Here is a 115,343-nt window from a genome sequence, read left to right on the forward strand (position 1 = left end):
GTATACAACACCGTGCCATCCACCAGACCATGGGCAATCGCTTGCTCCACAATGCCGTCAAAGATGTCTTGAGCCACAGATGTATCATTGTACCGGCGGCGACGGTTCTGGCTCAACGTTGACACGTCAAACACCTTGTCCGTCAGCTGCAAGCGCAGAAACCAACGATAAGCCACGTTGACTTCTATCTCTCGAACCAGCTGCCGCTCCGAGCGAATGCCAAACAAATATCCAAGAAAAAGCGCCTTGAACATCATGACCGGATCAAGGGCAGGACGACCATTGTCTGCGCAGTACAAATCTGCCACCCGCTCATGAATGAAATCAAAATCAATGACCGCTTCGATCTTGCGAAGCAAGTGATCGCTGGGGACCAAACTCTCGAGACTGACCATCTCAAAAGCGGTCTGCTGGGGGGAGGGTTTCTTCAACATACCCCATTGAATCAAAAGTCCCCGCATAAAGCGAGGACTTTCAATCACTTTGTCAGCAGTCTGAGCCCCGCTTGGTGCGGGGCTTTTTTCATCAGAGATCGAGCGGATCCGGCATCCACGTTTCAATCAAAAAATCAATGTGGTTGCCAACCTCCCTCTCCGCTTCATCCGGTGTACCGTACTTGTAGACCTCCAGAATGTGCGTGTGCCGGCGCCTTACATCTTCGGCATCAAGCTCTTCAGTCCGGCCATTCATGGTGAAGCGATGCATGTGCAATGCACATCTGTTGAGGATTGGCTCCAGACCAACGAGACCGGATTCTCTAAAAAGCAGGCCATGAAATTTCCGGTCGTATTCACTGCAAAGATAGGTACGTCCGTCGGCTGCAGTCTTGTGCATGGCCGCCACAACCAACTTCAGTTCTTCAAAGCCTTCATCGGACAGTTTAGAGGCGACACGCCGTGCAGCCACTTGCTCTAATTGCCGCCGGATGTAGACCATCTGCAGGGCCTCATCTCGGCATAGGGGCGCCACATGGGTGCCTCGATAGTCGTGTTTGCATACCAAGCCGTTGTTATCGAGCTGGATAAGAGCTTCTCTGACTGTACCTTGAGCGCAATGATATTCTGCAGCGATTTGTTGCTCGCCAAGAACCTGCCCTGGCTTGAGTGCCCCTATGATTATTTTTTCTTTGAGCCCATAATACACGAAGTCACTTTTGCGCGACTTCTTGCTCGAACGTGGGCTCACGCCGAACTCTTTAATAAAATCGAGGTGCATTGGGTTCGTTTAGCCTGATCCGTGGGATGCTCGAATTATAGTGATCATTCTCATCCCATGTAGGTGCCAGTGTTTATATCATGCAAGTACCGCAACAAATAGTTGCAGGGCAATCAGACTTAGGTACGATCGCTCACCTAGCTGTGAATATTTCTGGTAAATAAAAACAATGAAAAATTTCACATTTATGAATTGACTCTCAGTGAAATTATAGTTTCTTACATGTATTCTTGAAGTATTGTAAAATTTGTCAATTGAATAGGTGGACGGGTTTATATCAATATAGACAAAATTCATTTGTTACCAATTAGTTAATATTGTTTTGAGTTTAACTAGACTGGTCGCAATACCATCAAGGATATGTGGTTGCGATATGATCTGGCTATCAAAGACACGACAGGCACTACAACTCTTTGCTATCGCTTCATGTTTAGGTGCATCTGCATTGGTGGCCAAGCCAGCCAGTGCGCTCACTTTGCAAGAAGCAATTCGCGAAACCGTGGCAACGGACCCGGATATCTTGGCTTCAATCGAGAATCGGGAAGCGATCGAATTTGAACTGCGCCAAGCGCGTGGGCTTTACCTTCCACAGTTGGATGTGGAATCCTCAATCGGCGCTCGTCGTCTCGACAATGACGGGCGCCGGGCAACAGGTGATGAAGGTACAGCCCTGTTTCCCCGCGATATCGGTTTGTCACTCAACCAGAATGTTTTTGACGGTTTCGGACGTGAGGCGGAGGTAGAACGCCAAGCCTCCCGGGTCGATGGCGCTTCATTCCGTGTCTATGAGCGTTCGGAATTCATTGGTCTTGAGGTCACCCGCGAGTACGTTGAGCTTCTGCTTCAGGACGAGATTATTGAAGAGGCCAAAAAGAATGTCCGGTTTCACCGCGCGATCCTCTCGGACATTCGAGAGGGCGTTAACAGCGGAACTCTGACCAGTGCAGATCTGGAGCAAGGTATAGAACGTTTGCTCGGGGCCGAAAGCCGCCTCATCGAAGCTCAGGAAGATCGCGCGATCGCGGCTGTGCGCTTGCAGCGCTACGTAAACCGGCCCGTTCACAAGGTCGCGGGCCTGCCGCACTTGAACCATTATCTGCCCAAGACGCGAGCGCAGGCGGTTGCGCTTGCGCGACAGCATAACCCGTTGATATTACTGGCGATGGCGGATGTGGATACGGCCGCTGCGGAGCTGAAGGCTGCAAAGGCACCATTCTATCCGCGCCTTAATCTGGAAGGTCTTGCGAGAACCGGGCAGGACATAGACGGCGATGATGACCGCACAACAGACCTGCAAGTTCGTTTGGCTCTTCGCTGGAACATTTATCGCGGTGGTATTGATACTGCGGATGTTCAGGAGCAGATCCGCCGTGTTGGGGAGGCGCGAAAAATCCGCGATCTGCGCATCAGAGAGGTTGAAGAAAATGTTCGCGCTGCTTGGATTACGCGCACTCAACAGCGGGTGCTCTTGGCGAAACTGAAAGAGCAGGCTGCCGCCAACAACGATGTCGTTTCTTCCTATCGAGAGCAGTTCAGGATTGGCCTGCGCTCCCTATTGGACCTTTTGGACGCGCAGAACACTCGGTTTAACACCAACGTGTTGGTTCAAACATCCAATTATTCTGCCGCTTTCGCAGATTTTCGCTTGGTTGCGGCTACAGGAAGGTTGCTGGATGCTGTCCATACTGCCTTGCCTCCGCAGGCAGATGCCTATGCTCGGGCAGATGCACACGTGCCTCCGCCGCCCAAACCCAAGGAAATGCCAAGAAAAGATCCAAATATGGGTCGTATTGAATATTTCCGTTCGGATTTAAATTAGGTTTCTCTGTCATATTGACGTAACGTCATAAAAAAGACAGAGGAAACGATGGAACCTGTGCGCTCAAAAGTTGATCTGCACCTCGCTCACGGCGAGGTGACAGAGGATCATCCGGATCCATTGGTCTCGTGTTTGCAAATCGTAGCGCAACGCTTCAACCGGCCAACTTCTTTGACAGTTCTTACTGCTGGGCTTCCGCACGAAACTGAGCATTTTACGCCCGAGTTAATCGCTCGTGCGGCCAAGCGCATTGAGTTGGTAGCGTCCGTGCGTGGGGCAGCACTTGGCAAACAGCCTCCTTTTACTCTGCCCATCATCATTGCATTGAAAAAACGCGGCCCTGTTGTCCTGCTGGAACGCAGTGGGGACCGGGTTTTCGAAGCCGCCCTGCCAGGGCGCAACGAAACCATCACACTTTCGGAATTGGAGATCACGGAGGACTATGCCGGGTGGACCATTAGTTTTGCTGAACCGCAGCGCCATGCCGGGCTCAAGCCCGGTGGGGCCACAAAGAGCAGTGAGAACTGGTTTTGGGCACCACTGAGGACCTACTGGAAGAGTATGGTTCAGGTGATTTTGGCGGCAAGCGTCATCAATGCATTGGCGCTGGCGTCTCCGCTGTTTGTCATGAATGTTTATGACCGCGTGCTGCCAAACAAGGCGATTTCCAGCTTGTGGGTGCTCGCAATTGGTTTGAGTATCGCTTTCATCTTCGATTTTCTGCTGAAGGTCTCCCGCGCGACACTGATCGACTATGTAGGCCGCAAGCTGGACATTCATGTCTCCTCAGCACTTTTTGAGAAGGTAATGAATATACGCCTGCAAGAGAGGCCGGAATCTACAGGCGTCTTCGCAAATCACGTCTCCCAATATGAGTATGTGCGCGAGTTTTTTACCTCCAGTACTCTGTCGCTATTGGTTGATGTTTGCTTCCTCTTCGTCTTCCTGTTTGTCATCTACCTGCTCGGCGGGTGGATGGTCGTCGTACCTCTTGTCGCCGTGGTTCTGGTTGCCATCTCAGGGTTGGTCCTCCAAGCCTTCGTGTCGCGCTATCTGGCTCGGGCTCAGTCCGACTCGGCGCAGCGGCACGGGTTGCTGGTTGAGAGCGTAACCGCCATGGAGACGGTGAAAAGCTTGCGTGCCGAGGGGTATTTTCTCGCCAAGTGGGAGCGGTTCATCCAAGAGGGCAGCCGTACCCAGTCACAAATCAAGGCCTACAGTTCCTTGGCCGTCAATATCGCCCAGTTCCTGCAGCAAATGACCACCGTCTGGGTTGTGGTGACCGGCGTATACCGCTTCGCAGAAAATGAGATCACTATGGGCGTTATCATCGCCGTGGTGATGCTCTCCGGCCGGGCCGTTGCACCCCTCACGCAAATGACCACGGTTCTGACCCGCGCCCGCTATGCGTTCGCAGCCCTAAAAACCCTTGATGATCTGATGGGGCAGCCCGATGAGCGCGTGGGGGTTAAGGACTATGTGAACCGCATTGTCCTTGATGGCGAGTTGGAGTTCAGAAACGTCTCCTTTCAGTATCCGGCGGTGGAGCGCAGCGTGCTGAATGGCGTCTCGTTTCATATCAAGCCCGGAGAGAAGGTCGGTATCCTTGGTCCCATCGGTTCCGGCAAAACCACGCTTGCCCGGTTGGCCTCCGGTTTGTACACGCCCACCTCTGGCGAAGTGCTGATTGATGGGGTGGATGCCCGCCAGTATCACCCTTATGAGGTTCGCAAAGCTGTTGGTTTGGTCGTGCAGGAAACGGATCTTTTCCGCGGCTCACTGAAAGAAAACGTGCTGATTGCAAAGCCAGGTGCAACAGATGATGAAATCTTGTTTGCGTGCCGCATGGCGGGTGTTGATACATTCGCCGCACGCCATCCCATGGGCTATGACATGCCCGTTGGTGAGCGTGGCAGTTTCCTTTCAAGTGGGCAGATACAGTCAATCGCCCTTGCCCGTGTGTTTCTGATATCGCCGCCAATTCTGTTCCTTGATGAGCCTTCCAGTGCCTTGGATCTGGCCGCCGAGAAGATCCTGATACAGCACTTGAAAGAAGCGATCTGGCCCGACCAAACCCTCATTCTCGCAACGCACCGTCAAGCGATGTTGGAACTGGTCGAGAGATTGATCGTTGTGGACAATGGCAAGGTGGTTGCAGATGGACCAAAGCAGAGAGTGTTGGCGGCTTTGGCCGAGCGGGCTGCTGCGCGGGCGTCGGCGCAAGGCCCTCGTGTTTCTGCAAATGACTTTGACGAGCTTGAAGACGAAACCAATGAGTTGCCCAAAACAAATGAGGCGTGATGTGGCGCACAGCTCGCAAATGAAAAGCCGCTGGCGTTGGGACCAGCGGCTTCACTAGCCTCTATCTTTCTCTCAAGGCAGTGCTTTGCGCTGTGATTAGCGGTTCCATGAGATAGGCAAGAATGGTTTTCTCTCCGGTCAGAATATCAACTTGCCCGAACATGCCAGGCATCAATGGATGCTCCTGCCCCTGAAGCTCCAAAAAGGCGTTGTCTGATTCAATGATTACGGAATAAAACGCCTCGCCTGTGTCTTCATCATGGATGACATCCGCACCCACATGGGTCACGCGCCCATCAAGCCCGCCATAGGTGGCGAAGTCGTAGGCCGTGATCTTCACAACGGCCTGCTGGCCAGCGTGAATAAACGCAATGTCCTTGGGGTTTATCTTGGCCTCAAACAGCAGCCGGTCCCCAATGGGCACGATTTCAAGAACGGGTGTTCCAGCTGTCACAAATGCGCCGTTTGTGTTCACTTCCACCTTGTTCACGATGCCATCCACCGGTGCATATGTGTCGGTCTGCGCCAGCTTCCGTTCAGCAGCACGAATACTCTCGGTAATGACGGATAGTTCGGATATGCGCTCGGTCAGCTCATTGAGGATATCCTCATTCTCCTTGGATCGGATTTCGGCCTTTTGCGATTCCAGCTCCGCCAACTCGGAGTCTATTCCCATCAGGCTTTCACGCGCCGTGCTTTGTTGGCGGCGAATATCCGCCATTTCACGCTGCAGCCGCAACAGGTCGGTGCGCGGCGCAATCTTTCGCGCCACCAATGGTTCCATCATCTCCATTTCGGCCTTGGCAATATCGAGACTCTCTTCGAGACCAGCAATGTTGGCTTCGATCTCAAGCCGTTCACTGCGGTTACGTTGTTGCCGCTGGTCGATGGTTTCCAGCTGGCGTTCCAGGTTCAGTCGTTTGCTTCGAAACAACCGAAGCTCGTTCTCGCAAACCTGTTTGGCAATCTCTGTTATGTCATCAGGACACTGGAAATTCTCTTCATCAGCAGCCCCGGAGACCTCCAGCCTCAATCGGGCGATTTGGGCCCGCAGCGCACGACTGCGTGCTGTCAACTCACCCAGAGCCGCAGAGTTGGTCGTATCGTCAAGGCGGAAAAGGAGATCGCCCTTGCTGACGCTTTGTCCAATCTCGACAAAGATCTCCTGAACGTTCCCAGTTTCAGAGGCTTGAATCACTTGAGTTCGGCCCGCAGGGATGACAGTTCCCTCGCCTCGGGCCACTTCTTCGAGCCGGGCGTACGCGCTCCAAGTGCCCCCAACAACAAGCAGGGCGATGATGAGGAATATGATGGCATTGGCCATTCGTGGTGGTTTGTCGTGGCGGTCGTTTTCAAGGACAATCATGGGTCCCGCTTCTTGTTAATTTATTGATGACCCAACGTAATAAAGATTAGTTTCCATGTCATTGGCAACAACAACAAAATTGTATCATGCTTTAGTGAGGTGCCACTGCTGCTGTTGGAAATTGCTTCTGCGAGTTCGGTTCTCCCTTCTTCCCTGTTGCTCAGGCTGGCCAGAACACTCGAACCCTCAAAATGCTACTAATAAATATTGACAATGAAGCCGTATTCCGGTCTTTTTGCCGCCGCAATCGGTTTCAGTGGCACGCCGCTGAATGAAAAGGGAACGCGGTGCCGAAACTCTGTTTCGAAGTCCGCGACTGCCCCCGCAACTGTAAACGACGAGCTTGGTTCCATCAAAAGCCACTGAGCCGAAGCGCTTGGGAAGGCGGAGCACATAGCGACGACCCGTAAGTCAGGAGACCTGCCGTTTGCCGTCACTCACCCTTTACGCGGGGCGCGTTGAGGGGCGGTCCTTCCGTTCAAGTGACAGTCTCACCGCAGGCGCCTGAACGGAAATGCTCTGAGTTAAATTCGTTTCAGCCACCTGCACACTTTTCTCATCACGGCGCCGTTCGGGCCGTGTCTGGTGGATCTGTTACCGATGAAGAAGTCCAGTCTCATTCTGGCAAGCGTATCTTTTGCACTCGCTGCCACACCATCCCTCGCTCAAGCACTTGCTGAAGAGCAAGCAATTGTGCTGGATGAAATTACCGTTTCTGCAAACCGCACGCCCACAGAGGCGGCGAAAACCGGTTCCACCGTTCTGGTGGTAACCTCTGAGGAACTCGAGCGCGAAGGCGACACCTTCGTTCAAGATTACCTCGCGCGCCTCCCCGGCATTACCGTGAGCCAGAATGGCCCGGCGGGAACGGCCAGCACCCTTCGAATTCGTGGCCTTGGTAACAAGTATCTTCAGGTGCGCATCGACGGCATCAACATTTCAGATCCAACTGGGACACAGGTAGCGGCCCGCCTCACCGATCTGCTGACCGCTGACATCGAACGCATCGAGGTTCTGAAAGGCTCTCAAAGCGCCCTTTATGGTGGACAGGCTGTTGGCGGCGTCATTGATATTCGCACCAAAAGGGCGAAAGCGGGTGAGGTGAACCACCGCGCTTCGGTGGAAGGCGGTAGCTATGGGACCTTCAACGGCGCCTATGGCATCAGTGCAGGCTTTGATCGAGGGCAGATTTCCCTGAACGCTCAGCATCTTCGTTCGGATGGGTTCTCTGCATTGGACGAAAATGAGAACCCGGGCGCAGATGATGATGGGTATAGAAACACCACTTTATCTGGTCGTGCTGACTACGATCTGACCGATGCACTGGCAGTCTACAGCGCCGTTCGCTACTACAACGCCCGCAACGAATACGATGGATTTGGTGCTCCAAGCGCACAAAATCATGAGGATTCAGAGTATCGGGCTGGATTGGTCGGCACCAAGCTATCGTTGATTGATGATCGTTTCATCAGTGACTTGTCGTTTCAGATAAGTCGCATTGATCGTGAGATCCATAGCGACAATCCCGGTACATATCGAGGGGATCGGCAGGCTGTAGAGTATCTTGGTTCCTACGAGTTAAATGATACCGTTTCTGTCGTGTTCGGTGGCGATTGGGCTAATGAGGAAGTTGATCTGTCCAGCGGGTTGAATGAAGACACCCAAATCTGGGGCGGTTTTGCTCAGCTCAACCTTGATCTGTTTGATCGTCTGGCGCTTACTGGCAGTGTCCGCCGAGATGACCACTCGCAGTTTGGTGAACAGTGGACATGGCGAAGTTCAGCGGCCTTCGAGGTCGATGCCGCAACAACCCTTCGGTCCAGTATCGGCACAGGGTTTCGAGCCCCATCAAACTACGAGCTCTATCATCCGACCTACGGGAACGCTCAACTCGAACCTGAAACAAGCTTGAGCTTTGACGTAGGCGTAGACCGAGTGTGGTTCGATGGACGATTGCTTACCTCAGCGACCTATTTTTACATCCAGAGAGAAGACCTGATCGACTATTCTTTCGCGACGAGTGGCTATGTGCAGGTAGATGGCACCAGCAAGAACCAAGGCGTTGAGCTTTCTGCTGAATATGCGGTCAATGAAAGGCTGGCTCTGTCAACGGCGTATACCTATACGGATTCGGAAGATCCCGATGGAGCGAGACTGGTGCGTGTGCCTCTTCACGACTTGAGTTTGGGCTTGGTCTACCAGCCAAATGACAATTGGACCGTATCCATGAATGGCAATTATGTCGCGGACACAATTGATAGCCAGTGGCCAGGAACTACGGAACTGGACGACTACTTCCTTCTCAATGGCAAGGTGTCCTATGCGTTTGATGAAGGTCCTGAGTTGTATCTGCGGGCTGAGAATATCCTTGATCAGGAGTACCAGACTGCGAACGGTTATGGCACTGCTGGGTTTTCAGTGTATGCCGGCGTAAAGGCACAATTCTAATAGGTGCGGCCCTGCTTTGAGGAGCAGGGCCATTCTTTGAGGGCATATGGTGGCACGACAATCAAGCTGGATCGGAGCATTAGGCCTCATAGGCCTGTGTGCCGCATGCATGCCCTGGAGCGCTTCGAACGCTGCTGAGAACAACCCGCCACAGAGTATTGTCTCAATGAACCTGTGCACCGACCAACTGCTCATGCTGGTGGCCGCACCAGAACAAGTCCGGGCCCTTTCTCATCTGGCAAGTGATGATACGCTGGCTGTCATGAATGAGGAGGCGGCAAAGTACCCAGTCAACCACGGACGTGCCGAAGAGATCTATTTGATGAAGCCGGACCTGATCCTTGCGGGCACTTTCACGCGCCATACGAGCATCAACCTTCTACGAGAATTGGGCATCCGCGTAGAGCAGTTCTCTCCAGTACGTTCGCTCAATGAAATCCCGGCAAACCTGCGCAAGCTCGGTGCCATCATTGGCCGTGAAGAAGCCGCAGAACGACTGGTCGAGGCCTTTGAGAATGAACTTGCGCTGGCTAAGGAAAGTGCGCGCACTAACAAGGTCCCCGCAGCTGTTTATTACGCGAACAGTTACACATCAGGCGATCGGACGCTCATGAACGAGGTTATGAGCGCCGCGGGGCTTGAGAACATCGCCAAACGCTTGAATCTTTCCGGCACGAAAGGCCTGCCTTTGGAGCTTCTCGTAATGGAAGCGCCGGAGGTATTGATAACGGCCCGCGAAATGGTGCATCCACCCGCCCTTGCCCATGAGGTTTTACGGCATCCGGCCCTCTACAACACCATTCACAGTCAGGGCGAGGTTGCTATCGACAGCAAGTACACAATTTGCGGTTTGCCGTTTGTCAATGTGGCCGTAGAAATGCTCCGTATCGCTGGTGACAGGGTTGCCCGCACTCCAGAGGAAAAACAGCAATGAACCTGCGCATCCCCTACGCTCTGTTGGTGGCGTTGCTTGGCCTCGCTGTTCTCTGTGCATTTGTGGGGTCCCTATCGGTTGGTCCAGCTCAGATTCCTTTCACGGAGGGGATTGCAGCTCTCTTCGCCGATGATGGCAATCCAGTTGCCGTTGTCATGCAAGACATCCGCTTACCTCGCGCGGTGCTCGCCGTATTGATCGGTATCTCTCTCGGGCTTTCGGGGGCTGTGCTGCAAGGCTACCTGCGCAATCCGCTGGCAGAACCGGGCCTCATAGGCGTCAGTTCGACAGCTAGTTTAGGCGCGGTGATCGCGATCTATACCGGCCTTTCAGTCGCGTTTCCGTTGGCGCTGCCTCTTATGGCGCTCATGGGAGCGGCCATTGCAGGCGCGCTTCTCAATGGTTTGGCTGGGCAGCGGGGGCATACGTTGACGCTGATACTGGCGGGGGTGGCCATTTCGAGCATTGCAACGGCGCTCACTTCGCTTGCTCTCAATCTGTCTCCTAATCCTTTTGCGGCAATGGAAATTGTGTTCTGGATGCTTGGGTCACTGGAAGACCGCTCCATGCAGCATGTCTGGCTGGCACTGCCGCTAATGGTCGTGGGATGGATCATGATGCTGTCATTAGGCCGCGCGCTTGATGCGCTGACCATCGGTGAAGAAGCGGCGATGACTTTGGGTGTAAACCTGAAACGCCTCAGCTTCATTGCGATCATTGGCACGGCGGCCAGCGTTGGGGCGGCAACAGCAGTTGCTGGTGCTATCGGTTTTGTTGGTTTGGTGGTGCCGCACCTCATGCGGGGCTTGGTTGGTCATCAGCCGTCTAAGCTCTTGCTGCCTAGTGCGCTTGGCGGGGCCATTATGCTGACTGTGGCTGACATTGGCGTGCGGATCATCACACCGCAAAGCGGCCTGAAACTTGGCGTGCTCACTGCGTTGGTCGGGGCGCCCTTCTTTCTCTGGCTCATTTTAGCGAAGCGAAGGAGCATGCTATGACCTTGCTGAGCGTTAATGACCTAAGTGTCCAACGGGGAAATCGTACCACTTTAAACAAGGTTTCGTTTTCTGCTGAAGGGGGCGAGCTGATCGGTATTGTTGGCCCCAATGGTTCGGGAAAATCCACTCTACTGAAGGCAATTCTTGGCCTTTTGCCGCATTCCGGCATGGCAATGGTTGAAGGCAAGCATGTCAGCGCGTTCAGTCTCAATGAACGTGCGCGCCGAATGGCTTATCTGCCGCAGAATCGAGAAGTGGCATGGGGTGTCACGGTAAAGGATCTTGTGGCCTTGGGGCGTGCGCCCTACTCTCAGGCGTTTGGCGCGTCGAATGCTGCTGAAATGATAAAGGTTGAAGCCGCGTTACGTTCAATGGAAGTCACGCACCTGCGCGAAAGTTCTGCGACGCAAATTTCGGGCGGAGAGCTGGCTCGTGTACTGACTGCGCGGGCACTGGCGCAGGAAACACCGCTCCTTTTTGCTGATGAGCCGAATGCGGGCCTTGATCCGGCTCATCAAATTCACTTGATGAGCATTTTGCAACGCGTTGCCAGCGAAGGGCAAACCATCCTCGTGTCACTTCACGATCTCAACCTGGCTGCGCGTTGGTGCTCTCGTCTTCTGGTAATTTCGGAAGGCACCCTTGTCGCAGACGGGGCCCCTCAGGAAACCCTTGGCGAACAGGTGCTTCGAGATGTGTTTGGGATTGAAGCATTTCGAGGAGAAGATGCGCAAGGCACAGTGATTGTGCCTGTGCGCCGCGTTACCTAGGACTGAAGCGGGGCTTGTTCAGCACAGGTTTTGCAAAGACCGCGCAGCTCGATGGTTGTCTTCTTCAAGCGGAACCCATCATCCCTCGCCCATGCAACGAGTTCCTCGGAAATGCGGTCCTGAGAAAACTCCTGCACAGAGCCGCATTCTTCACAAATGGCAAACCCGATCATTCTGTGAGAATGGCAAGAAGGGTGACGGCAAGCTACAAAGGCGTTCAAGCTTTCCAGCCGGTGCACAAGACCCGCATCAACCAGCTTGTCCAGCGCGCGGTAGACCTGAAGCGGCGCGCGAAACCCCTCGTCGCGCAGCTCATCCAAAATGGAGTAGGCGCTCAGCGGTCCTTCCGTCTTTTCGAGACGTTCCAGCACCAAACGCTGGTTTTTCGTAAGGGGTTTACCCCCAAGAGCATGTTGGTGCTCAGCCATCTGCTGCCCCCTTTTGCGCAGAGGAACGGTATCTCACTAGGTGTTTAATGGGCGCGAAGCTGAGAATAAACAACAAAAGCGCGACAACCACAATCGATGGCCCGGTGGGGGTATCCCACTCCAAGGACCCAAAGAGCCCACCCACTACTGCAAGGCAGCCGGAAGCGGCCGCCATCACTGCCATCTGCTCAGGTCCTGATGCAAGCCGACGGGCGGTCGCTGCCGGTATGATGAGCAGGGCCGTGATCAGAAGCACCCCAATGATTTTCATGGAGATGGCGATGACCGTCGCCATGAGAAGCATGAAGATAGTGTTGGCAACTTCGGGTTTGAGCCCTTCTGCTTCTGCCAGCTCGTAATTCACGGTTGAGGCAAAAAGGCTCTTCCAGATGAAAGCAAGAAGACCAAGCGTTATCAGGCCTCCGGCGTAGATAATGGCAATGTCCGTTTTGGAAACGGCTAGAATATCGCCGAAGAGAAAACCCATCAGGTCCACACGAACCCAGCTCATGAAGGCCAGGCAGACGAGGCCAATGGCAAGTGCAGAATGGGAGAGGAGGCCAAGCAGCGCATCGGAGGAAATGGTAGCGCGGCGCTGCAAGCCGAGAAGAAGAAGAGAGATCAGCGCACAGACCAGAAACACCGATATGGTGAGGTTTAGCTGAAACAGAAACGCCAGAGCGACCCCAAGCAGCGCTGAATGTGCCAAGGTATCCCCGAAATAAGCTAATCGGCGCCAGATTATAAAGCAGCCGAGCGGTCCGGCAACCAGGGCGACACCAATACCGGCAACCAGGGCGCGGGTGAAGAAGTCATCAAGCATTGCGGGCCTCCTCTGCGTGGTGGTGGCCGTCATGTTTGTGACAGTGCTCGGTTATCGACCCATCTGCATGCATCACACGCCCATCTGGCAGATGGGTATGGTCATGGTTATGCTCATAGACGGCCAGTGCACTCTGTGTCCGTGGGCCAAACAACTGCTGATAGGCCGAGGACTGAGCAACTGCACTGGGAGAGCCTTGGCAGCAAACATGCCCGTTCAAGCAGACGACGCTGTCGGTAGCTGCCATAACGATATGCAGGTCATGGGAGATGAGGAGCACACCACAGTCCAGCTCTTTTCGGATATCGGCGATTAACTCGTATAGAGCGATTTCGCCGGAGTAGTCGACGCCTTGAACCGGCTCGTCAAGCACCAGAAGATCCGGCTGGCGCGCAATCGCTCGTGCCATGAGGACCCGTTGAAACTCGCCGCCCGAGAGGTTTTGAACCTGCGCCTTCTTAAGATGCAAAACCCCCGTACGATCTAGGGCTGCGTCCATCGATGCGGCAGACAGAGAGCCCGTCAGACGCATGAGGCGCTCGACGCTCAATGGCAATGTCCAGTCAATTGAGAGCTTTTGCGGCACATATCCGACACGCAGATTTTGTTGGCGCTGGGCGGTGCCTTCGCTGGGCCGGCAAATGCCAAGGGCAAGTTTGGCTGTTGTCGATTTTCCGGAGCCGTTGGGGCCGATAAGCGTAATGATCTCACCTTTCCGGATGGAGAGGTCCACACCACGTACCAGCCATTTTCCGTCTCGATAAAGGCCAGCATTCTGCAAAGTTAGTAAGCTGCTCAAGGGGTGCTACTTCCAAAATTTCTCGCGCACAATCTTGTCAAAGGATATGGCACACGTTATACCATTTCGCAACTGATGTTATATCATAACATTACATGATCTTAGGAGCACCAATGCGCACCCTTGCCTCTTCTCTTCTTGCTGCCGGTTCATTCTTAGCCCTTGGCGCACAAGCCTATTCCGCACCTGATGTGGTTGTCACCATCAAGCCAATTCACTCTTTGGCGGCAGGTGTCATGAAGGGTGTTGGCGAGCCGAAACTGCTTGTCGAAGGTGCAGGTTCACCGCATGGCTATAGCTTGAAACCTTCTCAGGCAGCCTCCCTTCAAGATGCGGAGCTGATCGTTTGGGTTGGACCTGAGCTCGAGACCTTCATGATCAAGCCGCTTGAAACACTTGGCCATGGCGCGCACAAACTGCCGCTATCCAAGGCACCCGGTTTGGAGTTGTTGCCATTCCGTGAGGGTGGTCCATTCGAGAAGCATAACCACGATCATGAAGAGCATGATCATGAAAGCCATGACCATGCAGACCATGAGGGGCACGATCACGACACACACGATCATGAGACCCACGCTGAACATGATCACGATCATGACGAACATGCGCATGAAGAAGAGCATGCTCATGCGGAACACGGTCACGATGACCATGCCCACGACGACCATGGACATGATGAACACCATGAGCATGACGATCATGCGCACGGCGAATTCGATGCTCACATGTGGCTCGACCCACTCAACGCAAAAGCATTCGTTGCAACTCTGAGCGAAGAACTTTCAGAAATCGATCCGGAAAACGCTGCAACATACGCTGACAACGCTGAGAAGTTAATGGCTCGTCTGGATAATCTGACGGCTGAGATTACTGGCGAGATGAAAGCCGTGCAAGGGAAGCCTTTCATCGTGTTCCACGATGCCTATCAGTACTTTGAGAACCGCTTTGACGTTCCTGCGGCGGGGTCCGTAACTGTAAGCCCAGAGCGGGCACCGGGTGCTGAGCGTGTTGCTGAAATTCAGCATCGTATTGAAGATCTCAACGCGACCTGCGTGTTCTCCGAACCGCAGTTTGAGCCAAAGATCGTGAAAGTTCTGGTGGAAGGGACGGATGCAAAGTCCGGCGAACTTGACCCGCTTGGAGCCACGATGACTCCCGGTGAAGATCAGTACTTTGAACTGATCCGCGGCCTTGCAGCCAGTTTGAAAGAGTGCCTGAAAGGCTGAACCGCGCGTTCGGGTGTTTGAGCGCCGCCCGCGTTATTCGTGGGTGGCGCATTCCCTTTTATGCCTTTGCGCGAGGTCGTGGAGGACGTTGAAGCGTCTTGTAGACCCACTGCTTGGGTTTCCTTGGGAGGAAGCCGAAAGTTGTTCGCGGCTTCTCAAGGTAGCATCTTCTTAAATAGTCCAGTTGATCAATGGCCTCATGAATGCTGATTTGCTGTCGGTTCCAATGATCAAAGTAGGTTGAGTACTGCAGATAAGAGGCCGAGAAAATCTCAGGAATGCTCTTTGTAAGCCGCCTATCTTCCGGAGCGGCGATGTGATCTGTGGTAACGCCCCAGCCAGCATAAAATGGCATCCCCCAACACTGTACAGCGCACCCAGCAATCAGCGCTTCCATGCCGAGTTGGCTTGAAACAGTGAACACGGTTTCAGCCTTCTCAAAAAGAAGCCAAGGTGATACCGGCTCTGTAACCCAGATAAGGCGTGAATCCGTCCAACCGGTGCCAATAAACCCCTCTTTCAGCCCGGCCATAACGTCTGGATGGGTTTTGACCAGAAGGCTCTGGGAGTCGGTAGAGGCTAGCGCAAAGGAGATCATCTCCTTGAAGCTGTCTGCCGAGGCAAGTGCTCCTGGAATTGAAGCATCTCCGGCGGTTTGATCAATGATGAGTATGGAAGAGCCATGAGGAACGGCTTTGAGCTTCTCGGGAAGGTAGGAGGGGTCAAAGTTGTTGTACTTGGAGATGCGCTTTTGTTTAAGATGCGCCATAGCGCTCTGCACGTCATCCAGCTTGTCCGCTGCCAGTTTGGCTTGCCGGATGAGTTCAAACAAGTGGCTCTCCGACGTGGCGTTGTAGAAAATCCCGCCCCGATCGATGAGCATGCATGAGCTTGGTTCGGCGATACCGGGCGCGACCGCTCTCAGAAAACCATCTTCAAACGCCCAGTACGGAAGGCCGTCCACTTTTGAGCGTATGCGGGCATGATTGGCGGAGTCTTTATAGCCCCAGCCTCCGATGGCTATTGTATCTTTGGAAAGACGTTGGCCCTCTTTGTAGAACCGCACTTCGAGCCCGCTTAGGTGCTCGATCTCTCTGCGATGGGAGAGCATGCCAGAGCTGAAAAGCGCGAGGCTTCCTGAAATGAGGTGAGGTGTGCTCAAAAGAACCGCCGGGCCAAGTGTTTGAATGGTCTCGGTAGAGCTAGCTGGTTCACGCGGCAAGATCAACGCTCTTCTGCAACCACCAATGCAGTGAACGCAAACATGATAAAGGCGGGTCTATCGCCCGCCTTTGCCTAGCTAGTTTCGCTCAACTTCAACGATAGAGCTCGAGGAACGTTTGATAGCGATGCCGATGCATGGCAGCCAATTTGGCATCGGGCATTCTGATGGTGGTGCTCAAAGCAATTTCAGAGATTACGCCCGATACACCCTCCTCGCCTTTCTGTGTTGCCAGAGCAGCGATAGCCGCCCCGAGAAGCACTGGTTCTTCAGCCTCGGAGATCACGACATCGCATCCAGTGGCATCTGAATAAAGGCCAACGAGAAGCTCCGATTTTTTGTGCCCCCCGCTCAGATGCAATGTGTCGATGGCATACCCGTGTTCATTCATACGGTCTATGATCAACTTGGTGCCGTAGGCAATACTGGCTGCAGCGGCCCAATAGACCTTGAGGTAGGTTTCTTTCGGGTCTTCTAGCGTGAGGCCAACAATCTCACCACGCATTTCTGCATCCGCGAACGGCGAGCGGTTGCCGAGAAGGTCCGGCTTCACATGTATACGGCCTGCAACATCGGGCGTGGACTTCATCCGCTCAAGAAGAGCTTCTGTAAGTGCGGCGTGTTCGTCTCCTGAAAATTCTTTGCCACCAGAGAACAGGGCGATCACATGGTCCAGCAACGCACCTGTCAGGCTCTGCCCGCCCTCGTTGGCCCAAATGCCGGGAGCAACGGCGCCAAAGTAAGGCCCCCAGATGCCCGGAACTTCATTGCGTGCGGTGCTCAACGCAATATGACAGTTGGAGGTGCCAGCAATCAGGGCCATGCGCCGTTCCGGCTGATCCTCAGAAAAAAGGCCGAGGGTGCCCAAAGCGCCGGAGTGCGCATCGATCAGGCCAACGCCAACCTGACAATTTTTAGTCAGGCCCAGCTCAGCTGCAGCATTTTGGGTGAGCGCACCAAGCGCTGTGCCGATGGGGCTTGCTTGTTCTGGCAGCTGTGCTTTTTCAAGGAGGTCTTCGAGTGCGACAGACTTCAGGAACTCCTTGTTCCAGCTCTCGGTATCGGGATTGTAAGTCCACTTGCAGCCGAGAGTACAGACAGAACGGGCCAGAGAGCCGCTGGACTTGTAGGTCAGGAAATCCGCCAGATCGCCTGCATAGGCGAGGTCCGACCAGATGTCTGGCCGGTTCCGCTTTAGCCACATCAGCTTGGGGATCTGCATCTCCGGTGACATTCGCCCGCCCAGGTTTTCAAGGACAGGGCTCCCCCCGGATGTAATCTCTTCGGCTTCGGCAGTTGCCCGGTGGTCCATCCAGACCACAATGTTCCAAAGGTCATCGCCTTCGGAAAGGGAAAGCGGCTTGTTGTCTTTATCAAGCAAGACGAGAGAGCAGGTTGCGCTGAAAGAGATGCCTTTGATCTGGTCTGCGGCAACACCGCTCTGCTTCACACATTCGCGTACACTGAAGCACACTGACTGCCAAATGTCAGTGGAGCTTTGTTCTGCCCATTCCGCCTGCGGATGCTTGATCTTGATAGGAGCCTGAGCGGTGGCGTACATTCTGCCGGTTTCGTCGAACAGGCCCGCACGTGCACTTCCGGTTCCAATATCGACGCCAATCACGTAGGTCATAACTACCTCTGGAAACTTAGTTTTTCTTTAGAAAGGGGGATCTCAAGATCATGACCAGCAGAAGAAAGCCGCCCCAGATCGCAGTTGAGAGGTGTTGGCTTGCTCCGAGAAGGTTCATGCCCGAGGCGACCACCTGAAGGCTCATGAGGCCCACAACCAGTGGCAGCACGCGGCCGAAACCACCAAACGGGTTCGCCCCGGCAAGGAAGCAGGCCAGCACAGTGATAAGCAGATAGGAATCTCCGTGGCCAATACGAACGGAGTTGAAACGGGCCAGCATCAAGATGCCCGCAAGGCCGGAAATCGCGCCAGAAAGGCCATAAACCAGCATCAAGGTTCGGTTCACGTTGATGCCAGTGTACTTTGCAGCCTCCGGATTTGAGCCGGACATGTAGATGGAAAACCCGTCCTTCGTGTATTGCATGATGTAAAGCACAATCCCCGCTGCAATCAGGAAGATCAGCATCGGCATGGGGATGCCAAACAGCGAGCCGTGGCCAACGAAGTTGAAGGCCTCCGGCATGCCGGAGATGTCACCGCCGCGGGTCAGCAACTCGCCGAGACCGCGCAGGAAAATCATGGCACCAAGGGTCACGAGGATCGGGTGGGCGCCCACATAGGCAACCATGGCCCCCACCATTACACCGATCACGGCCCCTACCCCAACCCCTACGCAGAGCGCGATTGGCAACGAAGCCCAGCCCGCTGACATCAGCAGACCTTTGACCAGAAATGCGGCAGCGAGCCCGCAGATGTTCGCGGAGTATGTAACGGCCAGATTAAGACCGCCAGAGATGATTGGAATGAACATCGCAAGGGTTAGTAGCCCTAGCTCCGGCAGCTGAAACGCCATGGAACGGAATGTGCCAGCGGAGAGAAAACCCGGCGCAATCGCACTGAAAGCTGCAAGACAGAGCACCAAGAACCCGAGCATTGCTGCCAGCTCCAGCGTGTCGTTGCTTTGCTTCCGTAACAGCGTGAAGAGACCTTTGTTGTCCATTGTTTTATCCCTTCACATGCGCCGCACGCTTTGGCAGCAGTCGGTCAATGTTGGTTGCAGTGATCGCCATGAGGATGATGAGGCCAACGATCGCCTTGAAGGCAAAGGGGGTGATGCCGAGCAGGTTCAGACCGTTCTGAACGACGGCGAGGAGCATGACACCAAGGATCGCGCCAATTACCGTACCGCGACCGCCGCCCAGCACCGCCCCGCCCAAGACAACGGCGGCGAGAATGTCGAGTTCGCGGCCATAAAGCGCGTTCGGCACAACTTCCTGTACGATGTGCGCCTGCATTAGCCCGCCAATGCCCGCGCACAGGCCAAGCCATCCATAGGCGAAAGCCTGAATGAAGGCGATGTTGACACCCGAACGGCGCGCGGCTTCTGGATCTGAACCAAAACCGATTATCATGCGGCCAAAGCCAATCTTGGTCATGAAGAACCAGGTAACAAAGGCCAGAACAGCCGCCACAACGATGGGAAGATACAAGGTGGCAGAGGCAAATTCGAACACCGGAATGCGGTAGTACAGCCAATCTGGGATGTCATAGATTGATCGCCCGCGGGTGAAGTACATCAGAAGGCCGAAAAACAGGTTGAACGTCCCAATGGTTACTATGATCGAGACGATGCGGAACTTGTGAATGAGGAAGGCATTCACCAGTCCCAGCATGAGGCCAGTGGCCATGGCGAAGGCAAAGCCGATGACCCAGTTACCGCCGCCCAAGGAAAGCACGAGGGAAACGGCCACGTATTGGACTACCGATGCCGTGATGGAAAACGAAATGTCGATACCACCAGAGACCAGCACAACAACGAGACCAACAGCGAAGATGATGTTCACGGCCTGGTTGTTTAAGAGGTCAAACATGTTCTGAACGGTCAGGAAGCTGTCCGTTGTCAGGCTCAAGACAATCCCAAGTGCGATGATCACACCGAACAGAGAGCCTTCGACGCTTTTCAAGCGATTAAGCATTGATGATGCCCTCCAACTCTTCTTCGCTCACTTCAGATGTTTTGAAACTTTGGGCCACCCTGCCCGCTTTCAAGACAATCGTCCTGTCGGTGTGATGGAAGATCTCGCTGGCCTCATCAGAAATCAGGATGATCGCCATGCCTTCTTTTGCCAAATTGCGGATGATATCGAAAATTCCGGCCTTTGCGCCCACATCAACACCCACTGTTGGGGAATCGAGCACCAGCACCTTTGGGTTTGTTGCCAGCCACTTTGCGAGAACGATGCGCTGCTGATTGCCGCCGGAAAGAGATGAGACCGGCAGCATGGGGTCACTTACTTTGGTTTTCAGCTTTTCGATCCAGAGATCGCAGAGTTCGCGAATTCGTTTCGGGTTCAAAAAGAAGCTTGGTTGCGAAAGCTCTTTAAGCACCGTCGAGGCGGTGTTGTCGGCAATTGACTGCTGCTGGTCTAGGCCAAGGTTCAACCGATCTTCGGAGACATAAGCAACACCGGCGTCGATGGCATCACGGTTGCTGCGAAACTTCACTTCTTTTCCATCGAGGCGCAGCTCACCGCTATCAGGCGATGTCATTCCGAAGATGCTCAGGGCGATTTCGGTCCGACCTGATCCCATCAGCCCCGTGAGGCCGAGGATTTCACCTTTGCGCAAGTCAAAGCTGATGTCTTCGTATTCGCCGCGGCGAGTGAGGTGCTTCAGCACCAACATGCGTTCGCCATCAACATCCCCTGCTCTCGGTGTCTGGTCCAGTTCCTTGCCGGTCATCAGAGTTGAGAGCTTCTTTTGCGTCATGCCTTCCGTGGCAAAGGTGCCGACGAGCTTGCCGTCGCGCAAGACCGTAACTCGCTCGCAAACATCGAGCACTTCTCCCAGACGGTGGCTGACGAAAACAATTGAAATACCCTGCTCAGACAATCGGCGAACGATCTGCAGCAAGGTTTCGGTTTCTTTCTGGGTCAAAGAAGCCGTAGGTTCGTCCATGAAGACGATGCGCGCTTCTGCCTGAATGACGCGGCAAATGGCGACGAGCTGCCGTTTGGCGATGCTCAAGTCACCCACCCGCGCTTTGGGATCCAGCTGGACACCCAACTGCTCAATGGTTTTTTGGGCGCGCTCCAGCTTTTGCGCGCGGCCAATACCTCTCAATGGATTGGCTACAAAAGCGTCAAAGCAGATGTTCTCCGCAACGCTTAGGTCCGGAAACAAGGACAGATCCTGCCAGATCACATGAATGCCCAGGCGTTTCGCGCTTGAAGGGGTGATGTGTCCTACGGCTTCCTGTCCGGAGAAATCGAATTGTGCGCCGGGCTCAGGTTGATACACCCCGTTGATGATCTTGATGAGCGTGCTCTTGCCGCAACCGTTTTCGCCTGCAAGGCAATGTATCTCGCCCGGACGCAGTTCAAATTCCACATTGTCCAGCGCCGTGAAGCCGCCGAAGCGCTTGGTTATGGACCGCGCGCGAATTGCTAGTTCAGTCATGTGTTCTTCTCGACTGGGCACAGCTGTCCTGCTCGGGCGGCCAAGGCTGCCCAACCAGTAGGTTAGAAGGTCATGCCGGAGGGCTAAGGGGAGCCGGAGCCAGTTCGTGGTGAACCGGCTCCGGCAATGAGCGGGCCTGAACCCGACTTGGGAGCTTAGAGGCCGATTTCGGCCAATCCGTCTACAGTGTCCTTGGTCAGTGCAAGTGGCTTGTTGGCATAGATGTTCTTGCCTTCAAGTTCCACTTGTCCAAGCACAGGAACGTCGTCACCATCTTTCACGGTGTCGCCCATAACGAGCATGGTGCCCAGCTCGACAAATGCCTTGCCTGCCTCAATTGGGCTCCATACGAAGCCGCCGGTAAGGGCATCTGAGTGCACCAGACGCCGGCCCTGACCAGCAGAGAACAAGCCAACAACGGCCACCTGACCTTCAAGACCACGTTCTTGAACAGCGCGTGCGGCACCGATTGGGCCCTGGCTGCCGAAAGCCATTACGCCGGCAAAGTCTTCATTGGCACGCAGCAAGTCCAGCGTGGTCGTGCGGCTGTCGTCAACGCTTTCTGCAACGCCGAAGCGGTCAGCAGCCTGAGACATGTCAGGGCACTTTGCTTCAAGGTGTGCAACTGCAGCATCCGCCCAGGCATTGTGTGCAGGCACCGTCAGGCCGCCAACATAGACAGCGTACTTGCCCTCACAGTTTGTTGCTTCAGCAAACAGATCCGCATGGGCCTTACCGAAGTTCTCAGCAGAGATCAGCTCAAAGTTGAAATCCTTGTTGAGGCTAGCTTCGGATTCATGCGTGATAACCTTGATGCCAGCTTCTTGAGCGCGCTTTAAAACAGGTTCAAGCACCTGAGCATCATTTGGGACCACGCCGATGACATCCACGCCGCGTGCGATGAGGTCTTCAATGGCACGGACCTGAAGTGCCGGATCGGCACTGGTAGGACCAACCATGAATGCATCCACGCCCAGCTTCTCACCAGCTTCCTCGATGCCCTGCTCCATGGCGTTGAACCATGGAATACCACCAACCTTCACAACCACACCGATTGTCGGCTTTTCGGCTGCCATGGCAGAACCTGCCAGCATGGAAACGGAGATAGCAGCTGCACCAAGTAGCTTAGAAATAGTCTTCATTGGGTCCTCCCAAACCTATCGAAATCAGTGCTTTACACTTGCACCATCGAAGGTGCATATTGCGCATCACTGCATTTCTTGTCAAGCATGATTAAAAGGAATGATCGGGAGGAGGCTTGATGACCGATGGTCGCAGCGATAAGCGCCCTACAATTTATGATCTCGCAAAACTAACGAATACGTCGGCGAGTACAGTGGGTGCGGTCCTTAACGGGAGTTGGAAAAAACGTCGCATAAGTCAAAAGCTTGCAGACCAGATCCGGAAGGTTGCCATTGAGCAAGGGTACTCGCCAAACATGCAGGCGCGTGCACTTCGCACCGAGCGTTCAAACATCATTGGCATGATCGTTCCCATGTATGACAACCGTTATTTTGGCGCGCTGGCAGAGGCATTTGAGCAGCGCGCTCGCGATCGAGGTCTGTTTCCCATCGTGACTTGTACCCGTCGTGACCCGAATCTCGAAATTGAAGCGGCACAATCCATGCTGGCATACCGGGTTGATAATATTGTCTGTACCGGTGCGACTGATCCCGATCGAATTGCCGACCTGTGTGCGGCCCATGGCGTTGAAACGCTGAATGTCGACCTGCCAGGAACAAGAGCGCCCTCTATCATTTCAGATAACTATCAAGCGGCCGTTGAACTGACCAAAGATATTATTAGTCGGCTACCATCCGGCTGCGCAGGCAATGACAGCGATATCGTTTTCATTGGTGGTCGGGAAGAGGATCACAACACCGGCGAGCGTATTCGCGGCTTTAAAGATGCGCATGAGGAGGTTGGTGCCCGCATTGCCGAGGCCTACATCCGCCCGTGTGGTTATGCTGCCCACAAGGCTGAGCGCAGCTTGGATGAGTTCGTAAACAAAATCGGCGGCTTGCCGAAAGGCATTTTCATCAACTCGACGATTTCTCTGGAAGGGATCGTGAATTGGTTCCAGCAGAACGATATCACCGGTTTGGAAACGGTCGCGTTGGGGTGCTTCGACTGGGATCCTTACGCCGCTTTGTTGGGCAACAAGACCTCAATGGTTCGCCAAAACGTTCCGGTTATGATGGATTTGCTTTTTGAGTTTCTTGAAGAACCGGGAAAGCGCAAGGCCGGCGTGACACAAGTTCTCCCGGAAGTCATCCGTCGCAGCTGAAGGCACTCACGCAAAAATGCCCCGCCTTTTCGACGGGGCATTTTCCTGGTGTGCATGGGATCGCCCTGCGAGAACCGGCGATGTGGAGACTATGGTTTTCTCAAAACCACGGCGGTTCCCATGCCGCCACCAATACACAGTGACGCCAAGCCGTGTGTGCAGTTGTCGCGCATCATGCCATAGAGCAGGGTGGTGACGATGCGTCCGCCAGACGCCCCTAGGGGATGACCGAGCGCAATGGCGCCGCCAGTAACGTTTGTCTTGTCCTCGAACCACTCCATGGATACGTCATGGTCGATGCAAAGACCCTTCATCACGGCAAGGGCTTGTGCGGCAAATGCTTCGTTGAGTTCAAGCCGTTCCATTTCCTGAAGGCGCATGTCAGCGCGTTCGAGGGCTTGAGCAATCGCTGGAACCGGGCCGTAACCCATAACAGCTGGCGCAACGCCGCCCTGACCGTAGCTCACGATTTCCGCAAGCGGCTCAAGGCCAAAACTGACGACCGCATCTTCTGAGGCGAGAACAAGGGCGACGCCCCCATCATTGATCCCCGATGCATTGCCCGCGGTGACCGAACCGTCTGTCTTGAAAGCAGGTTTCAGCTTCGCAAGGCTTTCGAGAGATGCATCTGCACGAGGGTACTCATCGCGCGCAAAAACAAAGGTGTTTCGGCGGGCCTTCACTTCAATCGGCGCTATTTCAGCATCGAAAAGACCGGCCTCCACTGCGTAAGAGGCCTTTTGCTGGCTGCGCAACGCAAATGCATCTTGCTCTTCACGGGTAAGCTCAAATTTGTCGGCCAGGTTCTCGGCCGTGATGCCCATATGGTAGCCGTGGAACACATCGGTCAGCCCATCGACAATCATTGTGTCGGCCAGGTTCTGAGTGCCCATCTTGTGGCCCTGCCTGCTTGAGCCCGGCAAGGCAAAGGGTGCCTGAGACATGTTTTCCATGCCTGCCGCGACGACGATGCTCGCATCTCCGGCCTTGATGTGAGCTGCGGCCTCCATGATGGATTTCATGCCTGAGCCGCAGATCATGTTCAGCGTGTAAGCTGGAATGCGGTCTGGAATGCCGGCGTAGATCGCCGCCTGACGGCCTGGCCCCATGCCTTGATTAGCCGACAAAACATTTCCGACAATCACTTCATCGACCTGATCAGGGGCAACTCGGCTCTGTTCAAGGGCGGAGGAAATGGCGGTTGCTGCCAGTTTTGCGGCGGGAACGGTGGCAAGAGTGCCAAGGAAGCTCCCAAGTGCGGTGCGTCTTGCACCTACGATAAAAATCTTGGTCATGGCAGCCTCGTTAGATCACCAGTCCGCCGTCAATCTTCAGCGTCTGACCGGTGATGAACTTGGAGCGATCGCTCGCGAGAAACAGAACACCTTCTGCGATGTCTTCGGCTTCACCCATTCGGCCTAGCGGCGTCTTGCTCTTCATGTAGTCAATGACCTTTTCCGGAAGGTCTTTCGTCATTGGTGTTTTGATGAAGCCCGGTGCCACGCAATTCGCCCGAACCTGAGCGCCTTTACGCGAAAATTCCTTTGCCCAGCCCTTGGTCATGGAAATTACACCACCCTTGGTGGCAGCGTAGTTGCTCTGACCGATGTTGCCATCGGTGCCCACCACGGAGGACATGGTGATCACGGAACCCGCGCCGCCTTCAATCATCACCGGCACCACAGCCTGAGTCATGTTGAAGACGCCCTTCAGGTTCACATCAAGCACGAGATCCCAATCATTCTCGCTCATGCGGTCCAATAGGTTGTCTCGGGTGATGCCAGCGTTGTTCACCAACACATCGATGTGGCCATGGTCTGCCTTGATCTTCTCGATGAAGCCAATGATCGCATCGCGATCACATACATTAAGTGCCACGGGCTCCACGTTCTGGAACCGATCGCGGTAATCCGCCATGGCATCTTCGTTCATATCGCAAGCGTATACCTTGGCTGCTTCGGCATTGGCGAAGGTTTCAACGATACAGCGTCCAATTCCCTGAGCGCCGCCGGTTACGATGCAAACTTTATCCTTGAGCATAGTGATACCACCTCTTTTTCGCTGCGCAGGCACCTCGCAGGTCGCCCGCAGGTTGTTGGTGATATTCTTGACATGAAGCGCGCCGAATGATTACAGACAGCTCCGCAAAACAATAATGAGGAAATGGGATAGGCGTTTTGCGGCATGTCGTTTCAAACACGGTCCACTGCCTGAGAAAATGTAGCCTGCGACATTTCCTAGCCTATACACCGCAGGAGATCCCCTTACTCTTGCAACTCACTCTTAAGTTCCCGCAGTGGCTGTGCCCGCTCAGTCCAATCACGAAGCCAAAGTGGAGGCCTCATGCTCGACAAGATCGTGTACTTTTTGCACGTGGTGCGCACCGGTTCCTTTTCGGACGCGGCTCGGCTTTATGGCATTTCTGCAAGTGCGGGAAGTCGCTGGATCATTGAACTTGAGGAGAAAATGGGTGTCAGCCTGCTCAAGCGTTCCACCCGCAAGGTGGTTGCAACACAGGCAGGCCAGCGGCTCTACGAGCGCTTTAGCGACGTGAACTCGGAAATCGAAGATATCTTCACGGAAATCAGGAACTTAGGCAAGGAAGAGCGGGGCACGATCTGTGTCGCAGCAACGCCGCTCTACGCCCGCGATTTTCTGGCGCAAATCGTGGGTGAGTACCTTCTTGAGCATCCGCACGTGGACTTCCGAATTCTTCAGACGGCATATGATGTTGATCTGGTTGAACAGGTAGACTTTTTTGTGCGGGCCAACGCCACCTACAACGGCTTCCAGGAGAAAGACAGCCTTCTGGTGCGCCGCTCTCTGCTCCGATATCCATTGGTGGCGTGCTGTTCGCCTGACTATGCGGATCGCTATGGCATCCCGAAAGCGCCGGAGGATCTGAGGCACCACAACTGTCTGTTTGCCCATACACTTGTTGGCGGAAACAAATGGGTCTTCGAGTACGATGGCGATTGTGCTGCTGTTGAGATCGCCCGCACGGTGGAGGTCGACGACAGTGAAATCATCAAGTCGATCGCGCTCACGGGCGGGGGCATTGCCTATCTTCCAATCCACATCCTGCAAAATGAGCTGGCAAACGGTCGCCTCATCTCCATTCTGAGCGACTACATTGACGCCGAGTTCGAATACAACCTGTATTTCCGACGCCGTCGCCAAATGCCCCTCATGTGTACGAACTTCAAGGATTTCCTGATCAAGCGCACACGAGAGCTCAGTCAGGAATCGCCTGCCAGCGATCTGCAGTGCGCGGTTTAATTGTCCCGATTGTGCAATTGTCTTTTAGGTGATTGTCTATTTTTCGCATCACGGAACCCTCCTACACTTGCCTTAGGAAGCAAAAAAGTGATGCGTGACCTTGTTCACTTGCATCACCATAATGAAGGGTCACAAGATGCAAGTAAAAGTTCTGACGCCAGAGGGAGCCGCTGGTCTTATTCAGGACGGGGACCGCGTCATTCTAGGCGGTTTTATTGGTGCAGTCGTTCCAGAGGCCATAGAAAAAGCAATTCGGGATCGCTTCTTGGAAAGCGGTTCGCCGCGCAATCTCGAACTTTATTTCACCGCAGGCCAAGGGGATGGTCAGGACCGTGCCAACAACCACCTCTCTCATGAAGGGCTGGTCAGCCTTGCCATGGGCGGCCATTGGGGCCTCATCCCACGCCTTCAGGATCTGGCCAACCGCGAGCGCATCCAAGCCTACAACTTTCCGCAGGGCGTGATCGCGCAGCTTTTGCGCGACAGCGCTGCCGGAAAACCCGGAACGCTTACCCATGTTGGTCTTGGCACTTTCGTCGACCCGCGCCTAGAGGGTGGCAAGATCAACAAGGTGACTCAAGAAGACCGGGTTTCCTTGATGGAAGTGGAGGGCGAAGAGTACCTTTTTTACAAGCGCATCAACGCCAATGTCGCCCTCCTGCGCGGGACAACGGCAGACACCAATGGCAACATCACCATGGAAGATGAATGCCTGTTCCTTGAGAACCTGGCCGCTGCCCAGTTGGTGACCAATATGGGTGGCAAGGTCATCGTTCAGGTGAAGAAAATTGTCGAAGCTGGTAAGCTCGATCCGCAGCAGGTGCGCATTCCTGGCATCTTCGTTGACGCCGTCGTGGTTGCAAACGAAGAAGACCACATGCAAACGTTCGCGGAGCCCATGAACCCTGCGTATTGTGGCCGTGGTGACCTTCTTCAGCAGAACAGTGGCCCCAGAAAGCTCGACGCCAAGAAAATCATTGCCCGCCGGGCGGCTGTTGAGCTGAAGAGTGGAGCCATCCTGAACTACGGCATTGGTGTTCCGGAAGTAATTGCAGAAGTTACAGATGAAGAGGGCGTCACCCAGCAGATGATTGCCACCGTTGAGCCAGGTGCCATTGGCGGAACCCCTGCTGGCGGGCTCAGCTTTGGCGCCTCAGCCTTTCCTGAAGCGGTGATCACACAAGACCAGATGTTCGACTTCTACGATGGCGGCGGTGTCGATCAAGCATTTCTCGGTCTTGCTGAGTGCGATCGAAACGGGGATCTCAATGTTTCTCGCTTCGGGCCAAAGATCGCGGGTTGCGGTGGCTTCATCAACATCACTCAAAATGCCAAGGAAGTTTTCTTTTGCGGAACATTCACCGCTGCAGGTCTGAAGGTCTCAGCTGGAGAAGGCCGTTTGGTCATCGAGCAGGAGGGCCGCATCAAGAAATTCCTCGATAAGGTTCAGCAAATTACCTTCTCAGCCAATCAGGCGCGCCGAAATGGTAAGCCGGTTATGTACATCACCGAGAGAGCCGTCTTCCGCCTTTCTGAGGACACGCTGGAACTGATCGAAATTGCGCCGGGGGTAGATCTGGAAAGGGACATTCTGAGCCAGATGGACTTTCAGCCTCAGGTCGGCCCGGACTTAAAGCTGATGGAGGCGCGCCTGTTCATGGATGAGCCGCTTGGGCTCACTCTTCAGCCGCTGCGGGAAGAGCCGCAAATGCTGGAAGCTGTGGCCTGAGGCTGCAGCGCAAATAACAAATCACGAATGCACGAGGCTTCTCATGAGTTACACACTGGACGAGCTTGCCGTTGGGCAAAAAGCATATTTTGAAAAAACAATCTGCGAAGCAGACATTCAGGCTTTCTGCGGGATCAGCGGGGACGTTAACCCGGTGCATGTCAGCGATACCGCAGCGCGCGAAAGCGTTTTTGGCAAGCGCGTGGCCCATGGCATTCTCGTCTCTGGGCTCACCTCCACGGTTTTGGGCATGCAGTTGCCTGGGCCCGGCACCATCTATCTCGGCCAAGAGTTGCGCTTCAAGGCGCCGGTCTATATTGGCGACACCATTCGGGCTGAAGTCGAAGTTATTGAAATAGATAAAGAAAAGAAAATCGCAAAGCTGCGTACTGTCAGCCTCAATCAGGATGGTAAGACCGTCATTGAAGGCGTTGCGACCGTCAGGCCGCCACGCGCTGCATAACCAAAAATCAAATTTCATTCGCACAAAGTTCCCAGAAGAGCACACCATGAAAATCGAACCCGTCATCAAAGGGCAGGTGGCTAAGACCTGTCATCCCATTGGCTGCCAAAAAGCAGTCGAAGACCAAATCGCCTACGTGCGAAAAGCCAAACAAATCAAAGAGGGGCCAAAGAAGGTCCTTGTTCTGGGCTCCTCCTCTGGTTTTGGGCTCGCTTCTCGCATTTCTCTCGCTTTTGGTGGCGCAAGAGCGGACACGATTGGTGTGGCGTTTGAGCGTGGTCCTTCCGAAACAGGCGTAGGGACCGCTGGCTGGTACAACTCCATCTATTTCCGCGAGGCCGCAGAAAAGGAAGGGTTGATAGCCAAGAACTTCATCGGCGACGCTTTCTCGCCTGCCATGCGTCAAGGTGTGGTGGATTACATCAAGACCGAGTTTGGTGGCTCTGTCGATTTGGTGGTGTATTCGCTCGCCACAGGCATCCGGCCTGATCCGCAGACCGGTGAAAGAATCCGCTCGTCTCTCAAGACAATCGGGGAGCCGCTTACGGGCTATACCGTCAATCTTGAAGAGGATCGGCTTCAGGAAAGCGTGCTTGACGCTGCAACTGAACAGGAAGTGGCGGACACCGTTCGTGTTATGGGTGGCGAAGATTGGGCGGAGTGGATTGAGTTCTTATCTGGCGAAGGAGTGTTGGCACACGGGTGTCAGACCGTTGCATACTCTTATATCGGTTCCGAAATAACCCATAAAATCTATCATGAAGGGACTCTGGGCCGCGCCAAGGTGCATCTTCATGGAACAGCAGATGTGCTTGATGCCAAGCTCAAGGAGATTGGTGGCCAAGCCCATGTTGCCGTGTGTAAGGCCCTGGTGACAAAGGCAAGTGTGTTCATTCCGGCCTTTTCGCCATATATCCTCGCTCTGTTCAGGGTAATGAAGGAGCTGGGGCTGCACGAAGGTTGCATTGAGCAAATGCAGCGCTTGTTTGCTGATCGGCTTTACAACGGCGAAGAGTTGGTCCCGGTGGACGAGCAGCGCCTGATCCGTATCGACGATTGGGAGTTGCGAGACGATGTGCAAGAGAAAGTGCAAGTCATTCTCAAAGAGCTTGATCAGAACAACTTCCAGAGTGTTTCTGACTACGAGGGCTATAAAAAGGATTTCCTTGCACTCAATGGTTTTGGCTTGGATGGTGTAGATTACGAAAAAGAAGTTTATGTCGATGACTTAAGTATAAAAATGCCGTAAATACCTTACGTTACGTATATATGATGGCCCGGATCAGAGTCTGGGCCATTTTTATTTTATGTATTTGTACATATATCACTATATTATTTCATATAAAGCAATATACCTTCCTGAAATCGGGAAAATGCTTTTTAAAAAAACGGGATATGTTTTGCCTAGTCTTAATTCAAGAGAAGGGACTAGGGAGGTTCCCAAAAATGATCCGCAAGCACGTAATTGAATTCGTGATCTTCATGACTTATGCGCTCTTTGCCATGTCATGGGTCGCCGGTAACATGATGACGAAAGATATCATGTCCTTCTATCAGGTTGAGGGTGTTGCCGCCGCAACCTGGATGACAAACGCCATCACCATCGCAAAAATCATTGGTAATCTGATTGCTGCATGGTTCCTGGTCAAACTCGGCCCCAAAAAGGCTTTTGCCTTTGCATCACTACTGGTTGTCGCTGGCGCTGCTGGTGCCTTCGCTTCCAACTATCCGCTCTATGTCTTTTCACGTCTCGTGATGGGCTTTGGCGGTGCCTTTGTGATCGTTTACTTCAACCCAATCGTCGTCAATTACTTCACGCCGGAAGAGCGCCCCATCGTCAACGGCCTCAACGCGGCCGCGTTCAACGCAGGTAACCTGTTTGCCCTGCTGCTCACGGGTTCGCTCGTGTCCCAGCTTGGTAGCTGGCAGAACGTGATCCTCGGCATATCTGTCGTAAGTTTCGTTCTTCTCGTCATCTGGTGGTTCATTTCAGAAGACTTTGAGCTTTCCGGACCAAAGAATGCCGCTGGCGAAGTTGAGAAGGCATACACTTTCAAGGATGGCGTCAAAGATCCGGTAAACTGGCTGTTGCCATTTGCCTATTCCGGATTGCTGTTCTGCTACATTTCCGTCTTCGCGCTGTTCCCAATGATCCCAACCTTTGCTGTGTCCTCCCAGTATCTGGCATCCATCATGATTGGTGCCGGTATGGTTGGTACCGTAGTGGGCATTGTTGTTGCCAAGCGCTATCCGTTGCGTCTGCCCATCATGCGTTGGTGTGGTCTTGCCATGACCGGCTTTGCCGCGCTCATGATCACCACTTCAAGTCCAATGGTAGCGACAGCATCCGCCTTTCTCGCTGGCTTCTTCCTGTTCGTGCCGATGACTTGTCTCGTTACGTTGCCTCAGGAGCTGCCGGGCATGAACCCAGGTCGCATCACCATCATCTTTGCAATGTTCTGGTCAATTTCCTACATCATCGAAACCGCTCTGATGTATGCAGCAGGCGTCATGGCTGATCAGACAGGCAACATCTCGATTGCAGCGACCTTTGCGGTGGCATGTTCCGCCACCCTGTTCATCTCAACGTTCTTCCTGCCGGAAACCGGTAAAAAGAAACTTCACTCTGTTGCACCTGCAAAAGCATAAAAGGGGGCCCCAATGCGTCAAGTAAGTCCAAAGCTCGTTCCATTTCTTGATCAGTTCAACAAGACCATTGCGGCGCTTATTGCGAATGGCTTCAAGCCGAACGCAATCAATGCTCGTGAAGCACTGGCAAACATGACCAAGACACATGTCACGGACATTCCAGAGGTCGCGCTGATACAGGACGATCTGATTTATGCGGAAGGCTACAACGTACCGGTTCGCATTTTTAACCCGGCTCCAGAAGAAGAGCTTCCTGTTCTGGTGTACTACCACGGCGGCGGCCATATGGCGGGCAGTGTCACGGTGTATGACCCGCTCTATCGAAAGATGGCTCTGGCAACGAAACACATCGTGGTCGCACCAGAGTATCGCCTTGCCCCTGAGCATCCGTATCCAGCAGGTGTCGAAGATTCCTATGCAACACTGCGCGGCGTTTGGGATGCGCTTGACCGTCGTGGCATGAAGTACAAGCGCGAGCTGTCCATCGGCGGCGATTCTGCTGGCGGCGCACTGGCAACTGCGGTTGCGCATCTGGCGCAGTTCGATGTCAACGTAACCATCAAGAAGCAGCTCCTGGTCTATCCATGCGTCGACTACACCATGGATACACCGTCCTACACTGAAAACGCTGTTGGCTATCTGCTGCACACCGCAAAATGTGCATGGTACTTCGACAACTACTTCAAGAAAGGCGAATGCCGTAAAGCCGCGTCCACCCTGTTCAAAGACTTCACTCGCCATCTGCCTGAGACATTTGTGGTCACGGCGGAGTTCTGCCCACTGCGTGATGAAGGCAAGCTCTACTATGAGAAGGTGAAAGAAGCAGGGGTGCGCGCAGAGCATCTCTACTTCAACGATATGACCCATACCTTCCTGAATTTGGAAGATTTGGTCAAGGAAGAGTGCCAGTTGGTCTACTCCCGCATGAATGAGTTCTTAAACAGCTAAGAACCGTTCAGACTCGATGCGCTGCGGGGCCCTTTTGGGGCCCCGTTTGCGTTAGAGCATCAGTTTTCCCGAGAGCTGGGTATTTTCCTGTGTTTTTTTGGATTAAAAATTCTGACTTTATTGAGTATTGATTATCGATAAAGAGTTCGATTCATAAGTAATAACATATGAAGTCATCACATTAGTTGAATAGTTAAATCGTTAAATAAATAGAAAACTTCATTATACAACAAATACTGATGAAATTTCGAAAATCATCACGATTAAATAATTGAAAATTACGCATGGTCAGGTACGTAATAATACGTCCTGAAGGGGTGGTCTCTGAGAGAATTATTTCATTTTCTCATCGGAAAAGGGCTGTTTCTTCAGGTTTCCCAATACTCCTTCCAAGGGAAAACGGACAAAAAGATGAGCACAACAGCATTTCAAGGTGATGAAGCGGCAAGTCTTGCGAGCACGCCAACTTTCACCAACGACCAGATCGCAGACCAACTGACCACGGGCTATTGGCAAGCCAATGGTCGCCCAACCCGTTCGTTTGATGTCGGTTCAGATGGCGTCCTGTCGGTGAACCTCTCGGGCCTTACGAACAAAGGCGCGTTTTATGCGTATTATGCGCTCCAGCTCTGGTCAGATGTTACGGGTATTGAGTTTGTTCAAACCCGTGGCACGGCGGATATCACCTTTGACGACAATGACAGTGGGGCCTACGCCTACTCAGACCTTTCGGGCAACACGATTACAGCCTCTTATGTGAACGTGTCGACTTCGTGGATCTCTCGAGATGGCTATGATCTGAACAACTATTCGTTCCAGACCTATGTCCATGAAATCGGTCATGCGTTGGGCTTGGGCCATGCCGGAAACTACAATGGCAGCGCAGACTATGGCATCGACAACGACTATACCAACGACAGTTGGCAAGCCTCGATCATGTCCTATTTCAGCCAGACCGAGAACACGTCAATTGATGCCACGTTTGCGTATGCTCTGACGCCTCAAGTCGCAGACATCATCGCCATTCAGAACCTTTACGGCACAACGGGTACCACTCGGACTGGCGATACCGTTTACGGCGATGGTGCAGACTCTGGAGATGCGCTTGCCTACATTACGCGCATCGACGAAGCCGTCACGTTCACCGTTTTGGACGATGGCGGTTACGACACCTTCAATTTCAGCAGTGTTTCTCAAGATCAAGTCATCAACCTGAATGAAGAGGCCATCTCGAGTGTTCGGGGCCACACCGGTAACATGATGATTGCCCGTGGCACAGAAATTGAAGCAGCCGTGGGTGGCAGTGGCGATGACGTGATCATCGGCAACGCATTAGACAACACCCTTGAAGGTGGTGGCGGAAATGACACCCTGATCGGTGGCGCTGGGGCTGATGTCTTCGTTTTCGATGCGACCACGCAAGGCTTCGGCGATCGCGATACAATCGTCGACTTTGAAGACGGTATCGATACCATTCTGATTGACGATGGTTCGTCCTTCTCAACGGCCAGCTTTGACCTCCTGGAGTTTCTCAGTTCAGGCCTCGACACTAGCATTTCTTGGGGCAATTCAACCATCACCCTCGAGAATGTGAGCATTGCCCAACTGGATCAAAGCGACTTCGCGTTTGCTTGACGCGTTGCAGCACTGAATAGCCTGGCCTTTGCCTTCGGCATGGGGCAGATCCGCCGCTCCCAACAATGGGAGCGGCTTTATGTTGGCTGGCACGCGCATCTTAGACGAAAGAAGCCCGAGCCAACTGAGTGCTGAGAATCCTTGCCTTTTCGTGAGTTTCGGTCCTTCCTTGGTGGGGCCCCACCTTTCATAGTTCCCTTAAAGTAATGCGAGTGATTGACATGAACACTGATTCAGGTTTCATATAGTCGAGGTCGGTAAAACTACGGCAGCTGCATCAGGGGAGGTATGGCGCTGGTTTTCCGACTGATCTATTGGGGAGGAAAATCGAAATGGCGTCTCTACTGAGACAGCTGGCGGCTTCTGCGCTGGCTGGAGTTTTAGCCGTTTCTGCAGGCGCATTCTCGGCGCAAGCAGATCCAATCAAAATCGCACATGTCTATGGTAAGACTGGTCCGTACGAGGCCTACGCCAAGCAGTCGCACGTTGGCCTGATGATGGGGCTGGAATATGCCACCGAAGGCACCATGGAAATCAATGGCCGCGAAATCGTCGTCATTGAAAAAGACACGCAGTTGAAGCCAGACATTGGCAAAGCTGTTCTGGCCGAAGCCTACGGAGACGATGAGGTCGATATCGCGCTCGGTCCCGTATCTTCCGGTGTGGCGCTGGCAATGCTTCCGGTGGCGGAAGAATATGAGAAGATCCTCATCGTCGAGCCCGCGGTTGCAGACAGCATCACCGGCTCCAACTGGAACCGCTACGTCTTCCGCACCGGTCGCAATTCATCTCAAGACGCCGTTGCAAATGCTGTCGCGCTTGGTGCCGAGAACGTCTCCATTGCAACGCTGGCGCAGGACTATGCATTCGGTCGCGATGGGGTGGCAGCCTTCAAGGAAGCGCTGGAAGGCACCGGTGCCAAACTGGTGTTCGAAGAATACGCCCCAACCGACACCAAGGATTTTACCGCGAGCGCACAGCGCATTTTCGACGCCTTGAAAGATGAGCCAGGCCGCAAGTTCCTGTTTGTCATTTGGGCTGGTGGGGGAAATCCGATCAGCAAGGTGCAGGCCATGGAGCCGGGCCGTTTTGGCATTGAAATCGCAACGGGGGGCAACATTCTTGCAGCCATGAAAGCCTACAAGGCTTTGCCGGGTATGGAAGGCGCCACCTACTACTACCATGACATCCCTCAGAACCCGGTGAACGAGTGGCTGGTCTCCGAACACCAGAAACGTTTCAACGCGCCGCCGGATTTTTTCACTGCGGGGGGTATGACGGCAGGTCTTGCGATTGTTGAGGCCATCCGAAAGGCAGGGTCCACCGACACCGAAGAGCTGATCGCAGCCATGGAAGGTATGGAATTCGACACCCCCAAGGGCAAGATGCTTTTCCGTCCGGAAGACCATCAGGCTCTGCAGGCCATGTACCACTTCAAGATCAAGGTTGATCCGGATGTGGAGTGGGGCATACCGGAGTTGGTGCGCGAGCTGTCCATTGAGGACATGAACATTCCAATCCGCAACTAACCAGCCAACGAAGGAGGAGCAGGGCGTCTCACAACGTGCGTTGCCTTGCTCTTCCCTTGTTTCCTGCGCTTTCCAGCGGTCGGCCGCTGGATTGTCGGGTGAAGTGCATCGTGTCGGGGCGGGAACTGCAACATGACTGAAGAACATCCAATACTTGAAACGCGGGATCTGACCATTCGCTTTGGTGGGCATGTCGCGGTAGATCACGTGAGCTGTGCGTTCAAGCGTGGCACGCTTACAGCAATTGTCGGGCCGAATGGCGCAGGGAAGACCACATATTTCAATCTCATCTCGGGCCAGCTGAAGGCATCCACCGGGCAAGTCATCCTGAACGGCGCGGATATCACGCGCGCGTCCGTTCCAGAGCGGACGGATCGTGGCATTGGCCGCGCCTTCCAGCTCACCAACCTGTTTCCCTCCCTGTCCGTGCGAGAAAACGTGCGTCTGGTGGCACAGGCCAAGGCCGGATTGGGTTTTGACATGTTTTCCGTTGCCGAAAGTCACATTGAACTCATAGAGCGTGCGGAGCACGTGCTGGCGGAAGTCAACCTGATCGATTCCGGCGATCAGGTTGTCTCGGCATTGCCGCATGGGGACCAGCGAAAGCTGGAAGTGGCGCTCATGATCGCCTTGGGGCCGCAAGTGCTTATGTTTGATGAGCCGACTGCAGGTATGAGTGTTGATGAGGTGCCGATCATTCTGGATCTGATCAAGTCCCTCAAGCAGGACATTGACCGCACCATCCTGCTTGTGGAGCACAAGATGGACGTGATCCGGTCGCTGGCAGATCGCATCATCGTCTTGCACAACGGGGCCCTTGTTGCTGATGGCGACCCTGCGGAGGTGATTGCCTTGCCCGTGGTGCAAGAGGCCTATCTTGGTAAAGTTCCGGAGGCCGCGTGATGAAAGAGCCTCTTCTCACCCTCTCTGGTGTTCACACCCATATCGGACCCTATCACATTCTTCAGGGCGTGGACCTTGTTGTTCCCAAGGGGGGCGTTTCCGTTCTTTTAGGTCGTAACGGAGCCGGAAAGACCACAACACTTCGCACCATCATGGGCCTATGGCAGGCCAGCGCGGGCACCATTCTGTTTGAAGGGCAGGACATTACCAAACTGCCAACCCCAGAGATCTCACGCGCAGGCATTGCCTTTGTGCCGGAAGACATGGGCATCTTCACAGATCTGACGGTGGCGGAAAACATGACCCTTGCAGCAGCACGCGGACCGCTTGATCCCGATCGCCTTGAGTGGATCAAAACATTGTTTCCGCCAATACGCACCTTCTGGGAGTCCTCGGCCGGAACCTTGTCTGGTGGCCAAAAGCAGATGCTGTCGGTTGCTCGCGCCATCATTGAGCCGCGCAAGCTGATCTTGATTGATGAGCCGACGAAGGGTCTGGCACCGGCCATTATCAAAGCCATGAGTGACGCACTTCTGGAGTTGAAGGAAACGGACACCACAATCCTCTTGGTGGAACAGAATTTCTCCATGGCCTCAGCTGTTGGAGACACCGTTTCAGTCATGGATGACGGACACATCGTTCATGCGGGCGAAATGGCCGAACTTGCTGGTGACGCTCGGATGCAGGAACGACTTATGGGATTGAGCCTGGAGGCCCACCAATGAGCGACACGACAATCAAGCCGCGCATTGAAAAAGCGACTGTCCTTGAGCGCATCACCACTGCGCTTCCAATTGCACTTGTACCCGTTCTGGCGGTACTGGGGTTCATTGCCATTGGCGATCCCGCCGCCTGGCTCACCCTCACTGTAGCCGGTTTGGCCATGGGGTTGATGATCTTCATCATGGCATCGGGCCTGACCGTCGTCTTCGGCCTCATGGACGTGATCAATTTCGGCCATGGAGCGTTTATCTCCGTAGGCGCGTTTGTTGGCTTCTCCATTCTCATTTGGCTTGGTGGCTGGACGGCTTCCAGCAGTGTGTTCTTGAACCTTGCCGCCGTTTTCCTCGCCATTCTGGTTTCGATGGTGGCCACTGGGCTCATGGGCTATGCGTTTGAGCGGGTGATCGTCATGCCGGTTTACGGCCAGCACCTGAAGCAAATCCTTGTGACCATGGGCGGGCTTATCGTGGCCCAACAGCTCATTCATGTGTTCTGGGGGCCGGATGAAATTCACGTGGCACGGCCAGAAAGCCTGCGCGGCTCCATCGTTATTGGTGAGGCAGCTATTGAAAAGTATCGTCTTGTTGCGGTCGGCATCGGCGTTGCCTTGTTTCTGGCCATGCGCCACGTTTTGAAGTCTACCAAGATTGGCCTTTTGGTTCGCGCCGGTGTTGAGAACGGCGAGATGGTCGAAGCCTTGGGATATCGCATTCGCCGCTTGTTCCTCATCGTCTTCATGGTCGGCTCAGCGCTTGCTGGGCTCGGCGGCGTCATGTGGGGGCTCTATCAGGAAACCATCACCGCCCACATGGGCTCGGAAATCATGGTGCTGGTGTTCATCGTGGTCATCATTGGCGGCCTTGGCTCCGTAGAGGGCTGTTTCATCGGCGCGCTACTGGTTGGTTTGCTGTCTAACTACACGGCGTTCCTCGCACCAAAGGTGGCTCTCGTATCCACCATTGCGCTCATGGTCATCATCCTGATGTGGCGTCCTCAGGGGCTTTACCCCGTCGTCAAGGCAAAGTGAGGCACAGACAAATGCTGAAAACTCTCCTCTCAGGTGACAATCCTCGCAGCAAAGTGTTGAGCCTTGTTCTGCTTGCGGTTGTCATTTCGCTGGCGTTGGCGCCCTTTCTGTTTCCGGGCACCAAATCACTGGAAACGGCGGCGCGCATCTGCATCTTCATTGTTCTGGTGGCCAGCTACGATCTGCTGCTGGGTTATGCGGGTATCGTGTCGTTTGCCCACACCATGTTCTTTGGCATTGGAGCCTATGGAACGGCCCTCGCGTTGTCAGCTACCGGGCCAACGTTCCTGTCGATCCTCTGGGGCACAGGTGCAGGTGTGGTCATCGCTGCCGCCTTCGCGCTGGCGATTGGTCTTTTCTCCCTGCGGGTAAAGGCAATCTTCTTCGCCATGGTAACGCTGGCTGTGGCCAGCGCCTTTGCCATTGCCGTTTCTCAAGCGTCTTGGCTCACAGGTGGTGAGGATGGCCTCAATTACCGTATTCCGCGAGAACTCACACCTGCCTTCAAACTTTTGCCGGACAAGGTTTTCGGCGTGCGCATCAATGGCAAGCTGCTGAACTACTATCTGGTCTTCTTTTCCTCCGCGATCCTGTTCATCGTCATGCTCCGTATCGTGAACTCGCCCTTTGGCCGCACGTTGCAGGCTGTGCGCGACAACGCCTTTCGGGCAGAGGCTATCGGCTATCGCGTTATATGGTATCGCACCACGGCAACGGTCCTTTCCGCGGTCATGGCAGCTTTGGCCGGGTCTCTGCTTGCCATCTGGCTGCGCTACACGGGCCCGGCCACCACTCTTTCCATGGAGATCATGATTGATATCCTTCTGATGGTGGTGATCGGCGGCATGGGAACCATGTACGGCGCCATATTGGGTGCAACCATCTTCATTCTGGCGCAAACCTACCTGCAAAACCTGATGGGCGTGGCAGCTGACGCCACCAGTTTTGTGCCGTTCATCTCTCATCTGGTGGAGCCGGAACGTTGGCTCTTGTGGCTTGGGGTGCTCTTCATTCTGTCGGTCTATTTCTTTCCAAGCGGCATTGTTGGTCGGCTTAGAGAAATGAAATCATGATTTCCAAACTGTATTGGCGGGAGGAGGGCAGTGGTTCACCCCTGGTCCTTCTCCACGGCTGGGCGTGCCATGGTGGTTTCTTTGAGGAGCAGGTGAGGGCGCATCGCGGCAGGGCACATGTTCTGGTGCCTGATCTTCCGGGCCATGGACAAACCCTCAATGCCGCAGAGCTTACCATTGAGGCCGCGGCAGACGCTGTGTTTGCCGAGTTGGAGCGCCGAAATCTAAGGGATGTCACTCTGTGCGGTTGGTCCATGGGGGCCCATGTGGCCTTTGCCTTGGCGCAGCGGCACGGCACCAATCGGATCCGACAGTTTGTTGCAGTTGATATGGCGCCGAAGGTTCTAAACGATCCGGAGTGGCCGTTCGGCTCATTGGGCGGGCTGGACGAAGCCCGCAATCACCACTTGCTGGCAACGTTGGTCCCGAGCTGGGCGGGGCTGGTTCCCAAAATCGCGCAGCGCATGTTCGCCACTGGCGCGCCCTGCGATCCGGGCAAGCTCATGCATGCAGAAGAAGAAATCCGCCGCGCCAACCCAGAGTTATTGAAGCCCATGTGGGCGTCGCTCACTGCGCAGGACTTTCGTTCGCTTGTCACAGCTTTAGGAAAGCCGCTTCATTTGGTGTTTGGGGGACAAAGCGCCCTTTATGGCGCTGGAACGCGCAATTGGTATCTGGACCATGTTCCGGGAGTGGAACTCAATCTGTTTGAAGCAGCGGGCCACAGTCCCCATCTGGAGGACCCCGAGCGCTTCTCACAAGTGCTTGGAGCCCTTCTGGCCTCGTGAAAAGCCCGGCAAAGAGCCGAGCCTCTTTGTCTCATTGGATCACTCTTTGCCCACGTCTTCCACGTATACCAGAGCGCGTCCTTCGCAGACGAGCGTACCGGTCTGAGTGGTGCATACAGTTGCCAGATCCACCAGGTGTTTTTCGGGCCGCAGCCGTGTAACCGTCACGCGGGCAGTCAGCGGTTCGTCGAGAGGGGCGTCCTGCAGGAAGTTCAAATCCTGCTTGAGATAGTTGGTGCCACGTCCGGGCAACTTGACGCCCAGAAGGTAAGAAAACAGCGCCCCAATCAGGGGCCCCGGCACGGTGCTGTAGTGACCCGGTACAGTGCCTGCCTGACGGGCAAAGTTGGACATGTTTTGTGAGCTGAAGCTACGCGTGATCTCAGCAAATGCGCCAAGTTCCAGTTTCATGCCGCGCCTCCTGAGAGTAGGCACTCACCGGTCAAAACAGGCTTGTTGTCTGTGCCTCGTTTCGCTTCCAGAACGATCCTGTTCGGCTCTTCTTCCGATGGCGTGAGGCTGAAAATCACTTCTTCGCCCGCATAGGTCGGATTGGGAAACACAAGAGCCTGAAATGCGTGTTCGAAGTCCGGCCACTCTCTTTTAAGCAGGCCAAACAGGCGCGTGTAGAGCAACATGCCATGTGACACGGTGCGTCCAAACCGTGTCCGTGCGGAAAACTCTGGGTCAACATGAATTGGATTGTCATCACCTGACAGTTCGGCGAAATCGTCAAAGTCTTGCTGCGTTGGAACCCAGCGTTCTTGAATGCTCTGCTTCAGGACGCTCATCAGACCTCCTCCGCTTCACTGGTAAACGTGTTTTTCAAGATATTCTTGCGCACTTTGCCTGCAGCTGTGCGTGGCATTTCATCGACCACTTGAAAGCTCTTTGGCACTTTGTAGGCGGCTAATCGTTCACGGCACCACCCGGCCATGTCAGCGGTGTTCAGGTCAGCGCCTGGGCGCTCAATCAGGAAAGCGGCCCCCACTTCGCCCCACTTGGCGTCCGCGACACCAATCACCACGGCTTCCAAAATGGCTGGATGCGTGGTCAGAACCTTCTCTACTTCCGCGGGGTAGACGTTCTCGCCACCGGAGATGTACATGTCCTTGATGCGATCAATGATGTAGTAGTAGCCATCTTCGTCGCGCTGGGCGATATCGCCGGATTTTAGCCATCCGTCTGGCGTAAAGGTTGCTGCAGTCGCCTGCGCATTTCCCATGTATCCGGGCGTAATTCCCGGCCCCCTTAGCTGGAGTTCGCCAGTCCCGGCACCTTCAACAATGCGGCCGTCGACACCCTCAAGGCGCACATCCGTCAGCATTTGCGCCTTGCCCACAGACCCGACCTTCAGTGGCGCGCTGGCTTTGTCCATCAAGAACACGGTTGGTCCGGTCTCGGTCATGCCCATGCCATTGCAGATGGTTGCGCCCCGTTCCATGAACTCTGTCAGGAGGTGCGCCGGGATGGGCGCGCCGCCACAGCCCAAAGAGCTGAGCTTGGTGAAGTCCACTTCATCAATGCGCGGATGCAGCGAAAGCGCTTGGTAAATCGCAGGTACGCCGAAGAAAGCGCTGACTTTCCCTCCGGCCAAAAGATCAATCACCGCATCTGCATCAAACTTGCGCAGCACCGTGGAGCAGCCCCCAGCCAGAAACAGGGGCAGGGTCAACAGGTTGATGCCAGCCGTATGAAACAGTGGCAAGAAGTTCACACTGGTATCGGTGCTGGTAAGGTCGACGGCCTGACCATAGTTGACGGCATTGGCCCAGGCCATCCCCGCTGTTTGGATCACAGCCTTCGGGTTGCCTGTGGTGCCGGAGGTGTAGAGCAGGTACCAAGGTGCATTGCTCGCAATGGGCCGAGCCTCTGGCGAATTTGCAGGGGCGGCGGCCATCATCGCGCTCAAGTCGTGTTCGCCGTCTCCCTCCAGATTGCACAGAGGCAGATCGACGCGTGCTTTCAGGTCATGAGCCGCCTCAGAAAAAGCGTCATCGTGGATCAGCAGCTTCGCCTCTGACAATTTCAGGATCGGTTCCAGCTCGGCTACGGGTTGACGCCAGTTCAGCGGTACGAGAATGAGGCCGGTCTTCTGTGCTGCAAACAGAATGGAAAAGAACTCAACATGGTTGAGGCACAAAATGGCAACCCGGTCCCCGGTTTGAAAACCCATGTGCGCAAGGCCTGCAGCGATGCGTTCTGCCTGCTCATTGAGAGCGGCAAAGGTGAACTCCTGCCCACTCTCCAAATCAATAAACGCCAATGCGTGCGGCGAAAGCTCTGCGCGCTTTGCCGCCATATCTGTAACCCATTCCATCATGCCCTCCCCGCATGTTTGTGAGTCTGATCCTCTTGAAACTTAGTGCCTGTTGGTGAAGCGCTGCATTCCTTCTCGGGTGTCTGGCGCGGATATGCGCTCCAGAAAGCGCGCCTTTTCCTGATCCAGCCGAGCCTTTACTCGGGCACGGCGCGGCGCATCCCAGACGTTTGCCCGTGTCGCGGCGAGTGTATTGGCGTTCATCTCCCGAATGCCGCCAAGCCATTCTTGAATGCCCGTGTCCAGCTCCTCTGTTTCAACCACGCGGCTCGCCAATCCCAGTGAGACGCATTCCTCAGCGCTGAGCCGAGTGTTGAGGTACTGCACCTCCAGCGCTCTGGCCGTTCCAATCTTTTCCGGTAGCAGCGCCGTCCAGCCGCCATCTGGGCCAAAGCCCACCACACCGTAGTAGGGTTGGACGAAGGCGCGCTGGCTCATGATCACCATGTCGCTAGCCAGAACAAATCCCACCGAGCCTCCGGTCACGGGGCCATTTACCCGCGCGATCACCGGGGCCGGGAATGCCAGCAGCTTCATGAGTGCATCATGCAGGCCGCCCACAACCCGCTCCGAGTAAGCCCGTAGCTGTTCCGGGTCGCTCGCAGCCTCCAGAAACGCGCCTACGTCGCCACCAGTCGAGAAGCTTCGGCCTTCCCCGGTCAGCACCAACGCCCGCGGCGCAGCCGCTTTAGCCGCCTCAATGGCCCTGTGAAGATCGTCAAGCACCTCGGGCACCAGAGCATTGTGGCGCTCCGGGCGGTTGATGCGTATTTCAGCCCAGTCATCATGAAGGGTCAGCTTGACGAGTTCAGTCATGTCAGGAAGGCCTCAGTCCGTTGACTATCAGATCGTGGGTGGTCTCAACGATGTCATCGACAGGGGTCTCGTCTCCCCAGATCACGGCCCGCTCTCCGAGTGCTCGAGCCATCCCCATGAGAGCCCAGGCGCGCGTATGCGCATCTCCCGGGCTCACCTGCCCAGCTTCAGCCGCAGCAACGAGTCCCTCCCGATAGCCATCGGCAAAAGTGTCGTAGTAGGCTTTGTAAGCATCCGGGGCCACAAACATGGCCTCCTGCACAACGCGGTAGAGATCCGGGTGAGCGCGCACAAACTCCAAAAACGCCTTCAAGCCAGCCTTTTCTGCGGCCAGCCGGTCTGTTGCATCCCGTGCCACAGAGGAAAGCTCCCGGCGCACGAGCCGGCCCATTTCAATCACCAGCTCGTGAAACACTTCCTCTTTGCTTTTGAAGTAGATGTAAAACGTGCCTTGGCCCACGCCCGCTTCTCGCGTGATGTCGCCAATGGAAGCCTCGTTGTAGCCTTGCGCGCCAATCACGCGTTCTGCTGCGGTCAGGATTGCTTTTTTTGTCGCTTCCCCGCGGGCTGTTTTTGGCTTGGTCGGCGCTTTTGCCCGCCCTGCGGTGGCGTTTTGGGATCGCGGCAAGCTCACTCTCCGGTTTGACAATGTTGAAACATGAATCACTATTCATGTTTGGCGCCGCAAAAGCAAGCGCTATCGCCTCAGCCGCCTAATCAGTTTGGGTAGGGGCCTGACAGGTTCGTTGATGTTTTCAGATCTGGAGAGGTTAGAATGCCGTCTCTGCCATGCTGGGCAAGTGCTAGCCAGCAGAGGTTTGCTCAGAACAAATCTCGTCCAACGCCTGGCTGAGAGGCACCGCTCTCAAAGCAAGCTCACTATTTGTGGGTCACGATGTTTGGCGGGAAAATGGCGCACCCGATAGGATTCGAACCTATGGCCTCTGCCTTCGGAGGATTGTGTCATTAGCTTAGTCCTTGATTTATAACTGTTTTCACTTTCAGGTCCTTCCCTTCTTTACCTGACTTTCCCTTGTTTTTCCTCTTCTTGTTCCACTTAACGCGAACTTTCTGCGAACGTCCGAGACGCCGCGCCATCTTTCGGATGTGAGCCTTGTTAAAATGAGCATAGACCTTCTCAAGCGTCTGAAAGCTCATGGCCATGTATTCGGCGACATCTGAGATTTTCTCTCCAGCTTGAACTAGTAAGCTAACACGGGTGTGCCTTAAAGTATGCGGCGTTACGCGTTTCAATCCGGCTCGCTTGACAGCTTGTCTGAAGCCCTTATCGATGCTCTTAACTCTTTTGGTAGGATCGTGTTTTTGATGGAAGACATACTGAGATTTAGAGCCATACATTTCAAAGCGACGCTTAAGATGTCTCATCAACTCAGGGGGCATTGGGATGTGAGATCTGGGCTTGCCGCCCTCCCAATCATCTTCATCGTCGAACTCTTCGCCGTCTTTATTGAAGTTTAACATCTCAGTTTGGAAGTCAATTTGGGCCCACTCAAGCTCCATAATCGCAGTCTTTCTGGCTCCTGTATAAAAGGCGATCATCAGAAACAACCGCAGCTGAAACTTGCTTCGATATTCGGCTCCAGCCGCCCAAAAAAGCCGAACGTACTCAGCCTGTGTCAACCAGCGTTTCTTTGGTCTGCCGTCTTTCGGAAGTTTTGGGAACTTAAAATCAACTAGACGCTGCATGCGAACTGCATGGTTGACAGCCGCTCTAAGATCACTGAGTTCTCTGCGACACGTAGATCTCTTGCGAGTACTATCCTTCCAATACGTTTTTATCGTCACATCATTGACTTGATCTACAGTCCTTTCCTGCCAATAGAAAAGCAAATTGTGTATTGAATAACTTAGCCTCTTTGCTGCCTTCGTACCCATTTTGTACTCAGCATAATCATCAAGAATTTGAGCGATGCTCATTTGATGGGGAGCTATAGGTCGCCCGGTCCTAAGTGAGCGTCTTTCTCGGAGGAAGTCTTCGAGCTTTTCCTCAGCTTCAAAGCGGTCCGCAGTGCCTGTTGAGAGTTCACGCCGTTGCCCTGTTTCGAGGCATCGATATCTAATGAAGTAATTGCTCCGGAATTTGCGTGTGACGAGGTGTGGGGCTTTGGCTTGTCTAGGCATGGTTCTACTGTATTTCTCTCAATCAACTCTTCAATTGCGCCAGGCTTCAGGTAGTAAGTTCCATCAAGTTTGACGTATTGTATTTGTCCCTTACTGATCCAGGATCGAATACGTTTCTCGCTGAAGATGCTACGTTCAGCGGCTTCTTTGAGTGTTTCCAACGACATGAGGCTTCCTTTGTCTTGAACTTTCGGTCCAAAAATAGCAATATAAGACAAAATATATGTATAATCATCAAATTAGACGAATATTAGTCTATATAGCAAGTGGGAAAGCTATGGAAATCCACAGTCGTTTGCTGGCAGTGAGGAAAGAGTTAGGAAAGCGTCAACTGGAATTTGCTGAGGAGCTCGGCGTATCAGGAACCGCTTATAAGACGTATGAAAAAGGTTCTCAGGTGGTTCCAACTTCAATCGTACTTCAGTTAGCAGAGCGCTACTCGATATCGCCAAACTGGCTTCTTTTGGGGATTGGCGGAATGCACAATGAGCCTCCAACACAGATGGTTCTCTCTGCAATAACAGCAGCTAGAACCATCATAGATGAGTTTGAGTTCAAGCCAAATGCTGACCAAGAACTACAACTTATCAGAAAGATGTTTGAGCAGAGTTACTCCGAACGAAACATATTGGACCGTAGTCGTAGCGATTTGAAAAAAACAGGATAGATATGAGTGATAATAAAACAAGAATAGAAGAACAGCTAGTGATCTCAAAGGCTCGCCAAGAGATTGCTGAAATACTATCGAAGTACGACCTCAAGATCGAAAGTGGAAGAGTAATTTTCCCAAGGGAAGATATGGAGATACTACGTTCTCATATCTTGTTCAGTAAGTTTATAGAGTTCTGGGAGCGTTATTCTATTTTCATTAAATCAATAGTTATTTTCCTTGCTTCATATCCTCCTCTGATTTTGTTTTTAATGAACTTCGGAGTTGTGAGTTATGACTTGTTCCATCTGTTTACCTTGGGATCATTGTTTTTCCTGTTTGTAGGTTTGGGCTTTTTCCTAGAACGAATGGAAAGTAATTTTGGTTATTGGTCGGGGGAGTTTCAAAAGGATTCCGATCGAAAAATACAGTACGGCTGGACGTTTATACCGGCAGACTTGAAAAGTTTCGTTCAATTCAAATGAAGAGAAATTTGTTTGCGCCTAGCGGTTTGTCGTCCGTGAAGTACATTGTGGTCCACGTGGACTTGGCGTGCTAAAGCCCCCTCAGGTTCTGCGCTAACGTACAAATAGTTCAGGACGCAATTGGCTATTTTTTTCCGTCAGGCTTAATCGAGACGGTGCCGAGGTTGGCCAATCGCGCGGCGATGCTCTCCTTGGTCATTGGCTCCTTAGAGCCTTTGGCATTCGGATATTGTGAAGTTGGTCTTGCGGGTGTCTGGGAACGTTTCCCGGCGTTATTCGGCCGCGGCTCCACTGACGTCGCATCGTTGAATATCAACGCCAGGAGGAAATACACCAACCGCGGCGTCCACTTGGAACCGTTGGCAGTCCGGAACCCCAAAAAATTGAGTCTAGATGCCACGTCCTTCGGTTTTCTCGTTCTTTCACGTGCCAGCTGTTTTACAACTGGCTCCATCCGGCGATACAGTTCCTCGAAGGTTACGCTTCCGCTTTCGAAATGCACCATCTCGGATTTCTGCATATCGAATTTTGACTTCGGTAAGACGGCCGGTTTATCCCGGCTCGGGTCCAACCGGCTACGATCTCCATCCGATTTATCTTTTGCCGGAGCCGATTTTCTGGGCTTCTTCCGCTTTATGAACCGCGCATCTTTCGGAGAGTAAAGAGGGGTAGCCAAAGGTGGCGTCGAGGGTTTTCTGCCGTCTGGCTCAGGTTTTCCGTCGAGGTCCACGGACCCGCCAAATGTGAAGAACGCCGGCGACAAGGAGTGCCGGGAAACACAAGACACCTGATTTCCCCTCACGCTGATGAATTCACCAGGCGACAAGAACTCTCGATCCGAATAGCAGGCGAAAACAAACATCCCGCCAGCCTTTGTGTCGAGGAACTCAGCTTCGATCTGGTTTTCGTTCCCCAGCCTTCGAACCGCATGGACGACCGCCAGTGACCAAACATCATCTTTTTGGTCACCTGATCTGCCAGGCTTGCTCAATCCGGTTCTTTGGGCCGCGGCCAGTAGTTCCCTTACCTGTCCAACGGGTCTTCTGGTCGGCCCGCTATTAACAGCCTCGGCGGGTGAAATCCGTTGAGGGCCGTTGTCCGTGCACTTATGCTTCGGCCAAGGAGGCCCCAGATCATCGAAATAAACGCGGCTGCCCGAAGCGTTCGCATAAAAAAGACGGGCACGTTGCAAACAGGACAACGGGCATTCGGATTCACATAACATCCTGCGACCGAGTTCGCGTTGTATTGCTTCAGAAGCGAGCGCGCATCACGGTATGCGAAGGTGTTTTGGGTGTCTGTGCGGCTTACACGGCTCCGTTCGTAATTGACGCACCAGCCGCATGTACAGTTGGGATAATGATTGTAACCTGGCACTCCATAGCACCTTCAATTAATTGCAGTCGAAACTCCCGATCACCGCTTCCGGATCGACTGCGTCTCTACATCGTATTCAAGGCCGACGATCGACCCGTCCTTGATGGCCGCGACCGCCTTTGCCACCATCTCAGGGCGCACATAAAACCACTCACGCGGCCGTATAATTTTGCCCGAAACATTGGGAACGGCGATATCCGCCCGTGCCGCTTCGAAGAAGGTATGAAGGATGTGTTCAACCCGATCCCTTCGAATACCAACCAGCTCGAATGTCGCGACGATCTCGACGGGCGCATACAGAAACGTTGAATCATTCCTTGCATCCGCAATACGGCGCTGGACGTCGCCTGACGTGACCCCGATCTTGTGAAGGATAAGCCTGTCCCGCTGGATGTCCGGTTGGGTGGATTTACTCCGGGCAACGTAAACGACACCATTCACGATGGCCTTATCGTCCTGCCATCTGTCGTCCAGGGGGCCGAAGCCGCGCCCCTCGACGCGACGCGCAGTCGGATCATCGTACATACTCTTTTCGAAAGAACGCATCAGAATGTCGCTTTCGGTCCCGTTCGAATAGATCACGCGTAACCGGTGATCTGAGCGGCCGCCCTTCATGGTGCGTTCGCCCTTCTCGGCGACATAGGCGTATTGCCCCTTCTGGATGAAGAAGTCGCCTTCCAAGGTTTCAGTGCCGCCCTTCTTCGTGAAGGGAACGAGTTCGCGATCCCCACGCTGGACGGCGGCATGAATGTCCTCGAACAGAGGTTCGAAGATCTTGAAATCCCGGCAGGGGCGGCGTTCAGCGCGATGGTCGCTCACGTTCCTTTCCGCCGCAGGCGTTACCTTCGACGGCTTGACCAATCCCGCATCGAGCTCGAAATCCTCATCGTCGAAAATATCATCGAGGGACAAGTCGGAGGCCACGTCTTCAGGAGCTTCGTCTCGCCATGAAGGTTGAGGCGGTTCCGCAGGCTCTTCTCGCAAGACCAGCATGCCGGATGCATCGTCGCCACGAAGATCGACGGCATGGGCGCCGTCCCGGACTCGTGCCAGCCTTCGTCCCAGAATGGCTTCGTCGATATCAACGGCATCACGGTCCGGCGCGCGGCCATTCTCCTTGAAGAAGGCGGTCGCCTGTTCAAGAACGGCCCGGTCCTTTTCCAGGTCCGCGGATGCACCTCCGCTTCTTCCGGGTTTCACGTCGAGCAGACCGAACGGGTCATCATCCTCGAATATGTCATCCAGTGTCCGGCGCGCCATGGATCAGGCCTCCGCCGTCCGCATGCGTTCGGCTTTCTTCGCCCGGATATAGGAATGGGCTTCGCCAAGACGCTTTTCGAGGGGATCGGCCGAATTGGGATTGGGCGCCCGTCCTTCCTGTTCACGGAACCGTTTGATCCGGGGCCAGAGGGCGATAGCTTCCGCCTCGGACATCTGGATCCTCTGGGCGACCATCATCGCCTGGATCTGCGACAGCACCTGACTGTCGAGCGCCTTCGAGGCAACGTCATAGGATTCACGGAAGGGATTCACGCTGTCGATCAGATCGATATCGAGGTCCCGGACATTGATGAACTTCTTCACCATCCTGAGCAGTCCGGAATAGTCCCGCTCGGCACCGTCTTCGTTCATTTCGCCGCCCGAACCTTCGCCTTGTGTGTATTCGGTGTCATTCTCTTCGGCTTGCCGCTGTGCTTCCCGGCGCGCCATGTTCATCAGGTTCATCCGGGCGGCTAGATGCTGGCGGACTTCCTCGGTCTCATCATCCGACAGGTTCTCGTAGCTGCGTTCGATGATGTCGGTCATCACCATCTGGGTGGCGACTTCCGGAGCGATGTCGTCGGCAATCGTCCGGCGATCCATCGACTGGCAGGCCTTGGCCACCAGATCGTCCATGTCGTTTTCGATAATGGCCTTAGAACGATCTGTCGAAGGCATCGCAAGTCCCTTGATCTCGACATGGATGGTGCCGTTTTCATCCTGCCAGGCATCGCTCTCATCGGCGTCGTCCGGACGGCGATGGAACTTGAAGCTGGGGGCCAGAACCTGCTCCATCAGCAAAGCGCCGGAGATTGCTTTCAGCATGTCGTTGACCGCGTCGACCACAATGCCTTCTTCAGCCGCTGGCTCCGCGATCAGATTGGTGAATTGGGCATGAGGTTTTCCAGGAGCGTCCCGGGTCGCGCGCCCTATGATCTGGATGATTTCCGTGAGGGAGGATCGATAGCCGATCGTCAGCGCGTGTTCGCACCAGACCCAGTCAAAGCCTTCCTTCGCCATGCCGAGGGCGACGATGATATCGACGGCGTCCTTGTCCTTTGCCTTCTGAAGCGCGGAAACGACTTTCTGGCGGTTCAGGGGGTTGTCATCGACAAGGTTGGCAACCTTCAGCAACTTTTCGTCCGACGCCCGCTTGATCAGGTCGAACCCGGTGCCCGGATCGATGCCCTGATGGTCACCGATGGCGTCCATGATAGCGCCGACCTGCTGGTCCTTATGGTCATAGGCTTCCGCCGACATGACATGCGGAATGTGAACGATGGTCTTCTTCGACGTGTCGAGAACATCCATCAAGGCATCGACATACCGTCCCCGGTAGAAGTGATATCCGATCCCCAGCGTCTTCAGATGTTCATAGCCGTCGAGCTGCTCATAATAGGAATAGGTCACGCTGGTGAACTTGGCTTCGTCCTCCGGACGCAAGACGGCCGCCGTGTCACCCCGGAAGTAGGATCCAGTCATCGCCATGATGTGGGCGCGATCCCGGGCGACCAGCTCCCTTAGGATTTCACCGAGACGGTTTTCCTCCGAGGCGCTGACATGATGGAACTCGTCGATGGCCACCATGGACTTGTCGAAGGCTTCGACGCCGACTTCCTCAAAGGCGAAGCGGAAGGTCGCGTGGGTGCAGACCAGGACCCGGCCGGGAGACGCCATGAAATCCTTGAAAGCCTTCACCTTGGCTCTCGCAGCGTCGCCCGCATCCGTCCCGGCGGTGCAGAGGTTCCAACGAGGTTCCACTTGCCAATCAGCGAAATAGCCGTGGCTGGTCAGGTCCGTGGAGCTGAAGGACGATCCGATGGAGCGCTCCGGAACAGCAACAACGACCTTTTCCAGTCCCTGATGATGAAGCTTGTCCAGCCCGAGGAACATCAGGGCGCGGGATTTCCCGGCTGCGGGCGGTGCCTTCAGGAGCAGGCACTGGGCTTTTCGGGCGTCATAGACCCGGGCCTGCATGGGGCGCATGCCCATTTCGTTTGTCGTCTTCGACTTGCCGCTCTGGGAATAGGTGACTTTCACGAGATCGGTCATGGGTCAGGCGCCTTTCTTCATCGCGGCAACGCGGTCGGCATATCGCTTGAACAGGTGCTCCAGCCGTTCGGTATCGTTCCGGAAAGGACGCCCGATATACATGGACTCCAACAGCACGTCGTTACGCCGATGGGCCTGCCTTAGGTCGTCCGGCATCTTCTTCGGATCATAGAGCTGGGCAATGGTCTTGGGATGATGATCTGCGCGTACCAGAAGGATTTCTCGGGCACTTTCTTCAAGAGATGCTTTTTGCTCGTCCGTGAAATCCGGAACCGGAAAGGTATTCCAGCCGAGGGTGCTGGAATAGCGGAAGTCGGACTTCAGCTTGCCGCAAACTGTTGCGATCCAAACGAGATGAAGCTTCGACGCGATGAGTGCCAAGCACCAGTCTGGGGCGTCGTAAAGCACTTGGTTGAGGTTCGAAGCAACGACGTCAGCCCCAACCCGCTCGACAGGAAGATAAGGACGCCTTTCTGATGTGACACTGGGAACCAATATTGCATGGGAATGAGGCGCGGGATGTTCCCGGAATTGATGAGGACGGTCCGCCAGAGCGATCCCAGCCTTATCCTTCATGTTCAAGCGGGCCGTTCGGGTCGCTTCGATTTTTTCAGATACCTCCGGAATTGCGTTGGCATCGGCCAACTGATCATCCGAAATCCAAAGGCAGTACCTTTCGATACCTCTTACAACTTCCTGAGATCCCATAAATCGCTTTATCAGTGGCTGCGCCTCTGGCGCGACATCCATCAATTGCACTTTCTCTTCAGGGGACAAAAGCAGGTTGCCAGCGTCATAGGGCATACAACCGAAAGCCATGAATGGAAGGCCAAAAATACTGCGTCCGACTGACCTCACCACTGTATTCTGCGCATCAATCAAATATGGATTGATATTCTTAGCCAAAATTTCCATGCCATCATGGAACAATCGTTTCGCCGAATGCTTCGGGTTTCGCATGCCGACAATGACGCAGATTACGGCGGCATTTGCGGCCGCATTGTTCCGCCACTTGAATGAGCGGTGCGCAAAGCCGATCTCGATATTTTGTCCCAACAAATGAGGCCATAGGTTTGCCGATGACGCCCCTTGGCAAATCGAGTTCGTCGCAACCAATGCGGCACTGGCGTTGCGCTTCTTGATGTAATTCGCGGCTTTGAAATACCACGCAGCTACGAGGTCAAACGCTCTGTAATTCTGAACTTCGCCATCGAAGACGTGGTCCATGTCTGCCTTCTGTCCCGCATCCTGTTGGGCTTTTCCTAAGAAGGGTGGATTTCCTGCGATATAGACTTCTTCCAGCAGATCCGGCGGTGGGCAGACCGCGTCCCAATTCACCCTCAATGCATTGTCGCGGACGATGTGTCCGCCGTCCCGGAGAGGTAAGGCGGGCGGCATGCGACCGAAGACGTCCGCGAAACGAGCGTTCGCCTGATACTCGGCAATGAAGAGCGCCAGTTTCGCCGTCTCCGCCGCGAAGTCGGTGATTTCGATGCCATGAAAATTGCTCAGGGAAACAGCGGAGAACATTTCCATGGCATGGCCTGGATCGATTTCCTCCAAGCGCTTCAGGATCCGGATTTCCCTGTCCCGGAGCTCCCGGTAGGAGACGACGAGGAAGTTTCCGGATCCGCAGGCAGGATCGAACACCCGGATCTTGGATATCCGTTGCAGGACGGCGCGCAGCGCCGACGCCTTGGTCCAGGCCTTCTCGATGGCCTCGTCCAGGTCGTCCAGGAACAGCGGGCCGATCACCTTCAGGATGTTCGGCACGCTGGTGTAATGCATGCCGAGTTCCGACCGTGCCTTCGGGTCGGCAATGGATTGGATCATAGAGCCGAAGATGTCCGGATTGATTTCCTTCCAGTCCATCCCTGCGGCTTCTTTCAGGTACTGAAAGGCCGTCCGCGAAAAGACGGGAACCGCATTTCCTTCCGAAAACAGGCCGCCGTTCACATAGGGAAAATCATCTGCCCATTTTGGCAGGCCATTTCGCTTGTCTGGGGGCGTCGCCATAGCTGTGAAGGCCGCAAGGATTGCCTCTTGGGCCGTCTCGCCTGCGTTCCCGCCATAATCCGTCAGACAACGGGCAAAGAGATTGTCGGGAAGGATTCCCGTATCCTCCGCGAACAGACAGAAGACGATCCGCGTCATGAACTGGTTCATGACATGCCGGTTCTCGTCTTTCCCCCATTCCGGATTGGCCTTGATCAAGGCATCATACAGCTTCGCAAGATGGCTGGTGGCGCGAATATCGACCGGGTTCTCATCCGCTGCCTTGAAGCGCTCGAACCCAGCGAGCGGCAGGAAGAAGCCGAAATTGTCCTTGAGTTCGGCGTAGTCGCAAAACCGTGCCTCACCGGATTTCATGTCCCGGGCGGCAACAGCCGTTCCGTCGGTGGTGATCGCGACCCGAACCTTACGGGTCTTAGTGGCCTTGGATTCACAAAGGGTTTCCAGCGCCTCTTCAGTCTTACCTGATTCGGCTGGAAGAAAGTGGAACTTTCCGTTGAGCAGTGTGCCGCCGGGAAGATCCGACCGGTTCATGGCACCGGACTTCAGCTTGGAAATGTTGGCATTTGAGGTACCGATGGCCTCGGCCAAGGCGATCGGGAAAGCTTTCGGATCAAAATCACCGGCAAAAAGCCGCCCAAAAGCCTCTCCGACATCTACAACGTTCATAAAGCTACTCTTATTATTAGCGCGCAAGCGCGCTCATCGAAATGTAATTTGCAGTTTTACTGACAAGAATATCGCATAAATATCATGGGTCTAGGTTCAAACATCGATTTAGGGTTTTTCCATAGAGGCATTCCTGGGTGCCTGAATGAGTGCAGAGCGGAGGAACCGTATAGCTTAAGTGCATCATTTCTAATATTGCAAAAAAGATGAAGAGGGCAAAATGCGCTTTTGTCGTCGAACTTCGGCGCAGGTGTTGCCTACTGGAACTGCCAAGGCCAATTGCCATAGATCTTACGGTGCCATGAGAATGCTGATCTTAATCGTCACGCTCAAGGCATCTGTGACGAACTCAAACTCGACCCGTCAAAAGGCTACTAACGCCTACCCCACTGCCACCCGCGGTGGCAATGCGAGCCCCGCGCTGACAAACGCACGCAAACCGCGTAGGTCGTGGCAATGGATTAAGGGAACGCTTACCGAGAAGCAATTGTCGGCAAGGCATCGCCGCAAAGTATTTTTATTCATTACGCTCGGATGCCAGCCACAGTAAGTGTGTGCATTGCTGCTCAAGACGACCTCTTACGCGGACTGTACGATCCAAGTGATCAACATGAGGCTGAACACCGCAGTTTGATCGCCCGTCTGTACCGAAAAACGAGTCGCGGTAAAACGTGGCTGGCACCCACCTTCTAGGTATCCTAGGCGTAGACGCTGCTCAATTCTTTCTTTTCGATCATGTTTAATAGGTCGATACCGTCCCAACGTACAAACCAATGCTGCTGCTGGACTTCGTCAATCAGCGCCTCGGCCTCTGCAACACTGATGTTTCCGAGGTTCGCGCCAATCTTGGTCCATGAAGTTCGAAGCAACTCAGCTCTCTTGGCCCTGTCAAGATAGGGACAAGCAAGGGAATCCAGCAACAGATGCACTGTTTCAGAATCCCTATTCAGGTACTTCTCTGAAGATACTCGCTTACAGATGACCTCCCAAATTTCACTCCTTTGGTCGGCAAACTCCGGTCGGTCACCATAGATGAATAACTTTACGACCAACTCGAAGTAACCTTGGCTCTTTGTGTCTAGTTTGGCGAGCGAGATCAGCTCGTGCTCCAGTTGCCCATCGCCTCCAAATTGCTGAAGACTAACCAGAATGTTGAGGATCTCGATTGGGATCACCGAATTTTTCGAGAACAAGCCTTCGAAGCTAGGTGCCCTCGCCAATTGTGACGCCCAACGAAGGGAGGCTTCTTTGAGGATATCAAATCCTTCGGTATCTTGTTCTTGGAGATGTTGTGCGGCGCGCACGATGGCATGAGACAGGCGCAGCGATGAGGCTACGGTAGGGTGCAGCGTAAAAAAGTAAAACCCAACATCAAGCAAGAAAAAGAACATTTGCCTATAGTCCCGATCAACGACAGGACTGTCTTTAATTCCAACAAAATCAACGTACCCGTCAGCTATATCAATGGCTTTCCGGCGTACGGCACCAATTACATAGTTTGCAACTGCGTCGTAACCCAGCTCGGACGAAAAACATGCTGCCTTAACCTCTCTGGTGAATTTTCCAAACAACGACCTATATTTATAAATGTACCTCGGAAGGAGCGCCCTCTTGCCGCTCGAAGGTATGGAAACAGTTTCAAAGAGCTTTTCCCAATTAGCGCCAAGAGATTTGTTAATCTCGTCGATTACCAACGATTTTTTCGAATAGAATGGCCGCTTGTCGAGCTCTCTTTTCCCAGTGTTTAAGTGCAGATTGTATTCTCGCAACGCGATTGACAGCTCGTGTTCCACCTGATCGGCCGTCGCAGGGTCATTGGTAAAGACATAGTAGTTGTCCACGTACCGCCTGCATTCGTAGTCGACGCCATCGCGTATGGGAGGGCTTTTCGCTTCAAGGTTTTGGCGTGCGTTTTGATCCACCTTTGCAAGAATGATTTCCGCAAAGATGCGACTGGCCTCCGGGCCAATGCAGATACCACTAGTTTCATTGTGGTTGAGTCTCTGCATTACCTTGTCAAACTGATTTCCAAAGCTCAAAGCGACCGTATTCTCTTTCGCCTCATCCTTGCTCTTCGTCGCCCATGCCATGGAGTGCGTATAAATGCTGTCAAAACACTTGCTGATATCCAGAGATAGCTGATATCGAAATTTTTTTTCCAAGCGAATATGATCACTCGAGGCGAAGAACTTGTACAGGCGCTCAAATCCTGAATATGCAAAATAGCTTGCCGGGTTCCGCACCAGTTTGTCCAAGTCCGCCGTATCGACGGTAGCGTTCTTGTATTGGTTTTTATCCTGCACTGAGGATGGTATAAAAAAGGAACTCCCAACTTTCTTTGGGGCACGAATTGAGAACGGTCCGCGCCCGGAGTATTCGCAGATCAACTCCTCGTACTTCTGATAGAAATCGGCCAATATGACCTGCCCCCTTGGATGTAGGAGACTCAAGGTTCTGACGCTTCGAGAATCTTTGACGATATTGTACCTGAGCGGAACGGTGTAGCCCTTGCCGTCGTCCTCCAGCAAGAGGGCACTTATTAACTTTTGGAAGTGCGCCGATTTCTCTGTCATGGCATGAAGATTCTTATAGAATCCATCGTTGCTAACGATTATGGGTACCTCGAAAGGGGAGGTATCGGTGAGCACCACACGCCACTTGTCCGCTCGGTTTAGGTTTACCCGTGACTTTCGCTTGCTAGGCATACTTCCAGCACTCCATGAGATCGGCCAACCGATCAGCGCTGAACCGGAAGTGAACACGATTGGCGAACCCGCTGACGAATGAGTACTTGAGAAGCTCTTTTCTTTGACGGTTAGTCAGAACCAGCGCTAGCCTCCCCCCAACTGCCCCTGAACGGCACAGAACCATCCCGGAGAAAAACTTATCAAGCTCGGCGAGTGCCGTTGCGTTACTGTTGATAAGGTTGTAAGTGTGTTGCAGACCCGCGCTTCGCTTCTTTTGCTGCCTTTCGTCAAAGAACTGATAGCCAGAGGTCAAAATACGGACGCGATCTCTAAGATCATCAAAGTTCCCATCCGACAAATATTGCAGGAGGGACTTCACAATTCGAGTCTTGTTCTTTCTTACTTTTGAAGGCGCTATATCTAGCTCAACTCGACGAGAAATAGGTCTGCCTCTGTCAGTATGAAAGACACTGAACTTGAACCCAAGGTAATCGAAGCTGTGCTCAACATTTGGCGTCTTCATCTTTGTATTTTTGAACGGAAAAATCTTCGATTTTGAAAAATTCAATTTCAGCCCCGCTGGCAAAGCTTCTTCGATCTGCGCCTTTAGCGAGTTCGGATTGTCCAATTCCGGTAAGATCACTACTATGTCATCAACATATCGGGCAAAGTAGTGTGCGTTTAGTTGCTCCCGCATTCTTTGGTCGAAATCTTGCATGTAGAATTCACTGAGTTCCGCGCTTATTGCCAAACCTGGGGGCAAGCCGTTCACAGAATTGACTTTGCATTGCTCAATCAGCGACCTTACAACAGACCTCGTGCTTGGAGCAGTCATAAGTCTCTTGCTGAGTTGGTTTAATAGAAAATCCTGATCAACGGATGGGTAAAAACTCTTTATGTCCATCTTTGCAACGGTAAACGGTAATCCTTCTTCGCAGAACAACTTTAGGCGACGCACTATCTCAACCCGACTTCCCTGTTTTGATGCCGTGATTCTGCGAATGTTCTGAGCAGCCTTTCGCAGCACCAGATCGCATGCCAGATCGTTTACCTGATAGATGGTCCGGCCGGCCAAGTTATTGGGCGTCAATGGCAGAGAGGAAAAACCATTTCGTGCTGTGATGACGGCCTGAGTAACTAAAGCTTTCTTGTGGGCCTCGCTCTTCAGTGCAGGCTGCTTTAGAAAATCACTTTTGTTCAGGTGCCTTGCAAGTGCCGCGCTGCCAAATGTGGGATCGTACATGTACTCTGCCCGTGAGTTGCTTTTCTGAAATTCAACTCAGATTAGAACGAGACGTAGTCATAGGCTAGCTAGGATTGCATCGTTACTGCTCAGCTAATGCGATACACGCGAATTTGGCACCCATAGGACACCCAGCCATAAACCAAGAGCAGGGCGCAAACCGGCTTGCCGCATAAGGATCTTTTTTTGTTTAGTAAAATGGCTTGGGGTGGTATCGAACCACCGGCACGAGGATTTTCAAACCTCGCGTCGATAGCGAGCAGGTTGTTGCATTGAGCGAGGAGGCATTTACTTCACTAGGCCATTGTGGTGTGAGTTGTATGCAGAGGTCTTTCGCTTCCTATCCAGATGAACGTCTTCGCAATAACTGACAGCAAGCCCACCAGCTGGTCACAGGCTCAAAATTCATTTTCCTGCGAAACTAAATCTGTAGGCACACCTTCGACCCTTGTTCCAGGTTCCTCATTGGTACCTCTATCCCATCCAGCTTGTACTCTCGCCGTTGGTATGTGTTCACCGAGAATCTGACGCCATCTGATGTCTCGAAAAGGCAGCGCAGGGCTGTGTTCCTGCCCCAGACGGCGGCAATGAAGGTGGCCTCAACGGCTCCTTTTGGAGCGTTGTCATAAGGGTAGTCGGTGACCTTGATGCCTGCTTCTCGGGCTTGAGCCGGGCTATAGCTGGTTTTAGGTAGTGTTGTAGTGGTCATCTGTGGGTTCCTTATCTTTCCATTCCGGTGGTTGGTGTGCGCGGCTTCATTGCAAGCCGCCGTTTATCTTGCTCTGGATCTGGGCGATTGAGTTCATGACGTTGTTGAGGGTGTCCGAGTGCTCGTTGTAGCTGGCTGGATCTGTCAGCAAGCCGAGCAATCCCGCGTTGAACTGAGCTTGCAAGTTGATTGAGGCGCTTAGACAGGTTTCCAGCCGTTCCAGTCGTTCGTTCAGCAAACCTGTCGAGCGTTTCTCCAAGTCGCTGAGCGCCTCGTTGGAACGCACTGAGGCGTCGGTCAATTGTTGCACGCAGTCCAGCAGCTCTCGCTCCAGCGGGCTTAAGTGTTCCATGGATTATTCCTTCATGTCTTTGCAGAGGATGGTTGTTTGAGTGAATTTGCAGCGGGCCAGGGTGCCGTTTGTCAGGTTGAGCAGCAGGTATCCGTTCTGGCTGTCGTCCAGCGCGCTTTGAAGGCTCTTGGCTGTTCGCCATTCCTGATAGCTGGTTGCCCAGAACCAGGTTGCGCCCAGCACCAACAGGAGTGAAAACAATACGGCGAGGGCCAAGAGGAGCGGGGACCATTTCCGCGCCTGATGATAAAGGCCGAGCTGCTTTCTCAAGTGGTTCAGCTCTGCTTCGATCTCGGTCTTGATCGCGCGATGCTGAGCGGCCAAATCGCGCGCGATTGTAGTCTGCGCGTTTTTGAGTATGGCTTTGATATCGGTCTCGAAGCTCTGTGAGGCTAATGCCATCAAGTCGGCGTGGTGCTGTTCGGCGGCTTGCATGTTGGCTTTCAAGCGTTCGCTGAGCAGTGGCTTCTCGGGTCCATCCTTCATGGAAGAGGCTTCCTTTCAAACGCCATCGGGTGTCGGTCTCTGGATCTTTCACCGTGAGGTAGGTCTTGCCTGCACGGGGGATTTCAAAACCTGCGGATTGCAAGGTTTCAATCATTTCTGGGCGGGTCGTGATGCGGCCCGCGACCACAAGCTCGCTGATCCATTCCTGGATCTCTTCGCGGCTTTGCGCTCGTTGCTTGCGTTCGGTTGCAATCTTGGTTTCACGGGCGCGCGACGGATCTTCCGGATCAGCCCAGCCATGCTCTTTGTTGAGCATGTCACGAAGGGCATCCATGGCTTTTAGGTAGCCAGGAGGGGCAATGTTCAGGCTGTTTCCGGTGGTAAGCTCCCGGCGCGGTGTGCAAAAGTGAAGCTCGACGCGGTTCTCATGGGTATGGCGCACCCACAAGACATCGTATTGATCCCGCTCCAATCCGGCAAAGGCCAGGGTTTCAAACCGGTCCATTACTGTGCGCTGCTGTGCTTCGCTGGGCGCGTCGCTCTTGTCGAAGCTTAAAACCCCTGCGCGATAGCTCCATTTGTTGCGGCTGCTGTCGATGAGCAGTTTTGTCCGCTCGGGATCTCCTGCAAGAACCTCCGGCAAAGGATCTCGCTCCTTTGATACCGGCTTGCCAGCCTCATCACGCACCAGATTTCTGTTCTCGTCATAGGCCAGCACCTTGTTGGCCACCAGGTAGTCAACCGGGGCGGAGCCGCCGCCCTGGCCGTTCTTGAAGAACTTAATCAGCATCGCCAGGCTCCTCGCTCTGGTGCCGTGCCAGCAAGGCGCCAAGCTGCCGGTCGATGGCGGTCAGTTCCGTGATGATCTGCAGGCCGTTGAGCTGACGTGCTTCGCCCGCCGAGGTGGCCGTGTTAACGGCGCGGGCAATCTGGTTGAGGTTGGTGCCGATCCGGCTCAGCTCAGCAACCAGGCGCGGGTCCACCTTTGGCGCAGCACGACGCCGGGTCGGCTTGACGAGGCCCAGCGTTGCTCTGAGCAAGGCGGAGATGGTAACGCCCGCCGCCTCAGCTTGCGCCTTCAGCTTTTCTTTTTCCTCTGCCGTACAGCGCAAAACGACCGTCTCTGCGAGCTGGCGTTTGGGCGCCTTGGCGGGGTTCGAAGGGGAGGCTTGCCACCCCTCGCAAGGCTCCATGTCGTATGACATGGGTCGCCTTGCTCTCAACTGATCGCCCATGATCCAACTCCATCGCCTTTGAGGTTTTTGAAGACAACGCGGGAGAGAAACTGCGGCTCGAAGGTCGCCCTTTGGATGAGTTTCCTGAAGCATGCCGCCGCATGGCGAACGTGCGCTTTGTGATCTTCCGGGCACTGGGTGTTCTTGTAGATGATCGAAACAAAGATGGCGGCTGTAACGCGGTTCAAGCGATGACAGGCCTGCGACCAAAGCTCGTCGCTGATGCACAAGTCTCGCCTGAGCAAGTTCGCGGCCTCAATGAAGTTCGCCTGACTGTACCCGCCAAGGAAACGCATGTTCTCACGCATATCCTTGTGAGCGTTCTCAATGCATTGCTGAAAAGAAAACTGCACTGCGTTTTGCCTACAGTTCTGAATAAGTGTTTTTTGATGAGTGTTATATCGTGCGGACGTTTTGTCCGTCCGGGACGGCGCTTTTGTCTGTCCCGTTTCAAAGCCGTCAGCAGACTTGCCCACACCCTGTTTTTTGAAAGACGACAGGAGGGAAGAGAAAGCTTCTATGATCTTTTTGAGCTGCTCAACGGCGCGAACACGCGAGAGGCGGCCAAACGGCAAGACCTCCAGGGCGCGCTCAATTGCCTCAGAAACGCGCAGGGCTCGGATCTCGCTAAAGAGGTGCTTTGCCTCCGCGCGCGCCCTGTCAAGTTCTGCAGATGCAGCCTCTCGCTGCCGGGCGATACGCAGAAGGTCGTGAACTCTGTGATCAATCAGTGGCTGCAGATTGACCCCGGCAGCCCAGATGATGCGCTGCTCACCTGCTTGTTCTCTTTGGCCAGCACGCCGACTTTTGGGTGCGTTTGTCTTTAAAAGCCAACCTGCCTTGGCGAGGCGGTTTTCTGCACGTGTGACCGCCCGCTCATCAAGAAAGAGCTCCTGGGCAATGACTGGCAGCCGTTGCCAAACCGCGCAGATGCGACCTGCACGGAAGTCTTCGTTGCGAACCTTTAGAATGTAATGCTTGATGACCCTGATATCGGTTCCGCTCAAGCCTGCAGCGCTTCCTTGGGCGTCGATCAGTCCCAAAAGGTCAGAGCGCGTGAACTCTTGGGGAAGGCCCCTATGGGTGAGCGTTACGCACATACCGCACCTCCATCAAGAAGGAGCGGCGCGCTGGTTGAAGTTAACCGCGCGATAGGATAGTTTCGAGATGCAATTGCATTCTTAAGCGGTCCGTCGAGCGGGGTGGCAGCCCCCTCGGCGGATTTTTTATGCGCGCCTTCTGGGGTGCTCAAAAAGGGAACAAGCACCGTTTCGCGTACATACTGCGAACAATGCATAAAAACTGCATTTGGTGCGTTGCTGTAAGTTGTTGATTTTAAATAAGAAAAATGGCGCACCCGACAGGATTCGAACCTGTGACCTCTGCCTTCGGAGGGCAGCGCTCTATCCAACTGAGCTACGGGTGCTTGATGTCACGGCACAAGTTGTGCCGGAAGCGTTCTCGTCTTTAACCGATCTGCAGCGACAGAGCAACGCCCCAGTTGCAATAGTTCGCCACAATGTGGATACGCGTTCTTGGACGGGGGGCTCCCGCATTATGTGCGCCTTTCTGCTGCCAAGCGACCTGCATGGCATGAAGTGGTCGTTTGGCGCGGGGGGCGCAGATCGGTTTTGAGCCGTGGCAAGCTCCAGCGCTGAGCGTACACTTATTGAGAGCACATCAATCATGTTCACGCAATTGTTGCATTAAGTTCATTCAAGTGTCGTGGCCGCACCGTAAGGCCTTCCCTTCAACAAGGGGAGTTTACTTATGACCACCAAGATCACGAGACGCAGCTTTCTTGCAACCTCCAGTAGTCTGGCGTTGGGGGCGGCAATCATGCCTTCTTTCGTTATTCGAGCGAATGCAACGCCCAAGGCCGGCGAGTTGGCCATGGTTCCAGCGCCCCACAATCCCAAAGGTGCTTTCGATCGCCTCTTCCTTTTGAAGGGGGATGCACTGGGCGGTCCGATCTCCGCGATTGTCTCTGAAAATGGTGAGCAGGTGCCGGAAGCGGCCTTGAAAGAGGGCGAGCAGCGTGTGCTGCGCCTGCTGCATTTCAATGACATGCACAACCACCTCACCGAGTTTCATGGCAAGCGCGGCGATACGCACCGTTTCTCCCAGATCGTTAAAATGGTGAAAGAAGCTAAGGCGAATGCACAGGAAAACGAGATCGTGTTGTTCCTGTCCGCCGGTGACGATCACACCGGATCCATTTTTGACGAGCTGATGGGCTGGGCACCGGATGAGTTTGTGGTGGATGCCGGTTATCGCGCTTATTCAGAGGCCGGATTGGACATTTCCGTTCTCGGTAACCACGAGTTCGACCGTGGTGCAGAACAGCTCCGCATCGGCCTGGAAAACGACTGCACATTCCCCGTTCTTTCAGCGAATGTGTATGGCTCTGACCACATGAAGCCGAACGAGCACTACGCACCAGCAGCCGTGGCCGAAGTGAAGGGCCTGCGCATCGGCTTCATCGGCCTCACCACAGCCATTGACACCCGCGTCGGTCAGCCAAGCGATCCGAACCTGGCCGTTGCAAGCCCGGTGGATGCCATCAAGAACCTTTATCCGGCCGTAGAAGCGGTCTCAGATGTTGTGGTCATCCTTAGCCACTGCGGCTATGGCAAGGGCCAACACGCAAGTGGTAAAGCAGCCACTGCCCGCACCATCGGTGATGGAGATTTTGCCATCGCAGAGGCCGTTGGTCCGATGATCAAGAAGCCTGCGGTTCTCGTTGGCGGTCACTCCCACATCCTGTTGAACGAAGAGGGGCTGGATCAAGGCAACATGGTCAATGGCTTGTTGCTCACACAGGCGCTTGCCCACGGCAAGTATCTGGGTGACATCTCCATGTCCGTCGCCGCTCACAAGGGACAGGATGGTTGGTTCAACTCTGTCACATTGCACCCAACCAAGAAGCGCGATCAGCGCGTTGGCGCAGATGACCCTAGTTTTGCGAGCTATGAGCAGCCAGCAGACTATGATGTCGCTTTTGAGGATGCTGTTATCGCGCCAATGGTGGCCAAGCTCGATGAAAAGCTGGCAGAGGTGATTGGAACGGTCTCCGACGACACCCTGGTCAACACGAAGCGCACCATTGCGGACCGCTATGTGGGCGAAAGCGCGTTGGCCAACTTCATGAACGACACGCTCATCAAGCAGTCCTCCACGTTCCCTGGTGGCGCGGTTGATTTTGCTCTGTTCAATGCGACCGGCCTTTCTACAGGTATTCATAAGGGGCCTTTGACATTCCGTCAGTGGTTCGATGTGATGCCATATGCAGATGCGGTGCATGTAGCCACCATGACCGGCGCACAAATCCGTGACTTCCTGAACAACAATGCCAAGCGTTTGCTGCGTCCGGAAGAGGTTGAGGGCACCGACCTGACGGGCTTCGTCTCCCGCGGCTTCCTGCATTTCTCCTCTGGCATTCGCTATCAGATCGTGCTTGGCAACAGCGCAGCTGAAGCGAAAGCGGTCAACATCACCCTTCAGGGCAAGCCAATTGAAGAGGTGTTGGATCAGGAGTTTAAAATGGCGTTCAACACCTACATCTCGCTGGGTGGGTTTGGTGAAAGCTGGAACGGCAAGCCGATTGGCGGCGGCGTCGCGGGTGACATCCCAAGCATGGATGTACGCAAGCTGACCTTCAATCACACAGGTCTTGTCTACCGCAACGAGATTATTGCGGCGATCCGGGAGATGAAGTTCATCTCACCTGAAACCGGTGTGCTGCTCGACGAGCGCCTGCGTGTGACAGCCTGATCATCGCTCCCATTGCATGAGATGAAGGCTTACGGGGCGGCTTGATGAGTCGCCCCGAATTTGATTCAATCTTTACCTTGCGCATCCTGCACTTTCCCCGGTGGCCTCACATGCGCACAAGAAATATGACAGCGCGACGACGCACGGGATACAAATTCCGCCGCATTTGAGGGTTAGACAGCGCTCTCTCAGCGGAATCGGGCGGTTCAGCTGGTTTCTATCTCCACCCTTTGTTAACCATGGATGTGGGATGTACGCCCCGCACGCCAACCACTACTTGTTCTGGGGGGCGCAGGGTTCCTCAGATTGCAACAACTGGAAGATGACGCGCGAAATGGTAATGAAGAAGCTGCTGACAGCACTGATTATTTCCGCAGGCCTCATTGCCTCGACCGGGGCGAAAGAGGTGCCGCTCATCTGGGGTGAAAAGCAGGAAATCCAGAGCGTGGTGAAGCAGCTGGACCTGCCGGATGACAAGCGCAATCTGGTGCACATGATCCTTGAGGAAGCCCGAGTGAATGCCCGCCGTATCTATCAGGACGCCGGTGCTGAACTGGGTGAAACCACAAGCGTGATCCAGCGCGTGCAGATTTCGCCGCGCATGGCAGAGCTTGAGCGCGAGATCATGATGGACCTTTCCGCCATCCTGACAGAGGCAGAACTGAGCGAGTTCCGCCGCAGCGCCACCCTTGTCAAACTGCGGGCGAGCCAGCAAAACAGCCGCCAAAACGACGAAACCACAACAGCCGCTGCTCTTTTCGCGCGCTGATCCGGCGAGGGCTACTTGATGCCCGCTCGCATGAAGCTCTGCACGAACTGCCGCTGAAACAGCAAGAACGCGATGAGCAAAGGGCCGGATGTCATCAGCGTAGCCGCGTTGATAACCGACCATTCCACTCCGGAATCAATTGCCGCAAACACCGAAAGCCCCACCGTCACAGGGCGCGTCTCCACTGAATTCGTAATGATCAATGGCCACAGGAAATTATTCCAGTGGTGGCTCACGGACACGAGCCCATAGGCAAGATAGGTCGGTTTGGCGAGCGGGATGTACACCCGCCACAGAACGCCAAGTGGGCTTGCGCCTTCAACGCGCGCGGCCTCGTCCAGCTCCATGGGAATGGTCTTGAATGTTTGGCGCAGCAGAAAAATGCCGAACCCGGACGCCATGTAGGGCAGCCCAATGGCGGCAATGGTATCCACGAGCCCCAGATCGCGAATGGTCTTGTAATTCTCCACGATCAGAATGTCCGGCATCACCAGAAGCTGCAACAGCACCAGCGCGAACAGGAAGTTGGAACCGGGAAAGGTGAAACGGGCAAAGGCATAGGCCGCGAGCGTGCACAGCACGAACTGGCCAATCAAGATCATGCTCACCAAAATCGTGGTGTTGAAGAAGTAGCGCGCAAACGGGGCAGCCGCCCAAGCTTCCTGAAAGTTCTCCAGAGTCACTGGTGCAAACAGCTCAAAGTTCGCTTCATAGGCTGCCGGGTGAAACGCCGTCCAGATAGCATAGAGCAACGGGGCCGCCCACAACAGGGCCAGCGTCCATGCGCCCACGGTGTTGAGCAGGCGGTCATAGTCAAACCGCGGCTTTTCCGCGAGTTCGGCATTGATGTGAGAAAGGGTCTGGCTCATCGGTAGTGCACCTTGCGGTCCATGAAGAAGAACTGGCCGAGGGCGATCAGCGACAACAACACCAGAAGCACCACCGTCAAGGTGGCGGCATAGGCGGTATCCCAGAACTTGAAGGCCACTTCGTAGATGTAAAACAGCAGCAGAGAGGAGGCATTGTCCGGCCCGCCACCAGTCATGGTGAAGATATGGTCCACCATGCGGAACGAGTTGATGACGGCGTTGATAGACACAAACAGCGTGGTCGGCATCAACAGCGGGAAGGTCACCCGCCAGAAGAACGTGCTCCGGCTTGTCCCTTCAATGGCTGCGGCCTCCCGTAAAGACGGTGGGATGGTTTGCAGCGCGGCCAGATAGAAGATCATGAAGAACCCGGCTTCTTTCCAGATCGTCACCACCATCATGCAGATCAGCACCGTCTCCTGAGAACCCAGCCAACTGTTTTCCGGCAAGCCGAAAAAGCCCATGCGGATCTGGTCAATCAACCCGAAACCCGGCGTGTAGAAGAACAGCCATATGTTGGCGACAGCAATCAGCGGCAGCACGGTGGGGGCGAAAAAGGACATGCGCACCAAACTGCGGCCCTTTAGTTTGTCGTTCACCCACAAGGCCATCAGAAGCGATAGGAAGATGGAAGCGGGAATGGTCGCCAGCGCGTACCACAAATTGTTGGTAAGCACCTTCCAGAAGGTGGGGTCGTTGATCAGGTTCTCGTAGTTGGCAAGGCCTACAAACTTGGCCTCGCGTCGCCCACGCGGTGTTGAAAAGAAACTGTTTATGACCGTGGTCACCGCCGGAACATGGGTGAACGCCATCAGCATCACCATGGCAGGGAAAAGCAGCAGCCAGCCATAGATCCATTGCAGGCGTTGGGTCATGGTCAGTGTCCTTGCAAGAGCGCGTGTTCGGGGCAGGGGAACGGAGCCGGCACGTGACCGGCTCCGCAGATGATCAGCGGTATTCGGCGAGAATGCGGTCGGCTTCGGCCTGCGCGTCCTTCAGAGCCTCTTCGGCGCTCTTCGTGCCGGTGATTGCGGCATGCAGGGCGTCATTGAAGATGCGGGTGATGCGCTGGTTCTGGTAGGTGGACAGTTCCGCCACAGCAAACTCCAGCTGCTCGCGGGCCACCAGCGCAGGTGGGAAGTCGGCAACATAAGCCTTCATCTCGTCGGTTTCCCAGGCAGCAGGCGTAGGCGCAACATAGCCGGTTGCCATGGACCACTTGGCAGCCTGCTCAGGCGCGGTGATCCACTTCACGAAATCGACAGAAGCGCGCTTCTGCTCATCGGTGGAATCCTTGAAGATGTAGAAGTTACCGCCACCGGTCGGCGCGCCGCGGCGCTCGTTGGCAGGCAGCATGGCCACACCGAAGTCGAACGGCGCGTTGTCACGCACGTTTGTCAGGTTGCCGGTAGAGGTCCACATCATCGCAGTGTTGCCTTCAAAGAAAGCTTTCGGGGTGGAGCCCCATTCGATGATGCCCGGTGCCATCACTTCGTGCTTGGTGGAAAGGTCCACGAGGTACTGAAGAGCTTCAACAACCTTCGGGTCATCGAAGTTGGTCTTGTTTCCTTCGGAGTTTGCCAGAATGACACCGTTCTGCGTGGTCAGACCCTGGAACAGCCAGTAAGGGAAGCCAGAGGAAGGAATACGCACGCCCCACTGGGTTACGTTGCCGTTGTCGTCTTTCTTAACCAGCTTCTGGCCGAAAGAAACCATTTCTTCCCAGTTGGCTGGTGCCTTTTCCGGGTCAAGGCCCGCTTCCTTGAAGGCTTCCTTGTTCCAGTAAAGAACTGGCGTGGAGCGCTGGAAAGGAATGCCGTAGGTCTTGCCGCCCGTCTGGGAGTTCTCCATGAAAGCCGGGTAGAAAGAGTTCAGCCATGCCTTGTCGTCGTCAGAAGTGGCGATCTCGTCAAACGCAACAATCACGTCTTCATCGATCAGGGTGAACATGTCCACGGACAGGATCACGGAAAGCTGAGGAGGGTTGCCACCGCGCGCCGCTGTCAGGGCCTTGGAAACCGTGTCCTGATAGGAGCCGGCGTAAATCGCGTCGATCTTCACGTCCGGGTGCTGCTCCATGTAGGAGTTGGTCAGCTCTTCAATGGTTTGTGCAGCCTTGCCACCCACTGCAACCGGAAAATAGAACTCCAGATCCACAGCATGTGCGCTTGCAAGCGTGCCAAGGGAAAGGGCAGCGGCAGATGCCGCCATCGTCAAGGACTTGAAAAGGGATTTCATGGATGTATATCCTTTAATTGCCTCTATGTTCGGGGGCATTCCAGTGCGCTTCCCGCCAGTAGGGCGGCGCGCTTTCAAGCCGGATTGAGTTGCAGCTCTTCCGGCTTGATTACGTCCCGGCGTTTGCCGGTTGTTCGGTTGAAGGTCAGGCTCTTGGCGGCATCCCATGTCAGCTTCATGGTGTCTCCCGTCTTCACAGCCTTGCGGCCCGGCACACGGGCCACCAGCTGCGCGCTTCCCACCTTGAATGTTGCAAGGGTATCGGCACCCAGATATTCCGTTGCTTCCACGCGCGCGGCCACGCCGGCCTCATCGCTCAGCTCAATGTCTTCCGGACGAATGCCAAGCAGCGCGTCTTCCGGGGCCTCCGGAAAAAGGTCGGGGCCGCTCAATTCGGCATCGCGCAGGCCATGAAGCTCGGCAATGTTCATGGGCGGTGTCCCAATGAACCGCGCTGTGAACACACTGCCGGGATAGGTGTAGAGCTCATGCGGGCTGGCGGCCTGCTCCACCTCTCCATTGTTCAACAACACCACCTGATCGGCCATGGTAATGGCCTCGGTCTGGTCGTGGGTCACGTAAACCATGGTCAGGCCAAGCTTCTGCTGCAGGGCGCGGATTTCCACCCGCATCTCGTGGCGCAGCTTCGCATCGAGGTTGGAAAGAGGCTCATCCATCAGGCAGATCGGCTTTTGCGAAACGATCGCGCGGCCAAGGGCTACGCGTTGCTGCTGCCCGCCGGAAAGCTGCGAAGGTTTGCGTTCAAGCAGCGCGCTGATCCCAAGGATCTCTGCCGCCCGTTTCAAGCGTTCATCCCGGTCCGCGCGCGAGACACGGCGCACCTTCAAGCCAAACAGGATGTTTTCCGCAACGCTCAGGTGCGGAAACAACGCATAGTTCTGAAAGACCATGGCCAAGTCGCGCTGGGCCGGGGATGCATGGGTAACGTCCTTGCCGCCAATGATGATCTTGCCGGATGTCGCCTGCTCCAGACCAGCAATCAGGCGCAGGGTCGTGGACTTGCCACAGCCGCTCGGCCCCAGAAGTACGGTAAAAGAGCCGCTTGGAATGGACAATGAAATGTCGTTGACGGCGTTCAATCCACCCCAGCTCTTGGTCAGATTGGCGAGTTCAACGCTGGTGGAGCCGGTGTCTTGAAGGGTCATGTCTTCTGATCCGGGTTGCAGATAACGAGCTCTGCGTTGGATTTGGCAATCAGGCGCATAATCGCCTCTGGCGGCTCGCGATCGACGAAGATTTTCGTAACATCCGTGATCCAACCGCCGCGCACATGGGCATGACGGCCAAACTTCGAGTGGTCGAGTACCAGATAGGAGCGACGACAATTGGCAAGGATCGCCTGACGGGCAGACACTTCGTCCTCGTGGAAGTCGAGCAGGGTGCCGTCTGCATCTACGCCCGCCACACCAAAAATGCCGATGTCGAATTTATACCCCTTGAAGAACTCTTCGGCCTTCAGGCCCAGCACATCGCGGTCACCGTGGCGCAGTCGTCCGCCCGCAATCGTCACGTCGGTGACCGGGTTCTTCAAAGCGGCAATCGCCACATTTATGTTGTTGGTGTAGACCTTCAGCCCCTCATGGGTATCCAGAGCCTGTGCCACCATCTCTGGCGTCGTACCAATGGAAAACCCAAGGCTGGCGCCGTCTGGTATTTGCCCGGCGACGACGGAGGCAATGCGCTTTTTAGCGTCCAGATTCAGGATCTTGCGGGCCGTGTAAGCAATGTTGTGCGGCGTCGCAGGTTCGTCCACGCCGCCATGCACGCGGCGCAATAGCCCCAGCTCGCTCAGCCGATTGATATCGCGGCGAATGGTCTGCGTGGTTACGGAGAACTTCTCCGCCAGCAGTTCAACACTCACAAAGCCGCGGGCCTTCACCAGCTTGAGGATCTCGGATTGCCGCGGGCTAATGCTCTGATTGGAGGGTGATAGGTCGCTCAACTCAGTCCACCACATTGTTTTATTCAAATGAACATTGCCGCGCTCATATGAAACTAATGTGATGGTTTGCTGAACTTTTGACTTCCCTTAACGAAAATAGGGAGGTCTGCTTAATCAGGTGAGCTGAGTGAAAAACTTGAGACGCGCCTTGTGCGCTTCAGCGATATGATGCCGTGCGGCCCTGTCTGCACGATCAAGATCACGCTTCACGATCGCGTCTACAATCTCTGCGTGCTCGTCAATCGCTTGACGACGACGGTCGTCGTCCGTCAGCGTGGTGCCAGCCAACAACAGCAGAGACAGCCGCATATGGTCGATCTGCTCAACCAGATACCGGTTGTGCGAGGCAAGGTAAAACCGGCGGTGGAATTCGCGGTTGGTGCGGATCAAACGCTCCGCATCTGCAAGGTGCTCTTTGTCAGAGGCCACCATCTCTTCCAGTATCTCGATCTCCGCACTCGAAGCATGTTGGGCAGCCAAGCGTCCCGCAGTGCCTTCCAGCACTTCACGCAGAAAGTAGAGTTCGCTGATCTGGTTGTGGTCCAGCGTGGGGATCACCATGCCCCGGTTCGGTTCATGAACCGCAAGCCCCTGTGCCTCAAGGCGCTTCAAGCCTTCGCGGATTGGTGTCCGGCTTACGCCAAATTTTTCCGCCAGCTCCGCTTCTCTCAAACGGCTGCCCGGTTTGAGCTCACGTGCTTCAATGGCTTTGATCAGGAGGCGGTAGATTTCCGCCCCGTTTGGAGAGTTGGCAACCACGGTATCTCTACTTTCTCCTAGGGACTTCAGCATGAGTTGCGGATGTAAAGACCCACAGCTCCCTAATTCTTTTAGCAAAATAGCAGGGTACCGCAACGGTCCCTGCTATAAAACATCGTGGTTCTCGTTATGAGTGTGGATTTATGCGCCGCCAGCAGGCCAAGGACCGTGGAAACCGGAGCCTGCCTTGTCTGTACGCTCAAATCCGTGCTGACCGAAGAAGTCACGCTGACCCTGAATGACGTATGCCGCTGTCCGCTTCTGGCGCATCATGTCAAATGAACCCATGGCTGCGGCAAGACCCGGCATTGGAATGCCGGAGAGGATCGCTTTGGAGAGCGTCTCCCGCAGGCCCGGTGCCGCATCTTTCATGCGCTCTGCAATGGTCGGTGCCAGATACAGAGAAGGCAGCTCAGGATTTTCATCATAGGCAGAGGCGATCTCATCCAGAAAGCGGGAACGGATAATGCAGCCTTGACGCCAAATCCGGGCGATCGTGCCCATTGGCAGGTCCCAACCGTTCTCTGTGCCGCCTGCAGCCAAAACCGCAAAGCCTTCTGCATAGGCCGCGATCTTGCCCGCAATCAGCGCGCGCTCGCAGGCATCAATGCCAGCCTGTTTGTCTTCCCAGGACTGCGGCACTTCGTTGTTAGGATAGATCTCGGCGATCTCCTGACGCAGCGCCCGGTTTGCTGAAATGCAGCGCGAGGCGACAGCAGCGTCAATGCCGGTGGCTGGTACGCCAAGCGCATGCGCTTCAACGGCAGACCAGCGGCCGGTGCCCTTTTGGCCCGCCGTATCGAGGATTACTTCCAGAATTGGCTTGCCGCTGTCCTCGTCGATCACGCCCATCACATTGGCGGTGATTTCGATGAGGTAAGAAGCCAGAGGGCCTTCGTTCCACTTCTTGAACACGTCAGCCTGCTCGGCGATGGAAAGCCCAAGGCACTTGGTCAGCACTTCATGCACTTCTGCGATCATCTGCATATCGGCATATTCAATGCCGTTGTGCAGGGTCTTCACAAAGTGGCCAGCGCCCTCTGGTCCCATCAGTGCAGAGCAGGGTTCGCCATCATGCTTGGCGGAAATCGCGTCAAGAATTGGCTGAATGCGGGTATACGCAGCTTCAGATGCGCCCACCATGATGGACGGGCCGTGACGCGCGCCTTCCGCGCCGCCGGAAACACCCATGCCGACAAAGGTGAATGGCGTGTCGGCCAGCTCGCGATAGCGGCGGTTGCTGTCGTGGTAGTCGCTGTTGCCAGCATCAATCAGAATGTCGCTCTCGGAGAGGAATGGCTTCAGCGCTTCAATCTGCTGATCAATCGCTTCGCCCGCTTTCACCATCATGATGATCGGACGCGGGGCCTTAATGGCCTTCACCAGTTCTTCAAGGCTGTAGCACGCGATGAACTGGTCTTTCAGATGAGCCGCATTTTCCATGAAGGCTGTTGTCTTTTCCGGCGTCCGGTTAAACACAGCAACCTTGTATCCATTATCTGCAATGTTCAGGGCCAGGTTGGCACCCATGACCCCCAGTCCGATGAGGCCGATATCCGCCTGTGTCATGTCAGAACTCCTGAAGTTGTTCTTGTCGAGAACCGTTTCTTGCGCGGTTCGGCTTTGTCGCCCCTATGCAGCATTTGCACGCATTAAAACTCTGCCAGTGGCATAGGCAAAAAAATGGGCCTTGCCAAGTGCCAAGACCCATTCTCTCTCATTGATTACCGCAGATTAGCTCCGGGTGGCTGAAAGGACCGCATCTGCTGCGGCCTTGAGTGACTCGGCGCTCTGGCGCAGCTGCGCTTCCTCTTCCGGTGTAATGGAAGGAAACAGCGTGGCCTCAATGCCCTTGGCACCCACAACGCGTGGAATGGAAAGCGCAATGTTCTTCACGCCCACGATTTCCGGGTTCACCATGCTCAGGCCGATCACGGCATGCTCGTTGTGCAAGATCGCTTTTACGATGCGTGTCAGACCAGCGCCGATGCCATAGTTGGTGACGCCCTTCCCTTCGATGATCGAATAGGCCGCGCGCCGCACGCCCACGTCAATCCTGGCTTTGACCTCTTCGGTCAGCGGGCGGCCAATTTGCTCGGCGAATTTATGGGCGCTGGTGTTGCCCGCCTTGGCACCCGACCAGATCAGCACTTCACTGTCGCCATGCTCCCCAAGCACATCCGCATGCACGGAAATGGGGGAAATGCCAAGGTGCTGCCCAAGCAGCGTGCGGAACCGAGCTGTGTCCAAGATAGTGCCAGAGCCGATCACGCGGTGCGCTGGCAGGCCGGAGATTTCCGTTGCAACGCTGGTCATGATGTCCACCGGGTTGGCCGCAATCAGCAGGATCGCATCCGGTGCATACTTCAAGACCTCGGGAATAATGGTGCCAAACACCTGCGCATTACGGGCCAGCAATTCGATGCGGCTCTCGCCGGGCTTCTGGCCAACACCTGCGGCGATAATCACCACCTTGGCGCCCGCCAGTTCCGAGTAATCACCGGCGCGCACCTTCACCGCATGGGAAAACGGGGTCGCATGCCAGATATCTTCCGCTTGGGCGATTGCAAGTTTTGGGTTGTAGTCGACCAGAACCAGTTCATTTCCCACGCCGTTCAGCACAAGCGCGTAGGCCGCCGTACTACCAACAGCGCCAACACCAACAACACCAATTTTCATCACACTCTCCAGAGGGTTCACGAACCTTAAGAACTCTTAGGGTTGGTTCATGGCAATCTGCAACCTTAGTCTAAGCAAAACAGCAGGACGTGACAAATTAGCGCTGACACGAGCCACAGAAAAACGTCGATCTGCCATTTTGCACCACGCGTTCAATGGTGCCGCTACAGTCCGGCTTGCGGCAGGGCTGGCCCTCTTGATCATAAACGGCAAAGCTGTGCTGGAAATAGCCAAGAGAGCCGTCGGTTTGAACGTGGTCTTTAAGCGTCGAGCCGCCCGCTTCTATGGCCTCTGCCAGCACGTCGCGAATGCAGGTCGCTAAAAGGTCCCGCTTTTCTTTTTTCTTGGCACCGCGCCCGCTGATGCTGCCCGCTGCAGCAGATGGGTTCAGCCCGGCTCGCCACAACGCCTCGCAAACATAGATGTTGCCAAGGCCTGCAATGAACTTCTGGTTCAACAGCGCAGCCTTGAAGCTGGTCTTCTTGCCCTCAAAGATGTGGCCGAGATAGGCGCCGTCCAGCTGGTTGCCGAGGGGCTCGATCCCCATTTGCGCAAACAGCTTGTGCTCGTGCAGGCCCCGTCGCTCAATCAGATCCATGAAGCCAAAGCGGCGCGGGTCATTGTAAACCACCCGGGCGTGGGCCCCGCTTTGCTCATTGTTCAGATGAAACACCACGTGATCATGCTGGGGCAGCTTGGAGGCCGGGTAGTAGGTGTCGGCCAGCGGCGCGCCGTTTTCCGATACATCGATGCGGAACGAGCCGGACATGCCCAGATGCATGACAAGCACATCACCGCTTTCCATGTCACCCATCAGGTATTTCGCCCGGCGTCCAAGGCTGGTCATGCGCACGCCGGTCAGGCGTTCAACAAACTTGTCGGGAAACGGAAAGCGCAAGTCAGGCCGGTTCTGTTCAATCCGCGTTATGATTGATCCCTCAAAATGGGGCGCGAGGCCACGGCGAACCGTTTCCACCTCTGGTAATTCAGGCATGGTTGATCCAAGTAATGAGTGGACGCATGCTCCGGTTGATACCGTTGCATATCTGAGCCGCAACAATAGCGCTCCGGAATATCCTGTACTATGGTCCGCAGCGAATTGGAGAAAAATTGGAAAAAATGGCGCGCGATACTTCTTCTACAGCTCGCAGTTCTGTGAGCGATCCCGCAGAAATGGCCACCAGCTTCGGTTTTACCACCGTCAAGGAAGGTGAGAAGCAAGACCTCGTGGATGACGTTTTCCACAAGGTGGCCACCCGCTACGACCTCATGAATGATCTGATGTCCGGCGGCATGCACCGGTTGTGGAAGGATGCCATGATCTCCGCGCTCAACCCACCCACCCACGGCGCCCGCCCTTGGCGGTTGCTCGACGTGGCTGGCGGCACGGGCGACATCGCGACACGGGTTGTCGAGCGCTCGGGTAAAACGGCCTCCGCCATCGTCTGCGACATCAATGGCTCCATGCTGGGTGTCGGCAAGGAACGCGCCGCGAAGGCCGGGCTGTCAGAGCACATAGAGTTTGTTCAGGGCAACGCAGAAGACCTGCCGTTCCCGGACAATCATTTTGACGCCTACACCATCGCCTTTGGAATTCGCAACGTGCCGCAGATCGAGAAAGCACTGCAGCAGGCCCATCGCGTTTTGAAGCGCGGCGGCCGCTTCATGTGCCTTGAGTTCTCGCAGGTGGATGTGCCCGCCCTCGACAAGGTCTACGACCTGTTTTCGTTTCACGCGATCCCGAAAATGGGCGCGATGGTCACGGGCGATGGCGATCCTTACGCCTATCTGGTCGAATCGATCCGCAAGTTCCCGAACCAGGAACGCTTTGCCGAGATGATCCGCCGCGCCGGGTTCCAGCGTGTCACCTACCGCAACTACACAGGTGGCATTGCCGCTCTGCACTCTGGCTGGAAACTGTAACCGAATATGCTCAAATCCATTCTGCCGTTTTTCCGTCTGGTCATTGCAGGCTTCGTCATGGCGCGCGAAGGGGTGTTCGGCCTCGCATCGCTGCCAGACACGCCGCCCGCCGCGCGTCTTGCACTTCGCATCATTCGTCTCGTCGAGCGGCGCGGCGTTCAGAAGAAGGACGCAGCGGCCCGCCTGACAGACGCGCTGAACCGCCTTGGGCCCTCTTACATCAAGCTCGGTCAGTTTCTCGCGACCCGGCCGGATGTGGTAGGTCGTGAGGCGGCAAAGGAGCTGTCTTCGCTCCAAGACAATGTGCCTGCTTTCGACACCAATCATGCGCGCGCAACCATCGAAGACCAGTTCGGCGTGAAGGTTGAAGAACTCTTTGAGGAATTTGGCGAACCGATCGCGGCAGCGTCCATCGCACAGGTTCACACGGCGCAAATTCGCACGCCCTCCGGGGAGCTTGAGAAGGTCGCCGTCAAGGTGCTGCGCCCGGGCGTTGAGCGCCGCTTCCAGCGCGATCTTCAAAGCTTTTATTTGGCGGCTAATTTTGTCGAGCGCTTTGTGCCTGCCAGCCGCCGCCTGCGCCCGCTTGCCGTGGTCGACACACTGGCCCGCAGCGTCGCGGTCGAGATGGACTTCCGCATGGAAGCCGCCGCGCTCTCCGAGATGGCGGAGAACATCAAGGAAGATCCGAACTTCAAGGTGCCTCAGGTCAACTGGCCCCGCACGTCCCGCTCCATTCTCACCATGGAATGGATCGACGGCATCAAGCTGACCAATCTGGAAGCGGTTGAAAACTCAGGTCACAACCTGCCAGAGCTTGGCAACCACGTCATTCAGAGCTTCTTGCGTCACGCACTGCGCGACGGCTTCTTCCACGCCGACATGCATCAGGGCAATCTGTTCGTTCAGGACAACGGCACCCTCGTTGCCGTGGACCTTGGAATTACCGGGCGGCTCGATGTGGCCGAGCGCCGCTTCCTTGCCGAAATTCTCTATGGTTTCATCACCCGCGACTACCGCCGTGTTGCCGAGGTTCATTTCGAAGCAGGGTATGTCCCGTCAAATCAGGATGTGGATGTGTTCGCGCAGGCGATCCGCGCCATCGGTGAGCCCATTCACGGGCATGACGCCAGTGAAATCTCCATGGCGCGTCTGCTCACACAGCTGTTCGAAGTGACTGAGCTGTTCGACATGCACACCCAGCCTCAGCTGATCATGCTGCAAAAGAACATGGTCGTGGTGGAGGGCGTGGCCCGCACGCTGAACCCGCATCTGGACATGTGGCGCACGGCAGACCCTGTGGTGCGCACCTGGATTCAGAGCAACCTCGGACCTGGCGGCAAGATTTCAGACCTGGCATCCAGCATTGGCGTGCTCAGCCGCATGGCAACAAGTTTGCCGATCCTTGCCGATCGCGCCGCGCGCCTCTCTGGAGATCTGGAGTCCATGGCCCATCACGGCCTGCGCTTTGACGAAAAGACCGCAGAGGCCATCGGCAAGGCAGAGGCGCGTCACAGCCGTTCCGGGCGCTGGGCGCTCTGGGTCATCGCGGCATCTTTGGCCGCACTGGCGTACTCGCAGATCGTGTGAGTCGGTCAAAAACCTATCTAAACTCAAGGCTGAGATGGGAAGGGCAGCATTCTGCAGCGCTTCACCTGCTCAGCCTTTTGTTTGTTCAGAAAAAACAAAGCTCTCCCAGCGGTTTGTGCAGTGCGTGAACCTGTTTCATCCACTCCCCGACAATTTTAATTATGAATTGTAAGCGGGTTTAAAAAGCCGAAAACCTGATAGAACTGGTGTATTCATAAGTTGCCTTAGCGGAAGCAATGTGAATAAACTATTCTGATAAGCGCTGCGTGGAGAGAGACAGTGTCAGACCACTCAGAATTGGGAACACGAGGAAGATTGTTGGACAGTGCGGAACGCCTGTTGGCCGAAAAAGGGCTAGCAAGCACATCCGTGCGCATGATCACGGAGCATGCGGGTGCCAACGTCGCTGCTGTAAATTATCATTTCGGCAGCAAGGAAGATCTTGTTCGTGCGGTCCTGAAACGTCGCCTCCGGGACATTGACGACATGCGCATCCAGCGCCTTGACGCATTGGAAGTGGGTGGTCGTAAGCCGTCGCAGGAAGAGGTCGTGCGTGCTTTTCTCGAGCCTCTCATCGTGCAGGGCATCTCAAGAGAGACGGGGCGTCTTGTGCCATTCGTGGTGTTGATCCGGCAGGTCTTGTCAGACCCTGAAGCTGGTCAGAAGATCATGAAGAGCTGGGAACCTTCCACCGTGATGGCCCGCACGTCGCAGGCCTTGGCCCGCGCTTTGGGCACGGAAACACCGTCCGGGCCGCGGGCGCAACTTCTCATGATGCTCATGCATAGTGCAGCGCTTGAAGCGCTCTATGTCATCACCGGGGCTGGCAACATGCCCTACGAACAGACCATGGATAGTGACGAGGTGGTCGAAAGCACCATTCGTTATGTCACCAGCGGTGTTGGTGCCTTCTTCCAGGAACAGGACGTGTTGGAAGACGCTTGATTTCCTTGAGAAAACGAGGCTATGGCGCTCCGGCGTTTTCAACCGCATCCAAAAGCTCAGAACGGTGTCACCCGTCGCAGGGTCAAGTTGAGCCGGCCGCCGGCGCTAAGCAAGGGTGAGCTTCCCCACATCACTTTGGATATGCCGTGGTAGCACAGCCGCGCCGCGCCTCCGAACACGATCACGTCGCCAGAAGTCAGGGTGATGGATTGTGTCTTGCCACCTCGTGTGGTCTGGCCTACGCGAAAAAGCGCCGTGTCGCCGAGGCTCACGGAAACCACAGGTGCCTCAAAAGTGCTTTCATCCCTGTCTTGATGAAGGCCCATCTTGGCTCCTTCTCCGTAGAAGTTGACAAGGCATGCCTCCGGGGGCGCAAAGCACTCAGCGACATCTTCCCAAAGCTTCAGCATGATCTCCGGCATGGGCGGCCACGGCGCGCCCGTTGTCGGGTGTTCCCGCTGATAGCGGTAGCCGGCCCGGTCCGAAACCCAGCCGAGAGAGCCGCAATTGGTCATCTGCACTGAAAAAGGTGTCCCTGTGCGCGGCATCACGGGTTGAAACAGCGGTGCTTGCTTCACAACATCCCGCAGCAGCGCCACCATAGCCCTTTGATCTGAAGCGTCAAAGTAGCCGGGGAAGTAGCGAAAGCCCTCTGGCAATGTGGTTGGCAGTTCAAGCAAAGCGGTGCCTCAAGTCCTTTCTCGCAAGGCCATTATAACGCGTAAAAGCTGCCTGATGAATGCAATTGCACCATTTGGCTTGCAACCTGCAACGCAAGGGGTGCTTAATGGCCTCAGCCACCAGCCAGTAAAGAGGGTGTCCAGCACATGGATATGCTACCGCCGCTCATCATCACAATCCTGAATGTATTTGCCGCCTGCTTTGCGCTTCTGCTTGTGATTGTCGTGGGCACACTTGTGACCCTGTACATTCTGGACCGCCGTCAGCATGCCGATGCCATCCGTCACAACTTCCCCGTCGTTGGGCGTTTCCGTGGCCTCTTCACTTACTTGGGCGAGTTTTTCCGCCAGTACTTTTTCGCCATGGACCGGGAGGAAATGCCGTTCAATCGAGCGGAGCGGAATTGGGTCGACAATGCGTCCGAGGGGCGAGACAACACGCAGGCCTTCGGCTCCACAAAGAACCTTCGCGAGCCCGGCACCGCCATTTTTGTGAATACGCCCTTTGCCAAGCTCGAGCGCGAGTATTCAAATCCCGAAACCCTGCGTATCGGCCCCTATGTGGCTCAACCCTATGACCCGCCGAGCTTTTTCAATATCTCCGGCATGAGCTATGGCGCGTTGTCCCGTCCAGCCGTCCTTGCGCTCTCCAAAGGGGCCAAGCTTGCGGGCTGTTGGATGAACACGGGCGAAGGCGGTTTGTCCCCCTACCATCTGGAGGGTGGCGCAGACATCGTCTTTCAAATCGGCACCGCGAAATACGGTGTTCGCACTTTGGAGGGCGAGCTTGACGAAGCGAAGCTGCGGCAGATCACCGAATACCCGCAGGTGAAGATGGTGGAGATCAAGCTCTCCCAAGGGGCCAAGCCGGGCAAGGGCGGCATGCTGCCCGCAGAAAAGGTCACCGCCGAGATAGCCAAGATCCGCGGCATTCCAGAAGGAACGCCGTCTTATTCGCCCAATCGGCATTTGGAAATCGGCAATGTGCCAGAGCTTCTCGATTTTATTGATCGCGTGCGTGGCATTGCTGGAAAACCGGTCGGCATCAAGCTGGTGGTCGGCACAACGGAATGGCTCCATGACCTGTGCGCCGAGATCAACAAACGCGGAATTGAAACGGCACCGGACTTCATCACCATTGACTCCGCAGATGGTGGCACCGGCGCTGCGCCCATGCCCTTGATGGACAATGTAGGCCTCACCATTCGGGAATCGCTTCCCATCGTGGACGACATTCTGCGGCTTCACGGGCTGCGTGGGCGCACCAGGCTCATTGTGTCTGGCAAGCTGGTCACGCCTTCTGCGGTCGCTCTGGCGCTGTGCGGCGGGGCTGACTTCACGGTTTCCGCCCGCGGCTTCATGTTCGCGCTGGGGTGCATTCAGGCGCTCAAGTGTAACCGCAATACATGTCCCACTGGCATTACCACCCATAATCCAGCCTTGCAGGAGGGACTGGATCCGGCAGACAAGAGCGTCCGCGTCGCACGGTACTGCGAGTCCTTGCGCAAGGAAGTGGAGATGATTGCACATTCCTGCGGCGTCGATGACGCGCGCAGATTGTCACGAGAACATGTGCGTGTGGTGCAGGCCAATGGCCTGTCCGTTCCTCTGGACACCTTATACCCCCATTCTCAAGTAGGAGTCTGATGCGTTTTCCAAAGAAAATGTGAATTACCTGAGGGTGGTAACGTTCACATAACGGATGAACCAGTTATATCCCGGTCCAGCACTTGCGACGTAAAAAGACCCCTCTTATATACCCTGAGACGTTTCGATCTGTCAGATCGCGGGTCTAACTTTTGTAAGTGGGGACCGGCTGCCGCATGCAACGCAGCTTAGTCCGAACGCCTTATGGGTTCGGTCGGTCTGCCGAAAGGAGAGTAAAATATGGCAAAGGTCATTGGTATCGACCTCGGCACGACAAATTCGTGCGTATCCGTAATGGACGGTAAGAACGCGAAGGTGATTGAGAACGCCGAAGGCGCGCGCACCACACCTTCCATGGTTGCATTCACCGACGATGGTGAGCGCCTCGTAGGTCAACCAGCAAAGCGTCAGGCAGTTACAAACCCAACAGACACTCTGTTTGCGGTAAAGCGCCTCATCGGTCGTCGCTATGACGATCCGACAGTAGCTAAAGATAAGGACCTCGTACCTTACAAGATCGTCAAGGCCAATAACGGTGACGCTTGGGTCGAGGCAGAAGGCAAGGACTACTCCCCTTCCCAGGTATCTGCTTTCATTCTTCAGAAGATGAAGGAAACTGCAGAATCTTACCTCGGCGAAACGGTTGAGCAGGCTGTCATCACCGTACCGGCATACTTCAACGATGCGCAGCGCCAGGCAACCAAGGATGCCGGCAAGATCGCGGGTCTGGAAGTGCTGCGTATCATCAACGAGCCAACCGCTGCGGCGCTGGCTTACGGCATGGACAAGGATGACGGCAAGACCATCGCGGTTTATGACCTTGGTGGCGGTACGTTCGACGTGTCCATTCTGGAAATCGGCGATGGCGTCTTCGAAGTGAAGTCCACCAACGGTGACACCTTCCTCGGTGGTGAAGACTTCGACATGCGTCTCGTTGACTATCTGGCCGAAGAATTCAAGAAAGAGCAGGGCATTGACCTCAAGCAGGACAAGCTGGCTCTGCAGCGTTTGAAGGAAGCCGCGGAAAAGGCCAAGATCGAGCTGTCCTCCGCTTCTCAGACCGAGATCAACCTGCCGTTCATCACCGCAGACCAGACAGGTCCAAAGCACCTGACACTGAAGCTGACACGTGCCAAGTTCGAGCAGCTGGTGGATGACCTTGTTCAGCGCACCGTTGAGCCAATGAAGGCAGCCTTGAAAGACGCAGGTCTTGCAGCAGGTCAGATCGACGAGATCGTTCTCGTTGGTGGTATGACCCGTATGCCTAAGGTTCAGGAAGTGGTGAAGAACTTCTTCGGCAAGGATCCGCACAAGGGCGTGAACCCGGACGAAGTTGTGGCCATGGGCGCTGCCATTCAGGCTGGTGTTCTGCAGGGCGACGTGAAGGACGTTCTTCTTCTCGACGTGACCCCGCTGTCCCTCGGCATTGAAACCCTCGGCGGCGTGTTCACCCGTCTGATTGATCGGAACACAACCATTCCGACCAAGAAGAGCCAGGTGTTCTCCACCGCAGAAGACAATCAGACCGCTGTGACCATTCGTGTGTTCCAGGGTGAGCGCGAAATGGCTGCGGACAACAAGATCCTCGGCCAGTTCGATCTGGTCGGCATTCCGCCAGCACCGCGCGGCGTGCCACAGGTTGAAGTGACCTTCGACATCGACGCCAACGGCATCGTGAACGTGTCCGCAAAGGACAAGGGCACCGGCAAGGAACAGCAGATCCGCATTCAGGCTTCTGGTGGTCTCTCCGATGCTGACATCGATCAGATGGTCAAGGACGCTGAAGCTCACGCTGACGAAGACAAGAAGCGTAAGGAACTGGTCGAAGCCAAGAACCAGGGCGAAGCTCTGTACCACTCCACCGAGAAGTCTCTCAAGGAGTATGGTGACAAGGTTTCTGCCGATGACAAGTCCGCAATCGAAAACGCCCTAGCAGCTTTGAAGACTGCAATGGAAGGCGAAGACCTTGAGGACATTCAGGCCAAGACCCAGGCGCTGGCAGAAGTTTCCATGAAGCTCGGCGAAGCCATGTATCAGGCTTCTCAGGCTGAAGAGGAAGCTGCGAGCGAAGGCGATGACGGTGACGTCCAGAAGCCTGTAGATGATGTGGTTGACGCTGACTTCGAAGAAGTCAAGGACGACGACAAGAAGTCTAACTGATAAAGACGAGCGCGCCCCGTTAGAGTTTCTCTGGCGGGGCGCATCCTATCAGGGCTTCTAGATGCGCCCTGAAGAATTACGAGTATGACTGTCTGGTTGGGTATTGCCAGCGCGCAGGCACTCAGGTCATCTGGTTCATTCGGGAATGATGACCGCTAGAGGGGGCTTGCACTCGCATGGCGCGTTTGCCATATGCGTCCAAAGAGATGTGACCCAACGGGCGAAAGTTTAGTCCGTCACACAGCGGATACTTGAAGATTGACCGGGGCAGTTTCCCCGAAACCACGAGCAGTTATTGGCGCAGGCGGAATGCCGCCTGAAAATGCCGCAGTCGAACTGGGTGCAGACGTTTGGTTCGAGCTGGTTCTTGGTGTGTGTGCCAAACCCTGCTGCAGTGTTGGAGCGAAATTTAGAAATGTCGAAACGGGACTACTATGAGGTGCTCGGCGTATCGCGGGAGGTAGACGAAAAGGCCCTCAAGAGCGCCTATCGCAAGCTGGCGATGAAGTACCACCCCGATCGCAATCCGGGTGATGAAGAGGCTGAAGCCAAGTTCAAGGAAGTCAGCGAAGCCTACGACACCTTGAAAGACGCCCAGAAACGCGCGGCCTACGATCGTTACGGCCATGCAGCGTTTGAAAACGGCGGCTTTGGTGGTGGCGCTGGCGCGCACGGCGCAGACTTCGCTTCTGCCATGTCGGACATCTTCGACGAGTTCTTTGGCGGTGGCGGCGGACGTCGCGGCCCGGGCCGGGAGCGCGGCGCGGATCTGCGCTACAATCTCGACATCACGCTGGAAGAAGCTTACACGGGTAAGGAAGTCGAAATTGAGGTGCCAACCTCAATCACGTGCGACAACTGTTCCGGTTCGGGCGCAAAGCCCGGCACCCAGCCCAGCACCTGTACCACCTGCGGCGGCGTTGGCCGTGTGCGCGCGGCTCAGGGCTTCTTCACCATGGAACGTACCTGCCCAAGCTGTCAGGGGCGCGGTGAAATCATCACCGATCCTTGTGAAAAGTGTGGCGGTACCGGGCGCACGACCCAGAACCGTACCCTGTCCGTGAACATCCCGGCGGGCATCGAAGACGGCACCCGCATCCGCCTTGGCGGTGAGGGAGAGGCAGGCTTGCGCGGCGGGCCGGCGGGGGATCTTTACATCTTCCTGTCCATCCGGCCCCATGAGTTCTTCCAGCGCGATGGCGCGGATATCTTCTGCCGCGTGCCGATTTCCATGACAACCGCAGCCCTCGGCGGCCAGTTTGAGGTGCCAAGCCTCGATGGCTCCACCGCGCGTGTGAAGGTGCCGGAAAGCACCCAGACGGGCAAACAGTTCCGTCTGCGCAGCAAGGGCATGCCGGTCATGCGCTCGCATCAGCATGGCGACATGTACATTCAGGTGGTGGTGGAAACCCCATCCAAGCTGACAAAGCGTCAGCGCGAGCTGCTGCAGGAGTTTGAAAGCGAGTCCTCAGGCGAGAACCATCCAGAGTCGACGGGCTTCTTTGCCCGCGCAAAGGAGTTCCTCGAAAATCTGAAGGGCTGATCCGGCAGGGCTTGTAATATCTTACAGAATGATGAAAATCAGGCTGTTGTAGATATGGAGAGTTGCATGCTGAGCGAAACGAAAGGCCGGGCGAACAGTGCTCTGAAAAAGCTTCGCAAAGACATGCAATTCGTTCTGGAATGGGCAGGAAACCCGCTTCAGGTTGGGGCAGTAGCCCCTTCAAGTCCTTATCTCGGTCAGCGGATGGCAAGCTACATTCCGCCTTACTCAAGGAAACCCGTGCTGGAGCTTGGCCCCGGCACAGGGGCGGTCACAGCCGCTGTTCTCAAGAGCGGCATCGCCCCGACACGACTGATCGCCTTGGAGTACAGTCCTGAATTTTGTGAGACGCTGCGGCAGAAGTTTGATGGCATTTCCGTTGTCCAGGGTGATGCCTACAATATCGCCGCCACCCTGCCGCAGTTGCCACAGGGGAGCCTTTCGGCCATCGTCTCCAGTTTGCCGCTCATGAACAAAGCCCCTCGTGCTCGCCTTGCATGTCTGCGCGCAGCGCTGGACTATCTGGAGCCGGGCGCACCGTTCATCCAGTTTTCGTATGCCCTGAAGCCGCCGGTCTCTGTCAAAGGCACGGAATTGACAGTGGAGCGGTCCAATTGGATCTTTAAAAACCTCCCGCCTGCTCGGGTCTGGGTCTATCGCCGTGCTGCCTTCTGAGCACACAAGACCCGTCACGAACCGTGACGCCTGCACATGCGTGGAAGCTGCAATGACCAGATCTGGTCAGGGTCACCCTGGCATACCTTGCAATTCACTATTGAGGATACGGCTTTCATGACTCCCAAGATTTTGGTGTTCTCCGGCTCCACCCGCTCCCAGTCCTACAACGCGCAACTGGCGGCGCTGGTTGCCAAACATGTGGCGCTCGAAGGCGCAGACGTGACCCTGCTCAACCTCTCTGATTACCCACTGCCCCTTTACGATGGTGACCTTGAAGAGGAGCAGGGGGTGCCGGAAAACGCGCTCAAGCTGAAACGGTTGATTGACCAGCATCATGGTGTCTTCATCGCCTCGCCGGAGTACAACTCCTCCATCTCCCCCCTTCTCAAGAACACACTGGACTGGATCAGCCGCGTACGGGAAGACGGGGAAGAGCCTCTGGAGGTTTACACCAAGGCGATCTATGCCATCGGCGGCGCAACGCCGGGGCTTCATGGCACCATGCGCGGCCTCATTCACCTGCGCACGATCATGGAAGTCTCGTTGGGCTGCTTGGTGCTGCCGGACATGATCACCGTGAATTTCGCGGCTAAGGCATTTGATGAAAACGGGGAGCTGGCCAAGGAGCCAGCGCAGAACCGCCTTAATAAAATGGTGCAGCGTTTGGTAATGGAAGCGCGCAGCCGGACAATACGTAGTCACTGACTAATTATTGCCAAGAAGTTGGCAAGCGCCAGATCACTGCATACATATGAAAGCGGTGACTTGATAACTATTGAGATTTAGAACTGCAAAACAGCAGTTTGGAGTGTATTTGATGAGTGAACATGGTGAGCCACAACAGTGGCACGGCACAACAATCCTGACAGTACGGAAAGGCGGTAAGGTTGTTATCGCGGGTGATGGTCAGGTGTCGCTGGGCCAGACCGTGATTAAGGGCACCGCACGCAAGGTGCGTCCCCTTGCCAAGGGCGAGGTCATTGCAGGCTTTGCCGGTGCCACCGCAGACGCTTTCACACTTTTTGAGCGCCTTGAGGGAAAGCTGGAGCAGTATCCCGGACAGCTGATGCGCGCCTGTGTAGAGCTGGCAAAGGATTGGCGTACAGATCGTTATCTGCGCCGCCTTGAGGCCATGATGCTGGTGGCGGACAAGAACATTTCTCTCGTTCTCACGGGCACGGGCGACGTTCTTGAGCCGGAAAATGGCGTCATGGGCATTGGCTCTGGTGGCAACTATGCCCTGTCCGCAGCCCGCGCTCTGGTCGACACAGATCTTTCTGCCGAAGAAATCTGTCAAAAGGCCATGGCCATCGCAGCAGACATTTGTGTCTACACAAACAACAACCTGACCATCGAAACGCTGGAAGATACATCGGGCGCAGCATAAGCTCGCCTCGATTTGTCGGTTCAAACAGACCGTAGAAGGGGTGCCACGCCTTGGGTCCTTTCAAATCGGTGCTAGGAAAGATGATAGAATGAGCAATTTCTCTCCACGCGAGATCGTATCCGAGCTGGATCGCTACATCATCGGACAACATGATGCCAAGCGCGCCGTTGCCATTGCCTTGCGCAACCGCTGGCGCCGTCAGCAGCTGGAAGAAGGCTTGCGAGAAGAAGTTCTGCCAAAGAACATCCTGATGATTGGCCCAACCGGTGTGGGTAAGACGGAAATTTCTCGCCGTCTGGCCAAGCTTGCCAACGCGCCATTCACCAAGGTTGAAGCAACCAAGTTCACCGAAGTTGGCTACGTTGGCCGCGACGTGGAACAGATCGTTCGCGATCTGGTCGAAGCTGGCATCACCTTGGTTCGCGAGCGCAGCCGGAAGGAAGTTGAAGCCAAAGCCCATCTTCTTGCGGAAGAACGGGTTCTGGACGCTTTGGTTGGCCCGAGCGCCAGCCCGTCGACGCGTGATACCTTCCGCAAGAAGCTGCGTGAAGGCGATCTGGACGACAAGGAAATCGAGGTTGAGGTCCGGGCTCAGCCCTCAATGCCAAACTTCGACATTCCCGGCATGCCCGGTGGCGGCAGCATTGGCGTGATGAACCTCTCGGACATGCTCGGCAAGGCTTTCGGCGGTCAGACCAAGAAGAAGCGTGTCAACGTCCGCGACAGCCATCAGTTGCTGCTGACCGAAGAATCCGACAAGCTGCTTGATGAAGAAAAGATCGTGCATGAAGCCATCGATCTGGTCGAAAATCACGGCATCGTCTTCCTGGATGAGATTGACAAGATCTGCGCCAAGGATCACCGCGGCGGAGATGTTTCCCGTGAAGGTGTGCAGCGCGACCTGCTTCCACTGATCGAGGGAACGGTTGTTTCCACCAAGCACGGCCCGGTCAAGACAGACCACATCCTGTTCATCGCCTCAGGGGCGTTTCATGTGGCCAAGCCGTCTGATCTCCTGCCGGAGCTTCAGGGCCGCCTGCCAATCCGCGTTGAACTGAAAGCACTCACCCGCGACGACTTCCGCAGCATTTTGACGGACACCGAGGCAAGCCTTATCAAGCAATATGTCGCGCTCATGGGCACGGAAGAACTCACTGTCGAGTTCACGGATGATGCGATTGAAGAGATTGCCACCATCGCGGTGGACCTCAACGCCAACATTGAGAACATCGGCGCACGGCGCCTTCAGACGGTGATGGAACGTGTTCTGGATGAGATCTCCTTCACCGCGCCAGATCGCGCAGGCGAGACGGTTGTTATCGATGCGGAGTTTGTCCGCCAGAATATTGGTGATCTGGCAAAGAATATCGACCTGTCTCAGTTCATCCTTTGATTAACCCAGCCTGGTGCCGTAACAATATGACGGTTAGGGAGGGCTTGCAGGCTCCGGCAACAGTCTGCAAGCCGCACGGGATCGGAGCTTTAAGATGGTTGCGATACGCAAAGCAAATGAAGAGGGGCATCGACGAAAGTTTCTGGTCGTCGTCGATGATACACCGGAATGTGGCCGCGCTATTGTGTATGCCGCCCGTCGTGCAGCACGCACCGGCGGCGTTGTAGTGCTGCTTTATGTCATTGCCCCGAGTAATTTCCAGCATTGGCTGGGTGTAGAAGACATCATGCGAGCCGAAGCGCAGGAAGCTGCGGAAACAACGCTGGCAAAGGCCGCAGAACGTGTGCGGGCTGCTGCCCGCACGGAGCCGGAGCTGGTCATTCGTGAGGGCACTCGCTCAGATGAGATCATGGACCTCATTGATCAAGATGCCGATATTGCGACCCTCGTTCTGGCTGCTGGCACCTCAAAGGAAGGCCCTGGGCCCCTTGTGTCGTCCATAGCTGGCAAGTCCGCCGGATCGTTCCCCATCCCAATTACCATTGTTCCGGGTAATTTGGATGATGACGCGCTCGCGGCTCTGGCATAATAGGGTACTAATCCCATATTATGCGTAGAATTGCGGTTATGCGAAAGTTGCTTGGAAAACCGAGCTTCAAGGTAGCAGTCGCGATCGGAATTAAATAAGACAACACCCTCGTACAGGCTGCAGTGGGTTCATTGTGGCCTCGAAACCATTTGGAAGTGGCTATGTTTATTCAGACCGAAGTGACGCCCAATCCTGCAACACTCAAGTTCCTGCCGGGCCGTATCGTGCTGCCTGAAGGCACGCTGGATTTCCGCAGTGCTGAGGAAGCGGCGGTATCGCCATTGGCTGAGAGCCTGTTCCAAATCCCGGGTGTGGTCGGCATTTTCTTCGGCCACGACTTCATCACCATCACCAAGGATGACACCGACTGGCAGCATTTGCGCCCGGCGATCCTCGGTATGATCATGGAGCACTTCATGTCCGGCGCGGAAATCCTTCGCGGCGACAGTAAGGGTGATGGGGATATCGGGGAAGAGTTCTTCGATGAGGGTGACGAAGAAACCGTGACCATGATCAAGGACTTGCTAGAGACGCGCGTTCGTCCGGCTGTTGCGCAGGACGGCGGCGACATTACCTTCCGAGGATACAAGGAAGGCATCGTCTATTTGACCATGCGCGGCGCGTGCGCCGGGTGCCCGTCATCAACGGCCACCTTGAGTCATGGCATTCAGAATTTGATGCGCCATTTTATCCCGGAAGTTCAAGAGGTTAGACAGCTCTAGTTTTACTCAAGGGTAAGCATGTAGTTAGTTCTACCCAGTGAATTTGGTGGGAATAATACGATCGAGACTAATGGGCTAGAACTTAATGGTTGCTCGACAAAAACAGCAGCGGGCGCTAAGCCAAATCCTATGAAACTGCTTGCTATAGATACAGCTTTAAGCTCGTGCGCTGCTGCCGTTTTGACCGTCGAAAACGGCGAGGAAACGATCGTGGCACAGAGTGAAGATCTGGGCCGCGGCCATGCTGAGCGTATCATGAGCATGGTGTCGGGCGTGATGGCGGAATCTTCCACCACCTTCAATGCGCTGGACCGTATCGTCGTGAATGTTGGACCGGGCAGTTTCACAGGCCTTCGCATTGGCCTGTCCATTTCCCGTGGCTTTGGGCTTGTGTTGGGCAAACCGGTCGTGCCGGTAACCACCCTTTCAGCCATTGCCGCTGAGGTGTTGGTGCAACCTTCCAATGACCGGCCTTTGCTCGTGGCGCTCGATGCGCGCCGGGACGAGGTATACTGTCAGACGTTCACGGCGCAGGCCGAACCTCTGGGTGAGGCCAAGGTCTCCACAGTGAAGGATCTGGCACACGATCTGCCGGCAAATGCTCTGTTGGCCGGGTCTGCAGCTCTGGCTGTTGCCAAGGCCGCTGGCGTGGACAGTGAGGCAGTGCGCAGCGAAGCTGCTTATGCCTCCATCGAGTTTGTGGCCCGCCTTGGTCTGAATGCACCTGTTCCGCAAAAAGCGCCGATGCCGCTTTACCTTCGCCCGCCTGATGCCAAGCCACAGGAGCGGGGACGGATCCTTCGTCAATGAGCCTTGAGTGGTTCAAAGCGCCGCCGCCAATCATCCGCAAAACGACCCTGCAAGACCTGCGAAGTCTTGCAGACATCCATGCGCAGTGCTTTCAGCCGGGCTGGGGGCGGGCAGAGCTGGCCTCGCTCTATGAGCAAAAAGGCGTCGTGTTTTTCACCGCAACGCCCTCGGGTGCGTTCGAGCGCCGGGATCCCATAGGCTTTCTTGCACTGCGAATTGTTGCTGATGAAGCTGAGGTTTTGACAATAGCCGTCTCTCCAAAGTATCAGGGGAAAGGCGTTGGCCGAAAGCTGATGGAGGATGGCCTCTTCCACCTCTATTCAGAACGCGTGGAAATGCTGTTTCTGGAAGTGGATGACACCAACGTTTCTGCGGTATCCCTCTACAAGAAGCTGGGATTCAGGCAGGTGGGAGAGCGCAAGGGCTACTATTCCAATAGCGAAGGTAGTGGAACGGCGCTTGTCATGCGTTGCGATCTCCGGTAATCGCACAGTCAGAATTTGAGAGATAGGCCGAGCCTGCGACGGCATTGAGGTGAATTGTTCCATGGTTGCTGAGAATGAAATGACACTCATCGAGCTCTGCGCGCACAAGGGAATGCGCATGACAGACCAGCGTCGCGTCATTGCGGATGTCATTCAGGCAGCAGAAGATCATCCGGATGTGGAAGAGCTTTACCGCCGCGCAGTTGAAATTGACCCCAAGATCTCCATCTCCACGGTTTATCGGACTGTGAAGCTGTTCGAAGACGCTGGTATCATCGAGCGCCATGATTTTCGTGATGGCCGTTCGCGCTATGAAACAGTGTCAGAAGAACATCATGATCACCTGATAAACCTGCGCACCGGCGACGTTATCGAGTTCCGCAGCGAAGAGATCGAGAAAATTCAGGAAGAAGTTGCGCGCAAGCTGGGCTTCAAGCTGATCGATCACCGTCTGGAGCTTTATGGTGTTCCGCTGTCCGATGAAGACACAGAGGCCTAACTAGATGCATTCAGCCAAAGCAATTGTTGTTATTCTGCTTTTGACAATTGCAACGCTGATCATGATCCCCCTGCAATGGGTGGCCATGAAGCTCGATCTCAAGGTCCAGCGAAAGCTGCCGCTTGTCTGGCATCGCATTGCCTCCACGTTGATGGGCATTCGGGTTCACCAGGAAGGGGGCGCGGTTGACCATCGTCCGCTCCTGATTACGGCGAACCATTGCTCTTGGCTCGACATCGTAGTGCTGGGCCGCACCATGCCGCTCAGCTTCATCGCCAAGTCCGAAGTTGCAGGCTGGCCAATCTTTGGCCTCTTTGCCAAGTTGCAGCGCACGATCTTTGTGAACCGCAGTCGCCGTTCGGATACGGGCAAGGTGACCCGGGAAGTGGCGGATCGCATGGCCTCTGGGGATGCGATCGTGTTGTTTGCTGAAGGCACGTCGTCAAATGGCAATCAGGTTCTCCCTTTTCGCTCCGCTCTCATTGGTGCTGTTCATCATGCCATGGGAGATGGGGAGGGGGATAAAGCTTGGGTGCAGCCGCTTGCCATCAGCTACACCCACCTTCACGGCATGCCCATGGGCCGGTTCTGGCGGCCCCACGTCGCTTGGTATGGCGACATGGAACTGCCGGGCCATCTTTGGATGCTGCTGAAGGAGGGCGGGCTTGATGTGCACCTTACATGGGGTGAGCCAATTCCATTGGTCGGCACCTTCAACCGCAAGCAGCTGACCAGCGAGCTTGAGAACACCGTTCGTGCCATGATGGTCGGAACGCTGATCGGCGCAGAAAATCACGATTTCGTTCAAACCGACGCAAACGAACGCATCGACTTCTCAAGCGACGAAAAAAAGTTTAAACGAGACGCAACAGACGACATGAAGGCCGCCAGCTAAGAGCGGCGATTTCAGACAAAAGGTTTCGGCACTGCGCTGACAGGTGCCTAGAGGACTAAATGGAAAATCTGAACCAAGAACAAGCTGCCGTAGCTCAAGCTCAGACATCAGAAAACGCCGAGAACAAGAAGGCGTCACGCAAGGTTTTCGTGAAAACCTATGGCTGTCAGATGAATGTCTACGATTCCGACCGCATGACCGATGCGCTCTCCAACGATGGATATGAGAGCACGGACACGCTGGAAGACGCGGATCTGGTAATTCTGAACACCTGTCACATCCGCGAAAAGGCGGCGGAAAAGGTGTATTCGGAACTGGGCCGTATCCGCAAGCTCAAGGAAGAAAAGGCCAAGGATGGCAAGGACATGATGGTTTCGGTCGCAGGCTGCGTTGCGCAGGCGGAAGGGGGAGAAATCTCTCGCCGCGCACCAGTCGTTGACCTCGTTGTCGGTCCTCAGAGCTACCACCGCCTGCCGGAGCTTCTTAAGCAGGCTAAGGAAGGCCAGAAGGTCGTCGAAACCGAATTTGACATTGAAGACAAGTTCAAACATCTGGCAACGCCTTCAAAGGAAGCTGTTCGCAAGCGCGGCGTCACGTCGTTCCTCACGGTTCAGGAAGGCTGTGACAAGTTCTGCACCTTCTGCGTGGTGCCTTATACCCGCGGTGCGGAAGTCTCTCGTTCCGTCGAGCAGATTGTTGGTGAAGCCAAGCAGTTGGCTGCCGCTGGCGTGCGTGAGCTCACGCTTCTCGGCCAAAATGTGAACGGTTGGCACGGTGCTGGCGCGGATGGCCGCGAATGGGGACTGGGGGAATTACTTTTCGAGCTTGCGAAGATCGATGGCCTCACCCGATTGCGTTACACCACGTCTCACCCGCGTGACATGGACGATGCCCTGATTGCTGCGCACCGCGATCTGGATATCTTGATGCCGTATCTGCACCTGCCGGTTCAGTCGGGATCTGATGCCATCTTGAAGGCCATGAACCGCAAGCACACCCGCGATGACTATTTCCGCCTGATAGACCGCATCCGTGAGGCGCGGTCGGACATCGCCATGTCTGGGGATTTCATCGTCGGCTTCCCTGGCGAAACAGATCAGGATTTCCGCGACACCATGGACTTGGTGGAACGGGTTGGTTACGCCTCCGCATTCTCCTTCAAGTACAGCCCTCGTCCGGGGACGCCAGGTGCGCTGCTTGAAGAGCAGATCGAAGAAAACGTTAAGAGTGATCGCCTTGCAGAGCTACAGGCGCTGCTCGCGCACCAGCAACAGGCGTTCAATGCCTCACTTGTAAATCAGCGCATCGAAGTGCTTTTTGAAAAGATGGGCCGCAGAGAGGGTCAGTTGGCTGGCCGTTCACCCTGGCTCCAGCCGGTTCATGTAAATGCACCAGCAGAGCTGTACGGTGAAATGGCAACGGTAGAAATTGTAGGCAGTTCTGCAAATAGTCTGGAAGGCCGACTGATTTAGGGGCAAGATAGGTATGCGCATAACGCGCAGGCTAAACGGAGGCACTGATTGAAGGGCAACGCCCACTCCAAGTCTGCATCGCAGGCTAACATGCGACCCGCAGCCGCGTCAGATATGATGCATGTGGTTCTCGCGTTCGAGGACAACCGACTGGTTGGAGACCTGTTCGGTCAGTTCGATCAAAACCTAGCTCTTATTGAGCAGCGAATTGGCGTAGATGCCGTGGCTCGAGGCAATCAGGTCACGATACGCGGCAGCAAGTCAGGATGCGAACAAGCCAAGCTCACGCTTGAAGCCTTGTACTCGCGGCTTCAGAAGGGCCACGAGGTGCATCCGGGCGATGTAGACGGTGCCATTCGCATGGCAGAAGCAGCCGAAGCGCAGCTCACCCTGCCAACAATGGAGCCAAAGTCCCGTCTGGCCTTTGCCCAGATTTCTACGCGCCGCAAGACGCTGATCGCCCGCACGCCTACTCAGGATGCCTATATCCGCGCCATGGATCGGTCCGATCTGACTTTTGGCGTTGGTCCGGCAGGTACGGGTAAGACGTATCTCGCGGTGGCCTATGCGGCTGCCCTGCTGGAACGCGGTGAGGTCGATCGTATGATCCTTTCCCGTCCTGCCGTAGAAGCGGGCGAACGTCTTGGCTTTCTGCCGGGCGATATGAAGGAAAAGGTCGATCCGTATTTGCGCCCGCTCTATGACGGCCTCAACGACATGATGTCGCCGGAAAAATTGGAGCGTGGTCTGGAAAGCGGCATGATTGAGGTCGCGCCCCTTGCGTTTATGCGCGGTCGCACCCTGTCCAACGCGGTCGTGATCCTCGATGAAGCGCAGAACACCACATCCATGCAGATGAAAATGTTCCTGACGCGTCTCGGCGAGAACTCCAAGATGATCATCACGGGGGACCCGTCTCAGGTCGACTTGCCTCCGGGCCAGATGTCCGGTCTGCGTGAGTCGCTCAAGATTCTTGGCGGCGTCGAAGGTATTTCAGAGGTCCGTTTCACCGAGACGGACGTGGTGCGACACGAGCTTGTAGCCCGCATCGTTCATGCCTATGACGAGGAAGGACGACGTCGGTTTGAAGCGCGGCAGGCGGCCAAGGCTGAAGAAACGGCAAATGAGCAACAATAATCTGGCTGTTGAGCTTGATCTGCTGATTGAGACGGATGGCTGGGCGTCGGAGGAAGACCTGCGACGCCTTGCCGAAAGCGCAATTGGTGCGGCCTTTCAGTGCGCTGAGCTGGAAGCCGTGCCGCATTCGGAGATTTCACTTGTCTTTACGGGAGATCCCGAAATAAAAGAATTGAACAGAGAATGGCGCGGCAAAGACAAGCCGACCAATGTTCTGTCATTTCCAGGCGGTGATGAGGAAGAACCACCATTTGGCCCTCTGCTTGGAGACATTGTTATCGCCAGAGAAACGGTTGAACGGGAGGCTGAAGAGCTCGGCATCCCATTTAAAAACCATCTGACGCATCTTCTCGTCCACGGAACTCTTCACCTTTTCGGGTATGATCACCAAATAGACGAGGAAGCTGAAGAAATGGAGGATCAGGAACGGCAAATTCTGGCCAGCCTGAACATTCCTGATCCTTATGCGGATGCTCCGTTGAGCGCCGATACTTAAACCCTTTGAGCCCATGGTGGGCCTCAAGGAATCTATTGAGAAAGAGATGACTGGTTCTGAACCGCGAAGTACCGAAGGGGGCACAGCCTCCGAGGGAAGTGAAAAAACGCAAGATGCAAGCCCGCGAGCGACGTTGGCTGCCGATGATGCCTCCGAACCACCGGAGACCAAGCCCGGTTTTTTTGCCGGGCTAGGAAGCGCCTTCAAGGCCTACAAGAAGAACCGCCGTGGCAAGTCCGGTTCCCTCCGCGAGAACTTGGAGGACGAACTCTCTCGCGAGAGCGTCGATGCGGACAATGACTCCTTTACCGCCTCTGAGCGCGAGTTGCTTGCCAACATTTTGCAGCTGCGCGAATCTCGCGTTGAAGACGTGATGATTCCGCGCGCAGACATAGAAGCGGTTGAAGACACCATTCCTATTGCCGATCTCATGGAGTATTTCCGTGAGTCTGGGCACTCGCGCATGCCGGTCTACCATGAAAACCTCGATGACCCTCGAGGCATGGTGCACATCAAGGACTTGATGTCCTACATGGCAGAAGAAGCGGGCATGCCGAAGCGCAACGGCAAAAGAAAGAACGGCGAGCGTCTGGAAAACGGAAATGGCAAGGACACGGTCGTACCAGAGATGGATCTGGGGCGCATTGATTTGTCACGTCCTTTGTTCAAGACCGGCTTGATACGGCCCTTGCATTTTGTGCCGCCCTCCATGTCCTCTCTGGATCTTATGAAACAGATGCAGGTCACGCGTGTTCAGATGGCCTTGGTCATTGACGAGTATGGCGGAACCGACGGTCTGGTCTCTCTGGAAGATATCGTGGAAACGGTCGTTGGTGACATCGAAGACGAGCACGATGAAGCTGAAGAGGCGATGATCACCACCGTTCGCGACGGCGTCTGGGCGGTAGACCCTCGTATTGACCTTGAGGATCTGGAAGAAGAGATCAAAACCGGCTGGGAAATCGGCGAATTGACCGAGGACGTCGATACGCTGGGGGGGCTGTTGTTTACGCTTCTGGGTCGTGTACCGGTTCGCGGCGAGCTGATCTCTGACCGCCATCTGCCAGGCTATGAGTTTGAAGTGATGGATGCTGATCCACGGCGGATCAAGCGCTTGAAGATCTACAGACGGCGTCAGGAACAACGCGCAGGTCTGGTGAGAAACCGAACAAAACGTGCAGAGGCCGCCGAATAGGCGGTCTTTTCACTCTTTAAAACCAGGGGCCCTGGCCATGACATCGTTGTCGCTGTTTGCCGAGCGTGTCGCTCGTCCATTCCTGCTGTCATGGGGGCTACGTCGATCGTTGCTCGCCACGACCCTTGGGGCCGCCGCGGCGGTGTCCATGCCGCCCTATGGCGCCTTTCCGCTTCTTTTCCTGTGTTTCCCCTGCCTCATATGGCTTTTGGATGGCGCGACCGCCAGCTCGGAGGGGGATAAGCGGCGAAACGCGCGTCGTTTCTTCTCCATTGGCTGGGCCTTCGGCTTCGGTTTCTTTCTGGTTGGTCTTCTCTGGATCGGTGAGGCCTTCCTGGTGGAGGCGGAGACCTATGCGTGGATGATGCCGTTTGCCGTGGTTATCCTCCCCGCAGGTCTGGCCTTATTCCCTTCTGTCCTCCTCTCGCTTGCCAGCCTCTTCTGGCGGCAAGGATCCTCTCGCATATTGGTATTTGCCGTCGCATTCACGCTATGCGACTACGTGCGCGCCCACGTTTTTACAGGGTTTCCCTGGAATTCTTGGGGTTACGCCGTTGTGCAGAGTGATCAGCTGGTGCAGCTCGCGGCCTACATCGGATTGTTCGGCCTAAGTTTTCTGGTGTTGTTTGTTGCCGCAAGTCCGGCCTTGCTTCTGAAAGAGAGTAACACTGGAAGTCGTAAGCCTGTTTTACTTCTGGCCGGGGTTCTGGCAATCGCCGCGCTGGTGCTGGGAACACTGCGCTGGACAGACCGCAGTCAAGCATTCGTAGAGCCGAATATTCTAATTGTGCAGCCAAATGTGCCGCAGAGCGAGAAGTGGAAGCCTGAAAATCGTGACAAGCTTTTGCCGCACTATTTGGAGATGACCGCTGCGGCGCTTAAAGGTGAGAAAAATGATTCAACTCGCCTCATCTTTTGGCCTGAATCTGCATTTCCATTCTTATTGACGCAAGAGCCTGGCGCGCTCGCCATGATTGCTGAGGTGCTTCCACAGAATACTTACCTAATCACAGGTGGTATTCGTGCGGACTATGGCGCGCAAGGAGCCACTAACTTCTACAATAGTGTCTATCTGGTTGACGCTAATGGAATTGTGGTTGACGTATACGATAAGGTGCGTCTGGTGCCGTTTGGAGAGTACCTTCCATTCCGTGAAATTCTGCAATCTATTGGTGTGGAGCGCCTCGTGCCGGCGCCCAGCGACTTCACGGCGGGCTATCGTTACAGATCGATTAGTATTTCTAATGATCTCAGTTTTCAGCCCCTGGTCTGTTACGAGGCGATTTTCCCGCAATCTCGGCTTAATATGTCAGAAAGACCGCAGTTTCTGGCAAATATAACTAACGATGGGTGGTTTGGAGACAGTTCCGGCCCCTATCAGCACCTGATGCAAGCAAGGATGCGCGCTGTCGAACAAGGTATTCCAGTGATACGTGCAGCCAACACAGGTGTTTCTGCGGTGATTAGCCCTCACGGTGAAATACTATCAGAAGTTGTCTTGAATAGGGCGGGTAGCATCAAAGCAGCTCTCCCAAAAATACTGGAACCTACACTCTATGGAAGATGGGGTGACTGGATTTCTCTGGTGTTTATTCTCGGTTGTGTTTGTCTCCTATTGGTATTTGGGGTACTTTTACATGCTCGTAGAGATTGACGCGAGGCAAGAAATATCGTCAACATAGACTTGCGTGAGATGAGTGGTGGTCTTCGCGGTAAAGGCGAATTGTATCGCGATCTCTAATGCACTGCCGAAACAAAAAAGCGAAGTCCTGCTTCAGCAGTACTTCGATAAAAAGCAACAGACGGTTAGTAACCACAATTATGAAAGAAGAGGGCCGTTGCAATGGCCAGTAAAAAGGCACCTAATCCCATCGATGTTCATGTCGGGAGCAGAGTCCGGCTTCGTCGCATGATGCTGGGCATGAGCCAGGAAAAGCTTGGCGAAAGTCTCGGAATTACCTTTCAGCAAATCCAGAAGTACGAAAAAGGCACAAACCGCATAGGCGCAAGTCGCTTGCAGCACATCGCGACAATTCTGAAGGTTCCGGTTGCCTTCTTCTTTGAAGATGCGCCCGGATCGCCAGAAGAAGCTCAAGGGGTCGGGGACAACCCTCAAACGACCTATGTAGTTGATTTTTTATCTTCGTCGGACGGTCTGGCGCTCAACAAGGCGTTCGTGCGCATTGAAGATCCCAAAATTCGAAAAAAGCTAGTTGAACTTGTCAAGAGTTTAGCGGGCGAAGACGCTTGAATTTTCGGATTGATGCGCCAATTGAAAAGTTGGACTTGACCAAGTGCACTGCCTTGGTTCATTAACGTGCTGAAGCGGCGGGTTTCCGTCGCTTCTTTGTTTTATCTTCCCAGAAGGACGTTTGCCAATGGCTCGTCAAAGCTATCTTTTTACTTCCGAGTCGGTCTCTGAAGGCCACCCGGACAAGGTCTGCGACCGCATCTCGGACGCAGTTGTTGATGCCTTCCTCCGCGAAATGCCGGAGGCACGCGTTGCCTGCGAAACGCTGGCAACCACCAACAAGTTGGTTATCGCCGGCGAGACGCGCGGCCCTGCATCTATCACCAAGGACTACATCGCTCATCTTGCGCGTATGGCCGTTAAGGATATCGGCTACGAGCAGGAAGGTTTCCATTGGGAAAACCTGGACATTGACGTCATTCTGCATGGCCAGTCTGCGCATATTGCGCAGGGTGTCGATGCATCTGGCGACAAGGATGAGGGTGCAGGCGATCAGGGTATCATGTTTGGATATGCCTGCCGCGAGACGCCAGAGCTGATGCCAGCTCCAATTCTGTATTCTCACAAGATCCTGCGCATGTTGGCGGAGGCTCGCAAGTCGGGTCATGAGCCAACCCTTGGTCCTGATGCCAAGAGCCAGGTCACGGTGCGCTATGAAGACGGTAAGCCGGTTGGTGTGACCTCCATTGTGCTGTCCACTCAGCATCTGGACGAAGCCATGACTTCCAACGATGTGCGCTCCGTTGTCGAGCCGTACATCCGCGCAGCGCTTCCGGCGGAGTGGATTAGCCCAGAGACCATTTGGCATATCAACCCGACTGGCAAGTTCGTCATCGGTGGCCCGGATGGTGACGCTGGTCTGACCGGCCGCAAGATCATCGTGGATACCTACGGCGGCGCAGCTCCACACGGTGGTGGCGCGTTCTCCGGCAAGGATCCGACCAAGGTGGACCGCTCGGCAGCTTATGCCGCGCGCTATCTGGCAAAGAATGTTGTGGCCGCAGATCTTGCGGACCGCTGTACCATTCAGCTCTCCTACGCGATCGGCGTTTCCGAACCTCAGTCTGTGTTTGTAGATCTGCACGGTACTGGCAAGGTGGCAAATTCGGCGGTTGAGCGCGCTCTGCGCGAGGTGATGAGCCTGACGCCGCGCGGCATTCGTGAGCACCTTGGTCTTAACAAGCCAATTTACGAGCGTACCGCAGCATATGGCCACTTTGGTCGTGAAGCAGAGCAGGACGGCGGCTTCTCTTGGGAGCGCGTTGATCTGGTTCACACCCTTCACCAAATGCTGGAAAAAGAATACGCTTAAAACTGAAGCGATAGAGGAATTGCATCCGGCCGGCATCTTGTCGGCCGGATTTCTGTAAGTCATGACTGATCATTACAAAGGGTCTTTTTTCGGCCGCCGCGTCGGCAAGCCGCTAAAGGACCGCCAGACGCGCCTAATCGAAGATTTTCTGCCAACGATTGCCGTTGATCCGACCACTCAAACTCCGCAGGACCTGAAATCACTTTTCGGGCCGGAGGTTGAGCAGGTGTGGTTGGAGATTGGCTTTGGCGGTTCCGAGCACTTGATGCATCGTGCGCGCCAGAATCCGGCCATTGGCTTCATTGGGGTAGAGCCGTTTCAAAGCGGTATGGCCAAAGCCGTCGCTTCGGTTCACGATGAAGGCTTGAAAAACGTGCGCCTCTATGATGATGACGCGACCAAGCTGCTTGATTGGATGCCGGCGCAATGTCTGGATGGTGTTTATCAGCTCTATCCCGACCCTTGGCCGAAGAAGAAGCACTGGAAGCGTCGCTTCGTAAATCAGGTCAACCTGACCCGTATTGCCCGTGCACTGAAGGTGGGATGCCAATACCGTTTTGCGAGCGATATTGATACCTATGTGGATTGGACCCTTGCCCACTGCTGGCAACATCCGTCATTCGAATGGCTGGCGGAGCGCCCTCACGACTGGCGTGAGCCATGGGATGGTTGGCCGGGCACCAGGTACGAGCGAAAAGCAATTCGCGAAGGCCGTATCGGGCGTTACCTGTCTTTTGAGCGTTTGCCGGACGGTCAGACCGATCTTTAAGCGCGATAAACTCATGCGTATGGGCCTCTTTTTTGTTGCATAAGACAGGTAAATGTCTATATTGCGCTCAAGAGTTCTCATCCGGCTCGTAAAGAGCGATAGGAGAGTGGGCCCGGACGGACCCGCTCTTTTTTATTACCTGGGCCGGCCTGAAGGCTCACGTTGATGATCCGAGCGCCCATTTTTGAGCTGCGCTCCATAACAATCATAAAAGGTGAGAAGTGGAAGATCACGATCCGAGAATTGTTAAGGAACAAGGGCTTGAGGCCCGTGTTGCCGCAATTGTAGAGCCGGTCATTGAAGATCTTGGCTATCGGCTCGTGCGCATCCGTGTCAACGGCAACAATGGATGCACACTGCAGATCATGGCTGAGCGTTCGGATGGCACGATGACCGTCGATGGATGCGAAGAGATCAGCAAGGCTGTGTCGCCGGCATTGGACGTGGATGATCCGATTAGCGGTGCATACCACTTGGAAATTTCTTCGCCGGGTATTGACCGTCCGCTCGTTCGCGCAAGCGACTTTGAGCGTTGGGCAGGTCACCTTGCGAAAATCGAAATGGCTGTTCCTCAGCAGGGGCGCAAGCGCTATCGCGGCATTATCGCTGGTGTCGAAAACGGCAAGGCCGTGGTCAAGATAAGCGACGTTGCGCCGGGTGAAGAAGATACAGCCCTGTTGCCGCTGGAAGAAATTGGCGAAGCGCGGTTGATCCTGACCGACGAGCTGATTGATGCGGCACTGAGTGCAGACAAGGCGGCAAAGGCCGCCCGTGGTGAAAACGTCGACGAAGACTCTTACCACCACTAAGAATGAAACCGTCCTTCGGGGCAGGCTCGCTGAGCCACCGTTTTTGTTGAGAGGCCTGCAAACAAGCGTGCAGGATGTTGAAGGAGTTGATGAGACATGGCCATCAGCGCAAACCGACTGGAACTGCTGCAGATCGCTGATGCGGTTGCCCGAGAAAAGTCGATTGACCGCACGATTGTGATCGATGCCCTGGAAGATGCAATCCAGAAGGCTGCCCGGTCTCGCTATGGCACGGAGACCGAGATCCGTGCTGAAATCAATTCAAAGACAGGTGAAATTCGCCTGCAGCGCCTCCTTCATGTGGTTGAGCAGGTTGAGAACGTATCTACTGAGATTGCGTTGGTCGATGCGAAGTCGCGAAACCCTGAAATTGGTCTGGGCGATTTCGTTGCTGAGCCTCTGCCGCCTCTGGACTTCGGGCGTATCGCTGCGCAGTCAGCCAAGCAGGTCATCGTTCAGAAGGTCCGCGAAGCAGAACGTGATCGTCAGTATGATGAGTTCAAAGATCGTATCGGTGAAGTGATCAACGGCGTCGTCAAACGCGTTGAATATGGCAACGTGATTGTCGACATCGGGCGCGGCGAAGCGATTGTACGCCGTGATGAGCTGATCCCACGTGAAGTGTTCCGCAATGGCGACCGTATCCGTGCCTACGTTTACGATGTGCGCCGCGAGCAGCGCGGTCCGCAGATTTTCTTGTCACGCACGCACCCTCAGTTCATGGCCAAGCTGTTCATGCAGGAAGTGCCTGAAATCTATGACGGTGTCATCACCATCAAGGCAGTGGCGCGCGATCCAGGTTCCCGCGCTAAGATCGCTGTTCTGTCAAATGACAGTTCCATTGATCCGGTCGGTGCCTGTGTGGGTATGCGTGGCTCTCGCGTTCAGGCCGTTGTTGGCGAGCTGCAAGGCGAAAAAATCGACATCATTCCTTGGAATGAAGACGCGGCAACTTTCATTGTGAACGCGCTTCAGCCTGCTGAGGTTGCCAAGGTTGTTCTGGATGACGAATCCGAGCGCATTGAAGTTGTTGTTCCAAACGACCAGCTTTCCCTGGCAATCGGTCGTCGCGGTCAGAATGTTCGTCTTGCTTCTCAGCTGACCGGCTGGGGCATCGACATCATGACAGAAGCCGAGGAATCCGAGCGTCGCCAGAAAGAGTTCCAGATCCGCTCCGATCTGTTCCAGGCTAGCCTCAACGTTGATGAGATGGTGAGCCAGTTGCTTGCATCTGAAGGCTTCACTTCAATCGAAGAAGTGGCGTATGTTGATGTCGAAGAAATCGCTTCTATCGAAGGCTTCGATCCTGACACCGCTGACGAAATTCAGGCCCGCGCGCGCGAATTCCTGGAAGAGCAGGAAGAAGAGTTGCGCAAGCAGCGTGAAGAGCTGGGTGTTTCTGAAGTTCTGACAAACGTTCCAGGTCTGACCTCCGCTATGCTGGTTGCACTTGGCAAGGACGACATCAAGACAATCGAAGACCTTGCTGGTTGCGCGGCTGATGATCTTATCGGCTGGACCGAGCGCCGCGATGGTGAGACAGTACGTGTCGACGGTACTCTGACCGGCTACGAGCTCTCTCGTGCGGATGCTGAGTCGATTGTGATGGCAGCCCGCGTTGCGGCCGGTTGGATCGAGCCGGAAGAACTCATTGAAATGGAAGCCGAAGACTCTGACGAGGATGCGGCAGAAGAGTCCGAAGAGGACGCAGGTGTTGACGCAGACGCCGTTTTCGAGCAAGAGAGCGGTGCAACGCAGGAAGACACCGAAAAATAAAATGGTCAGTTGTGCGCGGCGAGCCTTGGCTAGGCTGCGCACCTGCAGTTTTCGGAAAGCAGATTTTAGCTCGTTTGAGTGCGCAGTTTTGCGTCACTGAGCTGAGGCAAAGAATTAGGTAAGGTGTAAGTGGCGAAGAAAAATGAACCGACCGAACGGAGCTGTGCGGTAACCCGCGATGTGCTCCCGGTAGATGATCTTCTTCGCTTCGTACTGGCGCCTGATAACACTGTTGTTGTTGATGTAAAAGGAACACTTCCGGGCAGGGGAGTGTGGGTCACGGCGACGCGTGAGAAGGTCGAAGAAGCGATAAAGAAACGCGTCTTCGCCCGGGGCTTTAAGGAGCAGGTTACCGCCGAAGAAGGTTTGGCCGACCAAGTCGAGAAGGTTTTGGAACAGAAAGCTCTAGGCGCTCTGTCTATCAGTCGAAAGGCAGGTGAATTGGTCACCGGCTTTACCAAGACTGAGAGCGCATTGAGATCCGGCGGTGTGCTGGCTCTGCTCCATGCCACAGATGCTTCGGATGATGGCGTTAAGAAACTGGCTGCCATCGCCGCTTCGATGAATACTAACGGCGGAACACGTGCGGTGCTTCGCCTGTTTACCTCGGCGCAAATGAATTTGGCATTGGGCCGGGACAACGTGATACATGCTGCATTGCTGGCCGGTCAGGCTGGTCGGAATTGCCTAAACCAGGCGCAGAGACTTGCGCGGTTCCGGGGCACTTCCAACCAATCTGATGTAGCTGGTTCAAAGGGTGCAGTAGCGCAGGACTGAAGGCAATATGAGCGATACCAAAAACACTGACGACAAACAGGGCACCGGCGAGCGTAAGACGCTTGGCCTCAAGCGAGGCGGCGTTGAAAAAGGCACTGTAAAGCAGAGCTTTTCGCACGGCCGCTCTAAGGCTGTCGTCGTGGAAAAGAAGAAGCGCCGCGTTGTGGTGCCGGGCCAAGAGGGCTCAGCCAGCACGGCTTCTTCATCCGCGCCGTCTGCACCAAAACAACAAGAAACCCGTCCGCAAGAAGCTCGTCGTGGTGCTGGTGAAGGTCAGCGACGCGGTGACGGCGGACGCAGTGGCAATAGCCGCAACAACAACAACCAGCGTGGTGGTCAGCGTCGTGGCAACGGCGGTGGTCAAGGCGGTGGTGCCGGTGCACAGCGGACCCTGACCAAGGGCGAAGCAGATGCACGTCTGGCCGCGCTGCGCGAAGCACAGCTGCGTGAGGTTGAAGACAAAAAGCGCCGCGCTGAGCAGGAGCGTCAGCGGATTCTGGCAGCTGAGCAAGCCAAGAAGGAAGCTGACGAACGCGCCAAGCGTGAAGCTGAAGAAGCCGCTGCACGCGCCAAGGCCGAAGAAGAGGCCAAGGCAGCAGCGCTCGCTCGCGCAAACGAAGAGCCAGTAGCCAAGCAGGACGCAAAGCCAGCCGGCAAGCCGGAAGGCGCAGCGAAGAAGCCTGCACCGCAGACACGTGAAGGTCGTCCTGCGCGTGATGACCGTCCACGCGAAACCCGTCCAACCCGCACCATGCGCGATGGCAAGCCGCCTCGTCTCGATGGTCCGCGTCCAGGCGCACGCAAGCCGGGTGAAGGCACCAAGCCGGGTGAGAACAAGCGTCCGGCAGGTGGTCGCGGTCCTCAGGCTCCAGCTCCATCACCGGCTGATCTTGAAGCCTTGGAAGGCGCCAAGAAGACACTCAAGCCTGTTGTAAAGAGCCCAGTGAAAAAGGCTCCTGCTCCGAGCAAGCCTGCCCGTGGCGGAGACGAACGTCGTCGGTCCAAGCTTACCATCACGCGTGCTACGGGTGATGATGAGGGTCGCAGCCGTTCATTGGCCTCCATGCGCCGCCGTCGCGAGAAGGAAAAGCGTCAGGGCAACCAGCAGCAGGTGGCTCGCGAAAAGGTGAGCCGCGAAGTGACATTGCCTGAAGCCATTACCATTCAGGACCTCGCGAACCGTATGTCGGAACGCGCTGTTGATGTCATCAAACTGCTGATGAAGCAGGGCCAGATGCTGAAGATCAACGATGTGATCGATGCAGATACCGCTGAACTGATCGCGGAAGAGCTGGGCCACACCGTTAAGCGCGTGTCCGAAGCGGATGTTGAAGAGGGTCTGTTCACACTCGACGACAAGGTTGAAGACCTTCAGGCGCGTCCACCGGTAGTGACCATCATGGGTCACGTTGACCATGGTAAGACCTCTCTGCTTGATGCCCTGCGTGAAGCAAATGTTGTATCCGGCGAAGCTGGCGGCATTACGCAGCACATCGGCGCTTATCAGGTAGAGCAGAACGGCCAAAAGGTTACCTTCATCGATACCCCAGGCCACGCAGCGTTTACCGCAATGCGTGCCCGTGGTGCCAAGTCAACTGACGTTGTGATCCTTGTGGTTGCAGCTGACGACGGTGTGATGCCGCAGACGAAGGAAGCTATTCAGCACGCCAAGGCGGCTGACGTGCCGATCATCGTTGCGATCAACAAGATCGATAAGCCAGATGCTGATCCGAACCGGGTCCGTAACGATCTTCTGCGTGAAGAAATCGTCGTGGAATCCATGGGCGGTGACGTGATTGATGTCGAGGTCTCTGCGAAGCAGCGGATGAACCTGGACAAGCTGATCGAAATGATCCTGCTTCAGGCAGAAGTGCTTGAGTTGAAGGCAAACCCTGAACGCGCCGCTGAAGGTACTGTGATCGAAGCCAAGCTCGACAAGGGCCGTGGTCCGGTTGCGACCGTTCTGGTTCAGAAGGGTACTCTGCGTGTAGGTGACATTCTGATTGCAGGCACTGAATGGGGCCGCGTCCGCGCAATGCTTGACGAAAACGGCAAGCAGGTTGATGTGGCTGGTCCATCCAAGCCCGTTGAGATCCTTGGCTTCCAGTCAACGCCAGCTGCTGGTGATATGGTTGCCGTGGTCGAAAACGAAGCACGTGCTCGTGAGATCTCGGATTATCGTCAGCGTCAGAAGCGCGATAAGATGGCTGCTCGCATCGCAGGTTCACGCGGATCTCTGGAAGCCATGATGAAGGGCCTTCAGGAAGACGGCCGCAAGGACTTCGCCGTTGTCGTCAAGGCAGACGTGCAAGGTTCTGCGGAAGCGATCCAGGCATCTTTGGAAGAACTTGGCAACGACGAAGTTGGCTGCCGCGTGATTGCAGCGGGTGTCGGTGGGATCACCGAAAGCGACATCACGCTCGCGATGGCGTCCAAGGCACCGATCATGGCGTTTAACGTTCGTGCAAACAAGCAGGCGCAGGAAGCTGCCCGTCGCGAAGGCATCGAGATCCGCTACTACAGCGTGATCTACGATCTGATCGACGACGTGAAGGCAACCATGTCTGGCATGCTGGCACCAGAGCGCCGCGAGACTTTCCTTGGTTACGCGGAGATCAAAGAGGTCTTCAACATCACCAAGATTGGCCGTGTGGCTGGTTGTCTCGTCACCGAAGGTGTCGTGCAGCGTGGCGCACAGGTTCGTCTGCTCCGCGACAACGTTGTGGTGCACGAAGGCGAATTGGGTACGCTCAAGCGCTTTAAGGACGAGGTCAAGGAAGTGGAATCCGGCGTCGAATGCGGCATGAACTTTACAAACTACAAAGACATGCGCGTTGGCGATGTGATCGAGTGCTTCCAGGTTGAAGAGATCGCTCGCTCTCTCTGAAGCCTCGCTTCGATTTGAGTAAAATCCATTACACGCCGGCGGGGCCTTGCTCCTCGCCGGCGTCTTACACTGAGAAGTACAAAAATGGCAAAAGCACGCGATGAGTTTGCAGGTCAGCCGTCACAGCGCCAGCTGCGCGTTGGCGAGCTTATCCGCAAAGAACTCAGTGACATTCTTTCCCGTGGCCGGCTCAGCGATCCCGATCTAGACGGTGTAATCTTGACGATCCCTGAAGTGCGAATGACGCCGGATTTGCGTTGGGCTACAGTGCTGGCTATGCCGCTGGGTGGTCAGAACACGGAAAACGTCATTGAAGCGCTGAACCGCAGCGCAAAGTATTTCCGCGGTCAGGTGGCCCGCCGTGTCACCATGAAGCACATGCCGGAACTGCGCTTTGTCGCGGATACACGGTTTGATGATGACGATCGCATTACGCGTCTGCTTCAGGACCCGCTGGTAAAGCGCGACCTTGAACGCGATGATGACGCCGACACCAACGAATAATCAAAATAACAAAGAGCTGAATGAGTATGGCGCGGCAGCAGCAGCGACGCAGAAAACGTTATCCAGTCAACGGTTGGCTGGTTCTTGATAAGCCTTTGAACCTGACCAGCAATGAAGCTCTTGGCAAGTTGAAGCGCATCTTCCATCCGGAAAAGGTCGGGCACGCAGGGACGCTGGATCCTCTTGCCTCTGGCTGTTTGCCTATTGCCTTTGGCGAGGCAACTAAGACCGTTCCGTATGTCATGGACGGCCGCAAGGTATACAGTTTTGAAGTTACTTGGGGCATTCAGACCACAACGGATGATGCGGAAGGCGAGACTGTAAAGACTTCCGATGTGCGGCCTGATGCGGCGGCAATCGGCGCTGTCCTGCCGGAATTCCGCGGTACGATTCAACAGGTGCCGCCAATCTTCTCCGCCATCAAGGTGGATGGAAACCGCGCATATGACCTTGCCCGCGACGGCGAGGATGTTCAGCTTGAAGCCCGTCCGATTGATGTGCACCGCCTCGATTTGGTTGAATGCATTGATGAAAACCGTGCCGTCTTTGAAGCGGAGTGCGGCAAGGGAACCTATGTGCGTGCATTGGCTCGTGACATCGGCGAGCGCCTTGGGACATGCGGGTACGTGACTGATCTGCGCCGTCTTTTGGTGGGCCCGTTTGGTGAGCACGAGATGGTGGACTTCGACGAGCTCGCGGCGATTGCTGAAGAGGCGGAGAGTGAAAACCCACTTGAGAACCCCGAGCTGATGGAGTGCCTGTTACCTGTTGAGGCAGGTTTGGCGCAACTGACTGGGGTGGTGGTGAGCGCTGATGCAGCAGCACGGCTCAAACGCGGCATGTCAATTATCTTGCGCGGCGCTACAGCACCCATTGGGCCTGAAGAGGTTTATGTCACCTCCGGCGGAACCTTGATTGCGTTCGGGGAAGTCGCGAAAGGTGAGTTCAAGCCTAAGCGCGTGTTCAATCTCTAAGGCTTTTGAGCACTTCAGATTCCTCTGGCATTTCGGATGGTTTTCCTCCATAGTCCCGCCGCTGGGTGAGGAGAACTTGCCCGGTCGTTTTGTGCCAACTAGACCATGCTGGACGACATCTCGGCATGGCCAACGGTTGGGCAAGGCCTCGCGATAGAGGCAAAGCCACGCCAGTGGCTGTCAAAAACACAGCCCTTAATTCAGGGGCGAAACAAAAAGGAAAAGACGATGTCGATTACTCCTGAGCTCAAAGCTGAGCTGATCAAGGAATACGCCACTAAAGAAGGCGACACCGGTTCCCCAGAAGTACAGGTTGCGATCCTGACGCACCGCATCACGGCTCTGACCGAGCACTTCAAGGACCACAAGAAGGATAACCACTCCCGTCGTGGTCTTCTCAAGATGGTTAGCCAGCGTCGTAAGCTGCTTGACTACGTGAAGGCTAAGGACGAAGCACGCTATCAGTCTCTGATCCAGCGTCTGGGTATCCGCCGCTAAAGTGGCAATGGAAAGCGCGGCGGCACTACTTCCGCCGCGTTTTCGTTTAAACAGGATGGTGGTACGGGGCAGGATTGCCGGTGTCTTTTGATTTGAAAGATACTCGTCGTCTTGCCTGTGATTAATCACCCTCTCCTGCAATGGAAAGGACGGTTGCGGCTTGAAACCCAAAAGCTGCAATCGTCACGGCAATAAAGTGACGGTTCCGTATTTGGCCCAACCGTGGGCCTGCCGAACGGAACGAACGTTAGGATATGAATATGTTTGATATACATCGCGTGGAAGTCGATTGGGGCGGACGCCCTCTCATCCTCGAAACTGGTAAAGTAGCTCGTCAGGCCGATGGCGCCGTGATGGCGACCTATGGTGAAACCAAGGTTTTGGCAACGATCGTTGCTGCGAAGGAACCTAAGCCAGGTCAGGATTTCTTCCCGCTTACCGTGAACTATCAGGAAAAGGCATACGCTGCTGGCCGCATCCCAGGTGGCTACTTCAAGCGCGAAGGCCGTCCTTCTGAGCACGAAACTCTGACATCCCGTCTGATCGACCGTCCAATCCGTCCACTGTTCGTGGATGGCTTCAAGTGTGACACTCAGGTCATCATCACCGTTCTCAGCCACGACCTTGAGAACCAGCCAGACATCTTGGCAATGGTTGCAGCTTCTGCAGCTCTGACCATCTCTGGCGTTCCATTCATGGGCCCAATCGGCGGTGCACGCGTTGCGTACATCAACGAAGAGTACGTTCTGAACCCAACCGTTGACCAGATGGAAGAAACCGCTCTGGACCTCATCGTTGCAGGTACTTCAGACGCGGTTCTGATGGTTGAATCTGAAGCACAAGAGCTCTCTGAAGAAGTGATGCTCGGCGCAGTGATGTTCGGTCAGCAGGGCTTCCAGCCGGTTATTGATGCAATCATCAAGCTGGCTGAAAAAGCTGCGAAGGAACCACGTGAAGTGGTTGTTCCGGACCATTCAGATCTGTTTGCCAAGATCAAGGAAATCGCTGCAGACGACCTTGGTGCCGCTTACTCCATCACGCAGAAGACCGAGCGCAAGAACGCTATTGATGCTGCAAAGGCTAAGGTTGTTGCAGCTCTCATCACTGATGCTGAAGATGCACCAGAAGCCGTTGTTGTAGGCGATCTCTTCAAGAAGCTGGAAGCTGAAATCGTACGTGGACGTATTCTGGACACTGGCAGCCGTATCGACGGCCGTGACCTGTCTACTGTTCGTCCGATCATGTCTGAAGTTGGCATCCTGCCACGCGCACACGGCTCCTCACTGTTCACCCGCGGTGAAACACAGGGCCTCGTTGTCGCAACGCTGGGTACTGGCGAAGACGAGCAGTTCGTTGACTATCTGGAAGGCACCAAGAAGGCTACCTTCTTGCTGCACTACAACTTCCCTCCATACTCCGTTGGTGAGACCGGTCGTATCGGTTCTCCAGGTCGCCGCGAAATCGGTCACGGCAAGCTCGCTTGGCGCGCTGTAAACCCGATGCTGCCTGCACACCACGATTTCCCATACACCCTGCGTGTTGTATCTGAAATCACCGAGTCCAACGGTTCCTCTTCCATGGCAACCGTTTGTGGTACCTCTTTGTCCCTTATGGACGCTGGTGTGCCCCTGAAGGCTCCTGTTGCTGGTATCGCGATGGGTCTCATCAAGGAAGGCGATCGCTTCGCAGTACTCTCCGACATCCTTGGTGATGAAGACCACCTCGGCGACATGGACTTCAAGGTAGCAGGTTCTGAGAACGGTGTTACCGCGCTGCAGATGGACATCAAGATCGACGGTATTACCGAAGAGATCATGAAGGTTGCTCTGGAGCAGGCAAAGGGTGGTCGTATCCACATCCTCGGCGAAATGTCAAAGGCAATCACCGAGGCCCGTGCGGAGCTTGGTGAGCATGCACCACGCATCGAAGTGATCAAGATCCCTGTCGACAAGATCCGTGAAGTGATCGGCTCCGGCGGCAAGGTGATCCGTGAGATCGTCGAAAAGACCGGCGCTAAGATCAACATCGAAGACGATGGCACCGTCAAGGTTGCGTCCGCAGACGGTAAGGCCATCAAGGCCGCGCTGAACTGGATTAACTCCATCGCTGCTGAGCCAGAAGTTGGCGTGATCTACGAAGGTACTGTTGTGAAGTGCGTTGACTTCGGCGCATTCGTCAACTTCTTCGGCGCACGTGATGGTCTGGTTCACATTTCCCAGCTTGCACCAAAGAAGGTCGCCAAGGTCACAGACGTGATCAAGGAAGGCGACAAGGTTTGGGTCAAGCTCATGGGCTTCGACGAGCGCGGCAAGGTTCGCCTTTCCATGAAGGTCGTAGACCAGGAGACTGGTAAGGAAATCGCAAAGGATGAGGAAAAGGCTGAAAAGTCTGAGTAATCTTCTTTTGAGATCGTGAATGAAAAGGTCGGCCTCCGGGTCGGCCTTTTTTGTTTTGCTGGCTTGCTTCAGAGCTGAGGGGCGGTAGCTATTGTCTAGTTGATGAGGTTCAGTGGGTTTTCATCGTTGTTGTTTGTGCTGTCGCTGGCCTCTACAAGAATGCTCACGCCCATGTGGCCAAACGAATAGAGCACACCGGGCGAACCAACATTCCATGTGCCGTCTCCTGCGTTGTACTTGAGAAAAACAAGGCCTCTGGGTATTTGCAAAACAATTTGAGTGTCTTGGGTGTAATCATAATCGAGCAGCTTGAATGATGAGCCACGTTGAATGGTGAAGGAGGCCACTGGCATAACAGATGGCTTCTGAAAGCCCACCTGCCACGTTTCCGGCTGGTCGGTCTCACATAAAAAGGAGAGGTCGTACTTTGCCATTGAGGTCTCACAATCGCCTAGGGACGTTGTCTCGTTGACGCGTTCCGGACGAAACTGTGAGAGGCCTGCAACGGGGCCAAAGGACCCCAAAGCTGCCGTTTCAATGAATGCCTACAATGCTGCAGGCTTGCTTGGCACGAGGGCGCGGCGACCATTTACCAGAATATAGATGCCGCTCAACACGATAATGCTGGAGCCAAGAAGCATCATGAGGTCTGGCGTTTCGCCAAAGATGGCAAACCCAAACCCAAGTGCAAACAATAGCCGGGAATAGCGAAACGGCGTTACAACGGAAACCTCACCAGTCCGCATCGCCACGGTGAGTGCGTAGTAGGCGCCGATGCCGATTACAGTGGCGCCTGTGATGGCAAACCAACTAAAGGCATCAGGCCAGACGAAGCCGCTCGTGGCAGCCGCATAAACGCCTCCGGTCGGCACGAGGACCGCGAAGCCGTAGACACCCAGCTGCATGTTGGAAAGCGCCGGTGGAGCTGCTCTCGTCGCTAAATCGCGCCCCGCAAAGCCTAGCATTCCGAGAACAGCTAAAATAGATGTCAGCTGAAAGGCTTCGGGTGTAGGCTTGATGACCAGAAGCACACCAATAAAACCGATGAGAATGGCAATCCAGCGCTGCCAGCCTACGCGCTCGCCCATGAACACGGCCGCCCCCAGTGTTACCGCAAGAGGTGTTGCCTGCAAAATCGCCGAAGTGCTGGAGAGTGTGCTGAGCGCCAGAGACAAAATGAAGAACAGCCGGCCGGAGATCTCGAACACGGCACGCATGGCCAGCGTTTTGTTCATGGCCTGGGGTACAAGGGCCCGTTCGCCTCTACGCCAGGTGAGCAACAGAAAGCCCACCATGCCACCAAGGCCAAACATCATCAGGATCTGTCCGACAGGTACGCCGTCTGCAGCCAGTTTCACGAACATATCTTCAACGGCAAAGCCAAGCATGGCGAGCACCATCCAGGCGCTGCCCCTAATGTTTTCCATGGTTAGACGAGCCTCAATACGCGGAAGGTGGGAGAGAACCGAACAGAGGTTTGGTGGCTTAATAAGGGGGAGCCTAAGCCGGTTCTCCTAAGGGGTCTACGTATATTTATGGAGGAGTTGTTGAGCCAACATCATTTGACGCTTCCGTCAGCAGGCCAAATTGCGAATAGCTTCAGTCCCTGCTATATGCTTCTACACCTTTAGTAGAAACAAAGGCGCAGACAAACCTCGGGGGACGGCGATGAGTGAGATGCGACTGGTTGTTGTTGGGGCGGCGGGACGAATGGGCCGCACCTTGATTCGCACCGCAACAGAGATGGACGGGGTCGTTGTCACTGGCGCCATTGAGCGGGAGAGCTCGGAGTTTCTTGGCCATGATGCTGGTGAGTTGGCAGGCTGTGGTTCGCTCGGTGTGAAAGTGACTGCTGATGCGGATTCGGCATTTGCCGCTGCTGATGGCCTTCTAGACTTTACAGCGCCGGACGCGACGTTGCAGTTTGCGGCCCTTGCGGCCAAGCACAACATTGTTCACGTAATTGGCACTACAGGCATGAGTGCCGAGCAAACAGAAGCGCTAAAGAAGCATGCCTCTGCGGCACGCCTCGTCAAGTCAGGCAACATGAGCCTCGGAGTGAACCTTCTGGCAGGCCTTGTGAAGAAGGCTGCAGCCGCGCTGGACGAAGATTTCGACATCGAAGTGCTTGAAATGCATCATAAACACAAGGTTGATGCGCCGTCTGGAACGGCGTTGTTGCTGGGCGAAGCAGCAGCCGAAGGCCGCGAAATTGACCTTGAAAGCCGGTCAGTCCGCAGCCGTGATGGCATTACAGGCGCCCGCAATTCGGGCGATATTGGCTTTGCCACCCTGCGTGGTGGCTCGGTGGTAGGTGAACATACGGTGATGTTTGCAGGCGAAGGAGAGCGTATAGAACTCTCGCACATTGCAACGGACCGGCAAATCTTTGCCCGCGGAGCGGTGAAGGCAGCCCTTTGGGCGCTGAAGCAGCAACCGGGCCTCTACTCAATGGCTGATGTTCTCGGCCTGACCGATGAGTAGGTGAGCCGCATCCTCCTCTGCTGCGCGGCGAGGAGAGTGGTATGCAAGACGGGACTTGAGAGTGGTAATCCAAGACCGCCGCTCTCAAACATACACAAGCTCCTTAGGAGAGAAAAATGGAACGCCTTTTGGTTCTCGTCCGTCACGGACAAAGTGAGTGGAATCTGAAAAACCTGTTCACCGGCTGGAAAGACCCAGACCTGACCGAACAGGGTGTTGCGGAAGCAACAGCTGCAGGCCAGCAGCTGAAAGAGTTGAAGATGGAATTCGACCTTGCTTACACGTCCTCGCTGACCCGCGCGCAGCACACCCTCAAGCTCATTCTTGAACAGCTGGGCCAGGAAGACCTGCCAACTGAACGCGATCAGGCTCTGAACGAGCGCGATTACGGCGACCTGACCGGCATGAACAAAGACGAAGCTCGTGAGCAGTTCGGTGAAGAGCAGGTTCACATCTGGCGTCGTTCTTTCGACGTTCCTCCTCCAGGCGGTGAAAGCCTGAAGATGACTGCAGAGCGCACCCTGCCTTACTACAAGGCTGAGATCCTTCCGAAGGTTCTTGAAGGCAACCGCGTCATCGTTGCAGCGCACGGCAACTCCCTGCGCTCGCTGATCATGGAACTGGAAGGCCTGACCCCTGAGCAGATTCTTGCTCGTGAACTGGGTACCGGTAAGCCAATCATCTACCGTCTTGATGAAGACGGAAAGGTTCTCTCCGTGCAGGACCTTGCTGAATAATTCGAGTGAATAAAAACGCTCAACAAAAAAGGCGGCTCCAAAAAGGGCCGCCTTTTCTATTGCGAGCGGGTCGTTTCTCAGAGCTCAAACCCAGACTGTTCCGCAAGGCCCTTCAAGCCACGCTCCGGGCGCGCGCCAACATGGGAGATGACTTCGCCAGCGCAAAGGCAACCCAGCTCAGCGCAGCTGGCCAGATCATAATCGCGCGCAAGGCCGAACAGGAAGCCGGAGGCGAACAGATCGCCAGCACCAGTGGCGTCTGCAATGCGCTCAACTGGCGTTGCAGGCACGTGAACTGTTTCCTCACGAGAGATGGCCATCGCACCTTCGACGCCCAATGTGAGTGCAGTCAAAGTGCAGTCTTCACGTACAGCAGCAATAGCGGTTTCAAGGTCTGCGGTCTCGTAGAGAGCCTTCAGCTCATGCTCGTTGGCAAATAGCAGATCCACCACGTTCTCTTTGATCAAAGACAGAAACTCGTTGCGGAACCGATCGACGCAGAAGCTGTCGGAAAGCGAGAGAGATACGCGACGCCCTGCGTTGTGTGCGATCTTGGACGCCTCAAGGAACGCCTGCTTGGCCGCTTCCGGGTCCCACAGGTAGCCTTCCATGTAGGTGACTGCCGCTGCACTGACCACGTCCTTGTCGATGTCAAACGGGCTCAAGGTCGTTGCTGCACCCAGATAGGTGTTCATGGTGCGCTCGCCATCCGGTGTGATCAGGATCATGGAGCGACCGGATGCCAAGTTGCCGTCCCGCAGCGGGCCGGTTCCAAAATGCACGCCAATTCCCCGCATGTCGTGACCGTAATTATCGCCCACTTCGTCCAAAGCCACTTTGCCGATGTAAGCAGGCGCGCCGCCCAGAGACGCAATGCCAGCGGCGGTATTGCCAGCGCTGCCACCTGATATGCGTACGGTCTGACCCATCAGATCATAAAGG

Annotated in this window: 105 protein-coding genes, 1 tRNA gene, 1 pseudogene and 1 riboswitch (1 of these 108 running past the window's edge); of the genes and pseudogenes, 60 read left to right on the plus strand and 47 right to left on the minus strand. The window is 55.1% G+C overall.

The features are described 5' to 3' along the window. Window positions 1-434, minus strand: a 434-nt coding sequence (locus Q3Y58_RS00005) for a transposase (protein ID WP_319620491.1), incomplete at its 3' end; no start/stop codon positions are given. A 91-nt stretch (window positions 435-525) separates the two neighbouring features. After that, the gene (locus tag Q3Y58_RS00010; protein ID WP_319620493.1) at window positions 526-1,215 is read right to left on the minus strand and encodes a GntR family transcriptional regulator; all 690 of its coding nucleotides are present in this window, start codon (window positions 1,213-1,215) and stop codon (window positions 526-528) included. Between the two features lie 448 nt (window positions 1,216-1,663). Here Q3Y58_RS00010 and Q3Y58_RS00015 point away from each other — a divergent pair, with 448 nt between their 5' ends. Both Q3Y58_RS00015 and Q3Y58_RS00020 read left to right on the plus strand, forming a co-directional pair. Next, window positions 1,664-3,034, plus strand: a complete 1,371-nt coding sequence (locus Q3Y58_RS00015; protein ID WP_319620910.1) for a TolC family outer membrane protein — start codon at window positions 1,664-1,666, stop codon at window positions 3,032-3,034. A 48-nt stretch (window positions 3,035-3,082) separates the two neighbouring features. Next, window positions 3,083-5,335, plus strand: a complete 2,253-nt coding sequence (locus tag Q3Y58_RS00020; protein ID WP_274217745.1) for a type I secretion system permease/ATPase — start codon at window positions 3,083-3,085, stop codon at window positions 5,333-5,335. 61 nt (window positions 5,336-5,396) lie between these two features. Here Q3Y58_RS00020 and Q3Y58_RS00025 read toward each other — a convergent pair whose 3' ends face one another. After that, on the minus strand, window positions 5,397-6,701 hold the full coding sequence (locus tag Q3Y58_RS00025) for an HlyD family type I secretion periplasmic adaptor subunit (protein ID WP_319620494.1): 1,305 nt from the start codon (window positions 6,699-6,701) through the stop codon (window positions 5,397-5,399). Between the two features lie 231 nt (window positions 6,702-6,932). Further along, a riboswitch (cobalamin riboswitch) is annotated at window positions 6,933-7,143 on the plus strand. A gap of 158 nt (window positions 7,144-7,301) precedes the next feature. On the opposite strand from Q3Y58_RS00025, the gene Q3Y58_RS00030 reads away from it, so the two are divergent. From Q3Y58_RS00030 to Q3Y58_RS00045, 4 genes are all read left to right on the plus strand, one after another. Next, complete coding sequence (locus Q3Y58_RS00030; protein ID WP_319620496.1) at window positions 7,302-9,149, plus strand: TonB-dependent receptor plug domain-containing protein; 1,848 nt, start codon at window positions 7,302-7,304, stop codon at window positions 9,147-9,149. A 166-nt stretch (window positions 9,150-9,315) separates the two neighbouring features. After that, complete coding sequence (locus Q3Y58_RS00035) at window positions 9,316-10,083, plus strand: ABC transporter substrate-binding protein (protein WP_319620497.1); 768 nt, start codon at window positions 9,316-9,318, stop codon at window positions 10,081-10,083. Further along, window positions 10,080-11,081, plus strand: a complete 1,002-nt coding sequence (locus tag Q3Y58_RS00040) for a FecCD family ABC transporter permease (protein ID WP_274217750.1) — start codon at window positions 10,080-10,082, stop codon at window positions 11,079-11,081. Before Q3Y58_RS00035 ends, Q3Y58_RS00040 begins: the two co-directional genes overlap by 4 nt. After that, window positions 11,078-11,851: an ABC transporter ATP-binding protein gene (locus Q3Y58_RS00045; protein WP_319620499.1), complete on the plus strand. Its 774-nt coding sequence runs from the start codon at window positions 11,078-11,080 to the stop codon at window positions 11,849-11,851. Before Q3Y58_RS00040 ends, Q3Y58_RS00045 begins: the two co-directional genes overlap by 4 nt. Here Q3Y58_RS00045 and Q3Y58_RS00050 read toward each other — a convergent pair. The 3 genes from Q3Y58_RS00050 to Q3Y58_RS00060 are packed head-to-tail and all read right to left on the minus strand — an operon-like array spanning window position 11,848 to window position 13,901. After that, window positions 11,848-12,279, minus strand: a complete 432-nt coding sequence (locus tag Q3Y58_RS00050) for a Fur family transcriptional regulator (protein ID WP_274217752.1) — start codon at window positions 12,277-12,279, stop codon at window positions 11,848-11,850. The genes Q3Y58_RS00045 and Q3Y58_RS00050 overlap by 4 nt on opposite strands. Further along, window positions 12,272-13,102, minus strand: coding sequence for a metal ABC transporter permease (locus Q3Y58_RS00055; protein ID WP_319620500.1), 831 nt, complete (start codon window positions 13,100-13,102; stop codon window positions 12,272-12,274). The genes Q3Y58_RS00050 and Q3Y58_RS00055 overlap by 8 nt, the downstream gene beginning before the upstream one ends. Beyond that, window positions 13,095-13,901, minus strand: a complete 807-nt coding sequence (locus tag Q3Y58_RS00060; protein ID WP_319620501.1) for a metal ABC transporter ATP-binding protein — start codon at window positions 13,899-13,901, stop codon at window positions 13,095-13,097. The genes Q3Y58_RS00055 and Q3Y58_RS00060 overlap by 8 nt, the downstream gene beginning before the upstream one ends. A gap of 113 nt (window positions 13,902-14,014) precedes the next feature. Between Q3Y58_RS00060 and Q3Y58_RS00065 the strand changes: the two genes are divergently transcribed. Beyond that, window positions 14,015-15,127 (plus strand): zinc ABC transporter substrate-binding protein, encoded by a 1,113-nt coding sequence (locus Q3Y58_RS00065; RefSeq protein ID WP_319620502.1) that lies wholly within the window; start codon window positions 14,015-14,017, stop codon window positions 15,125-15,127. A 58-nt stretch (window positions 15,128-15,185) separates the two neighbouring features. On the opposite strand, the gene Q3Y58_RS00070 is transcribed toward Q3Y58_RS00065, so the two are convergent. From Q3Y58_RS00070 to Q3Y58_RS00095, 6 genes are all read right to left on the minus strand, one after another. Then, the gene (locus Q3Y58_RS00070; RefSeq protein WP_319620503.1) at window positions 15,186-16,349 is read right to left on the minus strand and encodes a capsular polysaccharide export protein, LipB/KpsS family; all 1,164 of its coding nucleotides are present in this window, start codon (window positions 16,347-16,349) and stop codon (window positions 15,186-15,188) included. 94 nt (window positions 16,350-16,443) lie between these two features. Continuing rightward, on the minus strand, window positions 16,444-17,982 hold the full coding sequence (locus Q3Y58_RS00075; protein WP_319620504.1) for an FGGY-family carbohydrate kinase: 1,539 nt from the start codon (window positions 17,980-17,982) through the stop codon (window positions 16,444-16,446). Window positions 17,983-17,998: 16 nt separating this feature from the next. After that, window positions 17,999-18,916: an ABC transporter permease gene (locus tag Q3Y58_RS00080; RefSeq protein ID WP_413697771.1), complete on the minus strand. Its 918-nt coding sequence runs from the start codon at window positions 18,914-18,916 to the stop codon at window positions 17,999-18,001. A 70-nt stretch (window positions 18,917-18,986) separates the two neighbouring features. Further along, window positions 18,987-19,958, minus strand: coding sequence for an ABC transporter permease (locus Q3Y58_RS00085; protein WP_319620505.1), 972 nt, complete (start codon window positions 19,956-19,958; stop codon window positions 18,987-18,989). Further along, window positions 19,951-21,441, minus strand: a complete 1,491-nt coding sequence (locus tag Q3Y58_RS00090; protein ID WP_319620506.1) for a sugar ABC transporter ATP-binding protein — start codon at window positions 21,439-21,441, stop codon at window positions 19,951-19,953. The genes Q3Y58_RS00085 and Q3Y58_RS00090 overlap by 8 nt, the downstream gene beginning before the upstream one ends. 155 nt (window positions 21,442-21,596) lie before the next feature. Then, entirely contained in the window at window positions 21,597-22,574 is a 978-nt protein-coding gene (locus Q3Y58_RS00095) for a substrate-binding domain-containing protein (RefSeq protein WP_413697772.1), read from the minus strand. 128 nt (window positions 22,575-22,702) lie between these two features. Between Q3Y58_RS00095 and Q3Y58_RS00100 the strand changes: the two genes are divergently transcribed. Beyond that, a complete protein-coding gene (locus Q3Y58_RS00100; RefSeq protein WP_319620507.1) occupies window positions 22,703-23,728 on the plus strand; it encodes a substrate-binding domain-containing protein in 1,026 nt (341 codons plus the stop codon). Window positions 23,729-23,817: 89 nt separating this feature from the next. On the opposite strand, the gene Q3Y58_RS00105 is transcribed toward Q3Y58_RS00100, so the two are convergent. Then, entirely contained in the window at window positions 23,818-25,023 is a 1,206-nt protein-coding gene (locus Q3Y58_RS00105) for an acetyl-CoA C-acetyltransferase (RefSeq protein ID WP_319620508.1), read from the minus strand. A 10-nt stretch (window positions 25,024-25,033) separates the two neighbouring features. Continuing rightward, window positions 25,034-25,768: a 3-oxoacyl-ACP reductase FabG gene (fabG, locus tag Q3Y58_RS00110; RefSeq protein WP_319620509.1), complete on the minus strand. Its 735-nt coding sequence runs from the start codon at window positions 25,766-25,768 to the stop codon at window positions 25,034-25,036. A 303-nt stretch (window positions 25,769-26,071) separates the two neighbouring features. Here fabG and Q3Y58_RS00115 point away from each other — a divergent pair, with 303 nt between their 5' ends. The 13 genes from Q3Y58_RS00115 to Q3Y58_RS00175 all read left to right on the plus strand — a co-directional run bounded on the left by Q3Y58_RS00115 (window position 26,072) and on the right by Q3Y58_RS00175 (window position 40,474). Further along, the gene (locus Q3Y58_RS00115) at window positions 26,072-27,007 is read left to right on the plus strand and encodes a LysR family transcriptional regulator (RefSeq protein ID WP_319620510.1); all 936 of its coding nucleotides are present in this window, start codon (window positions 26,072-26,074) and stop codon (window positions 27,005-27,007) included. 136 nt (window positions 27,008-27,143) lie between these two features. Beyond that, the gene (locus Q3Y58_RS00120; protein ID WP_319620511.1) at window positions 27,144-28,736 is read left to right on the plus strand and encodes an acyl CoA:acetate/3-ketoacid CoA transferase; all 1,593 of its coding nucleotides are present in this window, start codon (window positions 27,144-27,146) and stop codon (window positions 28,734-28,736) included. A 43-nt stretch (window positions 28,737-28,779) separates the two neighbouring features. Continuing rightward, complete coding sequence (locus Q3Y58_RS00125) at window positions 28,780-29,199, plus strand: MaoC family dehydratase (RefSeq protein WP_319620512.1); 420 nt, start codon at window positions 28,780-28,782, stop codon at window positions 29,197-29,199. A 46-nt stretch (window positions 29,200-29,245) separates the two neighbouring features. Beyond that, window positions 29,246-30,448, plus strand: coding sequence for an enoyl-ACP reductase FabV (fabV, locus tag Q3Y58_RS00130; protein ID WP_319620513.1), 1,203 nt, complete (start codon window positions 29,246-29,248; stop codon window positions 30,446-30,448). 197 nt (window positions 30,449-30,645) lie between these two features. Further along, on the plus strand, window positions 30,646-31,848 hold the full coding sequence (locus Q3Y58_RS00135) for an MFS transporter (protein ID WP_319620514.1): 1,203 nt from the start codon (window positions 30,646-30,648) through the stop codon (window positions 31,846-31,848). Between the two features lie 12 nt (window positions 31,849-31,860). Further along, the gene (locus tag Q3Y58_RS00140; protein ID WP_319620515.1) at window positions 31,861-32,796 is read left to right on the plus strand and encodes an alpha/beta hydrolase; all 936 of its coding nucleotides are present in this window, start codon (window positions 31,861-31,863) and stop codon (window positions 32,794-32,796) included. Window positions 32,797-33,207: 411 nt separating this feature from the next. Beyond that, window positions 33,208-34,431 carry a M10 family metallopeptidase gene (locus Q3Y58_RS00145; protein ID WP_319620516.1) on the plus strand — a complete coding sequence of 408 codons (1,224 nt, stop codon included), beginning with the start codon at window positions 33,208-33,210 and terminating at the stop codon, window positions 34,429-34,431. A 332-nt stretch (window positions 34,432-34,763) separates the two neighbouring features. Continuing rightward, window positions 34,764-35,960, plus strand: coding sequence for a substrate-binding domain-containing protein (locus Q3Y58_RS00150; protein WP_319620517.1), 1,197 nt, complete (start codon window positions 34,764-34,766; stop codon window positions 35,958-35,960). A 132-nt stretch (window positions 35,961-36,092) separates the two neighbouring features. Further along, a complete protein-coding gene (locus Q3Y58_RS00155) occupies window positions 36,093-36,863 on the plus strand; it encodes an ABC transporter ATP-binding protein (protein ID WP_319620518.1) in 771 nt (256 codons plus the stop codon). Next, window positions 36,863-37,588 carry an ABC transporter ATP-binding protein gene (locus Q3Y58_RS00160; RefSeq protein ID WP_319620519.1) on the plus strand — a complete coding sequence of 242 codons (726 nt, stop codon included), beginning with the start codon at window positions 36,863-36,865 and terminating at the stop codon, window positions 37,586-37,588. Before Q3Y58_RS00155 ends, Q3Y58_RS00160 begins: the two co-directional genes overlap by 1 nt. Next, the gene (locus Q3Y58_RS00165; protein WP_319620520.1) at window positions 37,585-38,613 is read left to right on the plus strand and encodes a branched-chain amino acid ABC transporter permease; all 1,029 of its coding nucleotides are present in this window, start codon (window positions 37,585-37,587) and stop codon (window positions 38,611-38,613) included. Before Q3Y58_RS00160 ends, Q3Y58_RS00165 begins: the two co-directional genes overlap by 4 nt. A gap of 11 nt (window positions 38,614-38,624) precedes the next feature. Further along, window positions 38,625-39,686 (plus strand): branched-chain amino acid ABC transporter permease, encoded by a 1,062-nt coding sequence (locus Q3Y58_RS00170; protein WP_274217777.1) that lies wholly within the window; start codon window positions 38,625-38,627, stop codon window positions 39,684-39,686. After that, a complete protein-coding gene (locus tag Q3Y58_RS00175; protein WP_319620521.1) occupies window positions 39,683-40,474 on the plus strand; it encodes an alpha/beta fold hydrolase in 792 nt (263 codons plus the stop codon). Before Q3Y58_RS00170 ends, Q3Y58_RS00175 begins: the two co-directional genes overlap by 4 nt. 39 nt (window positions 40,475-40,513) lie before the next feature. Here the strand turns inward: Q3Y58_RS00175 and Q3Y58_RS00180 are convergent, their stop codons facing one another. The 7 genes from Q3Y58_RS00180 to Q3Y58_RS00210 all read right to left on the minus strand — a co-directional run bounded on the left by Q3Y58_RS00180 (window position 40,514) and on the right by Q3Y58_RS00210 (window position 45,919). Then, window positions 40,514-40,885: a hotdog family protein gene (locus Q3Y58_RS00180; protein WP_319620522.1), complete on the minus strand. Its 372-nt coding sequence runs from the start codon at window positions 40,883-40,885 to the stop codon at window positions 40,514-40,516. Then, entirely contained in the window at window positions 40,882-41,265 is a 384-nt protein-coding gene (locus Q3Y58_RS00185) for a MaoC family dehydratase (RefSeq protein ID WP_319620523.1), read from the minus strand. Before Q3Y58_RS00185 ends, Q3Y58_RS00180 begins: the two co-directional genes overlap by 4 nt. Further along, on the minus strand, window positions 41,265-42,794 hold the full coding sequence (locus Q3Y58_RS00190) for an AMP-binding protein (protein ID WP_319620525.1): 1,530 nt from the start codon (window positions 42,792-42,794) through the stop codon (window positions 41,265-41,267). The genes Q3Y58_RS00185 and Q3Y58_RS00190 overlap by 1 nt, the downstream gene beginning before the upstream one ends. Window positions 42,795-42,836: 42 nt before the next feature. Then, entirely contained in the window at window positions 42,837-43,610 is a 774-nt protein-coding gene (locus Q3Y58_RS00195; RefSeq protein WP_319620526.1) for an enoyl-CoA hydratase/isomerase family protein, read from the minus strand. Between the two features lies 1 nt (window position 43,611). Continuing rightward, a complete protein-coding gene (locus Q3Y58_RS00200; protein ID WP_274217783.1) occupies window positions 43,612-44,238 on the minus strand; it encodes a TetR/AcrR family transcriptional regulator in 627 nt (208 codons plus the stop codon). Window positions 44,239-44,576: 338 nt separating this feature from the next. Next, window positions 44,577-45,317, minus strand: a complete 741-nt coding sequence (locus Q3Y58_RS00205) for a site-specific integrase (protein WP_319620528.1) — start codon at window positions 45,315-45,317, stop codon at window positions 44,577-44,579. Between the two features lie 242 nt (window positions 45,318-45,559). Further along, window positions 45,560-45,919 carry a helix-turn-helix domain-containing protein gene (locus tag Q3Y58_RS00210; RefSeq protein WP_319620529.1) on the minus strand — a complete coding sequence of 120 codons (360 nt, stop codon included), beginning with the start codon at window positions 45,917-45,919 and terminating at the stop codon, window positions 45,560-45,562. A gap of 56 nt (window positions 45,920-45,975) precedes the next feature. On the opposite strand from Q3Y58_RS00210, the gene Q3Y58_RS00215 reads away from it, so the two are divergent. Together Q3Y58_RS00215 and Q3Y58_RS00220 are read left to right on the plus strand one after the other, a co-directional pair. Further along, window positions 45,976-46,419, plus strand: coding sequence for a helix-turn-helix domain-containing protein (locus Q3Y58_RS00215; protein WP_319620531.1), 444 nt, complete (start codon window positions 45,976-45,978; stop codon window positions 46,417-46,419). 2 nt (window positions 46,420-46,421) lie between these two features. Beyond that, window positions 46,422-46,886: a hypothetical protein gene (locus tag Q3Y58_RS00220; protein ID WP_319620532.1), complete on the plus strand. Its 465-nt coding sequence runs from the start codon at window positions 46,422-46,424 to the stop codon at window positions 46,884-46,886. 124 nt (window positions 46,887-47,010) lie between these two features. Here the strand turns inward: Q3Y58_RS00220 and Q3Y58_RS00225 are convergent, their stop codons facing one another. The 9 genes from Q3Y58_RS00225 to Q3Y58_RS00265 form a co-directional block, all read right to left on the minus strand. After that, window positions 47,011-47,877: a hypothetical protein gene (locus tag Q3Y58_RS00225; protein ID WP_319620533.1), complete on the minus strand. Its 867-nt coding sequence runs from the start codon at window positions 47,875-47,877 to the stop codon at window positions 47,011-47,013. A 425-nt stretch (window positions 47,878-48,302) separates the two neighbouring features. Next, complete coding sequence (locus Q3Y58_RS00230) at window positions 48,303-49,523, minus strand: GIY-YIG nuclease family protein (protein ID WP_319620534.1); 1,221 nt, start codon at window positions 49,521-49,523, stop codon at window positions 48,303-48,305. A 3-nt stretch (window positions 49,524-49,526) separates the two neighbouring features. Beyond that, window positions 49,527-51,575, minus strand: a complete 2,049-nt coding sequence (locus Q3Y58_RS00235; RefSeq protein ID WP_319620535.1) for a DEAD/DEAH box helicase — start codon at window positions 51,573-51,575, stop codon at window positions 49,527-49,529. 3 nt (window positions 51,576-51,578) lie between these two features. Beyond that, a complete protein-coding gene (locus Q3Y58_RS00240; RefSeq protein WP_319620536.1) occupies window positions 51,579-54,257 on the minus strand; it encodes a class I SAM-dependent DNA methyltransferase in 2,679 nt (892 codons plus the stop codon). A gap of 698 nt (window positions 54,258-54,955) precedes the next feature. Further along, on the minus strand, window positions 54,956-56,962 hold the full coding sequence (drt3b, locus tag Q3Y58_RS00245) for an antiviral reverse transcriptase Drt3b (protein WP_319620537.1): 2,007 nt from the start codon (window positions 56,960-56,962) through the stop codon (window positions 54,956-54,958). Next, on the minus strand, window positions 56,955-58,187 hold the full coding sequence (gene drt3a / locus Q3Y58_RS00250; RefSeq protein WP_319620538.1) for an antiviral reverse transcriptase Drt3a: 1,233 nt from the start codon (window positions 58,185-58,187) through the stop codon (window positions 56,955-56,957). The genes drt3b and drt3a overlap by 8 nt, the downstream gene beginning before the upstream one ends. A 421-nt stretch (window positions 58,188-58,608) precedes the next feature. Continuing rightward, window positions 58,609-58,896: a hypothetical protein gene (locus tag Q3Y58_RS00255; RefSeq protein WP_319620539.1), complete on the minus strand. Its 288-nt coding sequence runs from the start codon at window positions 58,894-58,896 to the stop codon at window positions 58,609-58,611. 46 nt (window positions 58,897-58,942) lie between these two features. Further along, window positions 58,943-59,248, minus strand: coding sequence for a hypothetical protein (locus Q3Y58_RS00260; RefSeq protein WP_028480059.1), 306 nt, complete (start codon window positions 59,246-59,248; stop codon window positions 58,943-58,945). Between the two features lie 3 nt (window positions 59,249-59,251). Further along, a complete protein-coding gene (locus Q3Y58_RS00265; protein WP_319620541.1) occupies window positions 59,252-59,734 on the minus strand; it encodes a hypothetical protein in 483 nt (160 codons plus the stop codon). Here Q3Y58_RS00265 and Q3Y58_RS00270 point away from each other — a divergent pair. Then, the gene (locus tag Q3Y58_RS00270) at window positions 59,733-60,038 is read left to right on the plus strand and encodes a hypothetical protein (RefSeq protein WP_319620542.1); all 306 of its coding nucleotides are present in this window, start codon (window positions 59,733-59,735) and stop codon (window positions 60,036-60,038) included. The genes Q3Y58_RS00265 and Q3Y58_RS00270 overlap by 2 nt on opposite strands. 9 nt (window positions 60,039-60,047) lie before the next feature. On the opposite strand, the pseudogene Q3Y58_RS19470 reads toward Q3Y58_RS00270, so the two are convergent. The 4 genes and pseudogenes from Q3Y58_RS19470 to Q3Y58_RS00285 form a co-directional block, all read right to left on the minus strand. Then, window positions 60,048-60,485 (minus strand): annotated as a pseudogene (locus Q3Y58_RS19470) (relaxase/mobilization nuclease domain-containing protein); the annotation flags it as partial. Next, window positions 60,475-60,900 (minus strand): plasmid mobilization protein, encoded by a 426-nt coding sequence (locus Q3Y58_RS00275; RefSeq protein WP_319620543.1) that lies wholly within the window; start codon window positions 60,898-60,900, stop codon window positions 60,475-60,477. The pseudogene Q3Y58_RS19470 and the gene Q3Y58_RS00275, both read right to left, overlap by 11 nt. 14 nt (window positions 60,901-60,914) lie before the next feature. Further along, window positions 60,915-62,030: a replication initiation protein RepC gene (repC, locus tag Q3Y58_RS00280; protein ID WP_319620544.1), complete on the minus strand. Its 1,116-nt coding sequence runs from the start codon at window positions 62,028-62,030 to the stop codon at window positions 60,915-60,917. Window positions 62,031-62,279: 249 nt separating this feature from the next. Then, window positions 62,280-62,356 (minus strand) — tRNA-Arg (locus Q3Y58_RS00285). Window positions 62,357-62,700: 344 nt separating this feature from the next. Between Q3Y58_RS00285 and Q3Y58_RS00290 the strand changes: the two genes are divergently transcribed. Then, complete coding sequence (locus Q3Y58_RS00290) at window positions 62,701-64,704, plus strand: bifunctional metallophosphatase/5'-nucleotidase (RefSeq protein WP_319620545.1); 2,004 nt, start codon at window positions 62,701-62,703, stop codon at window positions 64,702-64,704. 250 nt (window positions 64,705-64,954) lie between these two features. Beyond that, window positions 64,955-65,473, plus strand: coding sequence for a hypothetical protein (locus tag Q3Y58_RS00295; protein WP_319620547.1), 519 nt, complete (start codon window positions 64,955-64,957; stop codon window positions 65,471-65,473). 11 nt (window positions 65,474-65,484) lie between these two features. On the opposite strand, the gene Q3Y58_RS00300 is transcribed toward Q3Y58_RS00295, so the two are convergent. The 9 genes from Q3Y58_RS00300 to mutM form a co-directional block, all read right to left on the minus strand. Next, complete coding sequence (locus Q3Y58_RS00300) at window positions 65,485-66,342, minus strand: carbohydrate ABC transporter permease (RefSeq protein WP_319620548.1); 858 nt, start codon at window positions 66,340-66,342, stop codon at window positions 65,485-65,487. Continuing rightward, complete coding sequence (locus tag Q3Y58_RS00305) at window positions 66,339-67,217, minus strand: carbohydrate ABC transporter permease (protein ID WP_319620549.1); 879 nt, start codon at window positions 67,215-67,217, stop codon at window positions 66,339-66,341. The genes Q3Y58_RS00300 and Q3Y58_RS00305 overlap by 4 nt, the downstream gene beginning before the upstream one ends. 73 nt (window positions 67,218-67,290) lie before the next feature. After that, window positions 67,291-68,580, minus strand: coding sequence for an ABC transporter substrate-binding protein (locus Q3Y58_RS00310; RefSeq protein ID WP_319620550.1), 1,290 nt, complete (start codon window positions 68,578-68,580; stop codon window positions 67,291-67,293). 74 nt (window positions 68,581-68,654) lie between these two features. Next, complete coding sequence (locus Q3Y58_RS00315) at window positions 68,655-69,746, minus strand: ABC transporter ATP-binding protein (RefSeq protein ID WP_319620551.1); 1,092 nt, start codon at window positions 69,744-69,746, stop codon at window positions 68,655-68,657. Continuing rightward, complete coding sequence (locus Q3Y58_RS00320; RefSeq protein WP_274217790.1) at window positions 69,743-70,543, minus strand: DeoR/GlpR family DNA-binding transcription regulator; 801 nt, start codon at window positions 70,541-70,543, stop codon at window positions 69,743-69,745. The genes Q3Y58_RS00315 and Q3Y58_RS00320 overlap by 4 nt, the downstream gene beginning before the upstream one ends. A 114-nt stretch (window positions 70,544-70,657) precedes the next feature. Then, a complete protein-coding gene (locus Q3Y58_RS00325) occupies window positions 70,658-71,302 on the minus strand; it encodes a GntR family transcriptional regulator (protein WP_274217791.1) in 645 nt (214 codons plus the stop codon). Between the two features lie 141 nt (window positions 71,303-71,443). Then, window positions 71,444-72,871 (minus strand): NADP-dependent phosphogluconate dehydrogenase, encoded by a 1,428-nt coding sequence (gene gndA, locus Q3Y58_RS00330; RefSeq protein WP_319620552.1) that lies wholly within the window; start codon window positions 72,869-72,871, stop codon window positions 71,444-71,446. Between the two features lie 165 nt (window positions 72,872-73,036). Next, window positions 73,037-73,981 (minus strand): L-lactate dehydrogenase, encoded by a 945-nt coding sequence (locus Q3Y58_RS00335; RefSeq protein ID WP_319620553.1) that lies wholly within the window; start codon window positions 73,979-73,981, stop codon window positions 73,037-73,039. A gap of 97 nt (window positions 73,982-74,078) precedes the next feature. After that, window positions 74,079-74,975 (minus strand): bifunctional DNA-formamidopyrimidine glycosylase/DNA-(apurinic or apyrimidinic site) lyase, encoded by an 897-nt coding sequence (gene mutM, locus Q3Y58_RS00340; protein ID WP_274217794.1) that lies wholly within the window; start codon window positions 74,973-74,975, stop codon window positions 74,079-74,081. A gap of 125 nt (window positions 74,976-75,100) precedes the next feature. On the opposite strand from mutM, the gene ubiE reads away from it, so the two are divergent. The 3 genes from ubiE to Q3Y58_RS00355 all read left to right on the plus strand — a co-directional run bounded on the left by ubiE (window position 75,101) and on the right by Q3Y58_RS00355 (window position 78,439). After that, a complete protein-coding gene (gene ubiE, locus Q3Y58_RS00345) occupies window positions 75,101-75,904 on the plus strand; it encodes a bifunctional demethylmenaquinone methyltransferase/2-methoxy-6-polyprenyl-1,4-benzoquinol methylase UbiE (protein ID WP_319620554.1) in 804 nt (267 codons plus the stop codon). A gap of 6 nt (window positions 75,905-75,910) precedes the next feature. Beyond that, window positions 75,911-77,494 (plus strand): 2-polyprenylphenol 6-hydroxylase, encoded by a 1,584-nt coding sequence (gene ubiB / locus Q3Y58_RS00350; protein WP_274217796.1) that lies wholly within the window; start codon window positions 75,911-75,913, stop codon window positions 77,492-77,494. Between the two features lie 279 nt (window positions 77,495-77,773). Then, on the plus strand, window positions 77,774-78,439 hold the full coding sequence (locus Q3Y58_RS00355; protein ID WP_274217797.1) for a TetR/AcrR family transcriptional regulator: 666 nt from the start codon (window positions 77,774-77,776) through the stop codon (window positions 78,437-78,439). Window positions 78,440-78,495: 56 nt separating this feature from the next. On the opposite strand, the gene Q3Y58_RS00360 is transcribed toward Q3Y58_RS00355, so the two are convergent. Then, on the minus strand, window positions 78,496-79,119 hold the full coding sequence (locus Q3Y58_RS00360; RefSeq protein ID WP_413697767.1) for an alpha-ketoglutarate-dependent dioxygenase AlkB family protein: 624 nt from the start codon (window positions 79,117-79,119) through the stop codon (window positions 78,496-78,498). Window positions 79,120-79,266: 147 nt separating this feature from the next. Between Q3Y58_RS00360 and Q3Y58_RS00365 the strand changes: the two genes are divergently transcribed. From Q3Y58_RS00365 to pnp, 29 genes are all read left to right on the plus strand, one after another. Beyond that, a complete protein-coding gene (locus tag Q3Y58_RS00365) occupies window positions 79,267-80,766 on the plus strand; it encodes an FMN-binding glutamate synthase family protein (protein ID WP_319620557.1) in 1,500 nt (499 codons plus the stop codon). A 240-nt stretch (window positions 80,767-81,006) separates the two neighbouring features. Further along, complete coding sequence (gene dnaK / locus Q3Y58_RS00370; RefSeq protein ID WP_319620558.1) at window positions 81,007-82,926, plus strand: molecular chaperone DnaK; 1,920 nt, start codon at window positions 81,007-81,009, stop codon at window positions 82,924-82,926. 415 nt (window positions 82,927-83,341) lie between these two features. Next, the gene (gene dnaJ / locus Q3Y58_RS00375) at window positions 83,342-84,469 is read left to right on the plus strand and encodes a molecular chaperone DnaJ (RefSeq protein ID WP_274217800.1); all 1,128 of its coding nucleotides are present in this window, start codon (window positions 83,342-83,344) and stop codon (window positions 84,467-84,469) included. 66 nt (window positions 84,470-84,535) lie between these two features. Then, the gene (locus Q3Y58_RS00380; protein ID WP_319620559.1) at window positions 84,536-85,144 is read left to right on the plus strand and encodes a class I SAM-dependent methyltransferase; all 609 of its coding nucleotides are present in this window, start codon (window positions 84,536-84,538) and stop codon (window positions 85,142-85,144) included. Window positions 85,145-85,261: 117 nt separating this feature from the next. Further along, window positions 85,262-85,852 carry an NADPH-dependent FMN reductase gene (locus Q3Y58_RS00385; RefSeq protein ID WP_274217802.1) on the plus strand — a complete coding sequence of 197 codons (591 nt, stop codon included), beginning with the start codon at window positions 85,262-85,264 and terminating at the stop codon, window positions 85,850-85,852. 112 nt (window positions 85,853-85,964) lie between these two features. Beyond that, window positions 85,965-86,534 (plus strand): ATP-dependent protease subunit HslV, encoded by a 570-nt coding sequence (gene hslV, locus Q3Y58_RS00390; RefSeq protein WP_274217803.1) that lies wholly within the window; start codon window positions 85,965-85,967, stop codon window positions 86,532-86,534. An 88-nt stretch (window positions 86,535-86,622) separates the two neighbouring features. Continuing rightward, the gene (gene hslU / locus Q3Y58_RS00395) at window positions 86,623-87,927 is read left to right on the plus strand and encodes an ATP-dependent protease ATPase subunit HslU (protein WP_274217804.1); all 1,305 of its coding nucleotides are present in this window, start codon (window positions 86,623-86,625) and stop codon (window positions 87,925-87,927) included. A gap of 94 nt (window positions 87,928-88,021) precedes the next feature. Continuing rightward, window positions 88,022-88,516, plus strand: coding sequence for a universal stress protein (locus tag Q3Y58_RS00400; protein ID WP_274217805.1), 495 nt, complete (start codon window positions 88,022-88,024; stop codon window positions 88,514-88,516). A 161-nt stretch (window positions 88,517-88,677) separates the two neighbouring features. Beyond that, entirely contained in the window at window positions 88,678-89,238 is a 561-nt protein-coding gene (locus Q3Y58_RS00405; protein WP_274217806.1) for a NifU family protein, read from the plus strand. A 129-nt stretch (window positions 89,239-89,367) separates the two neighbouring features. Next, complete coding sequence (tsaB, locus tag Q3Y58_RS00410) at window positions 89,368-90,048, plus strand: tRNA (adenosine(37)-N6)-threonylcarbamoyltransferase complex dimerization subunit type 1 TsaB (RefSeq protein WP_274217807.1); 681 nt, start codon at window positions 89,368-89,370, stop codon at window positions 90,046-90,048. Next, window positions 90,045-90,533, plus strand: a complete 489-nt coding sequence (gene rimI, locus Q3Y58_RS00415; RefSeq protein ID WP_274217808.1) for a ribosomal protein S18-alanine N-acetyltransferase — start codon at window positions 90,045-90,047, stop codon at window positions 90,531-90,533. The genes tsaB and rimI overlap by 4 nt, the downstream gene beginning before the upstream one ends. Window positions 90,534-90,594: 61 nt before the next feature. Next, window positions 90,595-91,032: a Fur family transcriptional regulator gene (locus Q3Y58_RS00420; protein WP_274217809.1), complete on the plus strand. Its 438-nt coding sequence runs from the start codon at window positions 90,595-90,597 to the stop codon at window positions 91,030-91,032. 4 nt (window positions 91,033-91,036) lie between these two features. Further along, complete coding sequence (olsA, locus tag Q3Y58_RS00425) at window positions 91,037-91,927, plus strand: lyso-ornithine lipid O-acyltransferase (protein WP_319620560.1); 891 nt, start codon at window positions 91,037-91,039, stop codon at window positions 91,925-91,927. A gap of 59 nt (window positions 91,928-91,986) precedes the next feature. Beyond that, window positions 91,987-93,399, plus strand: coding sequence for a tRNA (N6-isopentenyl adenosine(37)-C2)-methylthiotransferase MiaB (gene miaB, locus Q3Y58_RS00430; RefSeq protein WP_319620561.1), 1,413 nt, complete (start codon window positions 91,987-91,989; stop codon window positions 93,397-93,399). 114 nt (window positions 93,400-93,513) lie between these two features. After that, complete coding sequence (locus tag Q3Y58_RS00435; RefSeq protein ID WP_413697773.1) at window positions 93,514-94,536, plus strand: PhoH family protein; 1,023 nt, start codon at window positions 93,514-93,516, stop codon at window positions 94,534-94,536. Then, entirely contained in the window at window positions 94,523-95,032 is a 510-nt protein-coding gene (gene ybeY, locus Q3Y58_RS00440; protein WP_319620562.1) for an rRNA maturation RNase YbeY, read from the plus strand. Before Q3Y58_RS00435 ends, ybeY begins: the two co-directional genes overlap by 14 nt. 46 nt (window positions 95,033-95,078) lie before the next feature. Then, the gene (locus tag Q3Y58_RS00445; RefSeq protein WP_274217814.1) at window positions 95,079-96,227 is read left to right on the plus strand and encodes a transporter associated domain-containing protein; all 1,149 of its coding nucleotides are present in this window, start codon (window positions 95,079-95,081) and stop codon (window positions 96,225-96,227) included. A 37-nt stretch (window positions 96,228-96,264) separates the two neighbouring features. Continuing rightward, entirely contained in the window at window positions 96,265-97,881 is a 1,617-nt protein-coding gene (lnt, locus tag Q3Y58_RS00450) for an apolipoprotein N-acyltransferase (RefSeq protein WP_319620563.1), read from the plus strand. A gap of 189 nt (window positions 97,882-98,070) precedes the next feature. Beyond that, the gene (locus Q3Y58_RS00455) at window positions 98,071-98,478 is read left to right on the plus strand and encodes a helix-turn-helix domain-containing protein (protein ID WP_274217816.1); all 408 of its coding nucleotides are present in this window, start codon (window positions 98,071-98,073) and stop codon (window positions 98,476-98,478) included. 127 nt (window positions 98,479-98,605) lie between these two features. Continuing rightward, complete coding sequence (metK, locus tag Q3Y58_RS00460; RefSeq protein ID WP_274217817.1) at window positions 98,606-99,790, plus strand: methionine adenosyltransferase; 1,185 nt, start codon at window positions 98,606-98,608, stop codon at window positions 99,788-99,790. 61 nt (window positions 99,791-99,851) lie between these two features. Then, complete coding sequence (gene trmB, locus Q3Y58_RS00465; RefSeq protein ID WP_319620564.1) at window positions 99,852-100,559, plus strand: tRNA (guanosine(46)-N7)-methyltransferase TrmB; 708 nt, start codon at window positions 99,852-99,854, stop codon at window positions 100,557-100,559. Window positions 100,560-100,780: 221 nt separating this feature from the next. Beyond that, complete coding sequence (rimP, locus tag Q3Y58_RS00470; RefSeq protein WP_319620565.1) at window positions 100,781-101,368, plus strand: ribosome maturation factor RimP; 588 nt, start codon at window positions 100,781-100,783, stop codon at window positions 101,366-101,368. 96 nt (window positions 101,369-101,464) lie between these two features. After that, window positions 101,465-103,144, plus strand: a complete 1,680-nt coding sequence (gene nusA / locus Q3Y58_RS00475) for a transcription termination factor NusA (protein WP_274217820.1) — start codon at window positions 101,465-101,467, stop codon at window positions 103,142-103,144. 129 nt (window positions 103,145-103,273) lie between these two features. Further along, window positions 103,274-103,921, plus strand: coding sequence for an RNA-binding protein (locus tag Q3Y58_RS00480; protein ID WP_274217821.1), 648 nt, complete (start codon window positions 103,274-103,276; stop codon window positions 103,919-103,921). A 7-nt stretch (window positions 103,922-103,928) separates the two neighbouring features. Then, a complete protein-coding gene (infB, locus tag Q3Y58_RS00485) occupies window positions 103,929-106,808 on the plus strand; it encodes a translation initiation factor IF-2 (RefSeq protein WP_319620566.1) in 2,880 nt (959 codons plus the stop codon). Window positions 106,809-106,892: 84 nt separating this feature from the next. Then, the gene (rbfA, locus tag Q3Y58_RS00490) at window positions 106,893-107,312 is read left to right on the plus strand and encodes a 30S ribosome-binding factor RbfA (RefSeq protein ID WP_274217823.1); all 420 of its coding nucleotides are present in this window, start codon (window positions 106,893-106,895) and stop codon (window positions 107,310-107,312) included. A 26-nt stretch (window positions 107,313-107,338) separates the two neighbouring features. After that, the gene (gene truB / locus Q3Y58_RS00495) at window positions 107,339-108,286 is read left to right on the plus strand and encodes a tRNA pseudouridine(55) synthase TruB (RefSeq protein WP_319620914.1); all 948 of its coding nucleotides are present in this window, start codon (window positions 107,339-107,341) and stop codon (window positions 108,284-108,286) included. A gap of 228 nt (window positions 108,287-108,514) precedes the next feature. Beyond that, complete coding sequence (gene rpsO / locus Q3Y58_RS00500) at window positions 108,515-108,784, plus strand: 30S ribosomal protein S15 (protein ID WP_274217824.1); 270 nt, start codon at window positions 108,515-108,517, stop codon at window positions 108,782-108,784. Between the two features lie 260 nt (window positions 108,785-109,044). Further along, entirely contained in the window at window positions 109,045-111,180 is a 2,136-nt protein-coding gene (gene pnp, locus Q3Y58_RS00505; RefSeq protein WP_274217825.1) for a polyribonucleotide nucleotidyltransferase, read from the plus strand. 95 nt (window positions 111,181-111,275) lie between these two features. Here the strand turns inward: pnp and Q3Y58_RS00510 are convergent, their stop codons facing one another. Both Q3Y58_RS00510 and Q3Y58_RS00515 read right to left on the minus strand, forming a co-directional pair. Then, window positions 111,276-111,614 carry a hypothetical protein gene (locus Q3Y58_RS00510; RefSeq protein ID WP_319620568.1) on the minus strand — a complete coding sequence of 113 codons (339 nt, stop codon included), beginning with the start codon at window positions 111,612-111,614 and terminating at the stop codon, window positions 111,276-111,278. Between the two features lie 111 nt (window positions 111,615-111,725). After that, the gene (locus Q3Y58_RS00515) at window positions 111,726-112,607 is read right to left on the minus strand and encodes a DMT family transporter (protein WP_319620569.1); all 882 of its coding nucleotides are present in this window, start codon (window positions 112,605-112,607) and stop codon (window positions 111,726-111,728) included. Between the two features lie 241 nt (window positions 112,608-112,848). Between Q3Y58_RS00515 and dapB the strand changes: the two genes are divergently transcribed. Beyond that, window positions 112,849-113,664: a 4-hydroxy-tetrahydrodipicolinate reductase gene (gene dapB / locus Q3Y58_RS00520; protein WP_319620570.1), complete on the plus strand. Its 816-nt coding sequence runs from the start codon at window positions 112,849-112,851 to the stop codon at window positions 113,662-113,664. Window positions 113,665-113,780: 116 nt separating this feature from the next. Continuing rightward, on the plus strand, window positions 113,781-114,401 hold the full coding sequence (locus Q3Y58_RS00525) for a 2,3-bisphosphoglycerate-dependent phosphoglycerate mutase (RefSeq protein WP_274217829.1): 621 nt from the start codon (window positions 113,781-113,783) through the stop codon (window positions 114,399-114,401). Window positions 114,402-114,478: 77 nt separating this feature from the next. On the opposite strand, the gene Q3Y58_RS00530 is transcribed toward Q3Y58_RS00525, so the two are convergent. Further along, window positions 114,479-115,343: the 3' portion of an adenosine kinase gene (locus tag Q3Y58_RS00530; protein ID WP_319620571.1), read on the minus strand. The gene runs 140 nt beyond the window's last position; the window shows 865 of its 1,005 coding nt (coding positions 141-1,005); the start codon falls outside the window, past its right edge; its stop codon occupies window positions 114,479-114,481.

Source organism: Nesiotobacter zosterae (assembly GCF_033843645.1).
In the GTDB taxonomy this organism is placed as follows: domain Bacteria; phylum Pseudomonadota; class Alphaproteobacteria; order Rhizobiales; family Stappiaceae; genus Pseudovibrio; species Pseudovibrio zosterae.

Bases quoted from the DNA above. Each gene is read 5' to 3' on its own strand.
- Q3Y58_RS00120 (WP_319620511.1), top strand. From the start codon at position 27,144: ATGCAAGTAAAAGTTCTGACGCCAGAGGGAGCCGCTGGTCTTATTCAG.
- Q3Y58_RS00010 (WP_319620493.1), bottom strand. From the start codon at position 1,215: ATGCACCTCGATTTTATTAAAGAGTTCGGCGTGAGCCCACGTTCGAGC.
- Q3Y58_RS00265 (WP_319620541.1), bottom strand. From the start codon at position 59,734: ATGAAGGATGGACCCGAGAAGCCACTGCTCAGCGAACGCTTGAAAGCC.
- Q3Y58_RS00420 (WP_274217809.1), top strand. From the start codon at position 90,595: ATGGTTGCTGAGAATGAAATGACACTCATCGAGCTCTGCGCGCACAAG.
- Q3Y58_RS00075 (WP_319620504.1), bottom strand. From the start codon at position 17,982: ATGACCTACGTGATTGGCGTCGATATTGGAACCGGAAGTGCACGTGCG.
- repC (WP_319620544.1), bottom strand. From the start codon at position 62,030: ATGTGCGTAACGCTCACCCATAGGGGCCTTCCCCAAGAGTTCACGCGC.
- Q3Y58_RS00045 (WP_319620499.1), top strand. From the start codon at position 11,078: ATGACCTTGCTGAGCGTTAATGACCTAAGTGTCCAACGGGGAAATCGT.
- Q3Y58_RS00135 (WP_319620514.1), top strand. From the start codon at position 30,646: ATGATCCGCAAGCACGTAATTGAATTCGTGATCTTCATGACTTATGCG.
- Q3Y58_RS00260 (WP_028480059.1), bottom strand. From the start codon at position 59,248: ATGGAACACTTAAGCCCGCTGGAGCGAGAGCTGCTGGACTGCGTGCAA.
- ubiE (WP_319620554.1), top strand. From the start codon at position 75,101: ATGGCGCGCGATACTTCTTCTACAGCTCGCAGTTCTGTGAGCGATCCC.
- Q3Y58_RS00145 (WP_319620516.1), top strand. From the start codon at position 33,208: ATGAGCACAACAGCATTTCAAGGTGATGAAGCGGCAAGTCTTGCGAGC.
- Q3Y58_RS00255 (WP_319620539.1), bottom strand. From the start codon at position 58,896: ATGACCACTACAACACTACCTAAAACCAGCTATAGCCCGGCTCAAGCC.
- Q3Y58_RS00455 (WP_274217816.1), top strand. From the start codon at position 98,071: ATGGCCAGTAAAAAGGCACCTAATCCCATCGATGTTCATGTCGGGAGC.
- Q3Y58_RS00270 (WP_319620542.1), top strand. From the start codon at position 59,733: ATGGAAGAGGCTTCCTTTCAAACGCCATCGGGTGTCGGTCTCTGGATC.
- ybeY (WP_319620562.1), top strand. From the start codon at position 94,523: ATGAGCAACAATAATCTGGCTGTTGAGCTTGATCTGCTGATTGAGACG.
- Q3Y58_RS00170 (WP_274217777.1), top strand. From the start codon at position 38,625: ATGCTGAAAACTCTCCTCTCAGGTGACAATCCTCGCAGCAAAGTGTTG.
- lnt (WP_319620563.1), top strand. From the start codon at position 96,265: ATGACATCGTTGTCGCTGTTTGCCGAGCGTGTCGCTCGTCCATTCCTG.
- Q3Y58_RS00030 (WP_319620496.1), top strand. From the start codon at position 7,302: ATGAAGAAGTCCAGTCTCATTCTGGCAAGCGTATCTTTTGCACTCGCT.
- Q3Y58_RS00445 (WP_274217814.1), top strand. From the start codon at position 95,079: ATGACTGGTTCTGAACCGCGAAGTACCGAAGGGGGCACAGCCTCCGAG.
- dnaK (WP_319620558.1), top strand. From the start codon at position 81,007: ATGGCAAAGGTCATTGGTATCGACCTCGGCACGACAAATTCGTGCGTA.
- hslV (WP_274217803.1), top strand. From the start codon at position 85,965: ATGAGTGAACATGGTGAGCCACAACAGTGGCACGGCACAACAATCCTG.
- dapB (WP_319620570.1), top strand. From the start codon at position 112,849: ATGAGTGAGATGCGACTGGTTGTTGTTGGGGCGGCGGGACGAATGGGC.
- Q3Y58_RS00065 (WP_319620502.1), top strand. From the start codon at position 14,015: ATGCGCACCCTTGCCTCTTCTCTTCTTGCTGCCGGTTCATTCTTAGCC.
- Q3Y58_RS00085 (WP_319620505.1), bottom strand. From the start codon at position 19,958: ATGCTTAATCGCTTGAAAAGCGTCGAAGGCTCTCTGTTCGGTGTGATC.
- metK (WP_274217817.1), top strand. From the start codon at position 98,606: ATGGCTCGTCAAAGCTATCTTTTTACTTCCGAGTCGGTCTCTGAAGGC.
- Q3Y58_RS00510 (WP_319620568.1), bottom strand. From the start codon at position 111,614: ATGGCAAAGTACGACCTCTCCTTTTTATGTGAGACCGACCAGCCGGAA.
- Q3Y58_RS00525 (WP_274217829.1), top strand. From the start codon at position 113,781: ATGGAACGCCTTTTGGTTCTCGTCCGTCACGGACAAAGTGAGTGGAAT.
- Q3Y58_RS00240 (WP_319620536.1), bottom strand. From the start codon at position 54,257: ATGAACGTTGTAGATGTCGGAGAGGCTTTTGGGCGGCTTTTTGCCGGT.
- Q3Y58_RS00090 (WP_319620506.1), bottom strand. From the start codon at position 21,441: ATGACTGAACTAGCAATTCGCGCGCGGTCCATAACCAAGCGCTTCGGC.
- Q3Y58_RS00040 (WP_274217750.1), top strand. From the start codon at position 10,080: ATGAACCTGCGCATCCCCTACGCTCTGTTGGTGGCGTTGCTTGGCCTC.
- mutM (WP_274217794.1), bottom strand. From the start codon at position 74,975: ATGCCTGAATTACCAGAGGTGGAAACGGTTCGCCGTGGCCTCGCGCCC.
- Q3Y58_RS00380 (WP_319620559.1), top strand. From the start codon at position 84,536: ATGCTGAGCGAAACGAAAGGCCGGGCGAACAGTGCTCTGAAAAAGCTT.
- Q3Y58_RS00385 (WP_274217802.1), top strand. From the start codon at position 85,262: ATGACTCCCAAGATTTTGGTGTTCTCCGGCTCCACCCGCTCCCAGTCC.
- Q3Y58_RS00295 (WP_319620547.1), top strand. From the start codon at position 64,955: ATGTACGCCCCGCACGCCAACCACTACTTGTTCTGGGGGGCGCAGGGT.
- drt3a (WP_319620538.1), bottom strand. From the start codon at position 58,187: ATGTACGATCCCACATTTGGCAGCGCGGCACTTGCAAGGCACCTGAAC.
- Q3Y58_RS00515 (WP_319620569.1), bottom strand. From the start codon at position 112,607: ATGGAAAACATTAGGGGCAGCGCCTGGATGGTGCTCGCCATGCTTGGC.
- hslU (WP_274217804.1), top strand. From the start codon at position 86,623: ATGAGCAATTTCTCTCCACGCGAGATCGTATCCGAGCTGGATCGCTAC.
- Q3Y58_RS00405 (WP_274217806.1), top strand. From the start codon at position 88,678: ATGTTTATTCAGACCGAAGTGACGCCCAATCCTGCAACACTCAAGTTC.
- olsA (WP_319620560.1), top strand. From the start codon at position 91,037: ATGCATTCAGCCAAAGCAATTGTTGTTATTCTGCTTTTGACAATTGCA.
- Q3Y58_RS00210 (WP_319620529.1), bottom strand. From the start codon at position 45,919: ATGTCGTTGGAAACACTCAAAGAAGCCGCTGAACGTAGCATCTTCAGC.
- miaB (WP_319620561.1), top strand. From the start codon at position 91,987: ATGGAAAATCTGAACCAAGAACAAGCTGCCGTAGCTCAAGCTCAGACA.
- Q3Y58_RS00105 (WP_319620508.1), bottom strand. From the start codon at position 25,023: ATGACCAAGATTTTTATCGTAGGTGCAAGACGCACCGCACTTGGGAGC.
- fabV (WP_319620513.1), top strand. From the start codon at position 29,246: ATGAAAATCGAACCCGTCATCAAAGGGCAGGTGGCTAAGACCTGTCAT.
- truB (WP_319620914.1), top strand. From the start codon at position 107,339: ATGGCGCGGCAGCAGCAGCGACGCAGAAAACGTTATCCAGTCAACGGT.
- dnaJ (WP_274217800.1), top strand. From the start codon at position 83,342: ATGTCGAAACGGGACTACTATGAGGTGCTCGGCGTATCGCGGGAGGTA.
- nusA (WP_274217820.1), top strand. From the start codon at position 101,465: ATGGCCATCAGCGCAAACCGACTGGAACTGCTGCAGATCGCTGATGCG.
- Q3Y58_RS00125 (WP_319620512.1), top strand. From the start codon at position 28,780: ATGAGTTACACACTGGACGAGCTTGCCGTTGGGCAAAAAGCATATTTT.
- Q3Y58_RS00205 (WP_319620528.1), bottom strand. From the start codon at position 45,317: ATGCAGCGTCTAGTTGATTTTAAGTTCCCAAAACTTCCGAAAGACGGC.
- Q3Y58_RS00315 (WP_319620551.1), bottom strand. From the start codon at position 69,746: ATGACCCTTCAAGACACCGGCTCCACCAGCGTTGAACTCGCCAATCTG.
- Q3Y58_RS00215 (WP_319620531.1), top strand. From the start codon at position 45,976: ATGTATAATCATCAAATTAGACGAATATTAGTCTATATAGCAAGTGGG.
- Q3Y58_RS00305 (WP_319620549.1), bottom strand. From the start codon at position 67,217: ATGACCCAACGCCTGCAATGGATCTATGGCTGGCTGCTGCTTTTCCCT.
- Q3Y58_RS00190 (WP_319620525.1), bottom strand. From the start codon at position 42,794: ATGGAATGGGTTACAGATATGGCGGCAAAGCGCGCAGAGCTTTCGCCG.
- Q3Y58_RS00150 (WP_319620517.1), top strand. From the start codon at position 34,764: ATGGCGTCTCTACTGAGACAGCTGGCGGCTTCTGCGCTGGCTGGAGTT.
- Q3Y58_RS00115 (WP_319620510.1), top strand. From the start codon at position 26,072: ATGCTCGACAAGATCGTGTACTTTTTGCACGTGGTGCGCACCGGTTCC.
- Q3Y58_RS00290 (WP_319620545.1), top strand. From the start codon at position 62,701: ATGACCACCAAGATCACGAGACGCAGCTTTCTTGCAACCTCCAGTAGT.
- tsaB (WP_274217807.1), top strand. From the start codon at position 89,368: ATGAAACTGCTTGCTATAGATACAGCTTTAAGCTCGTGCGCTGCTGCC.
- Q3Y58_RS00175 (WP_319620521.1), top strand. From the start codon at position 39,683: ATGATTTCCAAACTGTATTGGCGGGAGGAGGGCAGTGGTTCACCCCTG.
- Q3Y58_RS00235 (WP_319620535.1), bottom strand. From the start codon at position 51,575: ATGACCGATCTCGTGAAAGTCACCTATTCCCAGAGCGGCAAGTCGAAG.
- Q3Y58_RS00025 (WP_319620494.1), bottom strand. From the start codon at position 6,701: ATGATTGTCCTTGAAAACGACCGCCACGACAAACCACCACGAATGGCC.
- Q3Y58_RS00100 (WP_319620507.1), top strand. From the start codon at position 22,703: ATGACCGATGGTCGCAGCGATAAGCGCCCTACAATTTATGATCTCGCA.
- Q3Y58_RS00435 (WP_413697773.1), top strand. From the start codon at position 93,514: ATGATGCATGTGGTTCTCGCGTTCGAGGACAACCGACTGGTTGGAGAC.
- infB (WP_319620566.1), top strand. From the start codon at position 103,929: ATGAGCGATACCAAAAACACTGACGACAAACAGGGCACCGGCGAGCGT.
- Q3Y58_RS00335 (WP_319620553.1), bottom strand. From the start codon at position 73,981: ATGAAAATTGGTGTTGTTGGTGTTGGCGCTGTTGGTAGTACGGCGGCC.
- gndA (WP_319620552.1), bottom strand. From the start codon at position 72,871: ATGACACAGGCGGATATCGGCCTCATCGGACTGGGGGTCATGGGTGCC.
- Q3Y58_RS00400 (WP_274217805.1), top strand. From the start codon at position 88,022: ATGGTTGCGATACGCAAAGCAAATGAAGAGGGGCATCGACGAAAGTTT.
- drt3b (WP_319620537.1), bottom strand. From the start codon at position 56,962: ATGCCTAGCAAGCGAAAGTCACGGGTAAACCTAAACCGAGCGGACAAG.
- Q3Y58_RS00365 (WP_319620557.1), top strand. From the start codon at position 79,267: ATGGATATGCTACCGCCGCTCATCATCACAATCCTGAATGTATTTGCC.
- Q3Y58_RS00220 (WP_319620532.1), top strand. From the start codon at position 46,422: ATGAGTGATAATAAAACAAGAATAGAAGAACAGCTAGTGATCTCAAAG.
- Q3Y58_RS00020 (WP_274217745.1), top strand. From the start codon at position 3,083: ATGGAACCTGTGCGCTCAAAAGTTGATCTGCACCTCGCTCACGGCGAG.
- Q3Y58_RS00300 (WP_319620548.1), bottom strand. From the start codon at position 66,342: ATGAGCCAGACCCTTTCTCACATCAATGCCGAACTCGCGGAAAAGCCG.
- Q3Y58_RS00195 (WP_319620526.1), bottom strand. From the start codon at position 43,610: ATGACTGAACTCGTCAAGCTGACCCTTCATGATGACTGGGCTGAAATA.
- Q3Y58_RS00275 (WP_319620543.1), bottom strand. From the start codon at position 60,900: ATGTCATACGACATGGAGCCTTGCGAGGGGTGGCAAGCCTCCCCTTCG.
- Q3Y58_RS00080 (WP_413697771.1), bottom strand. From the start codon at position 18,916: ATGCTCGGGTTCTTGGTGCTCTGTCTTGCAGCTTTCAGTGCGATTGCG.
- Q3Y58_RS00050 (WP_274217752.1), bottom strand. From the start codon at position 12,279: ATGGCTGAGCACCAACATGCTCTTGGGGGTAAACCCCTTACGAAAAAC.
- Q3Y58_RS00055 (WP_319620500.1), bottom strand. From the start codon at position 13,102: ATGCTTGATGACTTCTTCACCCGCGCCCTGGTTGCCGGTATTGGTGTC.
- rpsO (WP_274217824.1), top strand. From the start codon at position 108,515: ATGTCGATTACTCCTGAGCTCAAAGCTGAGCTGATCAAGGAATACGCC.
- trmB (WP_319620564.1), top strand. From the start codon at position 99,852: ATGACTGATCATTACAAAGGGTCTTTTTTCGGCCGCCGCGTCGGCAAG.
- rimI (WP_274217808.1), top strand. From the start codon at position 90,045: ATGAGCCTTGAGTGGTTCAAAGCGCCGCCGCCAATCATCCGCAAAACG.
- Q3Y58_RS00185 (WP_319620523.1), bottom strand. From the start codon at position 41,265: ATGAGCGTCCTGAAGCAGAGCATTCAAGAACGCTGGGTTCCAACGCAG.
- rbfA (WP_274217823.1), top strand. From the start codon at position 106,893: ATGGCAAAAGCACGCGATGAGTTTGCAGGTCAGCCGTCACAGCGCCAG.
- Q3Y58_RS00180 (WP_319620522.1), bottom strand. From the start codon at position 40,885: ATGAAACTGGAACTTGGCGCATTTGCTGAGATCACGCGTAGCTTCAGC.
- fabG (WP_319620509.1), bottom strand. From the start codon at position 25,768: ATGCTCAAGGATAAAGTTTGCATCGTAACCGGCGGCGCTCAGGGAATT.
- pnp (WP_274217825.1), top strand. From the start codon at position 109,045: ATGTTTGATATACATCGCGTGGAAGTCGATTGGGGCGGACGCCCTCTC.
- Q3Y58_RS00140 (WP_319620515.1), top strand. From the start codon at position 31,861: ATGCGTCAAGTAAGTCCAAAGCTCGTTCCATTTCTTGATCAGTTCAAC.
- Q3Y58_RS00230 (WP_319620534.1), bottom strand. From the start codon at position 49,523: ATGGCGCGCCGGACACTGGATGACATATTCGAGGATGATGACCCGTTC.
- ubiB (WP_274217796.1), top strand. From the start codon at position 75,911: ATGCTCAAATCCATTCTGCCGTTTTTCCGTCTGGTCATTGCAGGCTTC.
- Q3Y58_RS00155 (WP_319620518.1), top strand. From the start codon at position 36,093: ATGACTGAAGAACATCCAATACTTGAAACGCGGGATCTGACCATTCGC.
- Q3Y58_RS00160 (WP_319620519.1), top strand. From the start codon at position 36,863: ATGAAAGAGCCTCTTCTCACCCTCTCTGGTGTTCACACCCATATCGGA.
- Q3Y58_RS00035 (WP_319620497.1), top strand. From the start codon at position 9,316: ATGAACCTGTGCACCGACCAACTGCTCATGCTGGTGGCCGCACCAGAA.
- Q3Y58_RS00165 (WP_319620520.1), top strand. From the start codon at position 37,585: ATGAGCGACACGACAATCAAGCCGCGCATTGAAAAAGCGACTGTCCTT.
- Q3Y58_RS00310 (WP_319620550.1), bottom strand. From the start codon at position 68,580: ATGAAATCCCTTTTCAAGTCCTTGACGATGGCGGCATCTGCCGCTGCC.